111 protein-coding genes and 1 pseudogene (2 of these 112 cut by a window edge) are annotated in these 111,833 nt (G+C 69.1%); 67 read left to right on the forward strand and 45 right to left on the reverse strand.

Annotated elements, in window-relative coordinates; all coding sequences use genetic code 11:
• The 9 genes from INQ48_11720 to INQ48_11760 all read left to right on the forward strand — a co-directional run.
• Positions 1–285, forward strand: partial view of a TonB-dependent siderophore receptor gene (locus INQ48_11720; GenBank protein ID QRF59836.1) — the end only. The gene continues 1,914 nt to the left of window position 1, outside the view; the window shows 285 of its 2,199 coding nt (coding positions 1,915–2,199); its start codon lies off the left edge, out of view; it ends in the stop codon at positions 283–285.
• Positions 286–486: 201 nt separating this feature from the next.
• The gene (locus tag INQ48_11725; protein QRF59837.1) at positions 487–2,061 is read left to right on the forward strand and encodes a PepSY domain-containing protein; all 1,575 of its coding nucleotides are present in this window, start codon (positions 487–489) and stop codon (positions 2,059–2,061) included.
• Between the two features lie 70 nt (positions 2,062–2,131).
• A complete protein-coding gene (locus INQ48_11730; protein QRF59838.1) occupies positions 2,132–2,809 on the forward strand; it encodes an energy-coupling factor ABC transporter permease in 678 nt (225 codons plus the stop codon).
• Between the two features lie 11 nt (positions 2,810–2,820).
• Complete coding sequence (gene cobW, locus INQ48_11735) at positions 2,821–3,882, forward strand: cobalamin biosynthesis protein CobW (GenBank protein ID QRF59839.1); 1,062 nt, start codon at positions 2,821–2,823, stop codon at positions 3,880–3,882.
• A gap of 2 nt (positions 3,883–3,884) precedes the next feature.
• Positions 3,885–7,700: a cobaltochelatase subunit CobN gene (gene cobN / locus INQ48_11740; protein ID QRF59840.1), complete on the forward strand. Its 3,816-nt coding sequence runs from the start codon at positions 3,885–3,887 to the stop codon at positions 7,698–7,700.
• Entirely contained in the window at positions 7,697–8,773 is a 1,077-nt protein-coding gene (locus tag INQ48_11745) for an ATP-binding protein (GenBank protein ID QRF59841.1), read from the forward strand. The genes cobN and INQ48_11745 overlap by 4 nt, the downstream gene beginning before the upstream one ends.
• Positions 8,774–8,859: 86 nt before the next feature.
• Positions 8,860–9,444: a VWA domain-containing protein gene (locus INQ48_11750; GenBank protein QRF60705.1), complete on the forward strand. Its 585-nt coding sequence runs from the start codon at positions 8,860–8,862 to the stop codon at positions 9,442–9,444.
• Positions 9,445–9,626: 182 nt separating this feature from the next.
• Entirely contained in the window at positions 9,627–11,009 is a 1,383-nt protein-coding gene (locus tag INQ48_11755; GenBank protein ID QRF59842.1) for a cysteine--tRNA ligase, read from the forward strand.
• A 37-nt stretch (positions 11,010–11,046) separates the two neighbouring features.
• Positions 11,047–12,315 (forward strand): NUDIX domain-containing protein, encoded by a 1,269-nt coding sequence (locus INQ48_11760; protein ID QRF59843.1) that lies wholly within the window; start codon positions 11,047–11,049, stop codon positions 12,313–12,315.
• Between the two features lie 15 nt (positions 12,316–12,330).
• Here the strand turns inward: INQ48_11760 and INQ48_11765 are convergent, their stop codons facing one another.
• The gene (locus INQ48_11765) at positions 12,331–13,257 is read right to left on the reverse strand and encodes an ABC transporter substrate-binding protein (protein ID QRF59844.1); all 927 of its coding nucleotides are present in this window, start codon (positions 13,255–13,257) and stop codon (positions 12,331–12,333) included.
• Between the two features lie 44 nt (positions 13,258–13,301).
• Positions 13,302–14,156: a serine protein kinase RIO gene (locus tag INQ48_11770; GenBank protein QRF59845.1), complete on the reverse strand. Its 855-nt coding sequence runs from the start codon at positions 14,154–14,156 to the stop codon at positions 13,302–13,304.
• Between the two features lie 601 nt (positions 14,157–14,757).
• On the opposite strand from INQ48_11770, the gene INQ48_11775 reads away from it, so the two are divergent.
• Positions 14,758–15,354, forward strand: a complete 597-nt coding sequence (locus tag INQ48_11775; GenBank protein ID QRF59846.1) for a PaaI family thioesterase — start codon at positions 14,758–14,760, stop codon at positions 15,352–15,354.
• Positions 15,355–15,400: 46 nt separating this feature from the next.
• Here INQ48_11775 and INQ48_11780 read toward each other — a convergent pair whose 3' ends face one another.
• The 4 genes from INQ48_11780 to INQ48_11795 form a co-directional block, all read right to left on the reverse strand.
• Positions 15,401–17,329 carry an RNA-directed DNA polymerase gene (locus tag INQ48_11780; GenBank protein ID QRF59847.1) on the reverse strand — a complete coding sequence of 643 codons (1,929 nt, stop codon included), beginning with the start codon at positions 17,327–17,329 and terminating at the stop codon, positions 15,401–15,403.
• Positions 17,330–17,607: 278 nt separating this feature from the next.
• Entirely contained in the window at positions 17,608–19,323 is a 1,716-nt protein-coding gene (locus INQ48_11785) for an SWIM zinc finger family protein (protein ID QRF59848.1), read from the reverse strand.
• Positions 19,320–22,517: a hypothetical protein gene (locus INQ48_11790; protein ID QRF59849.1), complete on the reverse strand. Its 3,198-nt coding sequence runs from the start codon at positions 22,515–22,517 to the stop codon at positions 19,320–19,322. Before INQ48_11790 ends, INQ48_11785 begins: the two co-directional genes overlap by 4 nt.
• Before the next feature lie 118 nt (positions 22,518–22,635).
• On the reverse strand, positions 22,636–23,400 hold the full coding sequence (locus INQ48_11795; GenBank protein ID QRF59850.1) for a DUF1266 domain-containing protein: 765 nt from the start codon (positions 23,398–23,400) through the stop codon (positions 22,636–22,638).
• Between the two features lie 157 nt (positions 23,401–23,557).
• Here INQ48_11795 and INQ48_11800 point away from each other — a divergent pair, with 157 nt between their 5' ends.
• Complete coding sequence (locus INQ48_11800; GenBank protein QRF59851.1) at positions 23,558–24,667, forward strand: DNA ligase; 1,110 nt, start codon at positions 23,558–23,560, stop codon at positions 24,665–24,667.
• 32 nt (positions 24,668–24,699) lie between these two features.
• On the forward strand, positions 24,700–25,077 hold the full coding sequence (locus tag INQ48_11805) for a hypothetical protein (protein QRF60706.1): 378 nt from the start codon (positions 24,700–24,702) through the stop codon (positions 25,075–25,077).
• A gap of 22 nt (positions 25,078–25,099) precedes the next feature.
• Here INQ48_11805 and INQ48_11810 read toward each other — a convergent pair whose 3' ends face one another.
• On the reverse strand, positions 25,100–26,311 hold the full coding sequence (locus INQ48_11810) for an NAD(P)/FAD-dependent oxidoreductase (protein ID QRF59852.1): 1,212 nt from the start codon (positions 26,309–26,311) through the stop codon (positions 25,100–25,102).
• A gap of 161 nt (positions 26,312–26,472) precedes the next feature.
• Here INQ48_11810 and INQ48_11815 point away from each other — a divergent pair, with 161 nt between their 5' ends.
• From INQ48_11815 to dmpH, 17 genes are all read left to right on the forward strand, one after another.
• A complete protein-coding gene (locus INQ48_11815; GenBank protein QRF59853.1) occupies positions 26,473–26,697 on the forward strand; it encodes a hypothetical protein in 225 nt (74 codons plus the stop codon).
• Positions 26,698–26,751: 54 nt separating this feature from the next.
• A complete protein-coding gene (locus INQ48_11820; protein QRF59854.1) occupies positions 26,752–27,168 on the forward strand; it encodes a cupin domain-containing protein in 417 nt (138 codons plus the stop codon).
• 58 nt (positions 27,169–27,226) lie between these two features.
• Positions 27,227–27,736, forward strand: coding sequence for an Rrf2 family transcriptional regulator (locus INQ48_11825; GenBank protein QRF59855.1), 510 nt, complete (start codon positions 27,227–27,229; stop codon positions 27,734–27,736).
• 129 nt (positions 27,737–27,865) lie between these two features.
• Positions 27,866–29,533 carry a sigma 54-interacting transcriptional regulator gene (locus INQ48_11830; GenBank protein QRF59856.1) on the forward strand — a complete coding sequence of 556 codons (1,668 nt, stop codon included), beginning with the start codon at positions 27,866–27,868 and terminating at the stop codon, positions 29,531–29,533.
• Between the two features lie 210 nt (positions 29,534–29,743).
• The gene (locus INQ48_11835) at positions 29,744–30,013 is read left to right on the forward strand and encodes a phenol hydroxylase (GenBank protein QRF60707.1); all 270 of its coding nucleotides are present in this window, start codon (positions 29,744–29,746) and stop codon (positions 30,011–30,013) included.
• 48 nt (positions 30,014–30,061) lie between these two features.
• Positions 30,062–31,057: an aromatic/alkene monooxygenase hydroxylase subunit beta gene (locus tag INQ48_11840; protein QRF59857.1), complete on the forward strand. Its 996-nt coding sequence runs from the start codon at positions 30,062–30,064 to the stop codon at positions 31,055–31,057.
• 27 nt (positions 31,058–31,084) lie between these two features.
• On the forward strand, positions 31,085–31,387 hold the full coding sequence (locus INQ48_11845) for an MmoB/DmpM family protein (GenBank protein QRF59858.1): 303 nt from the start codon (positions 31,085–31,087) through the stop codon (positions 31,385–31,387).
• 58 nt (positions 31,388–31,445) lie between these two features.
• Positions 31,446–33,041, forward strand: coding sequence for a YHS domain-containing protein (locus tag INQ48_11850; GenBank protein QRF59859.1), 1,596 nt, complete (start codon positions 31,446–31,448; stop codon positions 33,039–33,041).
• Positions 33,042–33,080: 39 nt separating this feature from the next.
• Positions 33,081–33,443, forward strand: a complete 363-nt coding sequence (locus INQ48_11855) for a phenol hydroxylase subunit P4 (GenBank protein ID QRF59860.1) — start codon at positions 33,081–33,083, stop codon at positions 33,441–33,443.
• 28 nt (positions 33,444–33,471) lie between these two features.
• Entirely contained in the window at positions 33,472–34,530 is a 1,059-nt protein-coding gene (locus tag INQ48_11860) for a 2Fe-2S iron-sulfur cluster binding domain-containing protein (GenBank protein ID QRF59861.1), read from the forward strand.
• A 305-nt stretch (positions 34,531–34,835) separates the two neighbouring features.
• On the forward strand, positions 34,836–35,189 hold the full coding sequence (locus INQ48_11865) for a 2Fe-2S iron-sulfur cluster binding domain-containing protein (GenBank protein ID QRF59862.1): 354 nt from the start codon (positions 34,836–34,838) through the stop codon (positions 35,187–35,189).
• A 28-nt stretch (positions 35,190–35,217) separates the two neighbouring features.
• Complete coding sequence (locus INQ48_11870; GenBank protein ID QRF59863.1) at positions 35,218–36,150, forward strand: catechol 2,3-dioxygenase; 933 nt, start codon at positions 35,218–35,220, stop codon at positions 36,148–36,150.
• A 1,238-nt stretch (positions 36,151–37,388) separates the two neighbouring features.
• Positions 37,389–38,450, forward strand: coding sequence for an alpha/beta fold hydrolase (locus INQ48_11875; protein ID QRF59864.1), 1,062 nt, complete (start codon positions 37,389–37,391; stop codon positions 38,448–38,450).
• Positions 38,451–38,479: 29 nt separating this feature from the next.
• Complete coding sequence (dmpE, locus tag INQ48_11880; protein ID QRF59865.1) at positions 38,480–39,262, forward strand: 2-oxopent-4-enoate hydratase; 783 nt, start codon at positions 38,480–38,482, stop codon at positions 39,260–39,262.
• A 13-nt stretch (positions 39,263–39,275) separates the two neighbouring features.
• Positions 39,276–40,199 (forward strand): acetaldehyde dehydrogenase (acetylating), encoded by a 924-nt coding sequence (locus INQ48_11885; protein ID QRF59866.1) that lies wholly within the window; start codon positions 39,276–39,278, stop codon positions 40,197–40,199.
• A gap of 13 nt (positions 40,200–40,212) precedes the next feature.
• Positions 40,213–41,256, forward strand: coding sequence for a 4-hydroxy-2-oxovalerate aldolase (gene dmpG, locus INQ48_11890; protein QRF59867.1), 1,044 nt, complete (start codon positions 40,213–40,215; stop codon positions 41,254–41,256).
• Positions 41,253–42,041, forward strand: a complete 789-nt coding sequence (gene dmpH, locus INQ48_11895; protein QRF59868.1) for a 2-oxo-3-hexenedioate decarboxylase — start codon at positions 41,253–41,255, stop codon at positions 42,039–42,041. Before dmpG ends, dmpH begins: the two co-directional genes overlap by 4 nt.
• A gap of 113 nt (positions 42,042–42,154) precedes the next feature.
• On the opposite strand, the gene INQ48_11900 is transcribed toward dmpH, so the two are convergent.
• A complete protein-coding gene (locus INQ48_11900) occupies positions 42,155–43,174 on the reverse strand; it encodes a LysR family transcriptional regulator (protein QRF59869.1) in 1,020 nt (339 codons plus the stop codon).
• Positions 43,175–43,304: 130 nt separating this feature from the next.
• On the opposite strand from INQ48_11900, the gene INQ48_11905 reads away from it, so the two are divergent.
• Positions 43,305–44,105 (forward strand): alpha/beta fold hydrolase, encoded by an 801-nt coding sequence (locus tag INQ48_11905; GenBank protein ID QRF59870.1) that lies wholly within the window; start codon positions 43,305–43,307, stop codon positions 44,103–44,105.
• Between the two features lie 271 nt (positions 44,106–44,376).
• Positions 44,377–44,757, forward strand: a complete 381-nt coding sequence (locus tag INQ48_11910) for a helicase SNF2 (protein QRF59871.1) — start codon at positions 44,377–44,379, stop codon at positions 44,755–44,757.
• Positions 44,758–44,911: 154 nt separating this feature from the next.
• On the opposite strand, the gene INQ48_11915 is transcribed toward INQ48_11910, so the two are convergent.
• Positions 44,912–45,295, reverse strand: coding sequence for a DUF427 domain-containing protein (locus tag INQ48_11915; GenBank protein ID QRF59872.1), 384 nt, complete (start codon positions 45,293–45,295; stop codon positions 44,912–44,914).
• A gap of 117 nt (positions 45,296–45,412) precedes the next feature.
• The gene (locus INQ48_11920) at positions 45,413–46,249 is read right to left on the reverse strand and encodes an SDR family oxidoreductase (protein ID QRF59873.1); all 837 of its coding nucleotides are present in this window, start codon (positions 46,247–46,249) and stop codon (positions 45,413–45,415) included.
• Positions 46,250–46,359: 110 nt separating this feature from the next.
• Here INQ48_11920 and INQ48_11925 point away from each other — a divergent pair, with 110 nt between their 5' ends.
• Together INQ48_11925 and INQ48_11930 are read left to right on the forward strand one after the other, a co-directional pair.
• Positions 46,360–47,313 (forward strand): GlxA family transcriptional regulator, encoded by a 954-nt coding sequence (locus INQ48_11925; GenBank protein ID QRF59874.1) that lies wholly within the window; start codon positions 46,360–46,362, stop codon positions 47,311–47,313.
• Positions 47,314–47,354: 41 nt separating this feature from the next.
• A complete protein-coding gene (locus INQ48_11930; GenBank protein QRF59875.1) occupies positions 47,355–47,885 on the forward strand; it encodes a DUF2878 domain-containing protein in 531 nt (176 codons plus the stop codon).
• 3 nt (positions 47,886–47,888) lie between these two features.
• Here the strand turns inward: INQ48_11930 and INQ48_11935 are convergent, their stop codons facing one another.
• Complete coding sequence (locus INQ48_11935; protein ID QRF59876.1) at positions 47,889–48,521, reverse strand: NAD(P)H-dependent oxidoreductase; 633 nt, start codon at positions 48,519–48,521, stop codon at positions 47,889–47,891.
• Between the two features lie 5 nt (positions 48,522–48,526).
• A complete protein-coding gene (locus INQ48_11940; protein ID QRF59877.1) occupies positions 48,527–48,844 on the reverse strand; it encodes a multidrug efflux SMR transporter in 318 nt (105 codons plus the stop codon).
• 102 nt (positions 48,845–48,946) lie between these two features.
• On the opposite strand from INQ48_11940, the gene INQ48_11945 reads away from it, so the two are divergent.
• Entirely contained in the window at positions 48,947–49,342 is a 396-nt protein-coding gene (locus tag INQ48_11945; GenBank protein ID QRF59878.1) for a helix-turn-helix transcriptional regulator, read from the forward strand.
• A 9-nt stretch (positions 49,343–49,351) separates the two neighbouring features.
• Here INQ48_11945 and INQ48_11950 read toward each other — a convergent pair whose 3' ends face one another.
• Genes INQ48_11950 through INQ48_11985 form a run of 8 tightly spaced genes read right to left on the reverse strand, consistent with a single transcriptional unit; the run spans position 49,352 to position 57,509 of the window.
• Complete coding sequence (locus INQ48_11950) at positions 49,352–50,344, reverse strand: tripartite tricarboxylate transporter substrate binding protein (GenBank protein ID QRF59879.1); 993 nt, start codon at positions 50,342–50,344, stop codon at positions 49,352–49,354.
• A gap of 47 nt (positions 50,345–50,391) precedes the next feature.
• Positions 50,392–51,330, reverse strand: a complete 939-nt coding sequence (locus INQ48_11955; GenBank protein QRF59880.1) for an alpha/beta hydrolase — start codon at positions 51,328–51,330, stop codon at positions 50,392–50,394.
• On the reverse strand, positions 51,327–52,196 hold the full coding sequence (locus INQ48_11960) for a shikimate dehydrogenase (GenBank protein QRF59881.1): 870 nt from the start codon (positions 52,194–52,196) through the stop codon (positions 51,327–51,329). Before INQ48_11960 ends, INQ48_11955 begins: the two co-directional genes overlap by 4 nt.
• Complete coding sequence (locus INQ48_11965; protein QRF59882.1) at positions 52,183–53,025, reverse strand: sugar phosphate isomerase/epimerase; 843 nt, start codon at positions 53,023–53,025, stop codon at positions 52,183–52,185. The genes INQ48_11960 and INQ48_11965 overlap by 14 nt, the downstream gene beginning before the upstream one ends.
• Positions 53,025–54,431 (reverse strand): FAD-dependent oxidoreductase, encoded by a 1,407-nt coding sequence (locus tag INQ48_11970; protein QRF59883.1) that lies wholly within the window; start codon positions 54,429–54,431, stop codon positions 53,025–53,027. The genes INQ48_11965 and INQ48_11970 overlap by 1 nt, the downstream gene beginning before the upstream one ends.
• 8 nt (positions 54,432–54,439) lie before the next feature.
• The gene (locus tag INQ48_11975; GenBank protein QRF59884.1) at positions 54,440–55,918 is read right to left on the reverse strand and encodes an indole acetimide hydrolase; all 1,479 of its coding nucleotides are present in this window, start codon (positions 55,916–55,918) and stop codon (positions 54,440–54,442) included.
• 24 nt (positions 55,919–55,942) lie between these two features.
• Complete coding sequence (locus INQ48_11980; protein ID QRF59885.1) at positions 55,943–56,782, reverse strand: alpha/beta hydrolase; 840 nt, start codon at positions 56,780–56,782, stop codon at positions 55,943–55,945.
• A 46-nt stretch (positions 56,783–56,828) separates the two neighbouring features.
• Positions 56,829–57,509 carry an NIPSNAP family protein gene (locus INQ48_11985; GenBank protein ID QRF59886.1) on the reverse strand — a complete coding sequence of 227 codons (681 nt, stop codon included), beginning with the start codon at positions 57,507–57,509 and terminating at the stop codon, positions 56,829–56,831.
• A gap of 181 nt (positions 57,510–57,690) precedes the next feature.
• On the opposite strand from INQ48_11985, the gene INQ48_11990 reads away from it, so the two are divergent.
• The 3 genes from INQ48_11990 to INQ48_12000 all read left to right on the forward strand — a co-directional run bounded on the left by INQ48_11990 (position 57,691) and on the right by INQ48_12000 (position 60,478).
• Positions 57,691–58,476 carry an IclR family transcriptional regulator gene (locus INQ48_11990; protein QRF59887.1) on the forward strand — a complete coding sequence of 262 codons (786 nt, stop codon included), beginning with the start codon at positions 57,691–57,693 and terminating at the stop codon, positions 58,474–58,476.
• Positions 58,477–58,683: 207 nt separating this feature from the next.
• On the forward strand, positions 58,684–59,658 hold the full coding sequence (locus INQ48_11995) for a tripartite tricarboxylate transporter substrate binding protein (GenBank protein QRF59888.1): 975 nt from the start codon (positions 58,684–58,686) through the stop codon (positions 59,656–59,658).
• A gap of 58 nt (positions 59,659–59,716) precedes the next feature.
• Positions 59,717–60,478, forward strand: a complete 762-nt coding sequence (locus INQ48_12000; GenBank protein ID QRF59889.1) for an FABP family protein — start codon at positions 59,717–59,719, stop codon at positions 60,476–60,478.
• Positions 60,479–60,483: 5 nt separating this feature from the next.
• Here the strand turns inward: INQ48_12000 and INQ48_12005 are convergent, their stop codons facing one another.
• The 7 genes from INQ48_12005 to INQ48_12035 form a co-directional block, all read right to left on the reverse strand.
• Positions 60,484–60,900, reverse strand: a complete 417-nt coding sequence (locus tag INQ48_12005) for a GFA family protein (protein ID QRF59890.1) — start codon at positions 60,898–60,900, stop codon at positions 60,484–60,486.
• 23 nt (positions 60,901–60,923) lie between these two features.
• On the reverse strand, positions 60,924–61,388 hold the full coding sequence (locus INQ48_12010; GenBank protein QRF59891.1) for an SRPBCC family protein: 465 nt from the start codon (positions 61,386–61,388) through the stop codon (positions 60,924–60,926).
• 2 nt (positions 61,389–61,390) lie between these two features.
• A complete protein-coding gene (locus INQ48_12015; GenBank protein ID QRF59892.1) occupies positions 61,391–61,705 on the reverse strand; it encodes a helix-turn-helix transcriptional regulator in 315 nt (104 codons plus the stop codon).
• 90 nt (positions 61,706–61,795) lie between these two features.
• Positions 61,796–62,941: an aromatic ring-hydroxylating dioxygenase subunit alpha gene (locus INQ48_12020; protein ID QRF59893.1), complete on the reverse strand. Its 1,146-nt coding sequence runs from the start codon at positions 62,939–62,941 to the stop codon at positions 61,796–61,798.
• A 72-nt stretch (positions 62,942–63,013) separates the two neighbouring features.
• The gene (locus INQ48_12025) at positions 63,014–63,727 is read right to left on the reverse strand and encodes a nitroreductase (GenBank protein QRF59894.1); all 714 of its coding nucleotides are present in this window, start codon (positions 63,725–63,727) and stop codon (positions 63,014–63,016) included.
• A 3-nt stretch (positions 63,728–63,730) separates the two neighbouring features.
• Positions 63,731–64,273: a DUF4863 family protein gene (locus INQ48_12030; GenBank protein QRF59895.1), complete on the reverse strand. Its 543-nt coding sequence runs from the start codon at positions 64,271–64,273 to the stop codon at positions 63,731–63,733.
• A 25-nt stretch (positions 64,274–64,298) separates the two neighbouring features.
• Entirely contained in the window at positions 64,299–65,285 is a 987-nt protein-coding gene (locus tag INQ48_12035) for a hypothetical protein (protein ID QRF59896.1), read from the reverse strand.
• Positions 65,286–65,397: 112 nt separating this feature from the next.
• Between INQ48_12035 and INQ48_12040 the strand changes: the two genes are divergently transcribed.
• Positions 65,398–66,375: a LysR family transcriptional regulator gene (locus INQ48_12040; GenBank protein ID QRF59897.1), complete on the forward strand. Its 978-nt coding sequence runs from the start codon at positions 65,398–65,400 to the stop codon at positions 66,373–66,375.
• On the opposite strand, the gene INQ48_12045 is transcribed toward INQ48_12040, so the two are convergent.
• Positions 66,376–67,320, reverse strand: coding sequence for a LysR family transcriptional regulator (locus tag INQ48_12045; GenBank protein QRF59898.1), 945 nt, complete (start codon positions 67,318–67,320; stop codon positions 66,376–66,378). It lies immediately after the preceding gene.
• A 101-nt stretch (positions 67,321–67,421) separates the two neighbouring features.
• On the opposite strand from INQ48_12045, the gene INQ48_12050 reads away from it, so the two are divergent.
• The 4 genes from INQ48_12050 to INQ48_12065 all read left to right on the forward strand — a co-directional run bounded on the left by INQ48_12050 (position 67,422) and on the right by INQ48_12065 (position 72,539).
• On the forward strand, positions 67,422–68,813 hold the full coding sequence (locus tag INQ48_12050) for a DUF1446 domain-containing protein (GenBank protein QRF59899.1): 1,392 nt from the start codon (positions 67,422–67,424) through the stop codon (positions 68,811–68,813).
• Positions 68,810–69,175 carry a hypothetical protein gene (locus tag INQ48_12055; protein QRF59900.1) on the forward strand — a complete coding sequence of 122 codons (366 nt, stop codon included), beginning with the start codon at positions 68,810–68,812 and terminating at the stop codon, positions 69,173–69,175. Before INQ48_12050 ends, INQ48_12055 begins: the two co-directional genes overlap by 4 nt.
• A gap of 57 nt (positions 69,176–69,232) precedes the next feature.
• Positions 69,233–70,198, forward strand: coding sequence for a tripartite tricarboxylate transporter substrate binding protein (locus INQ48_12060; GenBank protein QRF59901.1), 966 nt, complete (start codon positions 69,233–69,235; stop codon positions 70,196–70,198).
• Positions 70,199–70,442: 244 nt separating this feature from the next.
• Positions 70,443–72,539, forward strand: coding sequence for a hypothetical protein (locus INQ48_12065; GenBank protein ID QRF59902.1), 2,097 nt, complete (start codon positions 70,443–70,445; stop codon positions 72,537–72,539).
• On the opposite strand, the gene INQ48_12070 is transcribed toward INQ48_12065, so the two are convergent.
• Positions 72,536–73,342: an NAD(P)H-dependent oxidoreductase gene (locus INQ48_12070; GenBank protein ID QRF59903.1), complete on the reverse strand. Its 807-nt coding sequence runs from the start codon at positions 73,340–73,342 to the stop codon at positions 72,536–72,538. The two genes, INQ48_12065 and INQ48_12070, sit on opposite strands and share 4 nt — an antisense overlap.
• 101 nt (positions 73,343–73,443) lie before the next feature.
• Between INQ48_12070 and INQ48_12075 the strand changes: the two genes are divergently transcribed.
• On the forward strand, positions 73,444–74,343 hold the full coding sequence (locus tag INQ48_12075; protein ID QRF59904.1) for a LysR family transcriptional regulator: 900 nt from the start codon (positions 73,444–73,446) through the stop codon (positions 74,341–74,343).
• Here the strand turns inward: INQ48_12075 and INQ48_12080 are convergent.
• Positions 74,340–75,050 carry a hypothetical protein gene (locus INQ48_12080; GenBank protein QRF59905.1) on the reverse strand — a complete coding sequence of 237 codons (711 nt, stop codon included), beginning with the start codon at positions 75,048–75,050 and terminating at the stop codon, positions 74,340–74,342. The genes INQ48_12075 and INQ48_12080 overlap by 4 nt on opposite strands.
• Positions 75,051–75,954: 904 nt before the next feature.
• Here INQ48_12080 and INQ48_12085 point away from each other — a divergent pair.
• From INQ48_12085 to INQ48_12105, 5 genes are all read left to right on the forward strand, one after another.
• Complete coding sequence (locus tag INQ48_12085) at positions 75,955–76,200, forward strand: hypothetical protein (protein ID QRF59906.1); 246 nt, start codon at positions 75,955–75,957, stop codon at positions 76,198–76,200.
• A gap of 181 nt (positions 76,201–76,381) precedes the next feature.
• Positions 76,382–76,534: a hypothetical protein gene (locus tag INQ48_12090; GenBank protein QRF59907.1), complete on the forward strand. Its 153-nt coding sequence runs from the start codon at positions 76,382–76,384 to the stop codon at positions 76,532–76,534.
• A gap of 502 nt (positions 76,535–77,036) precedes the next feature.
• Positions 77,037–77,567: a DUF4019 domain-containing protein gene (locus tag INQ48_12095; protein ID QRF59908.1), complete on the forward strand. Its 531-nt coding sequence runs from the start codon at positions 77,037–77,039 to the stop codon at positions 77,565–77,567.
• Positions 77,568–77,773: 206 nt separating this feature from the next.
• Entirely contained in the window at positions 77,774–77,956 is a 183-nt protein-coding gene (locus INQ48_12100; protein QRF59909.1) for a transposase, read from the forward strand.
• Between the two features lie 454 nt (positions 77,957–78,410).
• Positions 78,411–78,776, forward strand: coding sequence for a hypothetical protein (locus INQ48_12105; protein QRF59910.1), 366 nt, complete (start codon positions 78,411–78,413; stop codon positions 78,774–78,776).
• A 152-nt stretch (positions 78,777–78,928) separates the two neighbouring features.
• On the opposite strand, the gene INQ48_12110 is transcribed toward INQ48_12105, so the two are convergent.
• Positions 78,929–79,552 (reverse strand): DUF2625 domain-containing protein, encoded by a 624-nt coding sequence (locus INQ48_12110; GenBank protein QRF59911.1) that lies wholly within the window; start codon positions 79,550–79,552, stop codon positions 78,929–78,931.
• 249 nt (positions 79,553–79,801) lie between these two features.
• On the opposite strand from INQ48_12110, the gene INQ48_12115 reads away from it, so the two are divergent.
• Entirely contained in the window at positions 79,802–80,446 is a 645-nt protein-coding gene (locus INQ48_12115) for a hypothetical protein (protein ID QRF59912.1), read from the forward strand.
• Positions 80,447–80,856: 410 nt separating this feature from the next.
• The gene (locus INQ48_12120) at positions 80,857–81,312 is read left to right on the forward strand and encodes a GNAT family N-acetyltransferase (GenBank protein ID QRF59913.1); all 456 of its coding nucleotides are present in this window, start codon (positions 80,857–80,859) and stop codon (positions 81,310–81,312) included.
• A 49-nt stretch (positions 81,313–81,361) separates the two neighbouring features.
• On the opposite strand, the gene INQ48_12125 is transcribed toward INQ48_12120, so the two are convergent.
• The 5 genes from INQ48_12125 to INQ48_12145 all read right to left on the reverse strand — a co-directional run bounded on the left by INQ48_12125 (position 81,362) and on the right by INQ48_12145 (position 85,056).
• Positions 81,362–82,123 (reverse strand): SDR family oxidoreductase, encoded by a 762-nt coding sequence (locus INQ48_12125; protein ID QRF59914.1) that lies wholly within the window; start codon positions 82,121–82,123, stop codon positions 81,362–81,364.
• A 9-nt stretch (positions 82,124–82,132) separates the two neighbouring features.
• The gene (locus INQ48_12130; protein ID QRF59915.1) at positions 82,133–83,344 is read right to left on the reverse strand and encodes a Bcr/CflA family efflux MFS transporter; all 1,212 of its coding nucleotides are present in this window, start codon (positions 83,342–83,344) and stop codon (positions 82,133–82,135) included.
• A gap of 230 nt (positions 83,345–83,574) precedes the next feature.
• The gene (locus INQ48_12135; protein ID QRF59916.1) at positions 83,575–84,264 is read right to left on the reverse strand and encodes a hypothetical protein; all 690 of its coding nucleotides are present in this window, start codon (positions 84,262–84,264) and stop codon (positions 83,575–83,577) included.
• Between the two features lie 49 nt (positions 84,265–84,313).
• Positions 84,314–84,637 (reverse strand): hypothetical protein, encoded by a 324-nt coding sequence (locus INQ48_12140; protein QRF59917.1) that lies wholly within the window; start codon positions 84,635–84,637, stop codon positions 84,314–84,316.
• Positions 84,634–85,056 (reverse strand): hypothetical protein, encoded by a 423-nt coding sequence (locus INQ48_12145; GenBank protein QRF59918.1) that lies wholly within the window; start codon positions 85,054–85,056, stop codon positions 84,634–84,636. Before INQ48_12145 ends, INQ48_12140 begins: the two co-directional genes overlap by 4 nt.
• A 126-nt stretch (positions 85,057–85,182) precedes the next feature.
• Between INQ48_12145 and INQ48_12150 the strand changes: the two genes are divergently transcribed.
• Complete coding sequence (locus tag INQ48_12150) at positions 85,183–85,362, forward strand: hypothetical protein (GenBank protein QRF59919.1); 180 nt, start codon at positions 85,183–85,185, stop codon at positions 85,360–85,362.
• Positions 85,363–85,751: 389 nt separating this feature from the next.
• Complete coding sequence (gene tuf / locus INQ48_12155) at positions 85,752–86,948, forward strand: elongation factor Tu (protein QRF60708.1); 1,197 nt, start codon at positions 85,752–85,754, stop codon at positions 86,946–86,948.
• A gap of 78 nt (positions 86,949–87,026) precedes the next feature.
• On the opposite strand, the gene INQ48_12160 is transcribed toward tuf, so the two are convergent.
• Positions 87,027–87,461 carry a VOC family protein gene (locus INQ48_12160; protein QRF59920.1) on the reverse strand — a complete coding sequence of 145 codons (435 nt, stop codon included), beginning with the start codon at positions 87,459–87,461 and terminating at the stop codon, positions 87,027–87,029.
• A 16-nt stretch (positions 87,462–87,477) separates the two neighbouring features.
• On the reverse strand, positions 87,478–88,221 hold the full coding sequence (locus INQ48_12165; GenBank protein ID QRF59921.1) for a hypothetical protein: 744 nt from the start codon (positions 88,219–88,221) through the stop codon (positions 87,478–87,480).
• Between the two features lie 219 nt (positions 88,222–88,440).
• Here INQ48_12165 and INQ48_12170 point away from each other — a divergent pair, with 219 nt between their 5' ends.
• Complete coding sequence (locus INQ48_12170) at positions 88,441–89,097, forward strand: dihydrofolate reductase family protein (GenBank protein QRF59922.1); 657 nt, start codon at positions 88,441–88,443, stop codon at positions 89,095–89,097.
• Between the two features lie 108 nt (positions 89,098–89,205).
• On the opposite strand, the gene INQ48_12175 is transcribed toward INQ48_12170, so the two are convergent.
• Entirely contained in the window at positions 89,206–89,757 is a 552-nt protein-coding gene (locus tag INQ48_12175) for a GNAT family N-acetyltransferase (GenBank protein ID QRF59923.1), read from the reverse strand.
• Positions 89,758–90,060: 303 nt separating this feature from the next.
• Between INQ48_12175 and INQ48_12180 the strand changes: the two genes are divergently transcribed.
• The gene (locus INQ48_12180) at positions 90,061–91,491 is read left to right on the forward strand and encodes a DUF2314 domain-containing protein (GenBank protein ID QRF59924.1); all 1,431 of its coding nucleotides are present in this window, start codon (positions 90,061–90,063) and stop codon (positions 91,489–91,491) included.
• 21 nt (positions 91,492–91,512) lie between these two features.
• On the opposite strand, the gene INQ48_12185 is transcribed toward INQ48_12180, so the two are convergent.
• Positions 91,513–92,049 (reverse strand): helix-turn-helix transcriptional regulator, encoded by a 537-nt coding sequence (locus INQ48_12185; GenBank protein QRF59925.1) that lies wholly within the window; start codon positions 92,047–92,049, stop codon positions 91,513–91,515.
• A 139-nt stretch (positions 92,050–92,188) separates the two neighbouring features.
• Between INQ48_12185 and INQ48_12190 the strand changes: the two genes are divergently transcribed.
• Complete coding sequence (locus INQ48_12190) at positions 92,189–92,581, forward strand: nuclear transport factor 2 family protein (protein ID QRF59926.1); 393 nt, start codon at positions 92,189–92,191, stop codon at positions 92,579–92,581.
• A gap of 2 nt (positions 92,582–92,583) precedes the next feature.
• A complete protein-coding gene (locus tag INQ48_12195) occupies positions 92,584–93,084 on the forward strand; it encodes a DUF3237 domain-containing protein (GenBank protein ID QRF59927.1) in 501 nt (166 codons plus the stop codon).
• A gap of 51 nt (positions 93,085–93,135) precedes the next feature.
• Here the strand turns inward: INQ48_12195 and INQ48_12200 are convergent, their stop codons facing one another.
• Together INQ48_12200 and INQ48_12205 are read right to left on the reverse strand one after the other, a co-directional pair.
• Positions 93,136–93,627: a hypothetical protein gene (locus tag INQ48_12200; protein QRF59928.1), complete on the reverse strand. Its 492-nt coding sequence runs from the start codon at positions 93,625–93,627 to the stop codon at positions 93,136–93,138.
• A 27-nt stretch (positions 93,628–93,654) separates the two neighbouring features.
• Positions 93,655–93,952, reverse strand: a pseudogene (locus INQ48_12205) (GFA family protein).
• Between the two features lie 157 nt (positions 93,953–94,109).
• On the opposite strand from INQ48_12205, the gene INQ48_12210 reads away from it, so the two are divergent.
• From INQ48_12210 to INQ48_12220, 3 genes are all read left to right on the forward strand, one after another.
• Entirely contained in the window at positions 94,110–94,727 is a 618-nt protein-coding gene (locus INQ48_12210) for an exonuclease domain-containing protein (GenBank protein ID QRF59929.1), read from the forward strand.
• 248 nt (positions 94,728–94,975) lie between these two features.
• Entirely contained in the window at positions 94,976–95,233 is a 258-nt protein-coding gene (locus INQ48_12215) for a hypothetical protein (protein QRF59930.1), read from the forward strand.
• Positions 95,218–95,658, forward strand: a complete 441-nt coding sequence (locus INQ48_12220) for a hypothetical protein (protein QRF59931.1) — start codon at positions 95,218–95,220, stop codon at positions 95,656–95,658. The genes INQ48_12215 and INQ48_12220 overlap by 16 nt, the downstream gene beginning before the upstream one ends.
• Positions 95,659–95,677: 19 nt before the next feature.
• Here the strand turns inward: INQ48_12220 and INQ48_12225 are convergent, their stop codons facing one another.
• Positions 95,678–97,645 carry a sensor histidine kinase gene (locus INQ48_12225; protein QRF59932.1) on the reverse strand — a complete coding sequence of 656 codons (1,968 nt, stop codon included), beginning with the start codon at positions 97,643–97,645 and terminating at the stop codon, positions 95,678–95,680.
• Between the two features lie 327 nt (positions 97,646–97,972).
• On the opposite strand from INQ48_12225, the gene INQ48_12230 reads away from it, so the two are divergent.
• Positions 97,973–99,757 carry a carboxylesterase family protein gene (locus tag INQ48_12230; protein QRF59933.1) on the forward strand — a complete coding sequence of 595 codons (1,785 nt, stop codon included), beginning with the start codon at positions 97,973–97,975 and terminating at the stop codon, positions 99,755–99,757.
• Positions 99,758–99,861: 104 nt separating this feature from the next.
• Here INQ48_12230 and INQ48_12235 read toward each other — a convergent pair whose 3' ends face one another.
• On the reverse strand, positions 99,862–100,299 hold the full coding sequence (locus INQ48_12235; protein QRF59934.1) for an Lrp/AsnC family transcriptional regulator: 438 nt from the start codon (positions 100,297–100,299) through the stop codon (positions 99,862–99,864).
• A gap of 122 nt (positions 100,300–100,421) precedes the next feature.
• On the opposite strand from INQ48_12235, the gene ilvB reads away from it, so the two are divergent.
• From ilvB to INQ48_12255, 4 genes are all read left to right on the forward strand, one after another.
• Positions 100,422–102,272: a biosynthetic-type acetolactate synthase large subunit gene (ilvB, locus tag INQ48_12240; protein QRF59935.1), complete on the forward strand. Its 1,851-nt coding sequence runs from the start codon at positions 100,422–100,424 to the stop codon at positions 102,270–102,272.
• Positions 102,273–102,402: 130 nt separating this feature from the next.
• Positions 102,403–105,948, forward strand: coding sequence for an indolepyruvate ferredoxin oxidoreductase family protein (locus tag INQ48_12245; protein ID QRF59936.1), 3,546 nt, complete (start codon positions 102,403–102,405; stop codon positions 105,946–105,948).
• A gap of 74 nt (positions 105,949–106,022) precedes the next feature.
• The gene (locus INQ48_12250; protein QRF59937.1) at positions 106,023–106,601 is read left to right on the forward strand and encodes a TetR/AcrR family transcriptional regulator; all 579 of its coding nucleotides are present in this window, start codon (positions 106,023–106,025) and stop codon (positions 106,599–106,601) included.
• Between the two features lie 85 nt (positions 106,602–106,686).
• A complete protein-coding gene (locus INQ48_12255; protein QRF59938.1) occupies positions 106,687–107,427 on the forward strand; it encodes a 3-oxoacyl-ACP reductase FabG in 741 nt (246 codons plus the stop codon).
• Here INQ48_12255 and INQ48_12260 read toward each other — a convergent pair whose 3' ends face one another.
• A complete protein-coding gene (locus tag INQ48_12260) occupies positions 107,428–108,423 on the reverse strand; it encodes an AraC family transcriptional regulator (GenBank protein ID QRF59939.1) in 996 nt (331 codons plus the stop codon).
• A gap of 211 nt (positions 108,424–108,634) precedes the next feature.
• Here INQ48_12260 and INQ48_12265 point away from each other — a divergent pair, with 211 nt between their 5' ends.
• The 3 genes in view from INQ48_12265 to INQ48_12275 are tightly spaced (at most 1 nt apart) and all read left to right on the forward strand, a layout consistent with a single transcriptional unit that may run on beyond the window.
• Complete coding sequence (locus INQ48_12265) at positions 108,635–109,408, forward strand: aldolase (protein ID QRF59940.1); 774 nt, start codon at positions 108,635–108,637, stop codon at positions 109,406–109,408.
• Position 109,409: 1 nt separating this feature from the next.
• Positions 109,410–110,837 (forward strand): amidase, encoded by a 1,428-nt coding sequence (locus INQ48_12270; protein QRF59941.1) that lies wholly within the window; start codon positions 109,410–109,412, stop codon positions 110,835–110,837.
• A protein-coding gene (locus INQ48_12275) for an MHS family MFS transporter (GenBank protein QRF59942.1) crosses the window boundary here: on the forward strand, positions 110,834–111,833 show its 5' portion. It continues 305 nt past the right edge of the window; 1,000 of the gene's 1,305 nt are visible here — the first part of the coding sequence; it begins with the start codon at positions 110,834–110,836; its stop codon lies off the right edge, out of view. Before INQ48_12270 ends, INQ48_12275 begins: the two co-directional genes overlap by 4 nt.

A 111,833-nucleotide genomic window follows, 5' to 3' on the forward strand; every position in this document is an offset into this window, starting at 1 on the left:
GCCAACCTGTTCCTGCACTGGCATTTCCTGCCGCAGTGGGAGGCCGAGTTCGGCCTGCGCTACGTCGGTTCGCGCCAGGTCGACGCGGCCAACTCGCGCAAGATCGGCTCCTACACCGTGGCCGACGCCTCGGTGAGCTGGCAGGCCAACAAGTCGCTCAGGCTCGCGCTGCGCGGCTACAACCTCGGCGACCGCCGCTATCCGCTGTCGTTCTCCAACAGCGGCAACCAGTGGCTGCTGGGCCGTCCGCGCTCCTTCGAGCTGTCGGCGCTGGTGGATTTCTGAAATGAAACGCCAACAGCCGGACGCAGAGGACGCGAAGATTTCGCGAAGAACGCCAAAGAGAAATCCAAAATTCTTCTTGCATTCCTTTCGCGTCCTTCGCGCAACCTTCGCGTCCTCCGCGTCCGGAAGTTCACTTCCGTTTTTGATCCCATCGATCGTTTCATGCGATGCGGGTGGAGCGCAGCGAAGCGGACCGCCGAGATGACGCACGCCGCGCGCCGCGCCCGCTCCGATCGCAGCACTGCCTGGCAGCGCGCGTGGCCGCTCGTGCGCCACTGGCTCTACTGGACCCACCGCTGGTTCGGCATCGGCGGCTGCCTGCTGTTCGTCATGTGGTTCGTCTCGGGCGTGGTGATGATGTACGTGGGCTATCCCACGCTCACCGAGGCCGAGCGGCTCGCGGGCCTGCGCGCGCTCGACGTCGGCCAGGCCAGGGTCTCGCCCGTGGCCGCGCTCGAGGCCCTGCCCGAAGCAGTGCGCCAGCAGCCGCCGCGCCGCGTCGCGCTCGAGATGCAGGGCGGCGCGCAGCCGCAGCCGGTGTGGCGCATCGTCGATGCGCGCGGCGGTCGCCATGCGGTGTCGGCGCGCGATGGCCGGCTGCTGGCCGGCACCGACGCCGCGCAGGCCGAGGCGGTGGCGCGCGACTTCTCGGGCCAGCCCGCGGCGCGCTGGGCCGAGACGCTCGAGCGCGACCAGTGGACCGTGCCGCAGGGCCTGAATCCGCTGCGCCCGCTGCACCGCATCGAACTGAACGACGTGGCCGGCACCGAGCTCTACGTGTCGGCGCGCACCGGCGAGGTGGTGCGCGACACCACGCGCTCCGAGCGCTTCTGGAACTGGCTCGGCTCGGTGCCGCACTGGATCTACTTCACGCCGCTGCGCGCCGATCCGCCGCTGTGGCACGACGTGGTGGTGTGGCTCTCGGCCGCCTGCATCGTCTCGGCCGTGACCGGCATCGCGATCGGCATCCTGCGCATCCGTCTGCGCCGGCGCTTCCGCAACGGTTCCGTCACGCCCTACACCGGCTGGATGGCCTGGCACCACATCGCGGGCCTGGTCGGCGGCTTCTTCGTGCTGACCTGGATCGTGAGCGGCTGGCTCTCGATGAACCCGAACCGCTGGTTCGAGCGCAACCCGGTCGACGCGGCCGCGATGGCGCGCTACACCGGCGGCGATGTATCGACCTTTCCGTGGCCGCCCGCCACGCCGCCGGCGGGCGAGGACGACGCCGCACCGCGCGAGGTGCTGCTGCAATGGTTCGACGGCCGGCCGCTGCTGCAGCTGCGCGATGCGAAGGCGCGCGTGCGCGTGGTCGATGCCGCGAGCGGCGCGCCGGCTGCGATCGCGCGCGAGGACATCGTGCGCGCGGCCGCCCGGCTGCGGCCCGGCGCGACGGTGAGCGAGGCCGTGCTGCAGACCGCCTACGACTTCCACTGGTACGGCCACCACCGCGAGCGCGTGCTGCCGGTCTGGCGCCTCGCGTTCGACGACCCCGCGCGCACCCGGCTCTACATCGACCCCGCCAACGGCCAACTGGCCGGAAGCAGCGACCGCAATGCGCGGCTGCGGCGCTGGCTCTTCAATGCCGCCCACAGCCTCGACTTCCCCTGGCTGATCCAGTACCGGCCCGCGTGGGACCTGGTGGTGTGGCTGCTGTCGATCGTCGGCGCCGTGGCCTCGGCCAGCGGCGTGGTGATCGGCTGGCGCCGGCTGCGGCCGCGCTCGCGTTCTCCCACGGTGGCGCTCGCGCGGCGCCTGCCTCAACGTTCTTCATGAAGCGGGCTCGCCATCGCGGGTCCATGATCCAATCCACTTTCGCACTGCGGTGCCCTCCAGGAGCTGTCCCATGCACATCGAACCCGGTCTCGTCGACGGAACCAAGATCTTTCTGAGCTATGCCACCGGCGCCGCGGCGCTCGCCTACACCGGCAAGGTGGCTTTCGACACCCTGCTGAAGGACGGCCTGGCCGCCCTGGCGCTGCGCTCGGCGATCGCCGTGGCGCTGGTGTTCTGCTTCTTCGAAGTGCTGCCGCACCACCCGGTGGGCGTGTCGGAAGTGCACTTGATCCTCGGCACCACCTTGCTGCTGGTGTTCGGGCTCGCGCCCGCGGCCATCGGCCTGGCGGGCGGGCTGCTCGTGCAGAGCCTGTTCTTCGAGCCGCAGGACCTGCCGCAGTACGGCATGAACGTCACGACCCTGCTGGTGCCGCTGTTCGCCACGGCCGTGCTCGCGCGCCGCATCATTCCCGAGAAGCTGGCCTATGTGGACATCGGCTATCGCGAGGCCTTCAAGCTGTCGGTGGCCTACCAGGGCGGCATCGTGGTGTGGGTCGGCTTCTGGGCGCTCTACGGCCGCGGCACCGGGCTCGAAAACCTCGGCGAGATCGCCAGCTTCGGCGCCGCCTACATGACGGTGGTGCTGGTCGAGCCGCTGGTCGACCTCGGCGTGCTCGCCGGTGCCAAGGCCTGGCGCCGGCTCCAGGGCTCGGCCTTCGTCGAACGTCGCCTCTACACCGGCGCCTGAAAGAAATCTCCATGACCACCAGCAACGCAAAAATCCCCGTCACCATCGTCACGGGCTTCCTCGGCAGCGGCAAGACCACCTTGATGCGCCACATCCTCGGCAATGCCGAGGGCCGCCGCATCGCGGTGATCGTCAACGAGTTCGGCGAGCTCGGCATCGACGGCGAGATCCTGCGCGGTTGCGGCATCGGCTGCGACGACGAGGGCAACGAGCGCGAGGGCGCGCTCTACGAACTCGCCAACGGCTGCGTCTGCTGCACCGTGCAGGAGGAGTTCCTGCCCGTGATGCTGCAGCTCGCCGAGCGCCGCGACCAGCTCGACGCCGTGCTGATCGAGACCTCGGGCCTGGCGCTGCCCAAGCCGCTGGTGCAGGCCTTCCAGTGGCCCGACATCGCCAACGTCTTCACCGTCGACTCGGTCGTGACCGTGGTCGACGGCCCGGCCGCCGCGGCGGGCCAGTTCGCCGAGAACCCGGTGGCGGTCGACGCGCAGCGCCGCGCCGATCCCAACCTCGACCACGAGTCGCCGCTGCACGAGCTGTTCGAGGACCAGCTCTCGGCCGCCGACCTGGTGGTGCTCAACAAGGCCGACCTGCTCGACGAGGCCGCGCGCGCGCGCGTCGAGGCGCTGGTGCGCGAGGAGCTGCCGCCCGAGGTCAAGATCGTGACGGCCACCGAAGGCAAGCTGCCGCTCGCGCTGCTGCTGGGCCAGGGCCGCGCGGCCGAGACCACCATCCACCTGCGCGAGAGCCACCACGACCACGAGGAGGACCACGACCACGACGAGTTCGACTCGCTCGTGATCGACCTGCCCGCGATGGACCGCGAGCGGCTGCTGGCCGCGCTCGCCGCGCTGGTCGAGCGCCACACCATCTACCGCGTCAAGGGCTTCGTCGCCGTGCCGGGCAAGCCGATGCGCCTGCTGGTGCAGGGCGTGGGCCGGCGCTTCGACCATCACTTCGACCGCCGCTGGCGCGATGGCGAGGCGCCGCGCACGCAGCTGGTCTTCATCGGCGAGGACCTCGAAGAAGCCGCGCTGCGCGAGGTGCTGGAAGGCGCGGCGCTGCCGGCCTGACGATGCACCTGCTGAGCACCCAGCCCGGACGTTTCGTCGAGGACGACCCGGGCGTCGTCACCCGGCTCGACCAGACGCCGGGCGAGATCGTGGTGCTCAGCTCGGCCGACACCACGCTGGCCCTGCTGTCGGCCGCGCGCGGCGCGCTCGCCGCCAGCGATCCCGGCTATCCCTCGCTGCGGCTGGCCAACCTCATGTACCTGCGCCAGCCGGCCTCGTTCGACCTCTATGCGGACGAGGTGCTGCGGCATGCGCGCGTGGTGGTGGTCGACCACCTGGGCGCGGCCTCGGCCTGGCCCTACGGCCTGCAGCAGCTCGAGAAGCTCGCGCGCCGGCACGGCCAGCAGCTCGCCATCTTCTCGGGCGACCTGCAGGAGGACGAGGACCTGCTCGCGCGCAGCACCGCGCCGCGCGCCGTCTGCCACCGGCTGTGGCAGTACCTGCGCGCGGGCGGGCCGGCCAATGCGCTGCAGTTCCTGCGCGCGGTGGCCTTCCACGGCCTGCGCCATGGCGACGAGCCGCTGCCGCCGCGCAGCCTGCCGCAGGTGGCGCTGCACGTGCCGGGGCTGCCCGCCACGTCGGCCGTGCCCGGCATCGACGACCTGCGCGCGCGCTGGCGGCCCGGCGCGCCGGTGGTGGCGCTGGTGTTCTACCGCTCGCACCTGCTGTCGGGCAACACGGCCGCCTTCGATGCGCTGGCCGAGGCGCTGTCGGCCGAAGGCCTGAACCCGCTGCCGCTGGCGCTCGATTCGCTCAAGGACCCGCTGTGCCTGTCGGCGCTGCGCGAGCTCTGCGCCACGCATGCGGTGCAGCTGGTGCTCAACACCACCGCCTTCGCGGCGCTGGGGCATGACGGCGGCGAGGGCGGCGAACCACCGGCGCTGGCCGGCGACGCGCCCGTGCTGCAGGTGATCGTGAGCGGCGGCAACCGCGAGGACTGGCTGGCCGACAGCCAGGGCCTGCGGCCGCGCGACATCGCGATGCAGGTCGCGCTGCCCGAGATGGACGGCCGCATCGTGACGCGCGCCGTGAGCTTCAAGGGCCTGCTGCACCGCTGCGAGCTGACCCAGACCGAGGTGGTCGGCTACCGCGCCGAGCCCGACCGCGTCGCCTTCGTGGCCGAGCTCGCGCGCCGCTGGTGCCGCCTGCGCAACCTGCCGGCCGCCGACAAGCGGCTCGCGCTGGTGCTCGCCAACTACCCGGGCAGCGAGGGCCGCATCGGCAGCGGCGTGGGGCTCGACACGCCGGCCTCGGTGATCGCGATCCTCGGAACGTTGCGCACCGAAGGCTATGCGCTCGGCGACCCGAAGGCGCTGCCGGCCGATGGCGACAGCCTGATGCGGACCCTGCAGCAGGGCATCGCCAACGACCCGCGCGAATGGCCCGCGCGGCCCGCCTGGCAGAGCTACGCGCTGGCCGACTACCGCGCGCGCCTGGCCGCGCTGCCCGAAGGCATGGCCGCGGCCATCGACGAACGCTGGGGCCCGCCCGAGCAGGATCCGATGCTGCGCCAGGGCCGCTTCATGATCGCGGGCCTGCGGCTGGGCCAGGTCTTCGTCGGCATCCAGCCCGCGCGCGCGCTGAACCTCTCGGGCTCGCAGGACTACGCGAGCTACCACGACGCCGAGGCCGTGCCGCCGCACGGCTACCTGGCCTTCTACTTCTGGCTGCGCGATGCGTTCGGCATCGACGCGGTGGTGCACGTGGGCAAGCACGGCAACCTCGAATGGCTGCCGGGCAAGAGCATCGCGCTGACGCAGGCCTGCTGGCCCGACGCGGTGCTCGGACCGCTGCCCAACGTCTATCCCTTCATCGTCAACGACCCGGGCGAGGGCGCGCAGGCCAAGCGCCGCACCCAGGCCGTGATCGTCGACCACCTGATGCCGCCGCTCACGCGCGCCGAGAACCATGGCCCGATGCAGGACCTCGAGCGCCGGGTCGACGAGTACTACGACGCGCTGCTGGTCGACGCACGCCGCGCGCGCGTGCTGCGCGCGCAGATCCTCGCGGCCGTGCGCGCCCAGCACCTGGTCGACGAACTCGACGCGGCGGGCGCCGAGGACGATGCCGTGCTCGCGCGCGTCGATGCCTACCTCTGCGAGCTCAAGGAAACCCAGATCCGCGACGGCCTGCATGTGTTCGGCGCCTCGCCCGAGGGCCGGCTGCGGCGCGACACGCTGCTGGCGCTGGCGCGCTATCCGGCGGGCGACGGCAGCGGTGCGGACGCTGGGTTGCTTGGTGCGCTGTCGCACGACCTGCTGCCCGGCGAGCATTTCGATCCGCTCGACATCGAGCCCGCAAAACCCTGGCAGGGCGCGCGGCCCGCGCTGCTGCAGGCGGTGAGCGACGACCCCTGGCGCCACCAGGGCGACACGCGCGAGCGCCTCGAGCTGCTGGCCACGCAACTCGTCGAAGCGGGCGAATGCCCGGCCGGCATGCCGCGCACCGCCGCCGTGCTGGGGCGCATCGCCGAGCGCCTCGCGCCCGCGCTCGATGCCTGCGGCGCGCAGGAGCTGCTGCAGCTGTCGCGCGCGCTGCGGGGCCGCTTCGTGCCGCCCGGGCCCAGCGGCTCGCCCTCGCGCGGCCGGCCCGACGTGCTGCCGACCGGGCGCAATTTCTACGCGGTCGACACGCGCGCCATTCCCACGCCCACCGCCTGGATGCTGGGCCTCAAGTCGGCCGCCCAGCTGGTCGAGCGCCACCTGCAGGAGCATGGCGACTATCCCGCGGGCATCGGCCTGTCGGTCTGGGGCACGGCCACCATGCGCACCGGCGGCGACGACCTCGCGCAGGCCTTCGCGCTGATCGGCGTGCGGCCGAAGTGGGCCGCGGGCAGCCAGCGCGTGGTCGACTTCGAGGTGCTGCCCACGGTCGGCCTCGGGCGTCCGCGCATCGACGTCACCTTGCGCATCTCGGGCTTCTTCCGCGATGCCTTCCCGGCCGCGGTGCAGATGTTCGACGCGGCCGTGCAGGCCGTGGCCGCGCAGGAGGACGAGGATGCCGAGCGCAACCCGATCCGCGCGCGCATCCTGCGCGAGGCCACGGCACTCGAGGCCGCGGGCCTGCCGGCCGAGGCCGCGCGCAGCCAGGCCGGCTGGCGCGTGTTCGGCTCGGCGCCCGGTCACTACGGCTCGGGCCTGCAGCCGCTGTTCGACAGCGGCGACTGGCAGAGCGACGATGACCTCGCGGGCGCCTATGTCGGCGGCAGCGCCCATGCCTACGGGCAGGACAGCGACGGCGTGCCCGCCACCGAGGCGCTGGTGCGGCGCCTACGCGCGACCGACGTGGTGCTGCAGAACCAGGACAGCCGCGAGCACGACCTGCTCGACTCCAACGACTACTACCAGTTCCAGGGCGGCATGGCCGCCGCCGTGCGCCACCTGAGTGGCAGCCAGCCGGCCATGTACCACGGCGACCATGGCAACCCGCAGGCGCCGCGCGTGCGCACGCTCAAGGAGGAGATCGGCCGCGTGGTGCGCGCGCGCGTGGTCAATCCCAAGTGGATCGCGGGCGCGCGCCGCCATGGCTACAAGGGCGCCTTCGAGATGGCGGCCACGGTCGACTACCTGTTCGGCTTCGACGCCACCGCGCGCGTGGTCGGCGACCACCAGTACGCGATGGTGGCCGACGCCTACGTGCTCGATGCCGAGAACCGCGATTTCGTCGACACGCACAATCCGCGCGCGCTGCACGACATGCTGAGCCGCCTGCTCGAGGCCATGCAGCGCGGCCTCTGGCAGTCGCCCGGCGACTACCGAGAACGCATCGAGAACCTGCTGCTCGCGCACGAGCAGCGGATGGAAGGACATACGCGATGAACACACAGGCCGCGCCGCTGCCGGCGTCGTTCCCCTTTTCCGCCATCGCCGGCCAGCCGCGGCTGCGCGAGGCGCTGCTGCTGGCCGCGGCCGATCCCGCGCTCGGCGGCGTGCTGATCGAGGGCCCGCGCGGCACGGCCAAGACCACGGCCGCGCGCGCGCTGGCCGAGCTGCTGCCCGGCGCGCCCTTCGTCACCCTGCCGCTGGGCGCCAGCCTCGAGCACCTGGTCGGCACGCTCGATCTCGGCCAGGCGCTGGCCGGCCATGCACTGAAGTTCGCGCCGGGCCTGCTCGCGCGTGCCCATGGCGGCGTGCTCTACGTCGACGAGATCAACCTGCTGCCCGATGCATTGATCGATTCGCTGCTCGACGCGGCCGCCAGCGGCGTCAACGCGGTCGAGCGCGACGGCATCTCGCACCGCCATGCCGCGCGCTTCGTGCTCGTGGGCACCATGAACCCGGAGGAGGGCAGCCTGCGCCCGCAGCTGCTCGACCGCTTCGGCCTGTGCGTGCAGCTGCGCAACCTCGAGGACCGGGCCGAGCGCCAGGCCGTGGTGCGCGCGCGGCTGGCCTTCGACAGCGATCCCGAGGGCTTTCGCGCGCGGCATGCGGCGGCCGAGGCCGAGCTCGCCGCGTCGCTGCGGCGCTCCCGTGCGACCCTGGCCGATGCCAACGCGCTGCCGTATGGCGATGCGGTGCACGAGGCCGTGGGCGCGCTGTGCATCGCCGCGCAGGTCGATGGCCTGCGCGCCGACCTCGTGATGCTGCGCGCGGCGCGCGCGCTGGCCGCGCTCGAAGGGGCGGAGGCCATCGACGAGCAGCATGTGCGGCGCGTGGCCGAGGCCGTGCTGCTGCACCGGCGCAAGCCGGGCGTGGAGGCGACGCCGCCCGCGCAGGCGCCGAGCGCGCCACCGCCATCGGCCGCCGAGGGCGAGAGCGCCGTCGACGACGGCGCCGGTACCGATTCAGGCGATGGCGACTGGGGTGCGCTGCCCCCCGAGCCCGTCGGCGTCGCGCGCGTCAAGCCGCTGCGCCCGCTGATCCCGGCCGCCTCGCTCGCAAAAAAAGCCTGAGCCTCCGGAACACCGCACCCGCTGGCGCGCGCCAGGGTGACCGGAGGCAGGCGTCATCGGGACCGGGCCGCGAGGCCTGGCATGGCATCGCCGCCGCCGACGCGGCGCTCGACTGGCCGCGCACGCTCGCCGCGCGCGGTGCCGGTCCGCTGCGCCGCGAGCACCTGCGCCGCCGCCCGCGCGAGACGCGCGAGGGCGCGCTGCACTGCTTCCTGCTCGACGCCTCGGCCTCGATGCGCAACGACGGCGGCCTCGCGCGCGCCAAGGGCCTGCTGCTCGCGCTGATGGACGAGGCCTACCGCCGCCGCGACCATGTCGCGCTGCTGTGCTTCGCGGGCTCGGTGGTCGAGCTGCGGCTGCCGCCGCGCCGCGCCAGCGCCTGGAACGACGACTGGATCGCGCCCATCGGCGCCGGCGGCGGCACGCCATTGGCGCTGGGCGTGCGGCGCGCCGACGAGCTGCTCGAGCGCCATGCCGATCGGCGACGCTGGCTCTGGCTGCTCACCGATGGTCGCAGCGCCGAATCGCCCGCGCGGCCCGGGTCGGCCGACGTGGCCTGCGTGGTCGGCTTCGAGACCGCGCGCGTGCCGCTGCATCGCGCGCAGTCGCTGGCCGCGGCGTGGGACGCGCGCTACCTCGACGCGGCCGCGTTTGACCCGGCCCAGGCCTAGCGGCTAGGATGCCGGCCATGTCCACCCGTCCTTCCTTCCACATCGCCGGCACCTGCTGTCGCGCTCTGCCATGGGGAGATGGCGGCTAGAGCGATTTCACGCGAACCCGCATGCCCGATGGCCACCCGTTGCAAGACCGGTGGCCTTTTTGTTTTTTGCAACGACCTCGAGAGTCCACACGCATGTCCCTCGTCCTTCACGACACCTGGTCGCGCTCCCTGCGCCCCTTCGTTCCGCTGCGCCCCGGCCCGGTGGGGCTCTACTGCTGCGGCCCCACCGTCTACGACCATGCCCACATCGGCAACCTGCGCACCTACGTGTTCGAGGACCTGCTGCGCCGCGTGCTCGAATTCGGCGGCCACGAGGTGCGGCACGTGGTCAACATCACCGACGTGGGCCACCTGGTCTCGGACGCCGACGAGGGCGAGGACAAGATGGAGAAGGGCAGCCGCCGCGCGGGCGAATCGGCCTGGGCCATTGCCGAGCGTTTCACGGCCGCCTTCCGCGCCGACTGGCGCGCGCTGAACCTGCGCGAGCCCGCCGAATGGCCGCGCGCCACCGACCACATCCCCGAGCAGCTCGCCTTCATCGCCGAGCTCGAGCGCAAGGGCTTCACCTACCGCACCGCCGACGGCATCTACTTCGACACCTCGAAGGAGGACGACTACGGCCACCTCGCGCGGCTGGACAAGGCCGGCCTGCGCGCGGGTCAGCGCGTGGCGATGGGCGACAAGCGCGAGGCCACCGACTTCGCGCTCTGGAAGTTCAGCCCGCCCGGCAGCCAGCGCCAGATGGAATGGGACAGCCCCTGGGGCCGCGGCTTCCCGGGCTGGCACATCGAGTGCTCGGCCATGTCGGCCCGCTACCTCGGACCCTGGTTCGACATCCACTGCGGCGGCGAGGACCACATCGGCGTGCACCACAGCAACGAGATCGCGCAGACTCAGGCCTGCCACGGCACGCGCCTGGCCAACTTCTGGCTGCATGGCCATTTCCTCACGCTCGACAACGACCTGAAGATGTCGAAGTCCGACGGCGACTTCGTGCGGCTGCAGACGCTGGTCGACCGCGGCATCGATCCGCTGGCCTACCGCTACCTGTGCCTGGGCGCGCACTACCGCAGCAGCCTGCGCTTCAACGAGGCCGCGATCGCGGGCGCGCAGTCGGCGCTCGACCGCCTGCGCCGCGCCTATGCGGGCTGGCCGGTGGGCGGCACGGCCGACGCGGGCTTCGTCGCGCGCTTTCGCGCCGAGGTCGAGCAGGACCTGAACCTGCCGCGCGGCCTGGCCGTGCTGTGGGAGCTGGTGCGCAGCGACCTGCCGGCGCCGACGCGGCGCGCCACGGTCGATGTGTTCGAGGCGGTGCTGGGGCTGCGGCTGGCCGAGTGGCGCGAGGAGGGCGAGGCGGTGCCCGAGGCGATCGCGGCCCTGGCGCGCAAGCGGCTCGAGGCCCGTGCCGCCGGCGACTGGGCCCGGGCCGACCGGCTGCGCGAGGACCTGCGCGCGCAGGGCTGGCAGGTCGAGGACGGCGCGGCCGGCCCCCGGCTCAGCCGTGGACGTGCGTGACAGCAGGCCGGCGCCCGCGGACCGACAATCGCTTCCCATGAACGCCACGCCGCCCAAGCCACGCCCGATACGCACCGCCGCCTCGCTGATCCTGCTGCGCGACGGGCCCGACGGCCTCGAGGTGCTGATGCTGCGCCGGGCCGACAAGCCCGACGACCAGAACAGCGGCGCCAGCGTGTTCCCGGGCGGCGTGGTCGACGCGCACGACCGCGAGCTGCACACACGCTGTGCCGGGCTCGACGACGCGGCAGCGAGCGCGCGGCTCGCGCTGCCCGCGGGCGGCCTCGATTACTACGCCGCCGCGGTGCGCGAATGCTTCGAGGAGGCCGGCGTGCTGTTCGCGAGCGACGCCGACGGCGCACTGGTCGCGCTCGAGCGCGTCGATCCGGAGCGGCTGGCTGCGATGCGCGCCGCCGTGGCCGACAGCACCGAGGCGCTGCTCGCGCTGTGCGACGCCCAGGGCTGGCGGCTCGCGGTCGACCAGCTCGCCTATTTCAGCCATTGGCTCACGCCGCCCGGCATGCCGCGGCGCTTCGACACGCGCTTCTTCGTCGCGGCCATCCCCCCGGGGCAGGAGGTGCAGGTCGACGGCTTCGAGATCGTCGAGCACCGCTGGCTGCCGCCGGCCGAGGCCGCGAGCCCGGCGCTCGGGCTCAAGCTGATGAACGTGACGCGGCGCGTGCTGCTGGAGCTCGCGGGCTTCGCCTCGGTGGCCGATTGCCTCGCGCAGGCGCGCGCCCGTGCGCGCGTGCGTCTCAACATGCCGCGGCTGGCCGACGGACCCGAAGGCCGGCGGCCGGTGAACGTGGACGAGGCGCCCTACGACGAGGTGGCGCTGGTCGATCCCGATGGGCTGGGCGGCGGGCGCTATGCGCACGAGGCGGGGCTTTCGATGCGGCTGTCGGCGCGCGTGTGGCGCGTAACGGGCGGCGATGGAACGCACAGCCATTTCGTCGGTGGCGACGAAGGCTGGGCGCTGATCGATCCGGTGCCGGGAGAGGCGCTGCGCGCCGCGGCGCCGGGGCCCGTGCGCTGGGTGCTGGCCACGCGCGGCGAGGCATCGGCCGCCGGCTGGCCCGAGGCGCGCGCGGTCGCGCCGAAGACCGGGGAGTCGCTGGACCTCGGCGGCGCGACGCTGCGGGTGCTGGACGGCGACGAGGTCGCAGCGCGGCGCTTCCTGCTGGTCGAGGAGCGCCTGCTGTTCTCGGGCAGCGCGCAGGGCGCGGCCGTGGCGTGGCCCGATGTCGCGGCGGTCGAATGGATCGCGCCCGTGCGTGGATTCGTCGTGCGGCACGCGCCCGACTGAGCGCGACCCGCCGTCTCAGGAGCGCGGATCGCCGAGCCGCACCAGGCAGTCGACGATCGCATCCGCCGCCTCGTCCAGCCGCGGACCGGGCCGCATCATCAGGTCGAAGCGTGCCGCCGCGAAGCTGCAGACGCGGCCGCGCTTGATCGCGCTTATCGCCGACCAGCCGGGCCGCGCGGCCATCGCCGACAGCTCGCCGAGCGCCGACACCATCAGCACGTCGGGGTCGGCGCGCACCACGAACTCGGGGCTCATCTTCGGGAACGGCCCCAGCGTGCCGGGCACCGCGTTCGCGAGGCCCAGGCGCGCGAGCGTCTCGCCGATGAAGGAGCTCTCGCTCGCGGCCGCCATGCCGCCATGCACCTCGAAATAGACGCGCCGGCCCTGCCAGCCAGCGGGCACGCGCGCGCGCGCCGCGTCGAGGCCGGCATCGAGCCGGCGCCAGTAGGCCTCGCCCTTGCCGGGCTGGCCGGTGGCGCGCGCCACGGTCTCCATCACGCGGCGCATGTCGGCATGGGTCTTGGCATCGAGCGCCAGCACGCGGATGCCGAGCCGCTCGAGCGGTTCGGCGGCGCGGCTGCGCGGGCGCAGCAGCACCAGGTCGGGCTTGAGCGCGACGATGCGCTCGATGTTCGCGTCGTCGATGCCGCCCACCTGCGGCAGCCGCTGCACCGCCACCGGCCAGTTGGCATGGCGGTCGATGCCCACCAGCCGGTCGCAGGCATCGAGCGCGCAGACGGTCTCGGTCAGCGAAGGCATCAGCGAGACGATGCGCCGCGCGGGCGCCGGCAGCTCGAGCACGCTGCCGCGATCGTCGTCGAGCCGCACGCCCGCATGGACCAGCGCCGGTCCGCCGAGCGCGAAGGCCGCGGCCAGCGAGAGCGCCGAGGCGAAGTGGCGCGCAGGACGCGGGGAGGGCGCGAGGTCGGTGGGCTGGAACATCGGGGCGAAGGAAGGCGGGACTGCGCCGATTGTCGCCGCCGGGCTCAGGGCTCGCCGCGGTTCGCCAGCCGCTCGCGCCGGCGCGCCTCCTCGGCGCGCGCATCGTCGACCGCGCGCAGCACCTCGCCGAGGTCGACCGGCCCGGTGTCGCGCGGCGGCGCGCCGCTCAGCGGGGTCTCGGGCCGCAGCAGGCCGCGCTCGTAGAGATGCCAGATCTCCTCGCCATGGCGCGTCTCGTGCAACTCGGGCGCGAAGCGGCCGAAGAACTCGCGCAGGTTCGCCACGTCGCGCAGCAGCATGCGCTGCGCATGGTTGTTGCCCGCGGCGTCGACGGCCTGCGGCAGGTCGATGATCACCGGGCCCTCCGCGCCGAGCAGCACGTTGAACTCCGAGAGATCGCCGTGCACGATGCCCGCGCACAGCATGCGCATCACCTCGCGCACCAGCGTGGCGTGATGGCGCCGAGCGTCCTCGGGCGTGAACTCGACGTCGTTGAGCCGCGGCGCGGCGGCGCCCTCGGCGTCGGTCACGAGCTCCATCAGCAGCACGCCTTCCCAGAAGCCGAAGGGCTCGGGCACGCGCACGCCCGCGTCGGCGAGCCGGTACAGCGCATCGACCTCGGCGCTCTGCCAGTGGCTCTCGGTCATGCGGCGGCCGAAGCGGGTGCCCTTGGCGACGGCGCGGCGCTCGCGCGAGTTGCGGATCTTGCGGTTCTCGGTGTAGTCCACGGCCTGGCGGAAGGCGCGCTTGTCGGCCTCCTTGTAGACCTTGGCGCAACGGGCTTCGTCGCCGCTGTGCACGACGTAGACCATCGCCTCCTTGCCACTCATGAGCTGGCGGCTGACGCCGTCGATCAGGCCTTCGTCGACCAGGGGTTGGAGCCGGGGCGGAATCTTCACGGGGCCACCTCCCTTCTTTCGAGGGGAGGGACGACGGCGATGCGGACGGTCGAGGGAAAAACCAAACGATGCCGCGCGTGCGCGGCTGCTGCATCGGGCATGGGTGTGGGCACCTTGATTCGAAAACGAAAGACCGGGCGCCGCACGCGATGGCGCGCGCGGCGGGCTTGGCGAATCTCGGGCGGGGCGGCCTTGCGTGCAGCGGGAGGGCTGCGCCGCTCAGCGCGGCGAAGGCATCAGCGGCGTGCGCGCGATGCGATCGAGCGGCCGGGCACCGAGACGGTGGTGGGGGCAAGGACTGGCTTGTTCATTGCGTACCTCCTGTGGTGCGTGGTTGTCGAGGGATGCGAATGTAGTCGCATGCGCGCGAACTGTGAAGCACGTCGTTCGCGCGAGGGCGGCGTTGTGTTCGGCGCGCGACAGCGCCAGCTATCGCACGTGGCTTAAGGATTCGACAAGGAATGCAGGGCGCAGGGCCTCGAAAGCATCGTCTTCGCAGCAGGCAATTGCTAAACTGGCTGCGACAAGAAGATGCATGAGGAAGCACCCTTGCGTGCCACTTCTCCCGATCCGATCCGCATTGCTTTCGAGATCTTTTCAAATGACGCCTGAACAACGACTGGACCTGTGGCTCTCCGAGGAACGCGAGGTAGTCGAACTGCTTAATTCGGGTCCCGGTGTCGGTGTGGCACGGCCCGCGCAGCTCGTCGGCAAGAGCGGCCTCGAAGTGATGCACGCGATGATGAACGGCCAGCTTCCCTATGCGGAGTTCGCCCGGCACCTGACCTTCTATGCCATCGCCGCGCATCAGGGTTCGGCCGTGTTCCAGGGCACGCCGCAGCGTGAATACCTCAATCCCATGGGCACCATCCACGGTGGCTGGATGACCTCGATCCTCGATTCGGCGCTGGGCTGCGCGGTGCTCTCGTCGCTGCCGCCGGGGCAGGTCTACACCACCGCCGGACTCGAGACCCGCTACGTGAAGGCCCTCACGCTCGACGTGCGGCGCGTGCGCGCCGAGGCCACGGTCACGCGCATCGAAGGCCGCACGGCACTGGCCGAAGCCAACCTGGTGGGGCCGGACGGCACGCTGTATGCCAAGGCCACCACCGAGTGCCGGCTGTTCGACATGCGCGCGCCGGCGCAGGCACAGGCACCCGCCGTGGCGGCGCGGCCGTCGACATCGGCCACGTCCTAGCAGCGGATCGCCCTTCGGGGCGATTCGCTTTTGGGGGCCGGCCTTTTCAGGACCACATCTTGCGCAGCACCGCCGAGAGTCCCGAGCCGGCGATCAGCGCGATGAAGAAGCGCATCCAGCCGGCCTTGCGCTGGTAGATGTTGGCGACCCAGATCGCGCCCGTCATGAGGCCGATCAGCCAGGCATCGCGCAGCGACAGCAGGAAGCCCAGCACGTAGGTGCCCTGGATCGCGATGCTGACCCACAGGCCCAGCAGCGACAGCGTGCTGCGTGGCTTCGCGGTCTGCGGGGCCGCGGCGGGCTCGGCTGTGCGCGGCGGTGCCTGCTCGACCCGCTGCGGCTCCTCCTGCGCGCGCTGGCGTTCGCGTTCGGCCTCGCGCTTCGCCTTCTTCTCGGCCGCGATCTGCTCGGGCGTTTTCTCGAGCACCGGTTCGGGCGCGCGCGCGGGCTGCCACCACGTGGGCAGGGGCGCGAGCCCGGCGGCCGACTGCCGGCGGAAGTGACCCGCGGGCAGCGGCGCGCGGGCCGGCGTCGCGGCCGTCGCGGGCGCCGATGCATGCTTCGCGGCCAGCGCCTTCACGCGCCGCAGGTAGGGCTCGGCGCGCGCGGGGTCGGCCATCGCGATGAAGTTCGCATAGCCGCGCAGCGCGGCGACCAGGTCGTGCTGGCCGTTCCAGTGCAGGCCCTGCGGGCCGTGGCGCTCGGCCTGGTGCAGCACGGCGCGAAAGCGCCGCAAGGTGTCGCGGTCGGTCGAGAGCTTGTCGTTGACCACGATGCCGGTCACGTGCTGCTGCTGGTGGCGGCGCATCACCTGCTGCTTGTCGGGATGCACCACGAAGCCTTCGCTGGCCACGATCTGCTTGGCGCGCCACAGGAGCTTGCCGACGTCGCGGCCATGTTCGGCATCGGCCGAGAAGCTCAGGTCGTCGGCATAGCGCGTGTAGCGAAAGCCCAGCCTGGCGGCGCAGGCGGCCAGCCGCGCGTCGAGCCGGCGGCACAGCACGTTGGTGAGCATCGGGCTGGTGGGCGCGCCCTGCGGCAGCACGCGCTCGCCGCGCGCGACGACGTAGCGTTCGCCATCGAGCTCGACCTCGTCGGTCGGCGCCTCGGTCGCGAGCAGCGCGAACAGGGTCGCGACCTGCGGCGAGTAGCCGAGCTGGCGGAACACGCCGCGCACGCGGCGCAGGCCGATCGAGGGAAAGAAGTCCTGGAGGTCGAGGTTGACCACCACCGCCTGCCCCACGTGCGGCGCGGCGTTGCTGAGGATCGAGCGGCCCGGCAGGAAGCCGTGCACGGCTTCGTGCACCGGCACCTTGGCCAGCACGTTGTCGAGCACCCAGTACTGGGCGCGCTTGAGCCGCGGCATCGGCGCCGAGATCCGGCGTTCGCCGCCGGTCTTCTTGGGCACGGTGAAGCGCTGGTAGTGGCTCACGCGCGCGACCTCGCGGTGCCAGGCCAGGAAGCGCAGTTCCCCGAGTTCCAGGCCCATGGCGCGCGCGAGGTCGGTGGCGTCGTGCAGCGCCGGCAGCGCATGGCGCGCGAGCGACTGTTCGTCGCTGCGCGCCTCGTTGAGCCCGCCCGAGACGCCTTCGCCCAGGTACAGCAGCTCGCGCTGGCGCCGGCCGTGCCAGTCGAGCGCGCGCGCATGGCGCTGTTGCGCGAGGCGCTGGCGCGTTTCCTCGCGGCGTTCGCGCGCCCGCGCCATGCGCTCCTTGCGCATCGATTTGAGCGCGGTCTCGCGGTCCTCGATGCCGCGCAGCTCGTCGCCGAGATCGCGCAGCGCGGTCTGCAGTTCGCCCTCGCGGCGGATCAGTTGCGCCTCGACCGTGGGCTGCGCCGTGTCGCGCGGCCAGAAGCCCAGGCGCTGCATCTCCTCGAGCACGACCTCCTGCTTGGAGCTCGCGCGGATGCGTTCGTAGAGCTGCTCGCGCGTGAGTGCCGAATCGGGTACGGAGGAGGGAGAGGGTGGGGTCATGGGCGGTGTGCGCCGCATGGACCGATGCACTGGAAGAAAAAGATGCGAACGGGACGGGAATCTCGTCGAAGAGCCTGAGGACTGGACAGCTCCACTCGACGCCGTACGCGCATGGTGGCGCGATGAGCTTCGAAGAAGCCGCACCGTCATCGCGCCACCATGCGCGTACGGCACAGTGAAGAGATGTCCAGTGAAGCCTGGGAAGTGCTGAGATCGAGGATGGCGATGCGCCATCCGGATTGCAAGAGCCTTCCCGCCCCGTTCGCAAAACCAGTGTATCAGCCGATGCTTGCAGTCCTTTCTTCCGAGTCGGTCGCGGGCGTCGGTGCGCCCGCGGTGGTGCCAAGCGCCAGCGCGGCCGAGGCCGTGGCCAGGCGCAGCGCAAGCATGTGTTCGCACGGCCCCTTCGTCATGCGCAGGCGGATGAAGTGGTCGCACTGGCATTCGCCGGTGGCCACGCGCTGGTCGGCATCGAGCTGCAGCCGCACCTGGTACTGGCGCGAGGACTTGGTGCCGCACAGGCCGCTGAGCAGCAGGCCGCCGTCGGCCCGGGCCTCGACCTTCGTGTCCTTCAGGCGGCCGGCCTGCACCAGTTCGGCGGCGGCCGCTTCCTCGGGGCTGGCATGGCGCAGCCGTTCCATCGGCAGCGGCTCGCGGCTGAGCTCGCGCAGGCGCCACACGCCGTGCGCGATGTCGTACACCACGCGCCCGGCCTGCACATAGCCGCCGAGCGCCGACTCGACCTTGAGCGGCGAGAGCCCGGTGGCCGCGGCCAGTTCGGCGGTGGTGGCGCGCCAGCGTTCGCCCAGCGCCGCGAACACGCGCAGCAGGCTGTCCTGGTCGACGTCATGGCGCGGCTGCAGCAGCTCGAAGTGGCCGTTGCGCGACCAGTCGTTGGCGGTCCAGCCCGACAGGCCCAGCGTGAATTCCATGTCGGGCAGCCGCGCGACCCAGAAGCTCGGCATGCCGGTGCCCAGCAGGTGCACCGTGAAGCCCTGCGCCACCGGCACCAGCCGCTCGAGCTGCAGCAGCCGGCGCCGGCCCCAGACGCGGATGTCGATGTCGGTGGGCGCGTCGTGCGAGGAACGCGGGCACACCAGTTCGTGGCCCCAGGGCTCGAACAGGATGCGTACCGGCTGCCCGGGCCGCAGGATGAAGCGCAGCGAGCGCGGGCCCGCGCGCTCCTTGCGGCGGCGCAGCACCAGGCAGATGTTGTGCACGTCCATCGGATGCAGCTGCAGCCGGTGCGCGGGCAACAGCATTGCGCTGCTGACCTGCAGGAAGCCGCGCACCCAGCTGTCGGGCACTTCGATCTTGGGCTCGTGGAAGGCCGGGTCGTTGCCGCTCTGCACCTGGAAGCCGCCGGGATCGATCGCCAGCCGCGTGGCCTTGTAGTCGCGGATCTTCTGGAACTCGTCGTAGAGCGACTCGGAGTAGTCGACGTTGGTGGTGCCGAAGGCATGGTCGCTCACGCGGTCGAAGACCTCGTGGCCGCAGGAGAACATGCCGTAGCTCGACTCGTCCTGGCTGAAGCACTCGAAGAACACGCGGTCGGGATGCACGGTGATCACCGGGTCGAGCACGAACCAGGCTTCGCGGTTGACCTTGTAGAGGTGGTCGAAGTAGCGCTTCTGCGCCTTGTAGAAGGGCTGCAGCATGGCCGACTTGCGCTGGCGCAGCACGTCGAGCTCCTCGCGCAGCGGCGCCATGCGGGCCTTGAGCTCGTCGCTGCGCGCCATGTACTGCGCGAGCAGCTCGCCTTCCTGGCTCGCGAGCCATTCGAGGTAGGCGCTCTTGTCGCGCGGCTGGAAGCGCAGGTCGCCCACCACCACGTCGTGCAGCGCCGACATGCCTTCGCGAAACGGCAGGTGCCGGTTGACCTCGCCGATGAAGTGCACGGGCGCGCGCAGGGTGTCGGGCGCGAACTGCAGCGCGGTGCTGGTGGGCGTCTGCTGCGCGCCCGAGTGGCCGAAATAGCGGTACTGGAACTTCATGCGGCGGTACCTCCGGCGACGGCGGCCCGGCGCGGCGCGACGGCGCGCACGGGCGCGGCCTGCAGCGGGTTCTCGAGCGCCGGATAGCGTTGCTGGATGCTGCGCAGGCCGGCCACGTAGCGGGCGCGCTCGGTGATGGCGCCGCTCACGGCCTGGCGCGCGAACACGCGCGCGACGATGCGCGCCGCCGCCTCGGACTGCTCGGCCTGCGCGGCGAGGAACTCGCTCACGCGCGCCTTGGCGAGCCGGCCGCGGTTGGCCTGCGACAGCACGGTGAGGAAGTAGGGCTCGAGCCGCGCCAGCACCTCGGGCTTGCCGCCCGCGGCGGCCGCCAGCCAGTTGGTCACGAACAGCTGCATGCCGCTCGAGGGATGCTGGCTCAGCTGCAGCATGTAGGTGGTGACGTCGGTGAGTTCGAAGTGCGCCGTCAGCAGCTCGCGGCCCAGGCGCTGGGCGCCGGGATCCTTGTGGTCGCACAGGCGCACCAGCAGCGCGGGCGTCCATTGCGGCGACTGGCCTTGCGATGCGAACCACTCGCGCGCCCAGGCGAGCGCATCGTCCCAGCGACTGTCGAAGATGCGCAGCGCATCGTCGAGCTGCGCGAGCGTGCGCTCGGGCCGCGCGGCGAGCTGCTCGCAGGCCCATTGCCGCGCGGCTGCGGCATCGACCAGCCCCAGGCTCGCGGTCTGCAGCACGTCGAAGGCCTCGGCCGGCTGCTGCGGCAGCAGCCAGGCGCCCAGCCGTTGCGCGCCCTTGCTGCGCGCCTCGAGCAGCCGCACGGTGGTGGCGCTGTCGCCCGCGCGCGTGTGCGCGGCCAGCGGGCCGCACAGCCACTGCAGCAGCGAATCGAACACGCCCTCGGCCGCTTCGGTGCGGAACAGCTCGTCGCGCAGCATCGGCATCAGCGCCGCGCCGAAGTCCGGATGGCCGGGCAGCAGCTGCGCGAGCTTGGGCGCGACCGCGCTGCGCACGCGCGGCATCGGGCTGGCGCAGAACACGGCGAACAGCGCCGGCTGCGCGAGCAGCGTGTCGTCGGGCAGCGCGGTGAACAGGCGCACGCCGGCGCCGCGCAGCCGCTCGTCGTCCGACTGCAGCAGCCGCGTCAGCACCTCGATCGGCAGGCCTTGAACGGATGCCGGATGCAGCAGCAGCCACTCGGCCGCGAGCGCGACCACGTCGGGGCTCGCATGGTCGAACAGGGCCAGCAGTTCGGCCAGCGGCGCCTTCGAGCCGGCTTCGCGCAGCGGGTTCTGCAGCGCCCATTGCAGGTTCTCGCAGATGGCGGCGAGTTCGGGTGCCTGCGCATCGCAGCGCGCGAGCCAGTCGAGCAGCGCGGTACACAGCGCGTCGAAGCTGTCCGCCGTCTCTGGCTGGCCCACCGCGGCCTGCAGCAGCAGGCGCGAGGCGCGGCGCACCTCGGCGTCGGCCGAGACCAGCAGGCGCAGCAGCAGCTCGACGTCGCGGCTGTAGCGCGCCGGGTCCTCGGCGATCAGGTCGAGTGCATGGCGGCGTGCTTCGTCCAGTGGCGAATCGATCAGCGGCACGAGCCAGGGGCCGGCGGGCTCGCCGGCCTCGATGCGCTCGCGCACCAGCGTCAACGCGAAGCGCGCCGTGTCGTTCCAGGCGCTCGCGAGCAGCTCGCGCAGCACGGCGCCATCGAGTGCTTGGCAGAAGGCGCGGTTGTCCTGCAGCGCGCGCGCCGCGAAGGCATGCACGCCGGCGCAGCGCGACTGCCGCATCAGCTGCAGCAGCGCCTCCGGATGGCGGTCCCAGCGCTCGGGCCAGGCCTCGCCGCGTTGCGCGCGGTGCTCGGCCGGCGGCGTCTCGCGGCGCCAGTAGAGGCCACCGGCCAGCGCAGTCCATTCGGGGTCATGGCGATGCAGCAGCTGCATCACGACCAGCCAGCGGCTGTAGGGGCCGCTGTGCCAGACGCGCGTCTCGCGGTTCCAGCCTGCATCCTCATGGCGCGCCGCGACGGCCGCGTCCGCATCGTCGGCCGCGAGCAGCACGCCCATCGCGAGCCGCAGCCAGTCGCGCTCGTCGGCCGCGCCGCGCAGCGCGAGCCGGCGCAAGGTGCGCCAGGTGCGGCGGCGCAGGTAGTCGTGCGTGCGCTGGCTCAGCGCGAGCCGGCTGTCGGGGCGCACGATCTCCTTCGCGATGTCGACGTAGCGGCCGTTGAGCATGGCCCATTGGCTGGTGCCGCGAAAACCCGCGCGCTGCGTTTCGAGGCGCTGGTTCAGCAGGCCCAGCAGGCGGTAGTCGCCCGCGAACTCGGCACCCTTGTAGAGCCGGCGCCAGGCGCGGAAGCTGCGCGCGGCCAGCGAGAGCTGCTGCGCCACGTCGTGCAGCGCACTGCGCGCCAGGCCGGCGGGCTGGTCCTCGTCGAGGCCTTCGAGCAGCGCGAGTTCGAACAGCTGCTGTGTCCAGTCGGTGTGCGCGAGGCTCTGCCAGTGCGCGGGGTCGGCGAGCCGTTCGCGCAGCAGCGCGGCGGGCTCGGCCACCGGAACGACCTGCGCCTCGGTCCAGGCGCGGCGCAGCGAGCCGGGCCAGTCGTCGACGATGCGCTCGGCTTCCGCGGCGCGACGTTCGGCGGGCCACAGCGCGAGCGCGGCCCAGCGCGCGATGCGCGTCACTTTGGGGTCGGTCGCGCGGCGCGAGAGCTCGAGCATTGCCTCGAAGGCGCCCGTGTCGCCGCAGCGGCCGATGGCCCAGGCGATGCAGTAGTCGAGCATCGCGTCGCCGGTCTCGATCAGCTCGACCAGCCGCGGCACCGCCTGCGCGAGCCGGCGTTCGCCGAGGCGCCACACGGTGCGGCTGCGGCGCAGCGGCGGTAGCAGGCGCCAGGCATCGGGCGCGATGCGCTCGAGCAGGATGGTGTCGGCCGGCGAAAGAGAAGCGGCGGCGGCGATGGGCGCGGCCGGTGCCGATGCAACGATGGGCGCACCTTCGAGCGCGAGGCCGCGCGAGAGCTGCGCGGCGAGCGCATCGCCGAACACCGCCATCGCCTTGTCGAGCGCGAGCGGCGAGGGTGTCAGCACGGTCTCGCGCCACTGCAGTCCGTCGCGGCTGCTGCTCAGGTGCACCACGTGCCCGGCGTCGGCGGGCAGCTCGAACAGTTCGATGGTGACGTGTTCCGTGACCGTCGATGTCCCCGGTCTCGTTCGTGTGAGTTTCTCGGATCGAATGCGCTTCACGCGGAGGCCTCCCTGCCTTCGGTTGAATGCCCCGATCCTGCAGTGTGGCCGGTCGGGGCAGCCGCCTATCTTAGGCCCTGATACTGCACGCTTCGATGACGCGCGGATGAGCGCCGGCTCACCACGCCATCTGCCGCCACGGGCTGTGCTCGTGCGAGAGCAGGTGGGCGGTGGCGCGCTGGAAGGTGTCGGTGTCCTCGGCGATGCGGTCGAGATCGTGGGTGGCGAGCCAGAACGCGCGCCCGACCACGAAGCTGTCGCCGAAGTCGCGCCACGACTGGTAGGCGGGCTGCGCGAGGCGCGCCGCGCTCGCGATCGCGTTCCACGACTCCTCGGCGCGCAGCAGCCGCGCATCCTGGATCAGCCGGTGCATCTGCACCAGTCGGCCCATGTCCCAGGCCATGATGCTCGCGGGCAGCGGCCGCGGCAGCTTGTCGAACAGGCCTTCCTCGGCGGCCTCGTGCCAACTTTCGTAGTAGTCGCGCGTTCTCTCGAGATCGAGGCCGCGTCCCACCGCTTCGCCGGGCAGTGCCGCGAGGTTGGCTTGCGCCACCGCCGCCGCATCGCTTCGGCTGCCGCGGTGCAGGCGCTCGACGCGCGGATTCACCACCGCGTAGTGCGCGCGGTGGCCCTGCGAGAGCAGCGACTCGGTGACCTCGCGCGCGCTGCTGGCGTTGGTGACGCCCCAGGCCGAGGCCAGCAGCGCCACGGCGGTGGCGCGGTCCGATTCGGTGGTGAGCGCGTTGATCGGCAGGTAGGACTCGGCCGCGTAGACCGCGCCGAGCGCGAGGCCGCGATGCTGCGCCGGCGTCAGCGGCGTGCTGTCCTCGAGCCGGTTGAAACTGAATGAAAAAAGCTTGCGGACCTTGTCCAGAAATCCCATGGCGCCGTCCCCTTGTGTTCGCCTGTGCGGGCGTAGGCTAGGTGCGCCGGGCGCGCGGCGCCAGTGCCTAAAGTCATTGGGCGACATCGCGTGTGGTGTGTAGCATCGCAGCGTCGTGCCATGCCACGGCGCCGTTCGTTCCATCGCATCCGCCGCCATGTCCAGCACCGAATCGCTTTCGCAATCCAGCTTCCTCTACTTCACCGGCCAGGGCTCCGACAAGGTCTACCAGGTCCACCTGCGGCCGAAGGACGAGGGCTGGGTGGTCGACTACGGCAACGGCCGGCGCGGTGGCACGCTCGCCACCGGCACCAAGACCAGCAGCCCGGTCGGCTACGAGGCCGCGCTCAAGATCTACCAGAAGGTGGTGAAGGAGAAGACCGGCAAGGGCTACACCACCGATGCATCGGGCGCGCTCTACACCGCTTCCGAATTCGCGGGCCGCATGAGTGGCGAGCTGCCGCAGCTGCCCACCCTGATCGCCGAGACGCAGCTCACGCGCTACCTCGACGACCCCGGCTGGGGCCTGCAGGAAAAGGCCGATGGCGAGAACCGCATGCTGGTGATCGAGGAGGACGCGGTGCGCGGCACCAACCGCCGCGGCCTGTTCGTCGACATACCGCAGGCCTGGGTCGCGACCGCCGCGCTGCCGGCCGGCCGCGCGGTGATCGCGGGCGAGCACGTGGGCGATGGCTTCCTGGCCTTCGACCTGCTCGAGGCCGCCGGCGAGGACCTGCGCGCGCAGGCCTTCGTCGAACGCTTCCGGCGGCTCGAGGCCTTCGCGAGCGCCTTGCCATGGATGGCCGTGCTGCCGCTCGAGACCGAGGCCTCGGCCAAGCACCGGCGCGCGGCCGAGTTGCGCGCGGCGCATGGCGAGGGCTTCGTGCTCAAGGCGCTGGCCGCGCCCTTCGCCGCGGGGCGCAGCAATGCGAGCCTCAAGTTCAAGTTCCAGCAGAGCGCGACCTGCGAGGTGCTGCGCGTCAATGCGCAACGCTCGGTGGCCGTGGGCCTGCGCGACGAGGCCGGCGTGCTGGTCGATCTGGGCAACGTCACCGTGCCGCCGAACGAAGCGCTGCCCGCGCCCGGCACACTGGTCGAGGTGCGCTATCTCTATCGCTATGCGGGCGGCAGCTTCGAGCAGCCGGTCTATCGCGGGCAGCGGCCCGACATGGCGGCCGAAGATGCACTGCTCGCGCAGGTCACGCGCATCAAGGAACGCAGTGCCGTCGCGGAAGAAGAGCGCGACGACGGGAGCGACGTCGCGTGAGGGGCCCGCACCGCTTCGCCTGCGGCCTGGCCATGATCGTCGCGCTCGCGGGCTGCGAGCGGCCGGAGCCGCCGCCACCGCTGAGCAAGGAGGCACAGATCACGCGCGATGCGCCGCCCGAGCTGATGTTCCGCGGCACCTTTGCCGGGCGGCCGATCCACCTGGTCGTGAACGACTGCGAGGTCTACAGCGTGCGCAGCCTCGAGGGCGGCGAGGTCGAATGGACCTCGGTGCTCAAGCCCGAGTTCTATCCCTTCTTCAGCGTCTGCCAGCGCCAGCACCTGGAGCTCAAGGGCGACGTGCTGACGGCCCAACTGGGCCGCATGGCGATCGGTGCCGGCGGTTGCTGCGCCACCGGCGGCACCTACCGCTCCACCGACGGCATCGCCTGGAAGCGGACCGGGTACTGACACCCGGCACTCGCGACGCGGCTCAGGCCACGACGATGCGGCCGGGATCCGCCGAGCGCAGGATCTCCGCGCGGTCGCCGGTGGGCGGATAGATCCACTCGGTGTTGATCTGGTGCTTGAGGGCTTTCGCCTCGGCACCTTCCATCTTCACTTCGCGCGACCAGCCTTCGGTGTACACGGCGCCCCAGGGACCGAGGTCCAGGCAGGTCACGTACTTCGGCTGCGAATAGGCGATCTTGGGCAGCCCCAGCAGGTCGGCCGCGACGTTGTGGCCGGCCGAGCGGCCCAGCGCCATCGCGTGCTGGCACGACATCATCGCGACATTGCCCTCGTCGTCGGTGGCGGCGCGCGCGGCATCGCCCGTGACGAAGACGTTCGGAACGCCCGGCACCTGCAGGTTGCGGTCGACGAGGATCCGGCCCGCGGCATCGCGCTCGGCGGGGATCTGCTGCGTCAGCGCGGTCGCGCGCATGCCGGCGGTCCAGATCACCGTCGCTGCCTCGATGCGTTCGCCGCCCGAGGTGGTGATTCCCTCGGCGTCGATGCTCTCGACCTCCACGCCCAGCCGCCAGCTGACGCCTTGCGACTTCAGTGCCTTCTCGATCACCGGTCGCGGGCCCGGTCCGAGGTCGGGACCGATCGCATCGGCGCGCTCGACGACGATCACGCGCGGCTCGATGTCGCCGCCCATGATCTCGCGCAGCCGCGCGGGCATCTCGGCCGCGGTCTCGATGCCGGTGAAGCCGCCGCCGACCACGACGATGGTGTTGCGCGCGAGCGAAGAGGGCTGCTGCGCGAGCTTGCGCAGGTGCGCGTCGAGCGCCACGGCGTCCTCGTACTGGTCGACGCTCAGCGCGTGCGCATGCAGGCCCGGCACCGGCGGGCGGAAGAGCTTGCTGCCCGCCGCGAGCACCAGCCTGTCGTAGGCGAGCGTCTGGCGCGCGCCCTCGGCGTCGACCACGTCGACCTCCTGCGCATCGGTGCGGATGTGGTCCACGCGGGCCGCGAGAAAGCGCACGCCGACGGTATCGAACACGGACTGCAGCGGCGCCTTCATCGCCTCCTGCGGCACTTCGTAGAGGCGAGGGCGCACATGCAGCGTGGGCTCGGGCGCGACCAGCAGGATCTCCACGCCGTCGTTCGCATGGCCTGCCATGTCGAGTGCGCGCGCGGCGCTCAAGGCGCTCCACATGCCGGCAAAGCCGGCGCCTACAACCAGGATTCGTTGGGTCATTTTGGATGGTTCGGTTCTTCGAGTTTCATGTCCCGCGGCGCAGCGCGAAGGGTGCGGCGCGCACGGGGTCTTCAAGACGATCCGCTGTGGATCGCTTAACTACGACTATACTGGTCGTAGTAAAAAATTCAATCGCCGATTTCATGAACCGACCTCTCGCCATGCTGGGCGCGTACACGAACATCCTTCGATGCGAGTCCGCGATCGCGACGGGCGACGAGACCTGGCGCGCCATCGCCGCGCTGATGCTGCCGTGCTATCGCAATGCGCTGAAGGTGTTGGCCCAGGGCCTGAGCGCCGATGAGCAGCGCGCGTTCGAGCGGCTGGTGGTCGATGTCCATGTCGACGGCGAATCCATGCGGGTCGCCGCCAACGACCCTCGTTAGACGCGCGGCATTCGCCCGTGCACATCCGCAACGCCAACCCAAGGAAGACTTCCCATGAAAACCGCATCGCTCGCACTCGCGCTCCTCGTCTTCACCGCCGCGGGGTCCGCCGTCGCGGCACCGCCCGAGCCGCAACGCGAAGTCATCGTTCCGGCCTTCGCCCATGCGATCGCCAACGTGCCCGGCAAGACGCTCACCGCGCTGGTCGTCAGCTACGCACCCGGCGCGAAGACGCCCGCGCATCGCCACGGCCAAGCCTTCGTCGTGGGCTATGTGCTGGAAGGCGCGATCCGCAGCAAGCTCGACAACGGCCAGGAGGTCGTCTACCGCGCGGGCGAGAGCTGGACCGAGCAGCCCGGCGCCCACCACGCGGTGAGCGACAACGCGAGCGCCACCGAGCCCGCGAAGCTGCTCGCGATCTTCGTGGCCGATTCGAAGGAGAAGAACCTGGTCACGCTCGACAAGAAGTGAGCGCTGCGCGAGAGGTGGCTCAGTTACGATCCGCCCCTCCATTCCCACGGGAGCCAGCTTGAGCCACATCAGTGCCGGTGTCGAATACGGACTGCATTGCCTTCTCTATCTGTCGGGGCCTCCCACCGGAGGCACCGAAGCCAGCGTGCGCGACCTCGCCGAGCTCCAGGGCCTGTCGGTGGAGTTCGTGGCCAAGCTCTTCACCAAGCTGCGCAAGGCCGGCCTGACCGAGGCGACCGAAGGAAAGAACGGCGGCTTTCGCCTGGCCAGGCCCGCCGACCGGATCAGCGTGCTCGAGGTGGTGGAAGCCATCGACGGACCGAAGGCGCTGTTCGAGTGCCGCGAGATCCGCGGCCGCTGCGCGGTCTTCGACGGCGAGGCGCCGCGCTGGGCGATGGACGGCGTCTGCTCGATCCACGCCGTGATGCTCGAGGCCGAGGAGCGGATGCGGCAGGTGCTGTCCTCCCAGACGCTGGCCGACCTGGCCCGGCGTGTCGGCGCCAAGGCGCCGCACAGCCATGCGGGCAAGGTCGTGCACTGGATCGAGACGCGCAAGGAACAGGCTTGATGCCTTCCCGCTGAGTCCCCGGAAGAGAACCGGCGACCGAAGCCAGGCCCCCGCGAAAACGCGCTCCCCGCGCGCCGCACCGTGCCGCACAATGCGGCCGACACGCCCCCAAGATCTAGGAGACACCCCGTGGGAGAACTTCTCTCGCTCCTGCGCTTCAGCGCCGGCTCGGGCCATATCTGGCTGGACGAGCAGCGCATGCTGCTCCTGCATGCGCGCGCCTTCGCCGAGCTGCGCAAGGAACTGCTCGACTCGCTCGGCATCGAGCGCGCGCGCGGCCTGCTGGTGCGCATGGGCTTCGCGTCGGGCCTGCGCGACGGCGAGGTGGCGGTGCGCGAGCGCCGCGCCGGCATGCGCGCCGAAGACGCCTTCATGCTCGGGCCGCGCCTGCATTCCATCGAGGGCATCGTCTCGGTGCAGAAGACGCAGCTCGAGTTCGACATCGCGACCAGGCAGTTCTACGGCGAGTTCCTCTGGGAGAACTCGTGGGAGTGCGAGGCCCACGTGGCCGACTTCGGCTATGGCGAGGACCCGCAGTGCTGGTCGCAGATCGGCTATGCCTCCGGCTACACCACAGCCTTCATGGGGCGCATGGTGGTGTTCAAGGAGGTCGAGTGCACGAGCATGGGCGACAGCCGTTGCCGCATCGTCGGCCAGCCGGCCGAGGACTGGCACGACGACCACTACCTCGACTACTTCCGCCAGCACCACGTGGCCGAGAACCTGATCGAGTTCAACCTCGGGCTGCAGCACATCCGCCGGCTGCAGCCGCGGCGCGAGTACGACCAGAAGCTGGTCGGCGTGTCGCCGGGCTTCCGTGCCGCCTTCGAGCTGATGCGCAGCGCGGTCGACAGCGCGATCACGGTGCTGCTGCTCGGCGAGACCGGCGTGGGCAAGGAGGTGTTCGCGCGCTGGCTGCACGACAACGGCCCGCGCGCGCGCCAGCCCTTCATCGCGGTGAACTGCGCCGCGATCCCGGCCGAGCTGATGGAGGCCGAGCTGTTCGGCGTGGAGAAGGGCGCCTACACCGGCGCCCACCATGCGCGCGCCGGCCGCTTCGAGCGCGCGCATGGCGGCACGCTGTTCCTCGACGAGGTCGGCGACCTGCCGCTGGCCGCGCAGGTCAAGCTGCTGCGCGTGCTGCAGACCGGCGAGGTCGAGCGCCTGGGCGCCGAGCAACCGATCAAGGTCGACGTGCGCATCGTCGCCGCCACCAACGTCAACCTGCAGCAGGCGATGCAGGCCGGGCGCTTTCGCACCGACCTGTTCTACCGTCTCAACACCTTCCCGATCTCGATCCCGCCGCTGCGCGAGCGCACGGCCGACATCCCGGCGCTGGTGACGCGCTTCGTCGAGAAGTACAGCGCGCTCTACGGCAAGAAGCTGCGCGGCCTGACCGACAAGGCCGCGCGCGACGTGCAGAAGCACGCCTGGCCCGGCAACATCCGCGAGCTCGAGAACGTGATCGAGCGCGCCGTGCTGCTGGCGCCCGACCATGGCGACATCGAGGCCAGCCACCTGTGGATGTCGCCTCCCGGCATGCCCGACGGCAGCGGGCTCGATGCCAAGGGCCAGGTCGGCGCGCCGGCCGAGGCCGCGGGCGAGGGCAGCGAGCTCGACGCGCTGTGCCAGCGCGTGCTCGAGCAGAACATCGACATCGCCTCGCTCGAGCGGCGCCTGATGCAGACCGCGATGCAGCGCGCCAAGGGCAATCTCTCGCAGGCCGCGCGCCTGCTGGGCATCACGCGGCCGCAGCTGGCCTACCGGCTCAAGAAGGAAGGCCTGCCGGCCTCCTGAGCCGTTCGCGGCGTTTTCACCATTTGATCAAGCTGCACCGCAGCAAATGATCAAACGAGCATCCGGGACTACCCGGTGCTCGCGGCCCGTGGGCATCGCGGGCCTTTGCAAATCAATCACTTAGCCGCGCTGGCACGCCCGTTGCCCTTACAGGCATGGGCGGCGCCGTTGTCGTCCACCAAGTGATGGATTGAACAAGTGATGCCTTCGATGCCTGCGAGCCACCCCAGCGACAGCGCGGCCCGGATGACCGGCCAGCCCTGTTTCGTGCGCGTGACCGGTACCCGCGATGCCCGCTTCGTCGAGTTCGAGTTCGCCATCGGCGACCCCGAGCTCGCGGTCGAGCTGGTGCTGCTGTTCGACCAGTTCCGCGAGTTCTGCACCCGCCACGAGGTGCGCCACCTGACGACCGAGGAGGGCGCGCGCCTGGACTTCGAGCGCATGAAGTGGCGCTTCGGCGCGCCCGGCATCGAGCACTGAAACGCCCACCCACCGTTTTCTTTAGAGACAACCCAAGGAGACCCCACCGTGCAAGTCGACATCAAGACCTCGGACATCCGGCCGATCCGCCAGACCTTCTCGCACGTGGCGCGGCGGCTCGGCGACAAGCCGGCCTCGCGCTACCAGGAAGCCACGCTGGACATGCAGCCAACGGCCAACTTCCACTACCGGCCGCTGTGGGATCCGCAGCACGAGCTCTACGACAAGCGCCGCACCGCGATCGTCATGGCCGACTGGTATGCGTTCAAGGACCCGCGCCATTTCTATTACGGCGTCTACACGATGACGCGCGCGCGCCAGCAGGAGGGCGCCGACCGACAGTTCGAGTTCGCCGACAAGCGCCAGCTGCTGGCGCAGGCCGATGCCGGCGTGCGCGAGTCGCTGCAGCAGGTGCTGGTGCCGCTGCGCCACTACGAGTGGGGCGCGAACATGAACCACAGCTACTGCTGCGGCTACGGCTACGGCACCGCGATCACGCAGCCCTTCGTCTTCGCGGCCATGGACCGGCTCGGCATCGCGCAGTACCTCTCGCGCATCGGCCTGCAGCTCGACGGCAACTCGGGCCAGGCGCTCGACGCGGGCAAGGAGGCCTGGATGTCGCATCCGGCCTGGCAGGGCGTGCGCCGCACGATGGAGAACCTGTTCGTCACCAAGGACTGGTTCGAGCTGTTCGTGGCGCAGAACCTGGTGTTCGACGGCCTGCTGTACCCGCTGGTCTACCGCCACTACGTGAACGCGCAGGGCGCGGCCACCGGCCATGCGCTGGCGATGCTGACCGAGTTCATGAACGAGTGGTTCGAAGAGAACGCGCGCTGGGTCGATGCCACGCTGAAGACCGCGGCCGACGAGTCGCCGGCCAATGCAGCACGGCTCGCGGCCTGGTACGCCGACTGGCGCGCGCAGATCGCCGAGGCGCTCGCGCCGCTGGCCGCGCTGGCGCTCGGCGCCCAGGGCGCGCCCGCGCTGCAGGAACTGGCCACGGCGCTCGACGCCCGCTTCGCGCGCTCGGTGCGCACCGCCTGAATCACCACCGTAAGGAGACCCATCCCCATGACCACCGCCACCGCCACCGCGGCACTGTCCCGCACGCCGGTCTTCATCGCGCTGCAGATCAGCGAGAGCGCCCGCGCCATCGTCGAGGCCATCGTGGCCGACAACCCCGAGGCCAGCGTCAGCGAGTACCCCGCCATGGTCAAGATCGATGCGCCCGGCCGGCTCACGCTGCGCCGCGCCACGGTCGAGTCGCTGCTCGGCCGCCGCTGGGACCTGCAGGAACTGCACCTGAGCCTGATCTCGCTGTCGGGAAGCATCGAGGAGACCGACGACGAGTTCTCGCTGCACTGGGGCGCCTGAGCGCGCGCACCCCGACGACCACCGCACCCACAACGACAACGCACAGGACGACAACGCCATGACGACCCCCAACAGCAGCACCGGCAAGCGCCTCGGCCTCAAGGAACGCTACGCCATGATGACCCGCGGCCTCGGCTGGGAGACCAGCTACCAGTCGATGGACGACGTGTTCCCCTTCGACCAGTTCGAGGGCATCAAGATCCACGACTGGGACAAGTGGGAGGACCCGTTCCGCCTCACGATGGATGCCTACTGGAAGTTCCAGGGCGAGAAGGAGAAGAAGCTCTACGCGATCATCGACGCGTTCCAGCAGAACAACGGCCAGTTCAACATCAGCGACCCGCGCTACCTGAACACGCTGAAGCTGTTCCTCACGGGCGTGTCGCCGCTCGAGTACGCGGCGCACCGCGGCTATGCGATGGCCGGGCGGTCGTTCCGCGGCGTGGGCGCGCGCGTGGCCTGCCAGATGCAGTCGATCGACGAGCTGCGCCATGCGCAGACGCAGTTCCACACCATCAGCCACTTCAACAAGTACTTCAACGGCCTGCACGATCCGCAGCACATGCACGACCGCGTGTGGTACCTGTCGGTGCCCAAGAGCTACTTCGAGGACGCGATGAGCGCCGGGCCCTTCGAGTTCGTGACCGCGATCTCGTTCTCGTTCGAGTACGTGCTGACCAACCTGCTGTTCATGCCCTTCATGAGCGGCGCCGCCTACAACGGCGACATGGCCACCGTGACCTTCGGCTTCTCGGCCCAGAGCGACGAGTCGCGCCACATGACGCTGGGCCTGGAGGTGGTGAAGTTCATCCTCGAGCAGGACCCGGGCAACGTGCCGATCGTGCAGAAGTGGGTCGACAAGTGGTTCTGGCGCGGCTACCGGCTGCTGACGCTGGTGTCGATGATGATGGACTACATGCTCCCCAAGCGGGTGATGAGCTGGTCCGAGGCCTGGGAGATGTACTTCGAGAAGAACGGCGGCGCGCTGTTCCAGGACCTCTCGCGCTACGGCATCCGCATGCCCAAGTACCACGAGGTGGCGAGCAAGGAGAAGGGCCGGCTCTCGCACGAGGCCTGGGCCATCTTCAACAACTACGGCCACGCGGCCAACATCAACGTGTGGGCACCGCGCCCCGACGAGATGGAATGGTTGTCGGCGAAGTACCCCGACACCTTCGACGCGCTGTACCGCCCGCGCTTCGAATGGCTGGCCGCGCAGGAGCAGCAGGGCAAGCGCTGGTTCAACAACACGCTGCCGATGCTGTGCCAGACCTGCCAGATCCCCATGGCCTTCACCGAGCCCGACGACCCGACCAAGATCTGCTATCGCGAGAGCAGCTACCACGGCATGAAGTACCACTTCTGCTCCGACGGCTGCAAGGACGTGTTCGACGGCGAGCCCGAGAAGTACGTGCAGGCCTGGCTGCCGGTGCACCAGATCTACCAGGGCAACTGCTTCCCCGAGGGCACCGACCCGACGGTCGAGGGCTTCAACCCGCTCGCGGCGGTGCTCGACTACTACCACATCAACGCGGGCGCGGACAACGGCGAATTCAGCGGCTCCCCGGACCAGGCGAACTGGGATCGATGGACGGGACAGGACACCTCGGGCGAGCGCCGCGCCCCGCCCGAGCAAGAGGCGATCGTCGCTTGAGCCACGAGCCGAAGCCGTCATTCATCCAGGAGAAAAAACATGTCCGTCATTGCACTCGCCCCGGGCTACACCGGCACCGTCGCCGATGCCGAGGAGCGCTTCCACGGCAACCGCCTGCTCTACATCGGCTGGGAAGACCATCTGCTGTTCTGTTCGCCCGTGTGCCTGCCGCTGCCTGCGGCCATGCCCTTCGGCGCGCTGCTGTCGGAGGTGCTGCCCGGCGTCTACGGCAGCCATCCCGATTTCGAAAGGATCGACTGGACCACGGCCGAGTGGTTCGACTCGGGCAAGCCCTTCGTGCCCGACGCCGCGAAGTCGCTGGCCGACAACGGCCTGGTCCACAAGTCGGCGATCCGTTTCCGCACGCCGGGCCTGCGCGGCATCGAGGGCTCGTGCAGCTGAGGCCGCACACCGTGCAAGGAGCGATGCCATGAGCTTCCAGATCATGATCGAGCCGCTGGGCCAGGGCGTGGCGGCGCGCGACGGCCAGACGGTGCTCGATGCCTGCCTGCGCGCGGGTGTGTGGCTGCCGCACGCCTGCGGCCACGGGGTGTGCGGCACCTGCAAGGTGCAGGTGCTCGAGGGCGAGTGCGACCACGGCGAGGCCTCGAACTTCGCGCTGATGGATTTCGAGCGCGACGAGGGCAAGATCCTGGCGTGCTGCGCGATGGCGCAGGCCGACCTGGTGATCGAGGCCGAGATCGACGAGGACCCCGACGCGCGCTTCCTGCCGCTCGAGGACTTCGACGCCGAGGTGGTGGAGGCGCGCATGCTGACGCCGACGATCCGCGGTTTGTGGCTGCGCACGGAGCGCGCGGCCTCGTTCCAGGCCGGGCAGTACGTGATGCTGCAGGTGCCGGGGGTGGAAGGGGAGCGCGCCTTCTCGATCGCGAATGCACCGGGCGACGACCTGATCGAGCTGCACATCCGCCGCGTACCCGGCGGCCGCGCCACGGGCTGGCTGCACGAAGAGCTGCAGCCGGGCCAGCGGCTGCGCTTCACGGCCCCCAACGGCCGCTTCTTCGTGCGCAAGTCGGCGCGGCTGCCGATGATCTTCGTGGCCGGCGGCTCGGGGCTGTCGAGCCCGAAGTCGATGGTGCTCGACCTGCTGGCCGAGGGCTGCACCTTGCCGATCACGTTGATCCAGGGGGCGCGCAATGCCGAGGAGCTGTACTTTCGCGAGCTGTTCGAGCAGATGGCCGACGCGCATCCGAACTTCAGCTATCTGCCGGTGCTGTCGGACCTGCCCGAAGGCTCGGACTGGACCGGTGCGCGGGGCTATGCGCACGAAGCGCTGAAGGCGCATTTCGCGAACGACTTCCGGGGGCACAAGGCCTACCTGTGCGGTCCGCCGCCGATGACCGAGGCCTGTATCGCGACGCTGATGCAGGGGCGGCTGTTCGAGCGCGATATCTACACCGAGAAGTTCTTTACGGCGGCGGATGCGGCTTCTGCTGCGCCTCGCAGTCCCTTGTTCAAGGCGCTTTAGCGATGGCTCGTCTTTTTTTGGATGCGTCGGGGCGGGCGCACGCCGATGGGGTACTCCCCTCCGCGAATGTCCCCCGCCTTCGGCTCCTCCTTGATTTCGCTGCGGGGAGTACCCCATCGACGTGCGCCTGGACGCAACGGTTGTGGTGCGGCCGGCACCACCGCAGCGCCTCCGTGCACAGGGCAGCGGGTGCTTCCCGCAGCGAAATCAAGGAGGAGGCCGAAGGCCGGGGGACATTCGCGGAGGGAAGTACCCGCTGTCCTGTGCACGCGCCCCGGCCTACCTCAAAAGAACAAGGACGAAACATGGCAAATCCAGAGAGCTTCTCCGTAGCCATAGACAACACCGGCGAACGCTACCCCTGCAAACCCGACCAGACCCTGCTCGGCGGCATGGAAAAGCTGGGCCGCAAAGGCATCCCCGTCGGCTGCCGAGGCGGCGGTTGTGGCGTCTGCAAGGTCCGCATCGAATCGGGCCATGTGCGTCACGACCGCATGAGCCGCTGCCACGTCAGCGCCGCCGAGGAAGCCCAGGGCTACGTGCTCGCCTGCAGGGCCTATCCGCAAAGCGACCTCGCACTGCGCGCCGTCGACAAGTTGGCCCGCTGCATCGAGCGGCATGCGGCAACGGCTTCCAGAAATTCCAGTTCCCCCACCTGAAATCTTTTCAACCACCAAGGAGACTCTCATGGCAATCACCGGCGTCATCCGTCCCGGACACGTGCAACTGCGCGTGCTCGACATCGAGGCCGCGCTCAAGCACTACCGCGACGTGCTGGGCCTGATCGAAACCGCTCGCGATCCGCAAGGCCGCATCTACCTCAAGGCCTGGGACGAGCACGATCACCACAGCGTGGTGCTGCGCGAGGCCGACGAGGCCGGCATGGACTTCATGGGTTTTCGCGTCGACTCGCCCGCCACGCTCGAGAAGCTCGCGGCCGACGTCAAGGCCAGCGGCCTCGCGACCGAGCCGCAGTGGATCGAGGCCGGCGAGCATCTGCGCACCGGCCGGCGCTTTCGCTTCACCGTGCCCACCGGCCATGCGATCGAATTGTTTGCCGAGAAGGAGAAGGTCGGCAACGGCATGTCCTACGAGAACCCCGAGGTCTATCCCGACGATCTCAAGGGCATGGCGCCCTCGCGCTTCGACCATTGCCTGCTGTACGGCGACGACCTCGACGGCACCATGAAGCTGTTCATCGACGTGCTGGGCTTCCAGCTCGCCGAGAGCGTGGTGGCCGGCCCCGAGCGCATGTACATCGCGGCCTTCTTGACATGCTCGACCAAGCCGCACGACATCGCCTTCATCCGCCATGCCGAGAAGAACAAGTTCCACCATGCATCGTTCCTGCTCGACAACTGGGGCGAGGTGCTGAAGGCGGCCGACATCATCTCGAAGAAGCGCGTGTCGCTCGACATCGGCCCCACGCGCCACGGCATCACGCGCGGCGAGACCATCTATTTCTTCGACCCGAGCGGCAACCGCAACGAGGTGATCTCGGGCGGCTACATCTACTACCCGGACAAGCCGCCGCTGGTGTGGACCGACGACGAGCTCGGGCGCGCGATCTTCTATCACGACCGCAAGCTCAACGAGAACTTTTTGAGCGTGCTGACCTGAGGAGCTTGCGATGAAGCAGTTCATGAACTTCATCGGCGGCGAGTTCGTCGCCGGCGCGAAGACCTTCGAGAACCGGGCACCGGTCGACAACCGCCTGATCGGCCTGGTGCACGAGGCCGGCGCGGCCGAGGTCGATGCCGCCGTGCGCGCGGCCCGCGCCGCGCTCGACGGCGAGTGGGGCCGCATGAGCGTCGCGCGCCGCGTCGAGCTGCTGCATGCGGTGGCCGACGAGATCAACCGGCGCTTCGAGGACTTCCTCGCCGCCGAGATGGCCGACACCGGCAAGCCGCATGCGCTGGCCTCGCACGTCGACATCCCGCGCGGCGCGGCCAACTTCAAGGTGTTCGCCGACATCGTGAAGAACGTGCCGACCGAGAGCTTCGAGATGGCCACGCCCGACGGCGGCCAGGCGCTCAACTATGCCGTGCGCTCGCCGCTGGGCGTGATCGGCGTCGTCTGCCCCTGGAACCTGCCGCTGCTGCTGATGACCTGGAAGGTCGGCCCCGTGCTGGCCTGCGGCAACACCGTCGTCGTCAAGCCCTCGGAGGAAACGCCCGCCACCGCCACCCTGCTCGGCGAAGTGATGAACGCCGTGGGCATTCCACCGGGCGTCTACAACGTCGTGCACGGCTTCGGGCCCGACTCGGCCGGCGAGTTCCTGACCCGGCATCCGGGCGTGAACGGCATCACCTTCACCGGCGAGACCCGCACCGGCGAGGCCATCATGGCCGCGGCCGCCAGGGGCGTGCGGCCCGTGTCCTTCGAGCTCGGCGGCAAGAACGCCGGCATCGTGTTCGCCGATGCCGACTTCGACAAGGCCGTGGCCGGCATCACGCGCTCGGCCTTCGAGAACTGCGGCCAGGTCTGCCTGGGCACCGAGCGGGTCTATGTGCAGCGGCCGATCTTCGACAGGTTCGTCGCGGCGCTCAAGGCCAAGGCCGAGGCGTTGAAGCCAGGACCTTCCGAAGAGCCCGGCGTCGGCCTCGGCCCGCTGATCTCGCGCGAGCACCAGCACAAGGTGCTGTCGTACTACGAGAAGGCCGTGCAGGAGGGCGCGACCGTCGTCACGGGCGGCGGCGTGCCGGCCATGAAGGGTGCGCTGGCCGAAGGCAACTGGGTGCAGCCCACCATCTGGATCGGCTTGCCCGAGACGGCCGCCGTGATCCGCGAGGAGATCTTCGGCCCCTGCTGCCACATCGCGCCCTTCGACACCGAGGAGGAGGCGATCGCGCTCGCCAATGCCACCGACTACGGCCTCGCCACCACCGTGTGGACCGAGAACCTCGGCCGCGCGCACCGCGTCGCCAAGCGCGTCGAGGTCGGCATCTGCTGGGTCAACAGCTGGTTCCTGCGCGACCTGCGCACCGCCTTCGGCGGCGCCAAGGCCTCGGGCATCGGCCGCGAGGGCGGCGTGCATTCGCTGGAGTTCTACACCGAGCTCCGCAACGTCTGCATCAAGCTCTGAGGACACGGCAGTGACCAACCCCGAGATCGCCCACAGCGTGCGCACCGGCGGCTTCGCCACCAACGTGCACGACCTGGGGCAGGGCGCGCCCGTGCTGCTGATCCACGGCTCGGGCCCGGGCGTCAGTGCCTGGGCCAACTGGCGGCTCGTGCTGCCGGTGCTGGCCGCGAGCCGGCGCGCGATCGCACCCGACATGGCCGGCTTCGGCTTCACCGAGCGCGTGCCCGGCGCGGCCCACGACATGGACGGCTGGGTACGCCAGGCGCTCGACCTCCTCGATGCGCTCGACATCGAACGCACCGACCTGATCGGCAACTCCTTCGGCGGCGCGCTCGCGCTGGCGCTGGCCATCCGCGCGCCGCAGCGCGTGCGCCGGCTGGTGCTGATGGGCAGCGTGGGCGTGCCCTTCGCGATCACGCCGGGCCTCGACGCCGTCTGGGGCTACACGCCCTCGTTCGAGAACATGCGCCGCATCATGGACGTGTTCGCCTTCGACCGCACGCTGGTCAGCGACGAACTCGCGCAGCTGCGCTACGAGGCCAGCATCCGGCCCGGCTTCCAGGAGTCGTTCGGCGCCATGTTCCCGGCGCCGCGCCAGCGCTGGGTCGATGCGCTCGCCAGTCCCGAGGCCGACATCCGCGCGCTGCCGCATCGCACGCTGCTGATCCACGGCCGAGAGGACCGCGTGATCCCGCTCGCCACCTCGCTGACGCTGTCCGAGTGGATCGCCGACAGCCAGCTGCATGTGTTCGGCCGCTGCGGCCACTGGACCCAGATCGAGCATGCCGCGCGCTTCGCGCGGCTGGTCGGCGACTTCCTGGCCGAGGCCGACTGATTTCTTCCATCCCAACGCAAAGAGAGACCATGGACCCCACACTGATCCAGCAGCTCGGCGACGAGCTCTACGAGGCGCTGCGCGCGCGCGGCGTCGTCGATCCGCTCACCAGCCGCCACGAGGGCATCACCGTGGCCGATGCCTACGGCGTGCAGCAGCGCATGATCGCGCGCCGCCTCGAGGCCGGCGAGCGCATCGTCGGCAAGAAGATCGGCGTGACCTCGCGCGCCGTGATGAACATGCTCGGCGTGTTCCAGCCCGACTTCGGCTACCTGCTCGACGGCATGATCGTCGGCGAGGGCGAGTCGATCGACAGCGCCACGCTGATCCAGCCCAAGGCCGAGGGCGAGATCGCCTTCATCCTCAAGCGCGACCTGATGGGGCCGGGCATCGGCAATGCCGACGTGCTGGCCGCCACCGAATGCGTGATGCCCTGCTTCGAGATCGTCGACTCGCGCATCCGCGACTGGAAGATCAGGATCGCCGACACCGTGGCCGACAACGCCTCGTGCGGCGTGTTCGTGCTCGGCGACAGCGCGGTCGATCCGCGCCGCGTCGACCTCTCGACCTGCGGCATGGTGCTCGAGAAGAACGGCGAGATCATCGCCACCGGCGCGGGGGCCGCCGCGCTCGGCTCGCCGGTCAACGCGGTCGCGTGGCTGGCCAACACCCTCGGCGCGCTCGGCATCGGCCTCAAGGCCGGCGAGGTGATCCTCTCGGGCGCGCTCGCCGCCATGTTCCCGGCCCAGGCCGGCGACAACTTCCGCGTCTCCATCGGCGGCCTCGGCGGCTGCTCGGTGCGCTTCCATTGACGGAGAAAAACCCATGACGAACAAGATCAAGTGCGCGCTGATCGGCCCGGGCAACATCGGCACCGACCTGCTCGCGAAGCTGCAGCGCAGCCCGGTGCTCGAGCCCGTGTGGATGGTGGGCATCGACCCCGAGTCCGACGGTCTGAAGCGTGCCCGCGAGATGGGCCTGAAGACCACCGCCGAGGGCGTGGACGGCCTGCTGCAGCACGTGAAGGCCGACGGCGTGCGGATCGCCTTCGATGCCACCAGCGCCTACGTGCATGCCGAGAACAGCGCGAAGCTCAATGCGCTCGGCGTGCTGATGATCGACCTCACGCCCGCGGCCATCGGCCCGTTCTGCGTGCCGCCGGTCAATCTGCAGGCGCTGATGGCCGATGCCGGCGAACGGCCCGCCAACGTCAACATGGTCACCTGCGGCGGCCAGGCCACCATCCCGATGGTGGCGGCGGTGTCGCGCGTGCAGCCCGTGGCCTACGGCGAGATCGTGGCCACCGTGGCCAGCCACTCGGTCGGCCCGGGCACGCGCAAGAACATCGACGAGTTCACCCGCACCACGGCCGGCGCGGTCGAGCGCGTGGGCGGCGCCGCGAAGGGCAAGGCGATCATCATCGTCAACCCCGCCGAGCCGCCGCTGATCATGCGCGACACGGTGCACTGCCTGACCGAGGACACGCCCGACGAGGCGCGCATCACCGCCTCGGTGCACGCCATGATCGCCGAGGTGCGGCGCTACGTGCCGGGCTACAAGCTGGTCAACGGACCGGTGTTCGACGGCAAGCGCGTGTCGATCTACCTCGAGGTCGAGGGCCTGGGCGACTACCTGCCCAAGTACGCCGGCAACCTCGACATCATGACCGCCGCCGCGGCGCGCACGGCGGAGATGTTCGCCGAGGCGATGCTCTCCGGCGCCCCGCAACCCGAAGCCGTCGCGGCATAGGAGCACCCACCCCATGAACACCACCACCCTCGAGGGCCGCCGCGTCACCGTGCACGACATGACGCTGCGCGACGGCATGCATCCCAAGCGCCACCTGATGACGCTCGAACAGATGAAGCACATCGCCACCGGCCTCGACGAGGCGGGCGTGCCGCTGATCGAGGTCACGCACGGCGACGGCCTGGGCGGCAGCTCGGTCAACTACGGCTTCCCGGCCCACTCCGACGAGGAGTATCTCGGCACCGTCGTCCCGCTGATGAAGCGCGCCAAGGTCTCGGCCTTGCTGATCCCGGGCATCGGCACCGTCGACCACCTGCGCATGGCGCACGGCCTGGGCGTGCACACGGTGCGCGTGGCCACCCACTGCACCGAAGCCGACGTGTCGGAGCAGCACATCGCGATGGCGCGCAAGCTCGGCCTCGACACGGTCGGCTTCCTCATGATGGCCCACATGGCCGCGCCCGAACTGCTGGTGCGCCAGGCGCTGCTGATGGAAGGCTACGGCGCCAACTGCATCTACGTGACCGACTCGGCCGGCCACATGCTGCCCGAGGACGTGAAAGCACGGCTGGGCGTGGTGCGCGCGGCACTGAAGCCCGACACCGAGCTGGGCTTCCACGGTCACCACAACCTCGCGATGGGCATCGCGAACTCGATCGCTGCGGTGGAGGCGGGCGCGAACCGCATCGACGCCGCCGCCGCGGGGCTGGGCGCGGGCGCGGGCAACACGCCGATGGAGGTGTTCGTCGCGGTCTGCGACCGCATGGGCATCGAGACCGGCGTCGACGTGTTCGGCATCCAGGACGTGGCCGAGGATCGCGTGGTGCCGATCATGGACCACGCGATCCGTGTCGACCGCGACTCGCTCACGCTGGGCTACGCGGGCGTGTATTCGAGCTTCCTGCTGTTCGCCAAGCGCGCCGAGAAGAAATACGGCGTGCCGGCGCGCGAGATCCTGGTCGAGCTGGGCCGGCGCGGCATGGTCGGCGGGCAGGAGGACATGATCGAGGACACGGCGATCACGCTGGCGCGCTCGCGCCAGGAGGTGGCGGCATGAAGCTCGATGCGAAGACCATCGCCGCGCTCGCCGAGCACCTCGAGACCTGCGAGCTCGAGGCGCGCGACACGCCCAAGATCACCGACGAATACCCGCAGATGGACTGGGACGACGCCTATGCGATCCAGGACGAGATCCGCCGCCGCAAGACCGCGCGCGGCCTGCGCATCGTCGGCCTCAAGGCCGGCCTGACCTCGCACGCCAAGATGAAGCAGATGGGCGTGACCACGCCGGTCTTCGGCTTCATGGCCGAGAACTACGCCGTGCCCGAGGGCGGCGAGTGCAGGGTGAGCGAGCTGATCCATCCGAAGGTCGAGCCCGAGATCGCCTTCGTGACGAAGCGCGCGCTCAGGGGCCCGGGCTGCCACATCGGCGCGGTGCTCGCGGCCACCGACTTCGTGCTGCCGGGCATCGAGGTGATCGACAGCCGCTACCGCGACTTCAAGTTCGACCTCAAGAGCGTGGTGGCCGACAACACCTCGGCCTCGCGCTTCGTGGTCGGCGGCCGGGCCGTGCCCGCGAGCGAGGTCGACCTGCGCACCACGGGCATCGTGCTCGAGAAGAACGGCCAGCCCGTGGCCTTCGGTGCCGGCGCGGCGGTGCTCGGCCATCCGGCCGCGGCCATCGCGATGCTGGCCAACCACCTGGGCGCGCGCGGCGAGGAGATTCCTGTCGGCACGCTGATCCTGTCGGGCGGCATCACCGAGGCGGTGGCCGTGCAGGCGGGCGACGCGGTCACGCTCAAGGTGCAGGGCATGGGCAGCGTCGGGCTGCGCTTCGTCTGAACAAGGAAGGAGCAAGACCATGCCGTTTGCACAGATCCACCTGATCGAAGGCCGCACCGAGGAGCAGAAGCGCGCGCTGATCGAGAAGGTCACGGCCGCCATCGTCGAGGCCGTCAACGCGCCGAAGGAGAACGTGCGCGTGTGGCTGCACGACGTGCCGAAGGAGAACTGGGGGATCGCCGGGGTGTCGGCGAAGGACCTGGGTCGCTAGCGGCCTCGCCGTTGGCGGCGAGGGCACGGCGCAGCGCCGGCGCCTCGGCCTCGATGTGGACCCAGAGCCGGCTCGCGACCGGCCCCGGCGAGCGGTCGCGCCGGCGCGCCGCCACCAGCTCCTCGACGCTGCCGGGCAGGTGGCGGCCCGCGATGGAGCGCAGCCGGCCGTCGCGCAGTTCCTCCTCGATCAGGAAGCGCGGCATGTGGCCCCAGCCCAGGCCCAGCAGGATCACCTCCTTCTTCATGAGCTGGTCGGCCACGGTGCACTGGTGCGCGCCCTCGATCAGGAAGTGGTCCTGGGGCGGCGTGTGGCGCGCGGTGTCGCGCATCACGCACTGGGTGTAGGCGCGCATGCGCTCGGGCCCCGGCGCGCGCGGCAGCGGCTCGGCCAGCAGGGCCGGCGCCACCACGGGCACGAAGGGCACCTTGCACAGGTCGATCCACTCGAGCCGCGGATCGCGCTTGTCGACGCCGTGCAGGATCAGGTCGGCCTCGCCGTCGAACAGCCGCTCGGCCGGCCCGGCCACCGCCTCGAAATAGAGCGCAAGCCGCGTGCCCGGGCACTGCGCGAAGAAGCGCGCCAGCATCGCCAGCACCTGCGGCCGCGGGCACAGGTCGCCGATCACCACGCGCAGCTCGCTTTCCTCGCCCACCGCGAGCTGGCGCGCATGGCCGCGCAGGCCCTCGAGCTCGCGCAGCAGCGACTGCGCGCGCGCATGGAAGGAGCGCCCGGCCTCGGTGGGCTGCACGCGGTAGCCGCCACGGTCGAGCAGCACCAGGCCGAGCTGTCGTTCGAGCTTGGCCACGGCCGCGAACACCGCCGGATGCGAGCGATGCAACTGCGTGGCGGCGGCCTGGAAGCCGCCCGCGCGCACCACCGCGTCGAAGCATTGGAGGTCGTGCAGGGTGAATTCGCTCATGTTCGATTTGCTGACAAGGATTGATCGAACTTTGTAATTTCTTTCGCCAGGTGGCGCAACTACGATTTGACGCACGGTGATCGCCGTTGCAGGGGCCGAGGCTCCGAAGCCATGCCAAGGAAAGCACGCCATGAGCCACTTCACCCACACCACCACCGCCGGCGACGGCGCCCGCATCGCCTACCGTTTCGACGGCGATGCCGGCAAGCCCGTGCTGCTGCTGTCGAACTCCATCGGCACCACGCTCTCGATGTGGGACGGCGAGGTCGAGGCGCTGGGCCGGCATTTCCACGTGCTGCGCTACGACACGCGCGGCCATGGCGGCTCGGGCGTCACGCCGGGCGCCTATTCGATGGACCGGCTCGGCCGCGACGTGATCGAGCTGCTCAACGCGCTGAAGATCGAGCGCGCGCATTTCCTCGGCCTCTCGCTCGGCGGCTTCATCGGCCAGTGGCTGGGCGTGCATGCGCCCGAGCGCATCGACCGGCTGGTGCTGGCCAATACCTCCTCGTGGCTGGGCCCGGCCAGCGTGTTCGACGAGCGCATCGTCGGCGTGCTCGCCGCCCCCGACATGCAGGAGACGGCCGAGGGCTTCCTGCGCAACTGGTTCCCCGAGCGGCTGCTGACCGAGAACGGCCCTGTGGTGCAGGCCTTCCGCCAGGTGCTGCTCGAGATCGACCCGCAGGGCCTGGCCGGCGCGCTCGCCGCCGTGCGCGACGCCGACCTGCGCCGGCCCATCGCGCTGATCGAGCGGCCCACGCTGGTGATCGCGGGCGAGTTCGATCCGGTCACGGCCGCGAGCCATGGCGAGCTGATCGCGGCCACCGTGCCGGGCGCGCGGCTGCTGACCTTGCCCGCGGTGCACCTGTCGAACGTGGAGTTTCCGAAGGAGTTCGTGGGCGCGGTGGTCGATTTCCTCGAGGGCCGATGAAGAGGAGGCAGAAGGGGGCAGGCGGGTCGCGGGCGATCGATTGTTTCCTTCCCGTGAACGCCGCGGTTCCATTTGCCTAGGGTTTTTACCTAGGTTCGAGGCGCACAATTCATCTCACGGACCAGCCGCCGACTCCAAGACAAGCAGAAGGCAGCGACTGATCTGGGTGAACAGGCACTGACGAGGTGGCCGCCCCCGAAGGGACGGCGCCCCACCAAGACCGGTTCGAATCATCCAAAGTCAAGTCACAAGAATTGAAGGAATACTCAAAATGAACGCCTCGAAGCTCCTCTCCGCCGTTGCCCTCTCCCTGCTCGCCGCTGCCGGTGCAGCCCATGCAGAAACCTATGAGGGCGTGCATCCCCTGACCTCGGCCGCGAGCCGCGCCGAAGTCGCCGGCCAGGCCGTGATCGCCGCCCGCAGCGCCGATCCCTATGCCGAAGGCGCCAACGCCGGCCCGGCCCAGGTGATCGTGTCGCAGACCAGCCGTGCCGCCGTGCGTGCCGAAGCGGTTGCCGCGGCACACAGCGACAACCCCTACGCCGAAGGCGCTTCGTCGGGCGTGGCGCCGCTGGTCGCCAGCACCGTGGACCGCAATGCGGTGCGCGCACAGGCCCGTGCTGCTGCTCGCGGCGACTCGCTGCCGCTGTAATCGGCACCAAGAACTCGGTCGCATCGTGCGGGTCGGCCCCGCGATGAGGCTGGAGGTTCAGCCAACGAAGAAGCCGGCCCTTGCGAAAGCAGGGGCCGGCTTCTTCTTTGGCGCTCCGCCATCGCGCAGATCGACGGCGAAGGAGGTTGGATCGTCAGCCCGCCTGCTCCTCGACCCCATCCACCCGATCCACATAGAACGCCACATGGTCCTTGATCCCCGCCACCGCGTCATACGGCGACTCGTAGGTCCACACCGCATTGACCGAGCGCTCCCCGCCGGCCGGGATGCTGAAGTAGTTGCACTCGCCCTTGTAGGGGCAGTAGGTGGTGTGCGTGCTGCGCTCGAGCAGCGACATGTCGACGTCGGCGCGCGGGATGTATTGCACGGCCGGGTACGAGGCCTCGCGCAGGGTGAGGGCGGCGCGGGTGTCGGCGACGGTGTGGCCGGCCAGCGTCACGACCACGCGCGCGGGATTGGGCGCGACGGTGATCGGATGGTCGGGGCCGGGGATCTTGATGCTTCGGGGGCTGTTCATGGGGCGGGCTCCTGAGGATGGCCGGCCATCTTGCCGCCGGGCGGGTGGGGCCGCGCCGCCCGCGCGAATCCACCTGCCCGCGCCAAGGTCAAGGCGCGGGCCGCGAGCGCGCGCCGCTCAGGCTGCTGTTGCTGTCGCCGCTTTCGCGTAGCGCGCCGCCGGCACGCTGCGCGACAGGTTCGGGCCCAGCGCCTGCCGCGCCGCGTCGAAGCGCTTCCAGTCTTCGACGTCGGGCAGCGAGGGGATGGTGATCAGCTCGCCCGCGTCGAAGCCGGCCAGCGCGCTGTCGACCAGGTCCTCGGCCGACATCACGATCTCCTGCGGCAGGTGCTCGACCGGCACGCCCGCGATGCCCCAGAAGTCGGTGCGCGTCGCGCCCGGCAGCACGGCCTGCACCTTCACGCCCTTGGCGCCGAGCTCGTGGTGCAGCGACTGGCTCAGGTTGACCACGTAGGCCTTGCTGCCGCTGTAGCTGCCGTTGAGCAGCTCGGGCGAGAGCGCGACGATCGAGGCGATGTTGATCAGCGCGCCGCCGCCGCGCGCGACGAAGCCCGGCGCCACGGCGCGCGTGAGGCGCGTGAGCGCGATCACGTTGAGCTGGATCATGGTGTCGATCTGGTCGGGGTCGGAATCGAGCAGGGTCGCGGTGGCGCCGAGGCCGGCGTTGTTGAGCAGCAGGGTGATGCGTTCGTCGGTACGCAGCCGCTCCTCGACCCGGCGCAGGTCGGCGGTGGCCGTGAGGTCGGCCGCGAGCACCTCGACGCGGCGGCCGGTCTCCTGGACGAGCCGCTCGGCCAGCACCTCGAGGCGCTCCTTGTTGCGCGCGACCAGCACGAGGTCGTGGCCGCGGCGCGCGAGGCGCTCGGCGTAGACGGCGCCGATGCCGGTGGAAGCGCCGGTGATCAGCGCGGTGCCCTTGCCGGGGGCGGAGATGGCGATGTCTTGCGAACTCATGGGAAAGGTCCTTGGATGTCGAAGGGGATGAGGAAAGGTGGTTTGACAGCCAGGAGTTTGGGCCGGACACTGATGTCTCAAATGACATGTTTCCCTCGTTTAAAGACATCATGACCCAGCGCATCGGCCTCGTCGTCTTTCCCGGTTTCCAGATCCTCGACCTGGTGGCGCTCTCGGTCTTCGAGCTCGCGAACGCCGAGGCCGGGCGCACCGTCTACGAGCTCGAGGTGCTGTCGGAGCACGGCGGCCCGGTGGCCAGCACGGCCGGCGTCACGGTCGATTCACGCGCCTTCGACCGGCGCCGCTTCGACACGCTGCTGGTCGCGGGCTCGACCACGGTGCCGCCGAGCTCGGACGGCCTGCTCGACTTCCTGCGCCGCGCGCTGCCGCGCACGCGGCGCCTGGGCAGCATCTGCACCGGCGCCTTCGTGCTGGCCGAAGCCGGCCTGCTCGACGGCCGGCGTGCCACCACGCACTGGCACTTCGCGCGCGAGCTGCAGCGCGGCTTTCCGGCGATCAGGGTGGAGGAGGACGGCATCTTCATCCAGGACGGCCCCGTCTGGACCTCGGCCGGCATGACCGCCTGCATCGACCTCGCGCTCGCGCTGGTCGAGGGCGACCTGGGCCTCGAGCTGTCGCGCGCGGTGGCGCGCAAGCTGGTGATCTACCACCGGCGCGCGGGCGGGCAGTCGCAGTTCTCGGCGCTGCTGGAACTCGAACCGCGCACCGACCGCATCCAGCAGGCGCTCGACTATGCGAAGAAGAACCTGCACAAGAACCTCTCGGTCGACCAGCTCGCCGAGGTGGCGCACCTGAGCCCGCGCCAGTTCAGCCGCGCCTTCCTGGCCGAAACCGGCCAGTCGCCGGCGCGCGCGATCGAGAAGCTGCGCGTGGAGACCGCGCGCATCCTGATCGAGGAGGGCGGCCAGTCGGTCGACCGCATCGCGGCGCAGACCGGCTTCTCCGATCCCGAGCGCATGCGGCGCGCCTTCCACCGCGCCTTCGGCCAGCCGCCGCAGAGCCTGCGCCGCGCGGCGGCGCGCACGCACGCGCCCGCGATGTAGATCGCGGCATCCGGATCGCCGCGGCGCGCGTACCTGTTGCCATGACCGCCGTTCGGATTACCAATTTCGTCGTGTTCCAGCTCGCCTGGTTCGCGGCCGTGCTCGGCGCGGCGCATGGCCATCCGCTGTGGGGCACGGCCTGCGTCGCGGCGGCGATCGCCTGGCACCTGTGGGTGTCGGCCCGGCCGGCGCAGGAGGCCCGGCTGGTGGCCATCGCCTGCGCGCTGGGCGTGGTGATCGAGACCGGCCATGCCCTCGGCGGGCTGGTGCGCTATCCCTCGGGGCAGCCGGTCGCACAGCTCGCGCCGTACTGGATGGTCGCGCTGTGGGGCCTGTTCGCGATCGCGCTCAACGTCACCCTGCGCTGGATGCGGCGGCGCTACCTGCTCGCGGCGGTGCTGGGCGCGGTGTGCGGGCCGGCCTCGTTCGTCGCGGGCGTGAAGCTCGGCGCGGCCCAGTTCGTCGACCGGGTTCCGGCGCTCGCGGTGCTGGCCGTCGTCTGGGCCGTGGCGATGCCGCTGCTGGTGTGGCTCGCGCACCGCTTCGATGGCGTGGGCGAGCCGCCGCGCTAGGAGTTAGAAGTCGCGCGCGAGTTCGTCGGCCCGCGCCCTGGCGCGCGCGAGGTTCGCGGCCACCGCCTCGGGCGGTGCCAGCGTCGGTGCCACGGCCAGTTCCACCACGTCGACGATGCCGAGGAACTCGAGCCAGGTGCGCATGTACGGCTTCTGGAAATCGCGCGCATGCGAGGGCAGGCCCACCGGGTAGTCGCTCGCGCTCGAATAGACCAGCGCCGCGCGCTTGCCGTGCAGCAGGCCGGTGTAGCCCTCCTGCGCCGACCAGCGCCAGTTCTCGCCCGGCAGGGTCACGGCGTCGATGTAGTGCTTCAGCCGGTAGGGCAGGCCGAAGTTCCACATCGGCAGGCTGAACACGTACTTGTCGGCCGCGTTGAACTCCTGGGCGAGGCGCACGGCGCGCTGCCAGTGCCGCTGCTGCTCGTCGGTGGCGGTTTGCGCGCGCAGCACCGCGAACTTGGCGTCGATCATGGTGGCGTCGAAGGGCGGCAGGTCGAGCGCCCAGACGTCGAGGGTGCGGATCTCGGCCGCGGGGTCGTGCTCGCGCAGCCGCTGCAGGAAATGTTGCGCCGTGTCGATCGAGCGCGAGCGCGCGCCCGAGGGCGAGGCCTGGATGTGGAGGATCGTCGAAGCCATGCCGCTCAGCCCTCCAGCGTGCGCAGGCCGACGGTGCCCGCCACCACCAGCGCGATGCAGGCCATGCGCGGACCCGACAGCGTCTCGCCGAAGGCGAGCACGCCCATCAGCACCACGCCGACCGAGCCGATGCCGGTCCACACCGCATAGGCCGGGCCCAACGGCAGATAGCGCAGCGACCTGGCGAGCAGGAAGATGCTCAGCAGCGCGCTTGCCACGCCGACGACCGAGGGCCAGAGCCGGGTCCAGTCCTCCGAGCGCTTGAGCGCCGCGGCCATCGCGATCTCGACCACGCCGGCCGCCAGCAGTAACAACCATCCCATGATCCGTTCCTCCGTTGTGTGCAGGGTTGATGTGGAGACGGATAATTCCGCCCCAGGCACCAAGCCACAAGTACGCACCTTCTGGTAACCATGGGAATCGCCATGCCCGCATCGAAGAAACCCGCCGCCGTGGCAGAGCCCGCGCCCGCCGACGTCTGGAGCGCCGGCTGCCCTTCGCGCCGCGTGCTCGAGCTCGTCGCCAACAAGTGGGCGCTGCTGATCATTCCGCTGTTGCGCGACGAGCCGCTGCGCAACAACGAACTGCTGCGCCGGGTCGGCGGCATCTCGCAGAAGATGCTCACGCAGACCCTGCGCGATCTCGAGATCAACGGCCTGGTGCTGCGCGAGGACCACCAGACCGTGCCGCCGCACGTCGAGTACCGGCTGAGCCCGCTGGGGCTGTCGCTGAGCCGCACGCTGATCGCGGTCGACCGCTGGGCCGAGGCCAACCATGCGGAGATAGACCGCGCGCGGCAGGCCGCGATCGCAGCGCTCTGAAGTCGCCGTTCAGTCGAGCGTGATGCCCACGCGCTTGATGACACTGCCCCATTTCTCCGATTCGCTGCGCATCAGCCGCGCGAAGTCCTCGGGCGTGCCCGGCATCACGTCGCCGCCCGCGCCGGCCAGGCGCTGGGCCACGTCGGGCGCGGCCAGCACCTTCTGCAGCGAGGCATTGAGCCGCTGCACGACAGGCTGCGGCGTGCCCTTGGGCGCGAGGATGCCGAACCAGCCGATGGCCTCGAAGCCCGGGTAGCCCGACTCGGCCACGGTCGGCAGCTCGGGCGCGATCGGCGAGCGCGTGGCGCTGGTGACCGCCAGCGCATGCAATCGGCCGGCCTTCACCAGCGGCATCGAGGTCACCATGGTGTCGAAGGCGAAGCTGACCTGGCCGCCCATCAGGTCGGTGAGCATCGGGCCCGCGCCCTGGTAGGGAATGTTCGAGACCTCGATGCCGGCCTGCGCCTTGAAGGCCTCCACCGCCAGGTGGGTGGTGCTCGCGCGCACGCCCGAGCCGTAGTTGATCTTGCCGGGCGCGGCCTTGGCGGCGGCCACCAGCTCCTTCATGTTCTTCGCGGCGAAGCGCGGATTGGCCACCACCATCAGCGGCGTGCGCGCGGCCGTGCCCACGGGCACCAGGTCGTTGAACACGTCGAAGCGCATGTCCTTGTAGAGGAAGTGGTTCACCACCACCGCGGTGCTGCCCATCAGCAGCGTGTAGCCGTCGGCCGTGCTCTTGGCCACGTAATCGGCCGCGATGTTCTGCGAGGCGCCGGGCCGGTTCTCGACCAGCACCGGCTGGCGCAGGTCCTGCGCGAGCTTCTCGCCGACGATGCGCGCCGCGAGGTCGGCCGGCCCGCCGGGCGGGAAGCCCACCACGAGGTGGATCGGCTTCGAGGGATAGGCGCCCTGCGCGACGGCCTGCAGGGGCGCGGTCAGCGCGAGGCCGGCGGCGAGCAGCAGCGCGCGGCGCGGCGAGGAAGGGCGGTGGCGGAAAGTCATGGCATGTCTCCAGCAAGAGGGCGTGCGATGCGCCCTCGGGTTCGTGTTCAGGGGATGTGGCTCGGATGCGCGGCGCTTGGCGAAGGCCAGTGCGCGCGCAGGAAGGGCAGCAGTTCGGCGAGCACCGCCTCGGGGGCCTCTTCCATCATCAGGTGGCCGCAGTCGATCTCGCCGCCACCCACGGGCGTGCCTTCGGCCGCCGCGTCGCGCCAGATGTGGACCGGCGTGCGTTCGGCCGGGAAGCGCCCGCGCTCCCACAGCACATGCACCGGGCAGCGCACGCGCTCGCCGGCGGCACGGCCGTGTTCGTCGTGCTCGAGGTCGATCGACGCGGCGGCGCGGTAGTCCTCGATCATCGCGTGGCGCACGCTCTCGCGCGAGAAGGCGCGCAGGTACTCGGCATGGGCCTCGGGCGTCACCGCGTCGAAGCGCCGCACCATGTTGCGCAGCGTCCAGTCGAGGAAGAAGGCCGGGTCGGCCGCGAGCAGGCGCTCGGGCAGGTCGAAGGGCTGGGCCAGCATGAACCAGTGCCAGCTCTTGAGTCCGAAGTCCTTGTTCGCGCGCGCCCACATCTCGACCGTGGGAATCACGGTGATCGAGCCGAAGGCCGCGACGCGGTCCGGATGGTCGAGGCACAGCCGGTGCGCCACGCGCGCCCCGCGGTCGTGGCCGATCACCGCGAAGCGCTCGAAGCCCAGCGCGCGCATCAGCGCCGCCTGGTCGGCCGCCACCGCGCGCTTGCTGTGCGCCGCGTGCAGCGGATCGCCGGGCGGGCCGAGGCTGTCGCCATAGCCGCGCAGGTCGGCCGCCACCACCGTGTAATGGCGCGCGAGCGCCGGCGCCACGCGGTGCCAGGCCGCATGCGTCTGCGGGTAGCCGTGGAGCAGCAGCAGGGGCGGGCCCGAGCCGCCGATCTCCGCGAAGATCCTCGCCTCGCCCACGTCGACGAGGCGCGGCTCGAAGCCGTCGATGAAGGCGCGCGTCATGCCGCCACCTCCAGCCGCTCGGGCGCGATCGCGAGGATCGGGGGTTCGAAGAAGTCGGCCATCAACCCGAGCTGCCGCTCCATCATGTGGCGGCCTTCGTGCGCGATGCAGCCGCGCTCGCGCGCCAGTTGCAACAGCGGCGTGACGGCCGGCGCCATGATGACCTCGGCCACCCAGAGGCCGGCGCGCAGCGCGCTGGCGGGCACGGGCAGCGGTTCGTCCGCGCGCATGCCGACGGGCGTGGCGTTCACCAGCAGTTCGGCCTCGCCGGGCTCGCGGCCGTTCCAGATGCCGGCTTCGATGCCATTCCGTTGCAATTGCCGCGCGAGTGCCTCGGCCTTCGCCGCGTCGAGGTCGCAGACACGCACCGAGCGCGCGCCGGCATCGGCGAGCGCGAAGGCAATGGCCGAGGCCGCGCCGCCCGCGCCTGCGATGCAGGCCGCGCGTCCGCGCGGATCGAAGCCCGCGGCGCGCAGTCCCGCCACGAAGCCGGTGCCATCGAGCAGTTCGCCCTGCCAGCCGCCCTGGGCGGTGCGGCGCACCACGTTGGCGGCGTTGGCGCGCCGGGCGCCGGGCAGCAGGCCATCGCCGATCAGGTCCGCCACGCGCTGCTTGTGCGGCACGGTGACGATGAAGCCCGCGAGGTTGTGCAGCGTGAGCAGTGCGGGCAGCAGGGCCCCCACGTCGTCGGGGCGCACATGCATCGGCACCAGCACGGCATTGAGGCCCTGCTGCTGCAGCCGGGCCGTGAGCGGCGCGGGTGCCTTCACCTGGGCGACCGGGTCGCCGAGGATGCCGAGCACCGCGGTGCGGCCGTCTAGCCACAGGGCGGGTTGAAGAGATGCGTTCGTGTCAGTGGAGGGCATGAGCGTGTTCCTGCTGCGGTCGTGCGGCGGCGTCGAGCCAGCGCCTGGCCGTGGTGTACGCCAGTTCGGCGCGCCTTGCCATGCCGAGGTGATGGCGGCGCACGGCCGAGGGTGCCTCGATCGACAGCACGGCGTCGGGCGCCACTGCATCGAGCACCTCGGCCAGCGGCAGCGCGCCTTCGCCCGGCAGCAGGCGGTGCGCGCGCGCTTCCTCGCCGAGCGACAGTGCCGGATGGCGCCGCGCGGGCGCATCGTTGAACTGCGCCCAGCCGCGCGCGATTCCCGGCGTGCGCGCGATGCGATCGGCCGCCGCGCCGCTGCGAAAGAAGTGCAGCGTGTCGACCAGCACATGCACGTTCGATCGCCCGGTCTCGCGCACCAGCCGCAGCGCGGCATCGAGCGTGGGCACGGCCGTGTAGACCATGAACTCGAGCCCGAGCGAGAGGCCATGCGCGCCCGCGATCTCGCCGAGCGCCGCGAGGTGGGCGGCGGCGCGCGCGTGATCGTCGTCGTCGCCGTTCACCACCAGCCAGCGCGCGCCCAGCGACGCCGCCACCGACAGCATCGGCTCGAAGCGCCGCGCCTCGAAGCCGGCCGACAGCCGTACCACCTCGACGTCGTGCACCTTCACGTCCAGCGCGCTCATCAGCGAGCGCGTCTCGGCCAGCATCGGCGAGCCCTCGTGCATCGGATGCGGCGCCTCGCCCGGCCGGGCCGGATGCAGGCGCAGGCCGACCGAGCGGAAGCCCGCCTCGCCGGCCGCGCGCACCAGCTCGGGTGGCGTGGCGTCGATCAAGCTCAGGTGCGCGAGCGACAGCGTGCGGCCCACTACAGCGTCCCCTCGAGCACGGCGCCGTCGGCGATCAGCGTGCGGCGCAGGCGTGCGCGGTCCACGTCGCGCACGTCGCCGCTCCAGCCGTCGTCGAGCGCGCACAGCGCCGCCGCGGTGCCGGCCGCCTGGCCCATCGCCATGCAGGTGCCCATCACGCGCACCGAGCTCTGCGCCTCGCGCGTGCTCGAGATGCAGCGCCCCGCCACCAGCAGCCGGCGCTGGCCGCGCGGCACCAGGCATTCGTAGGGGATGTCGTAGGAGCCGCCCTCGGCGATGGTCTCGTGCCGGTGGCCGTCGACCGCGAGGATGTCGAGCTCGTGGCCGCCCTTGGCGATGCCGTCGGCGCGCTTGCGGCCCTGCATGATGTCGGCCTCGTCGAGCACGTGCTCGCCGAGGATGCGCCGCGTCTCGCGCACGCCGATCTTCGGCGCCACCGCCGCCAGCGCGGCCTGCTCGAAGCCCGGCACGCGCCGGCGCAGGAAGGCCAGGCCCTGCGACACCTGCGCCATCAACCGTGGCAGCGCCTCGCTCAGCGAGGCCGCGCGCGTGCCGTCCACGCCCGCGAGCTGGGTCGAGTTGATGCTGACCTCCTTGCGCGCGGTCGAGGTCGGCACGATCGCGAGCACCGAGGTCGGGTACATCTCGCCGGCATCGATCGCCTCCTTGAGCAGGCCCTGCGTGCCGCGCAGCAGCACCTTGGGCTGGCCCTGGGCGTACAGCGCCTCGGCGCACTGGCGCGCATCCATGCCCAGGCCCGGGTAGTCGCCGAGGCCGAAGTGCGCGGGGTTGTCGCGCACGAAGCGCAGCAGCGGCTCGGTCTCGACGCCGCACACGCGGTAGACCAGGCTCGGCGGCTGCAGCGCGCCGGTGCCGGGCGCGCCTTTCTCGCTCGGTGCGCCCGCGGCCACGGCCACGTCGCCGTCGCCCGAGCAGTCGATCACCACGCGCGCCGCGTACCAGGCCTCGCCGCCCTTGTGCATCAGCCGCACGCGGGTGTCGTCGCCACCGGTCTCGATGCCGCAGAAGAAGGCCTGCACGCGCAGGTGCACGCCGGCCTCGGCCACGGCCTGCATCACGGCGATCTTCATGAGCTCGGTGTCGAAACACACCAGGTGCAGCGCGCGGTAATCGAACACCGGGCCGATGTAGCCGCCCAGCGGCTTGAGCCGGTCGAGCAGCTCGGTGACCACGCCGCCCACGATCCAGTCGCCGCGCGTCGAGAGGCAGCCGAGCATCGAGATGCCGCTGATCAGCTCGCCGCCGATCATCGGCGCCGATTCGACCAGCAGGGTGCGCGCGCCGCCGCGCGCGGCCGAGATCGCGGCCGCCACGCCGGCGCTGCCGCCGCCGATCACGATCACGTCGAAGCGGTTCTCGCCGGGGATGTCTTGTCTGTGCGTCATGCCTTCTTTCATTGCTTGGGAGCCGGCAGCGCCGGGAAGATCGTTTCCATGCCCATCGCGATCGCGAGCAGCGCGCGGTCGCTGTTCCACAGGCCGTCGATGGCCAGGCCGATCGGCAGGCCTTCGTCGGACAGCGCGATCGGCACCGTCACGCCCGGCAGCACGGCCGTGCTGGTGGGGCCGGTGTTGGCGATGTAGGCGGCCAGCGTGCTGGTGGTGCGGCCATTGATCGTCACGCTCATCTCGGTGCCGCGGATCGGCAGCGCCGGCGCCAGCGTCACGGGATAGAGCAGGGCGTCGAGCCGGTTGCTCTCGAACGCGCCGCGCAGCAGCGCCTGCAGCTTCGGCCGCTCGACCTTGAGCGCGGTCTCGTAGGCCTCGCGCGTCGGCGCGCTGGCCGACACGATGCGGTTGCGAAAACCCGCCGCCACGTCGGGGCTCGCGATGTCGGCCACCAGCCGGTCGAGGCTCACGCCGGTCTTGTACTTCGCGAGAAAGGCGGCGATGCCCACGCGCGCCTCGTAGTCGGTGACCGGCGCGACCTTGGCCGCGACCTCGCGCAACTGGGGGATCTCGATCTCGACGACCTGCGCGCCCGCGCCCTTGAGCTTGTCGAGCGCGGCATCGAAGGCGCGGCGCGTGGCCTCGTCGGCGTTGTCGTAGAAGGCCGCGCGCGCCACGCCCAGGCGCAGGCCGGCGGGTGGCTTCGGTTGCACCTCGCCGCGGCTGCCCGAAAGGATCTCGTCGAGCAGCGCCAGGTCGGCCACGCTGCGCGCCAGCGGGCCGATGGTGTCGCGCGCGGTCGAGACCGGCAGCACGCCTTCGCCCGAATAGCGGCCCGCGGTCGGTCGCAGCCCCACGATGCCGTTGAGCGCGGCCGGGATGCGCACCGAGCCGCCGGTGTCGGTGCCGAGCGCGGCCGGCACGATGCGCGCGCCCACGGCCGCGCCCGAGCCGCCGCTGGAGCCGCCCGCGAAGCGGCTCGGGTCGTAGGCATTGCCCACCGCGCCATAGGCGAAGTTGTTGCCGGTGGCGCCGAAGGCCAGCTCGTGCAGGTTGAGCTTGCCGATCACGATCGCGCCCTCGGCGCGCAGCCGCCCCACGGCCGGCGCGTCCTGCGTCGCCACGTAGCCCTGCAGCGCGCGCGTGCCGCCGGTGAAGGGCAGGCCCTTGACGAGGATGTTGTCCTTGATCGCGACCGGCACGCCGTGCAGCCGCCCGAGCTTGCGGCCCTGCGCCACGGCGCGGTCGGCCTCGGCGCAGGCGCGGCGCGCGCCAATGCGGTCGATGGTGATGAAGGCGTGCAGGTCCTGGTGCAGGTCGGCCGCGCGCAGCGAGCGCTCGACCAGTTCGCAGCTGGTGGTGGTGTGCTCGCGGATCGCGGTGGCGGCCTCGAGCAGCGTGGGCATGGGCGCGGGCTGCGCGTGCGCGGCGCCGGCCAGCGCCAGGCAGGCGATCGCCGCGGCGGGTTGGAGGATGAGCTTCATGGGAGCAAGAGGAGGTGGGATGAATCAGGCATGCGCATCGAGCAGCCGCGCGATCGTGTCGGCGTGGTCGACCATCGCGTCGTGGCCGCCCTGCACCTCGACGAAGGTCCAGGCCGGGTCGTTGCGTACCCGCGCCTTGTGCGCATCGAACACCGGCATGGCGGGCGCCGAGGCCGCGATGTAGAGCCGCTTGCGCGCGGCCGTGCCGGGCGCGGCGCGCAGCGAGATCGGCTGCAGGTAGGTGCCGTTCGGGTGGTCGGTCAGGCGCGCGTCGACCCAGGCGATGTCGGCCGGATTGCCGAGACCGAAGGCCTTGGCCGGCAGCTTGGGCCAGCGCGGATTGCCCGCGCGGTGCGCGGCCTGCAGCTCGGCCTTGCCGGTGGCGTCGAGGTAGTCGAGCATGCGTTCGCCGTCGTGCGGCGCGAAGGCGTCGAGGTACACCACCGTGTCGATGCGGCGCTCGGCGGCGAGCCGGTCGAGCGCGCCGGTGATCGGGTAGCCGCCATAGCTGTGGCCCACCAGCACCACCTGGCGCAGGTCCTGGCTGCGGATGAAGCCGGTCACGTCGGCGATGTGGGTCTCGAGGTCGATCGCGGTCGAGATCTCGCCGATGCGTTCGCCGACACCCGCGAGCGTGAGCACGCGCACCTCGTGGCCCCGGGCGCGCAGCAGCGGGGTCAGCCGCTCCCACGACCAGGCGCCATGCCAGGCACCGTGCACCAGCACGAAGGTCTTGCCCGAGGGGCGCGCTGCCGGCGCGGCGCTGCTGCAGCCGGGCAGGGCGGTCGCGGCCGCCGAGGCGACCGTGGCTGCCGCCGCGGCGCCGAGCGCGCCGCTGCTTTCGAGGAATCGTCTGCGTTCCATTGCGTTGTCTCCAGGTTCGAAGGTCATGAAAAAAGAAAAAGGGGATTCAGCGCAGCGGCGACCAGTCGGCCGGCCGCAGCACCAGGCCGGTGTGCGTGCGTTCGTGCTGCCGCGCGGCGCGCGCCCAGTCGGCCCAGCCGGGCACCGCCTCGGGCCGCGCCTGCAAGGCAGCGAGCGCGGCGAAGTCGTCGAAGGCCCACAGCACCAGCGCCTCGCTGCCGTTGCGCAGCGCGGTCTCGTAGGCGCCGAACAGGCGCGGCGCGCCCGGGCCCTCGATGCGCACGGCGGCCTCGCCGAGCCGCGCGAGGTAGTCGCTTGCGCCGCCGGCCTCGAGGCCGATGGTCTGCTGCAGCACCACCGGCGCGCGCACGCCCTCGGCCAGCAGCCGCGCGCGGTCGATGCTGTAGTCGGCCGCCACCAGCACGCGGTCGAAGCCGCCCGTGCGCTCGCCGTAGAAGCGCTCGAGCGGTTCGTGGAACAGGTCGGGCGTGGCGTCGAAGTGGCGCCCGAAGCCCTCCCAGCCGCCCTGCATTTCCCAGAAGGTCACGATCTCGGGCCAGCGGCCCGTGAGGAACACCGGCACCCAGGCCGCCATGCAGCCGTTGCTGGCCGAGCCGCGGGCATTGCCCTCGGTGCGCACCAGGCGGCCCAGGGTCTCGAGATAGCGGGTGTGGGCGCCGGGCTGACGGACGGGGTCGAGGATTTCGTGGAAATAGAGGCGCTGCATAAGACGGCGAGGTGTTTCGATGCTTGAACGCGGGGTGGTCTGGAATCGATGTTGGTTCATGTATATGAACTGTTCCAGAATATAAACAAGCAAACCGCGGCTGTCAAACACCGGCGCGCCGAACGATGGGACGCGGGCCGCGCGCTTCCTAGAATCGGCGCACCTCACAGCACAGGCACCCATGGACGCAGCAGACAGCAAGCCCCCCGAATCGGCCGCCGTGAAGTCGGCGGACCGGGTGCTCGACATCCTCCAGCTCCTCGCGCGCCAGGGCGGGGCGCTGACCCACCACGAGATCGGCATCGCGCTCGGCATCCCCAAGAGCAGCCTCACGCACCTGCTGCGCAACCTGGTGGCGCGCGAGTTCCTCGGCTTCGACGGCGCGCAGAGCACCTATTCGCTGGGCCCGGCCGTGTTCGAGCTGGTGCGCGGCAGCGGCCTGCGCGAACGGCTGATGGCGCAGGCCCGGCCCATCGTCGACTGGCTCGCGCGCACCGCGGGCGAGGCGACCTCGTTCTCGGTGCTGCGCGGCGACGAGGTCGAGCGCGCCTGCGTGGCCGAGTCGCGCGCGCCGCTGTCCTACCGCATGGCGGTGGGCGACAGCTTCCCGCTCTACTCGACCTCGGCCGGCAAGGCGATCCTCGCGGCCATGCCAGCGGCGCGGCGCCAGGCCTACCTCAAGAACGTGCGGCTGCAGGCCCAGACGCCCGCCACCGCCACCACGCTCGCGGTGCTCAAGCGCCAGCTCGAGGAGGTCGGCGAAAGCGGCATCGCCTATTCGCGCGGCGAGCACACGCCGGGCGTGGTGGGCATCGCCATCGCCATCGATTCGGGCGACCCGGCCGCGCCCGCGGCCTTCAACATCGTGGTGCCCGACGTGCGCTACACGCCGGAGTTCGATGCGCGCTGCGTCGAGCTGCTGGGGCAGGCGCGCGAGCGCTTCCATGCGGCGTCGCCCGCGCGCTGAGATGAAATACCAACAGCCGGACGCAGAGGACGCGAAGGTTTCGCAAAGGGCGCGAAAGAGAAATTCAAAATTTTTCTTGCCTTCCTTTCGCGTCCTTCGCGCAACCTTCGCGTCCTTTGCGTCCGGAAGTCCGCTCCCGTATTCGGCGTCATCCTTCCTTTCATGCGGAGTGTGCGACGTACAACGCGATCGTCCATCGACATGACCATGGCCCGTTTTCTCCACCGCATCGCCGCACTGCTGTGCGCCTGCACGCTGTCGCTGGGCGCCCAGGCCCAGGACTGGCCCGTGAAGCCCGTGCGCATCGTCGTGCCCGCGCCCGCCGGCAGCTCGCTCGACCTGATCGCGCGCACCCTGGCCGACCGCCTGCGCACCGTGTGGAAGCAGCCGGTGGTGGTCGAGACCAAGGCCGGCGCCGGCGGGCTCATCGGCATGGACGCGGTGGCGAAGGCGCCGCCCGACGGCCATGTGCTGGGCATCGGCTTCAACGGCCCGATCGCCTTCGGCCCCTACATGTATGCGCGCATGCCGTACGCGCCGGCGCGTGACCTGCTGCCGATCGTGCTGACCACCTCGCAGCCCAACGTGCTCGCGGTGCAGGCGAGCAACCCGGCGAACACGCTGCCCGAGTTCATCGCCTGGGTGAAGGGGCAGCGCGACCGCTTCAGCTATGCCTCGGTGGGCGCGGGCAGTTCCTCGCACCTCACGATGGAGCTGCTGCGCAGCGTCACGCACATCGAGGCGGTGCACGTGCCCTACGCGGGCTCGCCGCCGGCCGGGCTCTCGCTGGCCTCGGGCGACACGCAGGCGCTGTTCACCGTGGCGCCCGCGCTGCTGCCGCTGATCCAGGCCAAGCGCGTGAAGCTGATCGCGATCACCAGCGCGCAGCGCTTCGAGCTCATGAAGGAGCTGCCGACGGTCGCCGAGTCGGGCTACCCGGGCTTCGAGTCGCTGGCCTGGAACGGCCTGTTCGCGCCCGCCGGCACGCCGGGCGAAGTGGTGCGCCGCATCAATGCCGACGTCAACGCCGTGCTGCGCGATCCCGCCGTGCGCGAGCTGCTCGCCAACCAGGGGCTGGCCGTGGGCGGCGGTTCGCCCGAGGAATTCAGGGCCTTCATCGACAGCGAAGGCCGCAAGTGGGGCGCGATCATCGCCAAGGTCGGCATCCGGCTCGACCAGTGATGGCGGCCCCCGATCCGTTTCCCACTGCATCACGAACAACGAACAAGAGGAGTGCCCCATGGCCGATTTTCCGCAGGACATCTACACCGAACCCGAGCCCGATCCGCACACGCTCGCCAACCTCGGACCGCTGACCGGCCTGGCCGGCATCTGGATGGGCACCATGGGCCACGACGTGAGCCCGAAGGAGGACGGCCCCGAGGCCGAGGCCTTCATCGAGCATGCCGAGTTCCAGCCGATCGACGCGCAGACCAACGGCCCGCAGATCTTCTACGGCCTGCGCTACCACCTGCGCATCGTGAAGCCCGACGACGTCGAGACCTTCCATGACCAGGTCGGCTACTGGCTCTGGGAGCCCGCCACCGGCGCGCTGGTCCAGACGCTGTCGATCCCGCGCGGCCTCACGGCCATGGCCACCGGCCAGGCCGCGCCCGATGCGCGCAGCTTCCGCCTCGAGGCCGTGCGCGGCGGCGACACCAACGGCATCCTCGCCAACCCCTTCCTCGAGCACGCGTTCAAGACCCTGCGCTACACCATCGACGTGACGCTGCACGACGACGGCAGCTGGTCGTACGAGCAGACCACGCTGCTCGACGTGCGCGGCAAGCCCGAGCCTTTCGCCCACACCGACCGCAACACGCTGCGCAAGATCGGCGAGCCCACGCCGAACCCGACCGCGCAGGCCGCGCTGGCCGAGGCCGCGGGATCGGTGGCTTCGGCGGTCGCGGCCGCGGAAGCAGGGGACACGATGATTCCGATTCCGCCCGTCGAGGCCAGCGTGAAGCCCGCGGTGCCGGGCGTGCCCGACGCGCTGGCCTGATTCGGCTAGGCCGTCGGCATCCGCTCGAAGGCCTGCAGCGCGGGATCGAGACCATCCCACGCCAGCCCGCGCACGCGGTACGTGAGCACCTGCGGCGCGAAGCGTTCGGGTTCGTCGAGGCTGCCCGCATGCACCGCGATCAGCTCGGGCATGCCCGAGAAGCGCACAAACAGCGGCGTGCCGCAGACCGGGCAGAAGGCATGGCGCTTCTGCTGGCCGCTGTCGGCCGCGATCGCCCATTCGCTGGCCGCGCCGGTGATCGTCATCTCGGCGCGCGCCGGAAAGGTCAGGTACGAGCCATGCCCGGTGCCGCTGCGCCGCCGGCAGTCGCTGCACTGGCAATGGTTCTGGAAGATCGGCGCATGCGGCGTGCTGTAGCGGATCGCGCCGCAGGCGCAACCGCCGGTGTAGGGCTGGGTCATGGCGTTTCTCCGGGTGCGCGGCCTCAGGCCGCCTTGGGCTTCGCGAAGACGTCGATGCCCTCGCCGGTCTCGAGCAGCGACTTGAGGCTCGACAGCACGATCGGCCAGCCCTGCTGGATGCCCTTGGCCATGCCGCTGCCGGCCTCGAGCTCGTCGTGCGTGACGGTGAGCCGCACCATGTCCTCGTACGGCACGATGTCGAAGGCCACACGGCTGTAGGCCTGGGGATCGGCCGCCTGCGAGGCGCCGGCCCAGGTGATGACCAGCCGCGTCGGCGGCGCGATCTCGACCACCTGACCCACCAGCTCGACCGTGCGCTCGTCGCTGGCGCGCACGTGCTGCCACGGCGAGCCGGGTTTCCAGTCGGAGACGTTCTCGTGGCCCCAGTAGCGCCGCGCGATCTCGGGCCGGGTGATGGCCTCGAACACCTTCTCGGGCGTCGAGCGGATGTAGGTCACGTAGACATAGCTGATCTTCTCTGGCTTCATCGTCACTCTCCTTCGAGTTCCTTCTTGAGGTCGTGCAGCAGCGTGAGCCGCTGACGTTCGAACTTGCGCACCCAACGCTCGTAGACCTCGTGCAGCGGCACCGGGTTGATGAAGTGCAGCTTCTCGCGGCCGCGCCAGACCGTGGTCACCAGGTTGGCCGCCTCGAGCAGCCCGATGTGCTGCGTGACCGATTGCCGCGCCATGTCCAGGTGCTCGCAGAGCTCGCCGAGCGTCTGCCCGTTGTGGTCGTGCAGCAGATCGAGCAGCTTCCTGCGGGTCGGGTCGCCCAGTGCCTTGAAAACCTTGTCAGCGTCCATTCGTCGTCGTTCGTGCGTGAGCGGATGATATGCAGGCAAATACCTGCATGTCAAGCCGGCCCGTGCCGTGACGATGGCCGAGGGGTTGTCTCAGGAGAGCGCCGCTTCCACGTCCGCGTGGAATTTCGCCGAGCAGCATTCGGTCGCGCCGAGGTAGAGCGACGCCTGCGCGCCGCTCGCGAGCGTGGACTGCACCGACACGCCGAGCGCGAAGTCCTCGGCCAGCGCGCCCCAGTACGAGTCGAGGTTGCGGCGCCAGTGCCGCTGCGCCTTCTCGTTCGCGGGCGGCTCGGGGATCAGCATGGTCGCGATCACGCGCGATCGCTCGGGTGCCTCGGGCAGCACGGTGAAGGCGTTCGCATGGTCGCCCTCGTGCAGGATGAAGGTGGCCGGAAAGAAGTAGTAGATGACGTTCGAATGCGGCCCGAGCTGCCACTGGTCCTCGGGCACTTCGCGCAGCTGCTCGATGCCGCGCTTGGGCAGGAAGAGGCGCTGGTGCGCGCCCTCGTGGTCGGCGATCAGCAGGTTGTCGTGGAACATCTGCGCGATGCTGTCGCGGTGCGCGTACTGGAAGTGGTAGGTCTCGAGGTTGGCCTCGAACGGGATCTTCCAGTTGGCGGCGTTCGCGAACTCGCGCTGGTCGAAGGGCACCCAGCGGTCATAGCCCCAGTGGCGCAGGTCGGCGCCGAAGCGGCCGAGCCAGCCTTCCATGTCGATGCGCTCATCGTCCTCGCTGCTCGCCACGCGCGGAATCGCCCAGACGAAACCCAGCGCCTCGGCCACGGGCACGCGCGCGAGCTGGCAGTCCTTGGCCGGCGCATGCGGAAAGTCGGCCTCGCCGGGCCGCCCGCGCAGGCTGCCGTCGAGACCGTAGGTCCAGCTGTGGTACGGGCACACGAGCACGCGCTGGTTCGACGCGCCGGCCGGCCGCAGCCGCGCGCCGCGATGGCGGCAGGCGTTGACGAAGCCGCGCAGCTCGCTCTCGCGCGTGCGCACCAGCAGCAGCGGCATGCCGGCCGCGTCGATGGCCAGCGTGTCGCCGGGCCGCGCGAGCGCGGCCGAGGGGCACAGCGCCAGCGGATGGCGGCGGAAGATGCGCTCGACCTCGCGCGCATGGCGCTCGGGGTCGAGGTAGCGCGACACCGGACTCAGCGAGGGTTCGCCGCGCTCGCTGCCGCCGCTGGCGATCAATGCCAGCGCGCGCCGGATCAGCGCCTTCTGTTCGTCATGCTGCATGCGCCTGTGCCATCGATGCGGCCTCCACGGGTGGGGCTTCATTGTGGCCAGCGGCGCCCGGCGCGGCTTGTCTCAACTGGTCGTGGATTCGCCGAAGCCGTCGAAGCACGCGAAGTCGTCGACCGCCCGCCGCGGCATCGCCATCCGGTTGACCTCGGCCGACGGGTCGCCCCAGCCCATCGACATGCCGCAGGCCGTGACCTCCTCGGGAGGCATGCCCAGCCGCGCGGCGATCAGCGCATGGAAGGGCGCGAACGAGACTTGCGGGCAGGTGTCGATGCCGCGCGCCTGGGCCGCGATCATCACGTTCTGCACGAACAGGCCGAGGTCGAGCCAGCTGTGGCGCGCGAGCCGCGCGTCGATGCCGAAGATCAGACCGACCGGCGCGCCGAAGAAGCCGTAGTTGCGCCGCGTCTGCCGCGCGCGGGCCGCGGCGTCCGCGCGGTCGATGCCCAGCGCGCCGTAGTAGCACGCCGCGAAGGCCGACTGGTGCTCGCAGAAGGGGCCGGGCAGCGGATCGGGAAAGTGCGAAGGCGCCTCGAAGTCGCCCGCCACGAAGGCCGCATCGAGCGCATCGCCGAGCGCCTTCAGCGGCGCGCCGGCGAGCACGTGCACGCGCCAGGGCTGGGTGTTCGAATTGCTCGGCGCCGTGGCCGCCACCTGCAGGATCTCGCGCACCAGCGCCTGCGGCAACGGCCGCGGCGCATAGGCGCGCACCGAGCGGCGCGCGCGCAGCACCGCGTCGACATGGCGTGCGCTGTCGGTGGGAGCGTCGGCCCGCTCCATCGCTCAGTCCCGTGGCGCCGGGTGGTAGGCGATGCGCCCCGCCGGCAGGAAGAACAATGCGATCACCGCGCCGCCGCGCGCCTCGGGGTAGTGGTGGCTGCCCGGCGCGGGCGCGGTCCAGCCGGCCTCGCACCAGCCGTTGGGTCCGTTGAGCGCGGCGCCTTCGTCGAGCGGCACCACCATGTTGAACTCGCCGTAGGGATGGGCGTGGTACTGCCCGCGGTAGGCGTGGCCGGGGTTGCCCTGCGTGTTGCCGGTGCTGTCCATGTAGACGGCCGTGATGCTGAAGCCCAAGGTGCGCTCCGAGGGCTCGGCGATGCGGCTGCGGCGGTAGATCGGTCCATCGAGCTCGACGTTGGCGGCCCAGCCGTCGCGCACGCCTTGCCTCACGAGCCGCGCGAGCGACCGGTAGAGCGCGCTGTCGGGGCCATGGGTGCGGTTGAGCCACTGCTCGACCTCGGTGCCCGTGGTCATGTCCTTGATCTCCTCGAGGAAGGGGAGGCTTCGCTCGATCAGTTCCTCGCGGTCGGTGTGTGTCGTGCTCATGTCTTTGCTCGTGGGGTTGAAAGTTTCATTCGTCCGAGCGGAAGCCCGAGGCCCGCACCACGGGCCCCCAGGCTTCGCGCTCGCGCCGGATCTGGCGTGCGTAGTCGTCGGGCGCCTGCGTGTGGACTTCGAGCCCGACCTGGTCGAAGGCCGCGCGCAGGCCGGGGTCCTTGCTGGCCACGACCATCGCCTCGTGCAGCGCGCGCACGCCGGCCTCGGGCGTGCCGGGCGGCGCGAACACGCCGTAGTTCTCGGCACCGCGGATCCGAGCGAAGCCCTGTTCGGCGAAGGTGGGCACGGCCGGCATGAAGCGCGAACGCTGCTCGCCGCTCACGGCGAGGATGCGCAGCTTGCCCGACTGCAGATAGGGCAGGAAGTCGGCCACGAAGCCGAGGTAGGCCGGGATCTGGCCGCCCAGCAGGTCCTGCATCGCGGGTGCCGAGCCGCGGTAGCCCACGTGCTGCAGCTTGAGCCCGCCGGCCTCCGACAGCTGCCAGCCGAGGAAGTGCGCCACCGATCCCGCGGCCGGCGAGGCGTAGCTGGCACCCGTGGGCGTGGCGCGCACCCACGCCACGTAGTCCTGCAGTGTCTTCACCGAGGCCGGCACCGCTGCGCTCACCGCCAGCGCGCAGGTCGCGATCACCAGCGGCGAGACCGGCACGAAGTCGGTGGCCGGGTCGTAGGCCAGCTTGCTGTAGACATGCGGATAGATCGTGAGCGCCGAGGCCTGCGTGCACAGCAGCACGCTTGCGTCGGGCTTCTCGCGCTTGAGCTGACCGCTCGCGATGCGGCCCGCCGCGCCCGCGCGGTTGTCGACGAGGTAGTACCGGCCCTGCTTGCGCCAGGCCTCGGCGAGCTGCCGCGCCGTGGTGTCGAGCGTGCCACCGGCCGGGTAGCCGACCAGCAGCTTGCCCGGGCTGCCCTGCGACTGCGCGAAGGCGCGCGGCAGCCAGCCGGCCGCTGGAAGGGCGAGCGCGGCCTGCGTGAAGCGGCGGCGTGTCAGTGCGTTCATGGCGGGCCTCGTGGTGTGAAGTGGCCGAATGATCGGCCGGCCCCGAATTGAATGGAACTGGCGCTTTTGCAAGCGCAGAATGCACGGCATTCAACTCACGAAGAAGCGCGCCATGAGCATCGGACGCATGGACCTCAACCTGCTGAAGGTCTTCGACGCGGTCTTCGAGGACCGCAACCTGATCCTGGCCGGCCGCCGGCTCAACCTCAGCCAGTCGGCCGTGAGCCATGCGCTCACGCGGCTGCGCGAGCTGGTGGGCGATGAGCTGTTCGTGCGCACCGGCAAGGGCATGCAGCCCACCGGCCGCGCGAGCGCGATGGCGCCCGCGCTGCGCGATGCGCTGCGCCGCATCGAGGCCACGCTCGGTGTCGAGCCTTTCGATCCCGCGCTGTCGTCGCGCCGCTTCACGATCGCGGCCAACGACCACATCACGGCGGTCATCGTCGCCGGCCTCACGCGCGCGCTGCAGCAGGCCGCGCCCGGCGTCGACCTGGTGATCCGGCCCTCGACCCGGCTCGACCTCGCCGAGCAGATCGACCTGGGCCGCATCGACCTCGCCATCGGCACCTTCTCGCAGGTGCCGGCGCGGCTCAATGCGCGCACCCTGCTGTCGCAGGGCGAGGTGATCCTGATGCGCAAGGGCCACCCGGCGGCCAGGCGCAAGCTCGCGGTGCGCGACCTCGCGAAGTACGCGCTGGTCACCACCTCGCTCGGCGGGCAGGAGGAGGGCGCCGTCGACGGCTTCATCCTCGAGCGCGGCCTCGCGCGCCAGTCCGAGATGTTCGATCGTTCCGCGCTCGCCGAGGCCCTGGCGGCGATCGGCCAGGCGCCGCGCCTGCGCGTGACCGTGCCGCATTCGCTGGCCATTCCCGCGCTGCTGCGCGAGAGCGACATGCTGTCGATCGTGCCGGCCTCGCTCGGCGCCTACCTCGTGCGTGCCGGCGAACTGCTGCAGCGCCAGCCGCCGTACCGCGCCGCCACCGTGGTCACGCGCGCGGTCTGGCACGGGCGCAACGACCACGACGCGGCGCATGCCTGGCTGCGCGAGATGGTGGCCGCGGCGGCCAGGGCGGCCGGCGGCGAGGGCTGATCAGAAGTCGTCGAGCTTGAGCTTGCCCAGCCGCGCCACGATCAGGTCGTGCAGCGTCTGCGCCGCCACCGACAGGCTGCCCTCGCTGCGCTGCACTAGGTAGACCGTGCGCGTGAGCGCGGGCAGCGGCAGCGGCCGCGTCACCAGCGTCTCGCGCCGGAAGTGGAACAGCGTGAGCGCCGGCACCACGCTGATGCCGAGCCCGGCCTCGACCAGTCCCATCACCGTGGCCAGGTGCTCGACCTCGAACACCGCGTTGAGCCGCAGCGGATGCAGCGCCACGTCGAGCGCCTGCCGCACGCTGCTGTTGCGCGCCATCTGGATGAAGGGCCAGGGCGCGAGCTTCTTGGCCGTGAGCCGGGTCTCGCGCGCGAGCGGATGATCGGTGCGGCACACCAGGTGGAAGCGGTCGGCGCACAGCCGCTGGCCGCGCAGGTCGCTGTAGGCCGCCTCGCCCGCGCCCGAGGCCGCGAGCGCGAAGTCGGCCTGGCCGCTGCGCACCAGCGCGATGCAGGCGTCGGACAGCGCATCGTCGAGGTCGACGCGGATGCCGGGCCAGGTCTGCATGAACTCGGCGAACACGCTCGGCAGCCAGCCCGCGGCCAGCGAGGGCAGGGCGGCCACGCGCACCCGGCCCTTGCGGCGTTCCACGTGGTCGGCCAGGTCGGCCATGGCGCCGCCCATGTCGTCGAGCAGCCGGCGCGCCGAGCCCTCGAACAGCCGGCCCTCGGGCGTGAGCTGCACGCTGCGCGTGTCGCGGTCGAACAGCCGCGTGCCCACCGCGTCCTCGAGCGTGCGGATCAGCGCGCTGAAGGCCGGTTGCGACAGATGGCTGGCCTGCGCCGCGCGCGTGAAGCTGCGCAGCTCGGCCAGCGCGAGGAAGGCGCGCAGCTGGCGGGTCGAGAGATCGGGTGTCTTGCGCGCGGCGGCGCTGCTGGTGCTCATCGCTTGTCTCCGGGGCTCGCTCGCTGTTATTCGAAATACAGATCAATCGATCTGAACTTTCGATTTTACGGATCAGGTACGGGTGCCTACAGTCGCCGGCCATGGACTCCCCCGCATCGCCGCCCCTCCTGATCGGATGCGCCGCCGGTTTCTCCGGCGACCGCACCGACGCCGCCGGACCGGTGGTCGACACGCTGATCGCGCGCCTGCGCCACGGCCCCGCCGGGCAGCGCGCCTTCCTGATCTTCGAGACCCTGGCCGAGCGCACGCTCGCGCTGGCCCAACTGCGCCGGCGTGCCGACCCCGAGGCCGGCTACGAGCCGCTGCTCGACGCCATGCTGCGCCCCGTGCTCGCGCGCTGCCTCGACAACGGCATCCGCATCGTCAGCAACTTCGGCGCCGCCAACCCGCGTGCCGCCGCGCGCCACATCGCGCGCATGGCCCGCGGGCTCGGCGCGCCGGTGCCGCGCATCGCGGTGTTGGAGGGCGACGACCTCTCGGGCCCGGCCCACCGCGCGCTGCTGCGCGAGGCGCTCGGCGCCGCGATGGACGGGCTGCGGGTGGTCAGCGCCAATGCCTACATCGGCGCCGAGCCGATCGCCGCCGCGCTCGACGCGGGCGCGCAGGTGGTGGTGTGCGGCCGCGTGGCCGATCCCTCGCTGACCGTCGGCCCCGTGCTGTCGCACTTCGGCTGGCGCGCCGACGACTGGCACCGGCTCGGCCGCGCGACCATGGCCGGGCACCTGCTCGAATGCGGCGCGCAGGTCTGCGGCGGCTATTTCGCCGACCCCGGCTACAAGGACGTTCCGGGCCTCGCGGCCGTGGGCTTTCCCATTGCCGAGATCGATGCCGACGGCCACTGCACCATCGGCAAGGCCGACGGCACCGGCGGCCTCGTGAGCGAGGCCACGGTGAAGGAGCAGCTGCTCTACGAGGTGCACGACCCCGCCGCCTACCTCACGCCCGACGTGGTGGCCGACATCGCCGAGGCCGAGGTGCATGCGCTGCCCGGGCCCGACCGCGTGGCGCTCTCGGGCGTGCGCGGCCATGCGCGGCCCGCGCACTACAAGGTCAACGTCTGCCACGAGGGCGGGTGGCTTGCCGAGGGCGAGATCTCCTATGCCGGGCCACGTGCCGAGGCACGGGCACGGCTCGCGGCGCAGGTGCTGCGCGAACGGCTCGAGGGGCTCGCGCTGCGCGTGGACCTGATCGGCGCGCTGAGCATCTTCGGCGACGACGCCGGCCAGGCGCTCGCGGCCACGCCCGACAGCGGATTGCGCGACGTGCGGCTGCGCGTGGCCGCCACCCATGCCGAGCGCGCGCAGGCCGAGCGGCTGGCACGCGAGGTCACGGCCCTCTACACCTGCGGACCCGCGGGCGGCGGTGGCGTGCGCACCGCGCTCACGCCGCGGCTCAACACCATCTCGTGCCTGCTGCCGCGCGAGGCGGTGCCGGTGCGCTTCGAGCTGCTCGACGAAGGAGAGGGCGCATGAGCTCGGAATACCCGTACCTCGACGTCCCCCTCTACCGCGCCGCCCACGGCCGTACCGGCGACAAGGGCGATCGCTCGAACATCAGCGTCATCGCCTGGCACCCGGCGCTCTATCCCGTGCTCGCCGAGCAGCTCACGCCCGAGCGCGTGGCGGAACAGTTTCGCCACCGCGCGCCCTCGCAGGTGCAGCGCTTCCTGCTGCCGAAGCTGCACGCCATGAACTTCGTGCTCGACGCCGTGCTCGACGGCGGCGTCAACGACGCGCTCAACCTCGACACCCACGGCAAGGCGCTCTCGTTCCTGCTGCTCGACATGCCCGTGCGCGTGCCGAGCGAGCTTGCGCACCACCTGGCCGGCCCCTGAGCGCCGAAGCAACCCTTCACCGAATTTCCAACCATCGATCCCGGAGACAACAAGACCATGAACCGACGTTCCCCCACCCTGCTCGGCGCCGCGCTGGCCCTGGCCCCTCTGCTGGGCCAGGCGCAGTCCTTCCCCGAGAAGCCGATCACCTTCGTCGTGCCCTTCGCGGCCGGCACCGCCACCGACCAGATCGCGCGTGCCCTCGGCAACGTCATCACGGCGGAGACCAAGCAGGCCGTCGTCATCGACAACCGCGCCGGCGCCAGCGGCTTCATCGCCTCGCAGTTCGTCGCCAAGGCGCCGGCCGACGGCTACACCGTGCTCATCACCACCAACACCACGCACGCGGCCAACGAGCATCTCTACAAGAAGCTGCCCTACGACCCGGTGAAGGACTTCGCGCCGGTCGCCGGCCTGGGCAAGGGCGGCCAGATCATGGTGGTGAACCCGTCTTCGAACGTGAAGAGCGTGGCCGACTTCATCGCGCTCGCGAAGAAGGAGCCGGGCAAGCTGAGCTTCGGCAGCGGCAGTTCGTCGAGCCGCATGGCCGGCGAGCTGCTGCAGCAGATGGCCGACATCAAGCTGCTGCACGTGCCCTACAAGAGCAACACCCTGGCCGTGACCGACCTGCTCGGCGGCCAGATCGACATGATGATCACCGACACCGCCACCGGCCTGCCGCAGGTCAAGGGCGGCAAGCTGCGCGCGCTCGGCATGTCGAGCGCCAGCCGCTCGCCGCTCGCGCCCGACGTGCCCACCATCGCCGAGGCCGGCGTCAAGGGTTACGAGATGGGCTACTGGTTCGCCGCCTACGCCCCCGCGAAGACCCCGCCGGCCGTGGTCAAGCGCCTCAACGAATTGCTGGTGAAGGCCGCGAAGAGCGACAGCGCGAAGACCGCCTTCTACGAGCCGAGCGGCACCGAGGTCTTCACCACCACGCCCGAGGAACTGGCGAAGTTCCAGGCCGGTGAATCGCAGAAGTGGGGCCGCATCGTGAAGGCGGCCGGCATCGAGGCCGAATGAGTAGCGAGGCCGGGCTGGCCGATACGAACTCGCCTTCGATGAAATAGATCCGTTCACGCTGAGCCTGTCGAAGCGCCGCGCGAGGCTTCGACAAGCTCAGCCCGAACGGGTGCTGTCGATCGACGGCGACACCCTACGAGGCCCGGCACGTCAGATACGCCTTCGCGGAGATCGGCGCCGCACCGGCCGTCGCTCGCATTCAACGGGCGCCGGCCATCCATCCAGCAAAAAACAGGAGACAGACATGAATCGATGGAGCCTCGCGGCTGCCAGCGCGGTCACGGCCGCGCTTTTTCTGACCGCCTGCGGCGGCAGCGGTGGAGGCGGCGGCGGCCTGCTGCTGCCCCCGCCCGCCAGCAACCCGCCCGCCACCAACCCACCGCCCGCGGCCAGCGCGCCCAAGTACACGCTCTCGATCGCCAAGACCGAGGACGTGCCCGGCAGCTTCGGCAGCGCCGGCGCCTACGAGAAGATCACCGGCACCTTCACCGGCGAGGTCGATCCCAAGGATACGCACAACGCCATCATCCAGGACCTTGCGCTCGCGCCGACCAATGCCAATGGCAAGGTCGAATACAAGTCCGAGTTCGTGCTCTTCAAGCCCAAGGACATGAGCAAGGCCAGCGGCGTGCTGCGCTACGACGCGCCCAACCGCGGCAACATCGTCAACCTCGATCCCTACTTCGCATCGCGCGGCTACGTGTTCCTCACCGCCGCCTGGCAGGGCGACGTGCCCGCCGCCGCCGGCAAGGTCACGCTGACCGTGCCCGTGGCGAAGAACCCCGATGGCAGCACCATCACCGGCCCCTACCGCGCCGAGCTGCTGCCCACCGTGGCCACCGGCGATTCGCTGCCGCTGCCCGGCGGCCCGTTCAATGCCGCGATGCAGGCCTATGCCACCGCCAGCCTCGACAACACGAAGCCGGGCTACGTGCTCACGCGCCGCATCAACGAGGAAGACGCGCGCCAGCTCATCCCGGCCAGCGAATGGAAGTTCGCCAAGTGCGCCGCCGGCAACCCGTTCCCGGGCACGCCCGACGAGACCAGCGTGTGTCTCAAGGCCGGCTGGGACCCGGCCTACATGTACGAGCTCGTCTACGTCGCCAAGGACCCCAAGGTCATGGGCCTGGGCCTCGCGGCGCTGCGCGACATGATCGCCTTCTTCCACCACGAGGCCAGCGATGCCGCCGGCACCGTCAACCCCGTGGCCAGCGCCATTCGCAACACCATTGCATCGGGCGTGTCGCAGTGCGGAAACTTCATGAAGACCTTCGTGCACCTCGGCTTCAACGAGGACCGCGCGGGCCGCAAGGTGTTCGACGGCGTGTTCGCGCAGATCGCCGCGCGCCAGACCAACATCAACACCCGCTTCGCCATTCCGGGCGGCGGCGGTGGCGTGCGCAGCGACCACACCGCCTTTGGCCAGGCCGGCACGCGCGGCCTGTCGAAGGACTACGTCGACGACGTGGCCCAGCGCCGCGGCGGCATCCTGTCGCGCTGCGAAGCGACCGGCACCTGCCCCAAGCTCTTCATCGGCTTCAGCGGCACCGAGTTCTACGTGCTGCAGGGCTCGCCGCTCCTGACCGACGCCTGGGGCACCACCGACCTCGCGCAGCCCGCCAATGCGCGCGTGTACTACTACGCCAGCAGCCATCACCTGCTGGGCCTGCCCTCGATGCCCGGCAGCGCGGCCGGCGCGCTCTACGCCACCAACGGCAATGCCGGCGTGATCCCCGTGGTGCGCGCGCTCTACCAGAACCTCGAGGACTGGGTCGTGAAGGGCACCAACCCGCCCGACAGCCAGGTGCCAAAGCTCGCCGACAGCACCCTGGTGCGGCCGCAGCAGGTGAAGTTCCCGGCCATTCCGGGCGTGGCCTATACCGGGCTGGTCAACACCTTCTCGCTGCTCGACTGGGGCCCGAGCTACCGTCCGCAGGACGAGAGCGGCATTCCCACCCAGGTGCCGCCGGCCTACCTGGGCCGCGACTACGCCATCCTCGTGCCGCAGGTCGATGCCGACGGCAACGACATCGCCGGCATTCGCAGTCTCGACGTGGCCGTGCCGCTGGGCACCAACACCGGCTGGAACTACACCAGCAAGCCCACCACCATCGACCAGGCCGGCCTGTTCGGCGCGTACTTCCCGTTCGCCAGGACCACCGCCGCGCGCACCGGCAGCGGCGATCCGCGCCTGTCGCTGCAGGAGCGCTACACCAACCAGGCGGGCTACGTGTCGGCCGTGACTGCCGCCGCCAACGACCTCGTCGCCCGGCGCTTCATGCTGCGCGTGGATGCCGACGCGGCGATCGCCGCCGCGGCCGCCACGCCGGTGCTGCCCTAAGCCTCGGCGGCAGCCTGGGCTTCGGCCGGTGCCTGGTGCACCCCGAAGCCCGAGCGGCCCGGCGCGATGTCGGGCCGCAGGGTGAGGGCGGGAATCTCGTAGTCGCCATGGTTCTGGCGGCGAAACGGGATCGGCGCCGTGCTGAACAGCGTGTCCATCCTCGCCCCCAGTTCCTGCTCGATGTGCGCATAGGCCGCCGCATCGACCTTGCCCGTGCGGTGCACCACGTAGGGCGGTAGCACCTCGAAGCCCGGGTAGTAGAGGATCCCGTGATGGATCGGGAACAGCAGGTCTTCCATCGGCCCGTTGATGCCGCGCGGCGCGTAATGCGAGGCCCAGCCACCCGTGGTGGTGACCACCATCGCGCGCTTGCCCGCCATCGAGCCTTCGCCGAAGCGGTCGCCCCAGTGGCTGTCGGAATGCTCGCCCACCCCGTAGGCGAAGCCATAGGCATAGATGCGCTCGATCCAGCCCTTGAGGATCGCCGGCATCGAATACCACCAGAGCGGAAACTGCAGGATCACCGCGTCGGCCCACAGCAGCTTCTGCTGCTCGGCCTCGATGTCGGCCGCCTGCGTGCCGGTTTCGAAGGCGCGCAGCGAATCGAGCGCGGGGTCGAAGGGGGCAGCCGCGTCGCGCGCCGGAAAGTCAGCCGCTTCGAGCGTGGGCTTCCAGCGCATCGCATAGAGATCGGAGGTGCGCACCGAATGGCCCTGCGCCTCGAGCCGATCGCGCATGAAGCGATGCAGCGAGCCGTTGAGCGAGGCGGGTTCGGGATGCGCGAGCACGAGGAGTACGTTCATGGATTCACCTGAGGTCGGAAGAAAAGAAGAGGAGCGATGACCGCAGGTTAGGCAGCGTGGCGATATATTGGAAATGAATAGTTCGAATTCCAGGAATTGCCATGAACAATTGGAGCCGTCTCGACCTCAACCTGCTGCTTACGCTCGACACCCTACTGGCCGAGCGCAACGTCACCCGCGCGGCCAAGCGACTGAACCTCTCGCAGCCTTCGGTGAGCGTGCAGCTCGCCAAGCTGCGCGAGGTGTTCAAGGACCCGTTGCTCGTGCCCGCCCAGCGCGGCATGCGGCCCACCGCGCGCGCCGGCGAGTTGCGCGAGCCGCTGCGCGAGGCCCTCGAATCGCTGGGCCGCGCCGTCGCGCCCAGCAAGCCCTTCGACCCCGCCGAGGCCACCACCACCTGGCGCATGGCCGCCGCCGACTATGCCGAGTCGGCCATCCTGCTGCCCGCGCTCGCCGCCATCCGCGCCGCCGCGCCCCACACCCGTCTGGCCGTGGTCGAGGCCGTGCCGCTGCGCATGGCGCGGCAGCTGGAGCAGGGCGAAGTCGATCTTTTCTTTCATACCAGCGTGGGCGCGCCGGCGGGACTGCATCGGCGTGTGCTGTTCCACGAGCGTTATGTGCTCGCCGGTCGCGCCGGCCATCCGCGGCTGAAGCGTCGGCCCACGCTCGCGCAGTTCTGCGCGCTCGAGCACGTCGTCGTATCGCTGAGCGGCGGCGGCTTCAGCGGGCCCACCGATGACGCGCTGGCCGAGAAGGGCCTCACGCGGCGCGTGGCGCTGTCGGTCCCGCACTTCCTTTTCATGATCTCGGTGCTGCAGACCACCGACATGGTCGCGATGCTGCCCGAGCGGCTGGCGCGCGGGGCCGCGGGGCTACGCGTGGTGGAGGCGCCGCTGGAGGTGCCGGGGTATGAGATGGCGATGCTTTGGCATGAGAGGAAGCATCGGGATGCGGGGCATCGGTGGGTGAGGGAGAGGGTGGTGGATGGGGTGAAAATTTAGGCACCAGCTCTCATCGCAAGCTTCTTGTGCAGCTTTGCAGCGAGATCAAGCCTCGCGGCTTGCAGCAGTGCGTCGGACGGAGCAGGTTCAGACAACGGTTTGAACATCTCGGTGATGTTGGCCAGTATTTGGGCGGGAGTCATGATGACTCCCCAAGGAATAGCCCACCAGCCAAGCAATGAGCAGAAGACGATGGAGCCCAGGTTTGTTTTTCTTCCGCACGAATGGCAGCAGATGTGCGTTCGGTTGGTCCATTGAGTGAAGATGCCTGCCGACCAGACCCGGTAGTAGCGCCGCACTTCTGTCTTTGAGCCCGCTTGCTGGCATTCCGGACACGTACCGTTCTTTATGCTGAATGCGTGGCTAAGAATCTCTTCATTCGAGATGTCCTCGGATATTTCAAGCAGACGCGCATTCCGCAAACATGCCTTGCTGCAGAAGCGCTGCCCTTCATCTAAAAGCGCAGAGAACCTTGCAGAGCTTCCACAGAAATCGCACTCGTTTGTACCTTTGGTCTGCCGATAAGAGGCCTTCCTTGCTTGCAGCACGAGCGGCTGCAAAGTCAAGTCTTCGATTCCACGGGATTTGAGCAACAAGAGGATCGCCTCTTTTGCTTCGTCCGCCAAGTCTGTGGTTGCGTATCGTCGCAAGAGGTCCTCGGTTTCGTCATTCCGAAACCGCTCCAAGAAGTATTCCTTTGGATACACGCCTCGATCCCTCGGTGAGCTATAGAAATGTTTAACGAAGTGTATCCGGCGACGGCTGCGAGGCATTCCAGCCGGAGCGTTGCTCGCCCCGGGAGATCGAGTCGCTCTTGAGCGGTGTTGGTGAATGAGCGGATGCAGCTTGCTAATGTGGTTGGCCACTGCTTGGTGACCAGCGGAACATGGCAGCCTGGGAACGCCACTGAAAAGGGTGCGCCCCTCGTCTGCTCACCTTGAGCGAGTTGCCGAGCGTTGAAATAGATCCCTCGCTTCTCGGGCCAATTCATAGGCCAGCCAGATCACGTTGTTGAGATGCGTTCCCTCTGCATCCCCGCGCCAATGACTTCCACTTCCATGGCAACACCAAAGCAGCGAGTTCAACTGCTCCAGCTTGTTCTCCAGAAGATCCTCCGGCCCGGGCCCCGTGTGTGTGGGCGCTGCCGCGTTGCGAGATACCGGCGCGCGACGCCGGGCCATAATCCGTCTAGCCATTTGGTGTGCTCCTTTGAAAGATTGGCACGTCATGTGGTTAGACGGCCAGGGTGTGTCAGCACCTTGGCCGTCGCCTTTTGTGCCTCACGTTCGCCGCGATGCCCGATGCATCGACGGCCCGCCGCGAGGCGAAGCGGTTGATTCGTTCATCTATACGCTCAGGATGTCGTGTGTGCTGCCTTCCTTGCCCACATAGCGGGTCGTTGGGGGAGAAGGGCATCTACTGTAGAGATTTACAGCGCGGAAAAGGTGGCTGAATGCAAACTCTGTGCAAAGTCACTAAAGTGCGCTTGCCGTTGGCGGTCGGACGGTGTGTGGTTGGCGACAGACGAAGGGAGTTGGAAGGGGTAAACCAACGTCAGGCGAACGCTAACTGAGATACTTGCGCAGGAAATTCAAAATCCCCTCACAGTCCATGGCAAGCAAATTCAAGTGTCGATGCGGCGCATTGATCCGCAAGAACCTTTATGAAGGAAGCGGTCTGCGTTTGCTGGTCGCTGAAGAGCTCACGGATGTTGCAAGCGAATCGACGAGTGTTGATGCTCTCTTGGACCGCATCGTCGCTCAGTCGCCTATCGTTGCGATATGTTCACAATGTGGACTTCTTGCGATCGTCGACGACGTGGATCTGAAGGTTGTCTTTTACGCGCCTGTCCCGTAGCGGTCAGAAAAAGCGGTCAAGAGCGAAAATCGCCGTGAAAGTGCAAAAAATCTGGGAGGTCGATGTCTGTCGGGATGGAGGTTCCTACAGCTTGTGCTTCGACGCAGATGACGGGCGTTGATACGAACTGTTCTTGCGGGTTCAGCTCCAGCAGAGTGGGCGGGCTACCCACCATCCGCCAGTGATTTATCTAGAAGGGGTGGATGGCGGCAAAGTGGTGCAGGTGCTGACCTGGGTTGAAGTCCGACAGTTCGTGGCATCTCTGAACTACGACAGCCCTCGCTTCATCGAGTTGCTGAAGGTTATTGCCATCGGGGGCGATCCTGCACGATAGCGCGCTCTTTTCGCCTTTGTCATTTCCGTTCTCCTCGCTCGGATTGAAACACTCAGCAAGGGATACGCTTTTCGGAGGCAAGGTCACTTCCTTGCCCACACAGTGGGTCGTTGGGGGAGAGGGGGCATCTACCGTAGAGATCTACAACGCGGAAAAGGTGGCCGAATGCAAACCATGTGCAAAGTCATGAGGGTGGCCTGAGGGTCAATAGAGGCTGTGTTCTCGGCGGCCGCCGCCAGGAACCGTGTACTTCATCAGTCCGGCGATCTCGATTTGGAAGTCTTGGAACATGCATGTGCGATGAAGCTGAAGGCTAGACTTTGGCTGTCAGGCACGACCTGGCGGTCGTCGTCGCCTCGCAACGGCCCCTTTGTGTAAGCGAGCGCACCGATCGATGTGCAGATGACAATCGGCCCGCAAGCAGAAACCCGCCGTGGTCCTCGTCAGGCCAGATCCTCTCCGAAACTCTAGGCATTAAAAAATGCGATCAGCTTTTTGCGTCTTGATTTCTGCAATCGCTTCGACTGCTGCGTTCGCGCAGCAGCCGCCTTTCGACCTGCCGCCACAGCAGGTTTCCCCGTCGTTTCAAGACGCCAAGACTCGCCCTACGGAAGCACAAGCCCGTAGGTTGGTTGAGCGAACGTACGCCTACTTCGCTGCGAAAGATGCAGGGCGCTTCGCGGACGCATATTCAACCTTCTCCGCAACTCAAAAGCAGACAGTGCCATTCGATGGATGGAAGGCCCAGCTCGAAAACTTCTATCGCGCGGCAGGAAGCGTGCAGGGGAGGAAGATTCAGAAGATCACTTGGTACAAGGATCCTCCGAACACCCAGCCCGGGGTTTATGCAGCTGTCGATTTCACCGGCCAGTTTCCCAATCTGAGCCTCTACTGCGGCTTCGTGGCATGGCGCCAGCAGGACGACGGGGCGCTCGAAATCGTTCGCGAGGAAGCGAACTCCATCGAGAAGTCGGTCGCGGAGAGGATGATTCCCGAAATGATGCAGCGCGCTCGAAATCAGTTTCGATGCTAGGTGGGCTACCGTCCAAGCGGAGGCGATGAGCGCGATATGGTTGCGGGGATTGATCGGCCGCTATGTGTCAATAGAGAGGGCTGCAACAGGCCAAAAGTGGAGGCTCATCTTCGTCGAACGCGGCCGTCGACCAGAAATCTCGTAGGCGCGTGGTGAAGGCATCTTGATTCGCTGAGAGGCTGCAGGCATCGTGCCCACGATGAATGATGTGGACACGATGGATGGTGTGGTTAAGCTACAAGGCCCTGCTGGCCAAGGGCGTCGTCGAAGCTGGCTGCCTGACCCATGCGCAGCGCAAGTTCGGCGAGCTGCACACGGCCAATAAGAGTCAGATCGCAGAGGCTGGAATCCGGTACTCGCCCGGCTCTACGAGATCGAGCGCGAGGTGAGGGACTTGGACGCAGATGAGCGGCGCCAAATCCGGCAAATCTGAGATACGTCCTCTTGCGCCTTCCGACGCAGCCGCGTAGGCGCATCCAGGAACTGCCGCCTCACCACTGGACACCGTCGACTTGACTACTCATCGTCAACACCGTCGGTTGCCCATCCACGCTCGCTGACATACGACTTCACGTCGCCAAAACTGGCGTCCGTGACATGAAACAAGTAGGCAAAAGCAAGGAGTGACCCACACCTCAAATAGAGTTTCTCAGCGTCCCGCTCTACCTCAAGAGGAAGAAGATTAAGCCCGCGAACTGAGTGTTCGGGCGGCATCGGGCGCCCAAGTACTTGTTCGATACGCAGATGGGTCTCAGCGAAGGCCATCTCTGTTCGTTGAAGGAAGGAGCAGAAATAATACTGGCCCGTCACGCGGAATGCCCGACCGCTTACCATTCACCTTCCATGAGCGGCTCGTTTTTCTTTGGACAACACACGGTTCTCGTATCGAATCGGCGGCTGACAACGCTCGTTGAGTTCGCTCTCTCCACTGCCAACGACCAAGCCACAACGGACGAATCACGGGCATTCGTCGATCGTTTCGACAAATTCCAGGCCGACACATTCTTCCCAGGCATCGACATCGACCTGGAAGAAATTTTCATCTCGCCGTCGGAGCGACGATTCTGGGCGAGCGCCTTCGCTGAACTAGCTAAGCGGATAGAACAGCGACGAATCGGTAGTCCCGATCAGCACGATTGGCGCCAGGAAGCCGCAGATCAGGCGGCGCGGATTGCTCGGATGCTGGTCTCCAATCAAGACGAAGGCTGACAAGACCGGCTCCTGCAGGGAGCTTCTTGGCAACGATCTCTGCAGGGCGTCAAGATGTCTTCGCTGGACGCTTACAAAAATGGGTCTGCTCAGTCCTTCAATCTGCGTTAGACCTGCCGCTCGTCGCCGGCGCAATTAAGTTTGGCGAAAAACTAGGTGGTGTTGAATGCGTATTGCTCGGAGATCGGGACTGGACGTCGAGAGCTACTCTGCGTCGAACCCTGCTCGGTATGGAGGAAAGGGTAGAAATTGAAGCACTGGTCCCCAGTTAGGTTACTCACTTCATGCTCCCATCCGGTCCAGCGCAACTGATCATAAAAGGCGTGAAGACGTTTGGAAAATGCCCATTGCGTGAATGCGGCATGACCAACTCCAAGGTTTTCCCACTCGAGCGTATCCGGTGCAAGGTAGTACATGACCCCTTGGTCGTCACCGAAAGCACCGCCGTTGATCGCGAAGAATCCGCCGACCGCATCGTCTGCTACAAGGCAGAACCCGTTCGACCGTCCTACGTTCCAAGCCGCTATGTTGCGAGTCAACCTCTGGTGACCTGAGCCGAGCATCCTTAGCCACCCCCGGTCTATCAAAATGCCGCCAGTGCCATACGCAATGGCGCCAAGCACAGATCGAGTGGTCACTTGAAGTTCAACAAGGATTTCGCCATTGCTTGTGGAAGGCGGCAATATTTCTACTGGGAGTTCGGCCTCCCGAGCCCATCGCTCAACGAACGCCATTGCTGGCTCTTGGACTTCCAGCAATTCATGTAGCGGACGCATTCACGTGTTCCTCAGAGTCCGGCTATGGCCGATAGCGGAAGTCTAGCCGTGTGCGTCTTCCTTCGGTCAAGAGGGGATGGCCGGCCGTTTACAAAATTCCCCGCGACTCAGCGGCGCTGGTATCGCCCAAGCCGCCGACAGGTGAAGGTGCACTGACGTCAAGGCGTTGCGATGAATTTCGCTGGCGTATCGTGCGCCCTGGGCCGGACGGGCTGTGAGGTTACAGTCGCTGCCATCGGAGGGGCAGCGATGGTCAAGATCTCGAGAATTGCGGCAATTTCTTTCTTCGCCCTTGCGTGCGCAAGTAGCATGGTGGCGTTCGCGGAGTCCGAGCTTCTGCCCAGGGACATCGGGCGTGGCGTTCACATTTCGGTGCCGCGCGAATGGCATTCGCAACGTGCTCTGGTTGAAATGGAAGAGCGCATTCGATCGGTCGATGTAGGAAAGCCGGGGATTGCGGGAAAGATTGGCGAGCAGGTGAAAACCAAGGCGGTGCTGCTGGCAGTCGGGCAATTCGAGGACCGGACCTCGCCACAGATCAAAGTGACCAGCCAGCAGCCCCCGACCATTACCCGGGACTATATCGCTGGTGCTACGGACGAGTCACTGAAGGCCCTCGCCCCTCGCATGGAAGACCATCTGAAGGAGTACGTACGTCACTTGGGCAATACGCTAATCTCGGTGACTCCAATGCGGGTCGTCATGTTTGGTGGCCAGCGTGCCCTCGCGAGCGAGTCGGTGCGGACATCGAAGTACGGAAACGTAGTTCAGCGCCAATACATCGTCGCAACGCCGACGCAGACCCTGCTCTTCACCATGGTGTTCCAAGAGGCTGAAGCGGCGACGCAGCGGCCATTGTTTCAGCGGGTGGAGCAATCCGTGCGGGTGGACTGAGGGCCCAGATCGGACGACCTTCATCGCCGGCTCAGTGACTCCGCAACCTGTCTCGGGTTCGCCAGGGAACGCTATCGTCTTTGCCTGAAAGGGCCAACGGAAGTCGGTGCTGCGAAGATGATCCTCGTGAGCAACGCAAACAACAGCCCCGCCGATTGCCTTGCGCGCTACGAGTCTATCGGCGGCCGACCTGGGCACTTGTTCGGAGCCGCTGCAGGACGTCGCGCAAGAGCCTCTCCCAGAGTGCATTCTCCCGGCGCCTGCGTTGGGGAGCACGGAGCGGGCGGTCCATGTCGCGATCGCAGCGATCTCCACGGCGGCGTGGTGCTGGCATGGTGCGGGTGTACTGGCGAGAATCGCGAACATGGCCCGCGCGCTGTAAGGTACTCGGCCCACTGCCCACGGAGAACATGAAAACCCGCAAGCTCCTCGAAGCCGACCTGCCAGCGTTGCTCGATCTCTACAAGCACCTTCACGCGACGGACGACCCGCTTCCCGCCCCGCTTGTCGTCGATGCGATCTGGCAGGAGATCCTGGCAAGTCGTCAGTTCCACTATTTCGGTGGATTCGAGGGCACCGAGCTGGTCTCCAGCTGCAACCTGACCGTGATCCCCAACCTCACGCGCGGTTGCAGGCCCTACGGCGTGATAGAGAACGTGGTGACGCATGCGGCGTACCGCGGCAGGGGCTATGCGAAAGCCTTGTTGGCCGAAGCGCTCGACACGGCCTGGTCCTTGGGCTGCTACAAGGTGATGCTGATGACCGGTCGCAAGGATGAGGCGACGTTGAAGTTCTACGAATCGGCCGGTTTCGATCGGCATGGAAAGCAGGCCTTCATCGCAAAGCCCCCAGCGGAGGCTGCCTAGTCTTCTCACGCAAAGTGCCGGTGGCCATCGCAGGTGTCCGCGACCCCACCTAGGTCAGATTCAATCCGCCGTCCGACAGCAGCACTTCGCCAGTGAGGTAGTCCGAGGCAACCAGCATCGCAACAGCGTGCGCAATGTCGTCCGGGCTTGCGGCCCGGTGCATGGGCGCACGCTCGCGCCACAGCTCCTGTGCGGCAGTCCAGTCGGCGGTGAGCGGCGTGTCGACCAGACCTGGTGCGACGGCGTTGACGCGAATGTCCGGCCCCAAGGACAGTGCGAGCAGGCGGGTCATGTGATTGAGCGCGGCCTTGGTGACTGCATAGGGAATGGATGCACCCTTCGGGCGAACGCCCGCATGTGAGCTGATGTTGACGACGCAGCCCGCTCGACGGCGCAAGGCGGCGCCGCGCAGGGCCGATTCGGCCAACGTGATGATATGGAAGGGCGCCACGACATTGACTTCGTGGAGTTCATGCCACACCGCGGAAGTGGCGGCGGCAAGGTCCGCATGCGGAATAACTTTGCTGATGCCTGCGTTGTTGACCAGCACGTCCAACTGGCCCCACGCGGCGATCGCTTCGCTGACGAGCCGCACCCTGTCTGCTTCCAGGGCAAGGTCGGCTTGAACGTAGATGGCCTGCTTCATCTCGGCTGCCATTGCGCGACCTGTCTCCGCGGAACTTCGAGAGTGAAGGACCACGGCGTAGCCCGCCTGGCTCAACCTTCGCGCTATGGCGGCACCGATGCCGGAAGTGGACCCCGTGACCAATGCGACACGGAGCGTGGGATCGATTGTCGGATTGACGTTCATCTGAAAACCTCAGTCTGGTTGCGATCGAATGCGCTGCTGCTGCTGCCGCTCCGAACGAGCGATGAACACGGCGATGCCCAAGGAGAGTAGCGACGTCGTCGACATCGCCGCGAGCAGGGCGTTGCGTGGATGGGACTCGTCGACGAACAGCCCGGCCGCAAAGGCAGTGGCGCCAGCGCCGATGGCCGTCATGGCCGAAGCCAGGCCCAGCGCGGTGCCGGCGAAGCCCGCGTGGATCGACAGCACGCGGCTGTTGGCCGTGGGCATTGTCAATCCGTTGCCGAGTCCCACGCACACGCAGGGGCCGAAGAACGCGAGCGGATGAGCAAACCCCAGCACTGCCAACGCCACGCCCACCAGCATGCCTGCGCAGGTCAGCAGTCGCCCGGCAATGATGAACTGGATCGGCTGCCACCGCCGTCCGCAGCGCGCGACCGTGTAGCTTCCGATGATGAAGCCCGCGGGCACCAGTCCCATGTAGGCGCCCACCATCGCCGCGGAGGTTCCATAGGTCTGCATGGCGACGGCAGGCGCGCCGCCGATGAAGACGTAGAGGGTGCCGATGGAAGAGGCCATGCAGAGCCCATAGGCCCAGAGCTGCGCGGAGCGAAGCAGTTGGCCGTACCCGTCGAGCTGTTTCGACATCGTCGTGGAGCGATGGTGGTGGGTCTCCGGCAGGTAGCGCAGGGCCAGGCATAGCGCCGCGGTTCCCATGAGCGCGAAGGCGGCGAAGTTCGCGCGCCAGCCCAGCCAGCTGTCGAAAATGCCACCTACGGTGGGGCCGAGCATCGGGGCTATCGCCCAGGCGGACGAGACATAGCCGATCTGGCTGACCATGCCTTCGCCCGCCGTGTCCCGGATCGCGGCCAGCGACATGGCGTATCCGGCAATGGCGGTGCCCTGGAGCAGCCTGCAGGCCAGGAACACTTCGATGCTGCGCGCGAAGAGGCATCCGATCGAGCCGATCACGAAGACGAGCAGCGCGACCAGCAGAACGGGCTTGCGCCCGAACCTGTCGGACAGCGCGCCGGCGATCAGGTGCGTCAATGCGGTGACGACGGCGTACCCGGCCACGGCGATGTTGACCGTCGCGAACTCGGCGTCGAACTCCCTTGCGATGCTCGGCAGCGAAGGAACGAACATGTTCAGCGGCAGAACGCCGAACGCCGACAGGGCAATCAGCAGCCAGAGGGGCGGGGCGTTTCGATGATGAGGGGGCACGGGCAACTCCTTTGCGCGCATTCCTCTTGCGGGGATGCGGTGACCTGACAACAAGAGCCATCCGTCGAGGATGGGTACGTGGTGGCTCTCGTCGGGTCAACATGAGCTGGGGTTCATCGGGCCTTTGGGGCTGGATGATGGTGCGTGCGACTTGCAGCGCGGCGAGTTTGTGGGCTCGGCGAAGGGGACTTTACATCAGCGCGACGGAACCGCATCGGTGCAAAGACTGATCAGCAAGCTTGAATGGAGCGCTGGCGAATGCCGAACATGCCGGCGCGCACCTCGGTGCATATCCGCCGGCCGACCTTATAGCTCGAAAGGGAGTCCGCGGGGACTACCAGTTCCACCTTGCTTCCTTCGATCGATGCAACCACGACGTGGCGCCATGGCTTCGTTGACGTGTATGTGCTGGAGACGACTCCTCGCTCGACGTAGCCATGCGCTGGGAGGGTCAGCGCGTTCAAGTGAAGCAAGATGGCTGGTCCCAGGGCCATGCCGATTCCTGCCGCGATCAAGAACGACGCCCGCCGGACGATGACCCACAGGAACAATGCGTACGGCAAGCCCACGAGCAAGCCGAGGAAGATCGCTTTGGAAATGTCGTCCGTGCTCGTATCCAAAACGGCGCGCCAGACCAGCGCAGCCGTCAGGCAGGACAACGGCTCGGTCATGTTGATCCTGGCCTTGTCCGTAAAACCTCCGTCGCCTTTCAAACGGAAATAGTCGTTCGCGAAAAGTGGTGCGACGGTGATGCAAAGGAGCGTGGCATAGGCCGTGGAGATCGCCACCCAGTAAGGGCGTGGGCGTGCCACCAACCATATGAAGATGGCAACGATCGCCAGCGCACCGTAGAACTTGACGCGTCGACCGAAAGGGCCGAGCGTGGGGTTGAGTTCTGGGAGGGCGAGGCCGCGTTTCATGGTTTCGGGGCACGGAGTAAATGTCTTGTGTGCCGAGTTTCTGGTCAGGCTAGTCCCGCCTGATCGACCGTACCAGCAGCTCGGCTGGCCACATCGAAAAGTGTCCACATCCACCGAACTTCGGGTCCGGTGCCCGCAAGATGCCAGAGACAACGACCCTCTTTCCTGACCAACGAATCAGCATCCCTTCGTCCATTGCGGGCGTTTCGTCGTCCACTTCCAGCCATAGCGTGGAACGTTCGCCTCGTTCGGCTACGGCGGTGGATTCGAGGGATCGATTCTCGAATCTCCAGGCCAGGAGTCCGATGACCTTGACCAACTCGCCACCGAAGGCCGACAGTCGTTCGAGGGTTTCGTTGACCGTGACCATCATTGCTCGTCCGCCTTGGCCTGCTTCGTGGCCACACCTTCTTCTGTCTCCAAGCGAAAGCTCACGCCGCACTTGAGGCATTTATTTGGGTTGAGGGCGACGTATTGGGAGGCTTCTACCTGATACGTTATGAGTGACGCACGCGTTGCCATTGGAGTCGCGCCGCAGCGGGGGCACTTGTACCTGAACATCCTGACAAGCGCGTACAGCACAAGCGTGAAGGATGGAATCGCAAGGAGTTCTGGTGGCGGTTTCAGCTTGAACACATTCAACACAATCGCGGCAACGATGCTAAAGAGAAGAATCAATCCGAACGCAACAAGAATGTGCCGCCGCCGATTCCGGAAGTCTCGATATTCATCCGGCGACAGCGGACCCAGAGTGCGCAGGTCCTTGCGTGGGTGATGGCGGCGACGAATCATGACGTGGCTGGTTCAACGAGAAGGCGGTGCAGGTATACCAGTTTCGCGGTGAGCCCAGTCCCGCAAATGCGGCGCCTTGCCACAGCGAGCGATGGCCGGCGTTGCGGCGTCTACACAACGCTTCCGTTGCTGCGTCGCGATGCCGGTGTTAGCCTCCGTATCCCAAAAATTGACCCGTTGCAATGCGGCTCGATGATCGACCGCATGAAAACCATGAAGCAGTTCCCGACCACCCAACACGCACCGAAGACCCGCGAAGCCGCGGCCGTCTCGCTGCGCGCTGAATTCGCAGAACTGCTTTCCTAGAGCCTTTCCCACCTGGAGGCTCGGCCTCCGTGTTCCACAAGACCCGGTAGGCCTCGAGCCACCGGGTTTTTTGTTTTTTGCCTGCCCCTTTTGGAGATCCGGACATGAGCCTCGAACGAGAACGTCTTCCTTCCGCCGCATTCGCTGCCGGCGCGGCGTCGTGCGTCGAATCCGTGGAGTGGTTCGTGTAGAGCTTCCAGGTCCTCGTGTGCCTGGAGGTCCATCCTTCAGGCCGAAATGAAAGCCTGTCGGGTGGCCCACCCCGGCAGGTTTTTTTTCGCCCGCATGGCGGGCATCGCGAGTTTGGTGCGCGCGCACCGACAACCCGCCGAGCGCTTCGCCTGGCCAGCGGATCGCATCGGCTTTCAACTCTGAAACTGGAGAAAGAAATGATGAACAACAAGGTTCATGTGAATGTCGGAACCATCGGTCACGTCGACCATGGCAAGACGACGCTGACGGCTGCGCTCACCTTCGTGCAGGCCGCTCGCATCGGTGGCCGTGCGCTGTCCTACGGGCAGATCGACAATGCGAAGGAAGAGCGCGAGCGCGGCATCACGATCAATACCTCGCACGTCGAGTACGAGTCGGACAGCCGCCACTACGCACACATCGACTGCCCCGGCCACGCCGACTACATCAAGAACATGATCACCGGCGCCTCGCAGATGGACGGCGCGATCCTGCTGGTCGACGGCACCGAAGGCGCCGCGCGGCAGACCATCGAGCATGTGCTGCTGGCGCGCCAGGTGAACGTCGGCCACATGGTGGTGTTCGTGAACAAGATGGACCTGGTGGCCGCGAGCGACCGCGCGGAGATCGAGCAACTGATCGAGATGGAGATTGGCGCGCTGCTGGCAGCGCACGGCTACGACGATGCCCGCTTCGTCTTCGGCAGCGCGCTGAACGCGCTGGCTGCCGCTGAACGCGGCGACCTCGCGGGTGCCGACGTGCAATGCATCGTCGAGCTCGTGAACGCGCTGGACTCGCGCATTCCGGATCCGGTGCGCGACTACGCCGCGCCGTTCATGATGCCCGTCGAAGGCGTGCACACCATCACGGGCCGCGGCACCGTGATCAGCGGCCGTGTCGAGCGCGGCGTGATCCGCGTGGGCGACAACCTGGAGATCGTCGGGCTCAGCTCGGTGGGCGACGAGAAGGTGGTCGTCACCGGCGTGCAGTCCTTTCACAAGGACGTCGCCGAGGGGCGTGCCGGCATGAACGTCGGCCTGTTGCTGCGCGGGGTCAAGCGCGACGATGTCGTGCGAGGCCAGGTGGTCGTGAAGCCCGGTGCGCTGAAGCCGTACCGCTCGGGGCGTGCACAGGTCTTCGTGCTGAGCAAGGACGAGGGCGGCCGTCATACGCCGTTCGGTTCGGGCTACCAGCCGCAGTTCTTCTTCGGCACGACCGACGTGACGGGTGTCATCCGCGTCGACACCGAAACCGGCCTGGTCGAGCCGGGCGCGCAGGCGCAGATCAGCTTCGAGCTGAACAAGCCTGTGGCGATCGAGAACGGCATGCGGTTCGCGATGCGCGAAGGCGGCAAGACCGTCGGCGCGGGGATCGTGACCGAGGTGCTGGGCTGAAAGGCTGAGGCCTGTTTTCCCCTGTCGTCCGCTTGGCGGGCGGCAGGGGTTTTTTATTTGGCGCGCGTTGCGCCGCGCCTACCCGAGCTGCTCGGCCAGCCCGACGATGATGCCCTCGGGCCCGCGAAGGTAGGCGAGCCGGTACGACTCCCCGTACTGCATCTGTCCGATGATCTCCGCGCCATGGGTCTTGATGCGCGCGACGACATCGTCGAGGCCTTCGACGGCGAACATGACGCGGCGCAGACCCAAGGCATTCACTGGCGTCTCCATAGGCCCGAACCTCACGGCCTCCGGCGTGTGGAACTTGTCGAGCTCGATGCCTTGCCCATCGGGCGTACGCAGCATCGCGATGGTGGACTTCACGTTGCCGAGCCCGACGAGCTGGCCGACGTCGGGTCCTTCCACCGTGGTCTGGCCTTCGAGCGCGAGGCCCAGTTCGATGAAGAACGCCTTCACGGCCTCGAGATCGTCGACGACGATCAGGACGTTGTCCATTCGCTTGATGGTCATGGCTGGGGTTCCTTTGTCAGGCGCGTTCTTGTCCGGCGCGGTTTAGTTCGCTCAGGTAGGAGCCGGGCTTGTGCTCGATCTCGCTCTCGGGGCCCAGCACGGCGATGACGGGCCCCTTGATGTAGACGCGAAGGTCCGCCGGCACGGCGAAGAACTTCACCAGCTCCGGCCGGTCGATCGCCAGCTGATAGAGCGAGGTCTTCGTGAAGCGTGACGGATCTTGAGAACCTTCCTTGTCGTCGAGATCGGTGAACCACCAGCCCGAATCGTTCGCGTCGGCAGGCTCCGCGCGCGTGAGCAGGATGCGCGACGCCGACTTGTAGTCCACGTGCACTACGACGCTGTTCTGCAGGGAAGGAAACTCCGGCGCGACCTCCGCGACGAGGCTCTCGACGACATCCTTCTGGTTGCGCAGTTGCATCAAGGTGCTGTCCACCGAATCGATGAAGCGCACGGGAATCTGCTGCATGTCCGGTTCCGTGATCCGCAGGAAGCCGTCGTCGGTGTCCTCGATCTTCGTGTACATCCAGCCGACCTGGAGGCTCTGGCCGCCGCTGAACTTTTCTCCTTCTGCCACGCGGCTCTCGAGGAAATGGAGGAACCAGGCGACGTCCGCGTCAGGAATGGCCTTGTTGCTCACGCGGATCCGGAACTCGGGGTGGCCGAAGCGTTGGCAGCCCTGGGTCGTGTGGACGGTCTCGGCTTGGGGTTCGGCGGGCTTGCTCTTGCCGAGCGATGAGAAGAGGGAGCGCAGGGACATGGGGATCTGTTCGGAGCGAGTGGTGCCGGCACGAGCGCGGCAGACCAACGAATGAATCTCATGGTTTCCCGAGCCATGGCAGACCCGGGACGCGTTCTTCATCCTAGCCCACCCCATGACGCGTTCGGCTTTTCGAACCTTCTTATTACCAACAACGTCGTCGCCTTTCAGGAGCACCGAGCGCTAGACTGCTGCTCCCTTTTTGCAGGAGACGACAGCATGTCCCGATTGCTCGTGCGCAGCTTCGGCGTTTCGCTCGACGGTTTCGCCGCCGGACCCGATCAGAGCTTGCAGAACCCGCTGGGCGTTCGCGGTCCCGAACTCATGGACTGGTTCTTTCCCACGCAGGTCTGGCAGCGGATGCAGAAGGGGAGCGATGCCAAGGGCGAGACCGGCGTCGACAACGAGATCGCCGAGCACGGCTTCTCTTCGATGGGCGCCTGGATCCTTGGGCGCAACATGTTCGGACCGGTGCGCGGCCCGTGGCCCGACGAGAACTGGAAGGGCTGGTGGGGCGACGAGCCGCCGTACCACGTGCCGGTCTTCGTGCTGACCCACCATGCGCGCGCGCCGCTGACCATGCAAGGCGGCACCACCTTCCACTTCGTGACCGGTGGCATCCATGAGGCACTGGCACTGGCGCGCGATGCGGCGGGCGGGCGCGATGTGCGCGTGGGCGGCGGCGTTGCGACCGTGCGTGAGTATCTGAAGGCCGGATTGCTCGACGAGCTGCATCTGGCGGTGCGGCCGGTGCTGCTGGGCAAGGGCGAGGCGCTGTTCGAAGGGCTGGATCTTCCGGCGCTGGGCTACAGCTGCGAGCGGCAGGTGGCGGGGGAGCGGGCTACGCACATGTTTTTGCGGCGCAAGGTGGCTTGAGGCGGTCGAACCCGATCGCGGGCCGTTTCTGCTCTGCCTGCTTGCAATCCATGAGCCTTGCCGATCCCAGTGTTGAGCCGAGGCAACACTTCCGTGTCGATGTCCTCATCACGACCGGCAGGCCGCATAGATGAGGCAGTCGCGCGGCTCGACATCGATGTTCGGATGAACCGTGAAGCGGGCGAGCCGGCCTTCCAGCAGAAAGCCGCTTTTCTCCAGCACCCTCGCCGACGCCAGGTTGTCGACATCGCAGGTTGCCTCGACACGGAATATCTCTGGCAGTCCTAGTGCCTCTGCCGTCAAGGCCCGAACGGCTTCCGGCATCAGGCCCCGACCCCAATGCTCGCGTGCAAGCACGTAGCCGATGTTCACGATGTGCCCCTTGGTACGCGCCTCGAGCATTCCCACGAGCTCACCGCTTGTCTTCAGGGTGATGACGTAGGGACGGGCTGAACCGGTGTGCCAATGAGCGACGCATGCTGCGACGAAATCGCGCGTTGCATCCTCGGATGCGTGGGGACGCCACACCATGTACCGCGCGACTTCCGCATCCTGCGTGTACGAGGCATACATCGCCGATGCATCGGAAATCTCGGGTGCGCGGAGTTCGAGGCGCGCGGTCCGGATGCGGTCGGGAAGCGCGGGAGGAGTCGGGGTCATCGGTCATGCTCGCTGGGGAGAACGGCAAATGGGTCAGTCGACCGCCTGAAACGGTGGGAGCGCAAACCGTTTCTCTTGATCGTGGTTCCACATGAAAGATCTTCGCACGATGTTCGTGAACGAAGCGTCTGCAATGGCCGCACTGTGCCGGCACCGCGAACGACAGGCTTCGAGAGTCGGCAGTCCGGCGGGCTGCCGCCGATGGCCGGATCTTCCTCATGAGCCATGTGCTGCATCGGGTAGGCGTTCGTCACGCAACTCCCCCGACAATCCGCCAACCCTTCACCACCCAGACTCGGAACCATGCGTCTCCCGCCCAAGTCGCTCCGTCCTCTCCTGCTCGCTGCCCTGCTGCTGTGCGCTCCGGCGCTTGCACCGCTGCCTGCGTTCGCACAGGCACAACAGGCCGCCGCACCCGCCACCGCCCCCAAGCCCGGCACCCCCGTGCCCGCAGGCTCGCCGCTGCAAGCCGGCCCGGTCCACGCGCAGTTCGCGATCTACTACGCACCGCGACCCAAGGTCGATCCCATGGCCACGCTGCGCAGCCGGCTTGCCAAGCTCGCAGACGCGCCCAAGCTGCTGGCATCGATGCCGAGGCCTTCCGAGGTGTCCGCCCCCGTGCTGTTCGCGAACTGGAACACCACGACCGTGCAGCAGACCTATCGCGCGCCCGAGATGGAGATGCTGCAGCGCTTCGGCCATGGCATCACGCGCGAGCAGGCCGAGGCGCTGCAGGGCAGCAGCCAGGCGCTGATCATCGATTTCGCGCATCCCTCGAAGCTGGCACTGCCGGCCATGCGCAAGGCGCTCGAACTCACGCTGCAGGTGGCGCGCGACACCAACGGCTTCGTCTGGGACGAGGAGACGCGCGAGCTGTTCACGCCCGACGAATGGCAGAAGCGGCGCGTCGACCCCTGGGCCAGCGGCATTCCCGACATCGCCTCGCAGATCGTGATCCACGCCTACCAGGCCGACAACAAGCTCGCGCGCGCCATCACGCTCGGCATGAGAAAGTTCGGCCTGCCCGACGTGGTGGTGAGCCAGTTCTCGTGGTCGATGAATCGACCGATGGGCATTCTGGTCAACGGCTTCGCGCAGGCAATGGCGGAGGGCGCGCAGATCGCGAGGCCCGGCCAGTTCGACCTGGACCTGCGCACGCTCAAGCAGGGCGGCCTGCGCGACCCGAAGGACAAGGAGGCCAAGGGCACCACGCCCGCCAGGCTGTCGCTGGTGGCGGGCACCTGGGAGAGCGGCGATCCGCGCAACCGGCTCTACGAGATCGGCTTCGACCGTTACCCGGGCCCCGACCGCTCGGCGCAGCAAATGGCCCTGCTCAAGAGCACCTTCGGCGCCGCCGACGATTCGGTGTCGCGCATCAAGCACAACGAGCAGATCCTCGCGGCCAGCAAGCTCGCTCGAACGCAACTGCCCGTGCTGCGCGACGCGTTCGCCAAGGGCCTCGCGCCGGGCGAATACATCCTCGTGAAGGCACCCTTCATCACCCGCAGCGGCGGCAACGAGTGGATGTGGGTCGAGGTCACGGGCTGGAAGGGTGACGCGATCGACGGCATGCTGAAGAACGAGCCGGTGGAAGTGGCCGGCCTGCACGCGGGGCAGATGGTGAAGGTGTCGCAGGCGAAGGTGTTCGACTACATGCGGCGCTATGCGGATGGACGGGAGGAGGGGAACGAGACGGGCAAGGTGATCGAGCGTGGGGCGGCGGGGAAGCGATGAGCGGGGAGCCGCTGACTCTCCCTACACCCGCCCCGCCTTGAACGCCTGCAACCGCTCCCGCCGCTCCGCATCGAACGACCCGCTGAGCCGCGCCGACAGTTCCTCCCGCCGCATCTCCTTCCCGCACGACTGACAGGCCGGCCCCAGTCCCGGGTCCTGCCCGCAGGGGATGTGGGTGTAGCGAATCGCGACCTCCTCGTGCTCGCCCTTGCACCATGTCTCGCCCCAGGCGCGCAGTGCGAGGAACACCGGGTGGAACGAGATGCCCATCGGCGTGAGGTGGTACTCGTGCCGCGGCGGGCGCTCGCTGTAGAGGCGGCGCTCGATCAGTCCTTCGGCCTCCAGCTTCTTGAGTCGGCTCGCCACCATCTGCGGCGTGGCCTGGGTCTGCACCTGGATCTCCTCGAAACGGCGATTGCCGAGGAACAGCTCGCGCAGCACGAGCACGGTCCAGCGGTCGCCGACGATGACCTGTGCGCGTGCGATCGGGCACAGGGTCGAATGCGCATGCGCCGCCTCGTGCTCGGCGGACGCGGGTGGAGGCGATTTTTGGGTCATTGCCGGCATCATACCGCTTGTCACTATGAAAATCATAGGTATAGTCGCGACCGTTCGCCGGGTGGGGTGAAACCCGCCTCGCGCACCGCGGAATCGATAGGACTTCCGCGAATGCAATCGACCCTTCGAAAGGCTTCCCATGTCTGAACCTGTCAAGTTGGATCTTGCCGCCATCGCCGATCGCTACGCCTCGGCCTGGCTCTCCCACGACCCCGAGGCGATCGTGGCCCTGCATGCGCCGGACTCGAGCTTCCAGGCGCACGGCCGCGGCACGGCGGTGCGGGGCAACGACGCGTTGCTGAAGGAGTTCGGCGAAGTCTTCGCGCGCTATCCGGGCTTCGGTGTGGAAACGCGCCGCCTGTTGCTGGGCGAGCGGCACTGGACGCTCGACTGGACGCTGACCTTCCAGCCGCCGGGCAAGGAGCGTCGCGGCTTCCATGCGCTGGACGTGGTCGAGGTCGACGGCGACGGGCTCGTCACGCGCAAGGACACCTTCTTCGACTACGCCGAAATCAAGGCTGCATTGAGCTGACCATGAGCGCCATCCTCGACAAGCGACCACTGCTCGAACAGCCGCTGTTCGAAGCGCTGCCGATCCGGCACCTGTGCGACCTGCGGGTCGATCTCGAGACGCCGATCGTCGTGCCCACGCCGCGCGGCACGCTGGTGCCCTACATCGGCAAGGGCGGCCGGCTCGACGGGCCGAAGCTCAGCGGCCAGTTCCTGCCGGGCAGCGTCGACTGGGTCGCAATCGGCGCGGACGGCATCAGCCGGCTCGACATCCGCGGTGCCTTGCGCACCGACGATGGCGCGCTCATCTACTTCGAGAGCAAGGGCGTCGCCAGGCTGCCGCCAGATGGCCGCGCGCGGCTGGCCAGGGGCGAGCGACTCGCGTTCGGCGAGACCTACCTGCGCACCACGCCCAAGCTCGAGACATCGGACGCGCGCTACACCTGGGTCAACGACCTGGTGCTCGTGGGCTACAACGAGATGTCGGCGGGACGGGTCGACTTCCGCATCTATCAGCTGCTTTGATGCGGCGCGGTCTCGCGCGAACCGTCGTGCGGGACCGCCGGCGCGGGCGTGCTACCTGCCGTCCGCCGCGCCGGGATGGGGCCGAAGCTCCTTGACCCTGGCATCGAGGTTGGCCGGCGTGACCTGCCAGCGCCGGGGATCCTCGTACTCGAAATCGGCGCGAACCCGGCGCGTCTGCCGGTTGAATTGAAAGAGCGTCTTGATGATGCCCTTGTCGCCTTTGCGGCCCTTCAGCAGCAGCCAGTCGCGATAGGCCTTCACCTCGCGCTCGATCGGGTCCTCGAGAAACGCGGCCGCATGGGCCTGGCCCCGGGCGTCGTAGGCGTAGCCATAGCTGCCATTGACATCGCCATCGGCATCGATCGAGAAGATCGCGGAGACCTCGACCCAATCGACCTCTTGCGGCTCGCCGCTGTTCACGATCTCGCGTGCGATGGCGCCCATGAGTTCCATGTTCTGCGAGATGGGCTGGGCCGGCGCCGGCGCGACCATGCCGGCTGCGGTGATGGCCGCGGTCAGGAATCTGGAGAAGGGGAGTTTCATTGCGTCGGTGTTCGTTCGACGCTGCGCTCAGGCGTTGTGGGAAGGCCGTGTCTCGTGCTGGGGCAACGTATCGGTGATCTCGAACCACGGCGCTTTAGACCCCACATATACATGGCACAGCGGCCGCACGCCCGGATCGCCATCGAGCACGCCGAGCGCGACACCGTACACGGCGGGCTTCGCGTCGAGCTTGCTGATGAGGCTCGAACCGCACACCAAGCAGAACCCGCAGTGGTCGCCTGGCGAGTGGCAGTACAGCGGGTCCTTTGATCGTGCCGTTGATCTCGAACGCTACGCCTTGGGAGAGGCAGCTTCCTCTCAGCATCGGTCACTTCCTTTGAACGCGTGTTAGGAGGTGGCGGTCGGTATGCGTCAAGGCGCGTTCGCGAGGTCGCGGTCCTGCAACTTGGTCAGGCAACTTGCCCTTCGTTCGGTGTGCATCGTAGCGCGGTGAAGAATCGATAATCAAAGGGAGTGCAGCAATGGAGCGACGGGTGAAAGCAGATCGATACCTGGTCATCGACCTAGAGGCAACGTGTTGCGACAGTGGAACGGTTCCTCGGGAGCAGATGGAGATCATCGAGATCGGTGCCGTCATGGTTCGCCAGGGAGCGTTTGAGGTCGAAGGCGAGTTTCAGACCTTCATTCGTCCCGTGCGCCATCCTCGGCTCACTTCCTTTTGCACCTCGCTGACATCGATCGCCCAACGCGACGTCGATGCGGCGCCTGCCTTCGACGAGGCAATCCGGAGCTTCAAGCGCTGGCTCTATGGCTATTCCGGCTTCGTCTTCTGCTCTTGGGGCGACTACGACCTCAAGCAACTGCGTCAGGACTGCGACTTCCACAAGGTGCCCTATCCCATCAGCGCATCGCATATCAACGGCAAGAAGCAGTTCACCGAGCGACAAGGTCTTTCCAAGAAGCCTGGCCTGGGCGACGCCGTTCTATTAGCGGGGATGGAATTCTCCGGGACTCATCACCGAGGTATGGACGATGCGAGAAACATCGCGCGATTGCTGCCTTTCATGTTCGCGGACGCGGTGATTTCGAGATCGACCATGGGCGAGAGATCCCCTCTGAAAGAGGGACGAAGAACCTGATGCCAGGAAGCGAATCCCCAAGATGAGAAAAATCAGAGACGTGGGGAAGGTCGTGACCTCGCTGAACTGGCGAGAAAACGCCATCGGACAAGAGCGCTGGGTTTTGCTTGAGGACAGCTAAGCCGTTCGAATACGGCAGCTTCTGCCGCATTGTCGAGACGATTTCCTAGAAAGCGGATGGTGCCCGCCTACAAGCCCTCGAGGCACGCCCAAACTAGAACCGCTTAAGAAAAGAAGGACCTTCAGCCATGACCCTCGAACAAACCATCGACAAGTTCAAGCAGGTCGACGCCGCACGCGCCGACTATCCCGGCGAGCACCTGATCGTGCTCGGCGCCGGCGTGTTGCTGCTGCTGGCCGCCGGCCGCAGCCGCTCGTTCCTCACGCGCATCGTCGCCGGAGCAGCGGGCGGCGCGCTGATCGGACGGGCCGCGAGCGGCACGGGTGGCATCGCGAAGCTGGCGGGTGCCTTGCAGTCCGGAGGCCTGGCATGGCCGCGCCGCTGATGGAATCGCTGCGCGCGGTCCGCGCGCCCAGGTACTGGGGCCCGGGGCTGGGCGTCGCCTTGCTCGCGGTGTTCCTGTTCTACCTGGCGCTCAGCAGCCTGGTGCAAGAGAGCGCGGGGCGCGCGCCGCGTCTGCCGTCTTCGATCGTGCCGGAGCAGGCGAAGGCGCCCGCGCCCGTCATCGACAACGCGCCGCGGGTCGAGCCGGTCCGCGCGCCCGTCGTGTCATCGATTGCCCGGCTCGACACGACGATGGCCAGTGCCGACGCGGCCACGAAGAAGAAAGCCGCGCCGGCCTTCATCGAGGTCCAGAAGTGCGTCATGCCCGAAGGCGATGCGGTCTACTCCGATGCGCCGTGCCCGCCGGATTCCCAGGCCAGCACGCTGCGCCTGCCGAGCCAGCCGAACGCCGCGGCGCGTCTCTGAGCAACCGGGCGGGCAGGGCTCAGGCCGTGGCGGGCACGGTCTCGCGTTCGATCGGCAGCCACAGCGTGAAGCGCGTGCCCTCGCTGCCCGACTGCCATCCCACCGTTCCGCCGATCGCGCGTGCGCGCTGCTGCTGATTGCGCAGCCCGCGCCCGCCATGCTGCAGCGCCTCGGCCACGTCGAAGCCCGCGCCGTTGTCCTCGATGGTCACGCACACCAGATCGTCGGTGGCCGCGGTGCTCACGCGCAGGGTGGTGGCGCGCGTGTGGCGCATCACGTTGGCGATGGACTCCTGCATGATGCGCAGGATGTGCAGTGCGCTGCCCGGGTCGAGCCAGGGCAGGTGCGGCACGGGCCGCACCTCCCAGCGCAGCGCGATGCCGGCGCCCTCGATGCGCGGCGCGAGCCTGAAGCGCAGCGTCGCGAGCAGCAGCAGCAGGTCGGGGTCGACGATCTCGATGGAATCGATGGCGAGCTTGAGGTCGTCCATGCAGGCCTTGAGCATGTCGGCGATGCAGGCGTCGCTCATGCTGCCTTGCTCCACCGAGCGGATGGCGCCGATCAGCGAGGAGCCGAGGCCGTCGTGCATGTCCTGCATGAGGCGGCGGCGCTCGGCGTTGAGCATCTGCTCGTTCTCCACCACGCGCAGCCGCTCGTAGCTCTGCTTGAGCTCGTCCTCGCGCTCGCGCAGCCGGTGCGCCAGGCCCTTGTTGAGCCGCGCCACCTCGGCGAAGGCGCCGGTGTAGCGCAGGAACATGATGTACGAGAAGACAAAGAACAGGCCGATGATGGCGTAGGGCGAGGTATAAACGCTCTCGGGGCCCACGAGGTTGTTCTGCAGCAGGGCGTCGTAGCCGGTGAACGCGACGGCGATCATGGTCCAGGCCGCGACCAGCCGGCCCTCGGGCAGCTGCACGCGGTAGGCCTTGCGCAGGTTCACCGAGAAGATCAGCACGGCCACGGGCAGCACGGCGAGGTTCAGCAGTGGCGTGAACAGGTAGAGGCTGACGATCGAGCGCGAGACCTGCGGCAGGGTGGCGAGGTTGCAGGCCAGCACGAGGCCGACCGACAGCCGCGTGAGCCAGGGCGAGGGCTGCCGGTGCAGGCGCTCGAGAAACAGGTGGACGAACAGGATCAGCCACAGCAGGCTCGCCACGGTCATCCATTCGAACCACTCGTCGGACATCGGGATGTAGCTGCCGCCCACGTAGTAGTGCAGCATGCGCATGAACGCCGCCGCCGAGATGGCGAAGAACAGCAGGTACAGCGGTTCGCGCCGCTTGCCGAGCCACACGGCGAAGGCGAAGGCGCCGACCGCGAGGAAGGCGGCGCTGCCCATGAACGGCAGCTGCACCTGCAGCAACTGGCGCGCCTGGTAGCGCCAGGACAGGTCGTCCTCGTGGCCCACGCGCACGGTCGACAGGCCGCTGCCGCTGCTTCGCAGCCGGTCGACGCGGATCAGCACCGACGCGGGCGTGGGTGCCTGCGCCGCGAGGTTGAGCGGCAGCAGCAGCGGATGGTTGTAGCCGTTGTGGATCGGGCTGCCGTGCGACTGGTAGATGAGCACGCCGTCGCCATACACGGCGATGTGGCCCAGCGTCTTCCAGCGCGGCAGATAGAGCAGGCGCGGCTGCGTCGAAGGCGGCAGGCGGCCGAGGTCGAGGCGGTACCAGTCGGTGACGGTGCGCATGCCACTGGAAGCAGTGGGCACGAGCTCGCGGTCGGCGGTGTAGGGCAGGCCGACCGGCTTCCAGCCGTCGCGCGGCAGTTCGGCATCGACGGACAGCAGCGGCGGGGCCGTGAAGCCGGTGCCATTGACCGACTGCAGCTCGGCCTCGGTGATGTGGATGGGCTGGTCGTCCGGCGGCGCCGCTGCGGCGGCGGGGGAGCGCGCGCAGCACAGCAGCAGCACGATCAGCGGCAGCGCGCGCCAGAAGGCCGCGATTCCCCGACCGGCTCGCTCGCCGTCGTTGTTGCCCTGTCTCATCGAACGCTTGCGCCTTGGAACTCGCTGTCTGCTCGCGGCGTGCGCCGGACGGGCGCCGGCCTTTGCAGCGAGGGGCGCGCCCGCGGGCCGCCGGTTTCTCCCCGATCGAACGGCCGCGCGCACAGGCGACCCGTTCGCTGTCCCGTCTTCGCGGGTCGGGTCGATTATCCCGCGCCGATCGCCGCGCGGGCCCTTGCCCTCACATAGAACGCGGGCCAAAGGTGTGCGCGCGCCACATTGGAATCGGCGCCCGCCGTGCCGAGACTAGCGGATGGCCATCGGTCCTCGGGCCGGCGGCCATCACCACTGGAAAAAACAGGAGACTTCATGACGATTCGCCATCTGCGCGCCGGTGCCGCCTGCGCCGTTCTTGCCCTGCTGCAACTCACGGCCTGCGGCGGCGGTGGAGGCGGCGGTGCCGGCTTCGTGGCCTTGCCCCCGCCCACGACGAGCAACCCGCCGCCCGACACGCCGCCCGCGCAGTCCCCGGTGCTGCGCACCACGGCCTACGGACCCGTGCAGGGCAACGACGACTCCGCGACCAACGGCACCTACAGCTGGAAGGGCGTGCCCTTCGCGAAGCCGCCGGTCGGCGCGCTGCGCTGGAAGGCGCCGGTGGACCCCGAACCGTGGACCGCGACGAAGACCGCGCAGAAGCTCGGCAATGCCTGCGCGCAGACGGGCCGGCTCTACGGCCCGGGCCAGAACAACCGCTACGACGAGACCATCGGCACTTCGATCGGCAAGACCACCGGTTCGGAGGACTGCCTCTACCTCAACATCTGGACGCCCTCGACCGCGGCCGCGACCGACAAGCTGCCCGTCATCGTGTTCGTCTACGGCGGCAGCAACATCACGGGCTACACCGGCGACCCGGTCTACGACGGCGCGGCGCTCGCGAAGGCGGCCAACGCGGTGGTGGTGTCGATCAACTACCGGCTCGGCATCCTCGGCTTCCTGGCCTCGCCGCAGCTCAAGGCCGGCGTGGACGCGAACGACGACTCGGGCAACTACGCGATCCTCGACCTGATCAAGGGCATGAAGTTCGTCAACGCGAACATCGCGCGCTTCGGCGGCGACCCGGCCAACGTCACGCTGATGGGCCAGTCGGCCGGCGCGGTCAACATCTATGCGCTGATGGTCTCGCCGCTGGTGGTCAACACCAAGCCCGCGCTGTTCCAGCGCCTGGTGCCGCTGAGCGGCGGCGTCGCCACCGCGACCACGGTGCCGAACCAGAACAACGCGCTGCTGGCGGCGCTGCTCGTGGCCGACGGCACGGTGAAGGACACGGCCGCGGCCACCGCCTTCATCGCGTCGCAGAGCAATGCCGATCTCGCGGCCTACCTGCGCTCGAAGAGCGCCGACACGCTGCTGCAAACCGTGCTCAACAAGCTGGCGCCGCAGGGGCTGTCGGCCTCGAACCCGCTCAACGACGGCGTGGTGGTGCGGACCAACCCGATCGCGGCGATCAACGCGGGCGAGTTCCTCAAGGTGCCGGTGCTGGCCGGCTACACGCGCGACGAGACCAAGCTGTTCCCGCAGAACCTCGCGACCTCGCCCGCCTTCGGCGGCATCAGCGGCCGGCTGCTCGACGACCCGACGGTGTTCTCGATGGCCTACAACTACGACCCGAACGCGGCGCCCGCGACCTCGCTCGAGCAGTGGATCCCGGGCCAGTACCTGCCGGTGACCACGCCGGTGACCGGCTTCAACGCGCGAACCGACCTCTACAACCAGTACTTCTTCATCGCGCTGCGCAAACAGATCTTTCCGGTGCTCGCGGCGCAGAAGGTGCCGCTGTGGTGGTACCAGTTCAACTGGGACAAGTCGCCGGCGCCGTTCAACGACATCTTCGGCGCGGCCCACACCTTCGACCTGCCGTTCGTGTTCGGCAACTTCGGGCCGTCGCTCTATTCGAAGTTCGCCAATTCGAAGGCCAACGAGCCGGGACGGCTGCAGCTGTCGGACGCGATGATGAAGAGCCTGGCGGCGTTCGCGCGCGGCGGCGATCCGAACAACGCGGCGCTGGGCGTGAACTGGCCGCAGTATCCGGCGATGCTGAACTTCGATGCCTCGCTGACGGCGAAGGCGATCACGGTGCAGCAGCAGTAGCCCCAACCCCAACCTCGTCCCCAACCCCAACCCGTTCGGGCTGAGCCTGTCGAAGCCTCGCGCAAGGCTTCGACAGGCTCGGCCCGAACGGCTTTTCCTCGGCCTCACAGGATCGGCATGCTCGCTTCCTTCAGCACCCGCAGCACGAAGTGCGACTTGCTGTGCCGGATGCCGGGGATCTTGTAGAGCTTCTCGCGCAGCAGGCGTTCGTAGTCGCGCGTGTCGCGCACCGCGATGCGGATGTAGTAGTCGTAGTCGCCCGAGACCAGGTAGGCCTCCTGGATCTCGGGGATGGTCGCGAGGGTGCGGCCGAAGTCGTAGAGCGTCTCGTCGGTGTGGCTCTCGAGCGTGACCTGCACGATCACCGAGTCCTGGTAGCCGAGCTTGGCCGGATCGATGTCGACCGTGTAGCGCTTGATCACGCCCTGGGCCTCGAGCTTCTTGATGCGCGTCCAGCAGCTGGTGGGCGAGAGGCCGACCTCGGCGCTGATGTCCTGCAGGGTCTTGCGCGAATCGAGCAGCAGAACCCGGAGGATCGCCATGTCGATCTTGTCGAAAAGTCCTTCGTCATCTTGCGAGGATTTGCGATTGATTTTCATGTTTGAGGCCTGAATATCCAAAAATCAGAAGCAAATTCTGCCTCAAACACGGAAGAATTGACGGCATGAGACTGCTCGACCTCCCCAACGACCTCGCCCTGACGCTGGATGCCGAAAATTCTTCGGACATCGACGCGGCCACCGACCTGCCCCTCGATGCCGCGCTCGCCATCGACACCGCGCCGCGCGTGCGCAACGGCGCCGAGGCGCTGCTCGACACGCTGGTGGCCTGCGGCGTCGACACCATCTTCGGCTACCCGGGCGGCGCCGCGCTGCCGCTGTACGACGCGCTGCACGGCGAGCCGCGGCTGCGCCACGTGCTGGTGCGCCACGAGCAGGCGGCCGTGCACGCGGCCGAGGGCTATGCGCGCACCACCGGCCGCGTGGGCGTGGTGCTGGTCACCTCGGGGCCGGGCGTGGGCAACACCATCTCGGGCCTGCTCGACGCGATCAGCGATTCGGTGCCGCTGCTGTGCATCAGCGGCCAGGTGTCGACCGCGGTGATCGGCACGCAGGCCTTCCAGGAAAGCGATGCGCTCGGCATGTCGCGCCCGGTGACCAAGTGGAACCACCAGGTGCGGATGCCCGACGAGGTGCCGACGATGGTCCGGCGCGCGCTCGAGATCGCGGCCGCGGGCCGGCCGGGCCCGGTGCTGCTCGACGTGCCGAAGGACGTGCAGCTCGCGCTGCCGGGCCAGGGCGCGCCGGTGCCCGTGCCGCGGCCGCTGCGGACGCACCGCGCTCCGGTGCCGCCGCGCGCCTGCATGCAGCGCGCGGCCGACCTGATCTCGACCGCGCGCCGGCCGGTGCTCTATGGCGGCGGCGGTCTCATCAATGCCGGCCCCGCGGCCTGCGAGGCTTTCACGCAGCTGGTGCGCAGGCTGCATGCGCCGTGCACGCTCACGCTGATGGGGCTCGGCGCGTTCCCGGCCTCGGACCCGGCCTTCCTCGGCATGCTCGGCATGCACGGCACGCTCGAGGCCAACCTCGCGATGCACGAGGCCGACCTCGTGGTCTGCGTGGGCGCGCGCTTCGACGACCGCGTGACCGGCAAGCTCGATCGCTTCTGCCCGCATGCACGCAAGATCCACATCGACATCGACCCGAGCAGCATCAACAAGGTGGTGCAGGTCGACGTGCCGATGGTGGGCGACTGCGCCGCCGTGCTCGAGGCGCTGCTCGCGCTGCTGCCCGAGCGCTTCGAGGCCGCGCGGCTCGCGCCCTGGTGGCAGCGCATCGAGCGCTGGCGCGCCGAGGACTGCCTGGGCTTCGCGCCGCGCACCGACGCGATCCTGCCGCAACGGCTCATGGCCTCGCTGCAGCAGGCGATCGGCGACACGGGGCGCGACACCATCGTCTCGACCGACGTGGGCCAGCACCAGATGTGGGCCGCGCAGTACCTGCGCTTCGACCGGCCGCGCCGCTGGCTCACCTCGGGCGGCGCCGGCACCATGGGCTACGGCCTGCCGGCCGCGATCGGCGCGCAGGTGGCGCATCCCGAGGCGCTGGCCGTGTGCGTGAGCGGCGACGCCTCGGTGCTGATGAACATCCAGGAGCTCTCGACCGCGGTGCAGCACCGCGCGGCGGTCAAGCTGGTGCTGTGCAACAACGGCTACATGGGCATGGTGCGCCAGTGGCAGGAGCTCAACCACGGCAACCGCCTGAGCCACAGCTGGAACGAGGCGCTGCCCGATTTCGTGGCGCTGGCCAGGGCCTTCGGCTGGGGTGCGCGGCGCGTGAGCGATCCCGCCGAGCTGCCCGCGGCGCTGGCCGAATGCCTGGCGAGCGAGGGGCCGTTCTTCCTCGACGTGCAGGTGGCGGCGCAGGAGAACTGCTTTCCGATGATGCCGGCCGGCGCGGCGCACAACGAGGTGATGCTGGCCAAGGACCGCTGGTACCAGCCGAAGGAGGCCTGAGCCCACGATCTTCCGCTGTGCGCTATCTTCCCCAACGCGCGCCGCTTACCCGCGGCGCGTGTTCCGCCCGCAGGCCGCTTACCGGTGGCCGAACGGGCATCTCTCGCGACTCTTACCGGAGCCTTCTCTCATGTCCCACGATCTCGCCAGCGTCTCGCTGGACGACAAGTACACCTCCACGTCCGGCCGCGTCTACCTGAGCGGCATCCAGGCACTGGTGCGCCTCATGCTCGTGCAGCGATGGCGCGACCAGGCCAACGGCCTCGATACCGCCGGCTTCGTCTCCGGCTACCGCGGCTCGCCGCTCGGCGGGCTCGACGAGGCGCTGTGGAAGGCGCAGCCGCACCTCGATGCCAACCACGTCAAGTTCCTGCCCGGCGTGAACGAGGAACTGGCAGCCACCGCCGTCTGGGGCACGCAGCAGGTGCACCTGACCGGCGAGAGCGCGGTCGATGGCGTGTTCGCCATGTGGTACGGCAAGGCGCCCGGCGTGGACCGCTGCGGCGACGTCTTCAAGCACATGAGCCACGCGGGCACCTCGCCCCATGGCGGCGTGCTGCTGGTGGCGGGCGACGACCATGGCGCCTATTCGTCGACACTGCCGAACCAGAGCGACCACCTGTTCGCGGCCTCGATGATCCCGATGCTCTATCCGCAGAGCGTGGAGGAGTACATCGAGCTGGGCCTGCACGGCTTCGCGATGTCGCGCTTCGCCGGGCTGCCCGTGGGCTTCAAGGCGCTGGCCGACACGGTAGAGTCGTCGGGCTCGATCCCGGCCGACGCGCAGAACGTGCGCACCCTGCTGCCCGAGGACTTCGTGCCGCCCGCGGGCGGCATGCATGCGCGGCTGTCGACCGACACGCTCGGCGTGCAGGCGCGCAAGCAGGAGGCGCTGATGCAGGACGCGAAGATCTACGCGGCCATCGCCTATGCGCGCGCCAACCGGCTCAACCGCGTGACCATCGACGCGCCCTCGGCGCGGCTGGGCATCGTGGCCTCGGGCAAGTCGTACCGCGATGCGCTCGAGGCGCTCGAGGAGCTGGGCATCGACGCGGCCGAGGCGGCGCGCATCGGCATCCGCGTGTTCAAGGTGGCGATGCCCTGGCCGCTTGAGCCCGACTCGATCCGCGAGTTCGCCGACGGGCTCGACGAGATCCTGGTGATCGAGGAGAAGCGTCAGATCGTCGAGTACCAGCTCAAGGAGCATCTCTACAACTGGCGCGAGGACGTGCGCCCGCGCGTGATCGGCAAGTTCGACGAGCGCGGCGAATGGGGCGCCCATCCGCGCGGCCAGTGGCTGCTGCCGGCCACGGCCGACTTCTCGGTGGCGCAGATCGCGCGCGTGATCGCCGCGCGGGTGGCGCGCTTCCACACCAGCGACATGATCCGCACGCGGCTGGCGATCCTCGACGCCAAGGACGTGGTGCTCGGCAAGGCCGTGGCCACGCCGGCGCGGCCGGCCTGGTACTGCTCGGGCTGCCCGCACAACACCTCGACCAAGGTGCCCGAGGGCAGCCTGGCGCTGGCCGGCATCGGCTGCCACGTGATGGCGACCGCGATCTATCCCGAGCACAACCGCACCACGACCCACATGGGCGGCGAGGGCGCGCCCTGGCTCGGCCAGGCCTGGTTCTCGAAGCGCAACCACGTGTTCGCCAACCTCGGCGACGGCACCTACTATCACTCGGGCTCGATGGCGATCCGCGCCGCCGTGGCCGCGGGCGTGAACATCACCTACAAGATCCTCTACAACGATGCGGTGGCGATGACCGGCGGCCAGCCCGTCGACGGGCCCGTGAGCGTGCCGCGCATCGCGCACCAGGTGGCGGCCGAGGGCGTGCGCCGCATCGCGCTGGTGGCCGAGGACCCGACGCGCTGGCGCGACCGCTCGCCGCTGCCGGCCGATGGCGGCGGCTTCGTCCTCACCATCCACCACCGCGACGAGATGGACGCGGTGCAGCGCACGCTGCGCGACTACGAGGGCGTGTCGGTGCTGATCTACGACCAGGTCTGCGCGGCCGAGAAGCGCCGGCGCCGCAAGAAGGGCGAGTTCCCGCAGGCCTCGCACCGCGTGTTCATCAACGAAGCCGTGTGCGAGGGCTGCGGCGACTGCGGCGAGCAGTCGAACTGCACCTCGCTGCTGCCGCAGCCCACGCCCCATGGCCTGAAGCGCCGCGTGGACCAGAGCGCGTGCAACGCCGACTACTCGTGCGTCAAGGGCTTCTGCCCGAGCTTCGTGAGCGTGGAAGGCGTGAAGCCGCGGCGCATCAAGCCGGTGGCCGCGCGCGGCGCCGAGGCCGACGCGGCGCTGCCCGAGCCGACCGTGCATGCGATCGAGGGCATGCACAACATCCTCATCACCGGCATCGGCGGCACCGGCGTCATCACCATCGGCGCGCTGATCGGCATGGCCGCGCACCTCGAGGGCCAGGCCGCGAGCGTGCTCGACATGACGGGCATGTCGCAGAAGAACGGCTCGGTGACCTCGCACGTGCGGCTGGCGCGCGACGCCGCGCAGCTCAAGGCGCAGCGCATTCCCACCGGCGAGGCCGACCTGGTGCTGGGCTGCGACATGCTGACCGCGGGCGCGCCCGACGCCATCGCCAAGATGCGCCCGGGCCGCAGCTATGCGTTGGTGAACACCTTCGAGCAGCCCACCGGCCATTTCGCGCAGGACCCCGACTGGACCTTCCCGGCCGGCCAGGTGCGCGCGCTGATCGAGGAGTCGGTGGCCGGCAAGGCCGACTTCATCGACGCCACGGGCCTCGCGACCCGGCTCATGGGCGACGCCATTGCGGCCAACCTGTTCCTTTTGGGCTTCGCGTTCCAGAAGGGCTATGTGCCGCTGAGTTCGGCCGCGCTGCTGCGCGCGATCGAGATCAACGGCGTGGCCGTGAAGGCCAACCAGCAGGCCTTCCACTGGGGCCGGCGCGCCGCGCTCGACCTCGCGGCCGTGGCGCGCGAGGCCTCCCCCGCGCAGCCGGTGGCGCTGCAGCTGCCGCAGGGGCTCGATGCCTTGCTCGCGGACCGCACCGCCTTCCTCACGGCCTACCAGGACGCGGCCTATGCGCGGCGCTTCTCGGACTTCGTGGCGCGGGTGCGCGGCGTGGAGCAGGCCCGCGGCCGCGGCGACCGCTTCACGCGCGCGGTGGCGTCCAACCTGTTCAAGCTGATGGCCTACAAGGACGAGTACGAGGTCGCGCGCCTCTACACCGACGGCGCCTTCATGAAGAAGCTGCAGCAGGAATTCGAGGGCACGCCGAAGCTGCGCTTCCACCTCGCGCCGCCGATCCTCGGCCAGCGCGATGCGCAGGGCCGGCCGGTCAAGCGCGCCTTCGGGCCGTGGATGCTGCAGGGCTTCCGCGTGCTGGCCGCGCTGCGCCGGCTGCGCGGAACGGCCTTCGACCCCTTCGGCCGCACCGAGGAACGCCGCACGGAGCGGCGCCTGATCGAGGAGTACCGCGCGGGCATCGAGGACATCCTCGTGCGCTGGGACGAGGTCGACGCCGACACGGCGCTGGCGCTCGCGAAGCTGCCCGAGCAGATCCGCGGTTACGGCCATGTGAAGGAGGCGAGCATCGCCGCCGCGCAGGTGCGCCGCGATGCGCTGCGCTCGCGGCTCCTGGCGTCGCGCGCCGAGGCGGGCCCGGTGGTGCGCGAGGCGGTGCCGGCCTGAGGGGGAAGGGCGAAGGCGATTCCGGAATCACCTGTTCTGGACAGGGCAATCCGGAATCGATAGACTCGCCCGCCATGGCCCGACCCAAAGCCTTCGACCGCAACGCCGCCCTGCAGGGCGCGATCGCCGTGTTCTGCGACCACGGCTACGACGGCACCTCGACCGAGATGCTGCTTGCCGCCATGGGCATCAGCCGCCAGAGCATGTACGACACCTTCGGCGACAAGCGCCGGCTCTATCTTGAGGCGCTGCAGCAGTACGCCGTGGGCCATGTGTCGCAGCACATCCGCGCGCTGCATGGCGGCGCCTCGCCGCGCGCGGGGCTGGCGGCCATGCTCGACGGCATGGCGACCCATTTCGGCGCGCAGGGCCAGCCGGGCTGCATGGGCATCGGCGCGGTCTGCGAGTTCGGCCGCGGCGATGCCGAGGTGAGCCTGTTGACCGACACCGCGGGCCGCATGCTGCAGTCGGCCATCGAGGGCCGCATCGGCGAGGCCCAGGCCGCGGGCGAGATCGATGCCGCGCTCGCGCCGCGCGCGGTCGCGCAGTTCCTGATGGCCACGCTGTCGGGGCTCAAGATCTCGGGGCGTGGCGGCGCTTCGGTCGAGGACCTGCGCGACATCGCGCGCATGGCGATGCGCGGCCTGCGTTGAATGCGTGTGTGTGCGCGCCCGGTTTCGGATGCGCTTTTTTTTGTTCTATTCTGGATCGATCGATCCGTTAAAAAAGGAAATCGACATGACGAAATCCCTCTCCGGCAAGACGGCCCTCGTGACCGGCGGCTCGCGCGGCATCGGCGCGGCCATCGTGCGGCGGCTCGCGAACGACGGCGCGGCCGTGGCCTTCACCTATGCATCGTCGGACGCGGCGGCGCGCGCGCTCGTGGCCGAGATCGAAGGGCAGGGCGGCCGCGCGCTCGCGCTGCGCGCCGACAGCGCCGATGCCCAGGCCGTTCGGCAGGCGGTCGACGCCGCGGCCGAGGCCTTCGGCGGGCTGCACCTGCTGGTGAACAACGCCGGCATCCTGGTGGGCGGCATGGTCGAGGACTACGCGCTCGCCGACTTCGACCGCATGTTCGCGGTCAACGTGCGTTCGGCCTTCGTGGCGGTGCAGGCGGCGGCGAAGCACATGGAGCGCGGCGGGCGCATCGTCATCACCGGCAGCGTGGTGGCCGAGCGCGCGGGCTTCGCGGGCTCGTCGGTCTATGCGATGACCAAGGGCGCGGTGGCCTCGATGGCGCGCGGCCTCGCGCGCGACCTCGGGCCCCGGGGCATCACGGTGAACGTGGTGCAGCCCGGGCCGACCGACACCGACATGGCGCCGAAGTCGGCCTACGGCGAGCGGCTGGAGCCGCTGATGGCGTTGGGACGCATGGGACACGACAGCGAGATCGCGGGCATGGTGGCCTACCTCGCGGGACCCGACGCCAGCTTCGTCACCGGCGCGGCGCTGACGGTGGACGGCGGCTTCCTGGCCTGATCAGGCCAGCGATCGGGCCGCGCGGTAGCCGCCCGGCGTGGTGCCGAAGCGGTCGCGGAAGGCGCGGCTGAAATGGCTGGGGTCGTTGAAGCCGTTGCGGAACGCGATCTCGGTCACGCTCAGCTGCGCGAGCCGCTCGTTGGCCAGCTCCTCGGCCGCGCGCTCGAGGCGGCGCTCGCGCAGGTAGGCGCCGTACTGCGTCTGCTGCGTGGCGAACAGGCGGTGCACCAGCCGCTTGGAGATGCACAGCTCGCGCGCGATCGCCTCGACCGAGAGCTCGGGATCGCAGAGGTTGGCTTCGACATAGGCCGCGAGCCGCTGCCAGCGGTCGCGCTCGTGGCGCCTGGCCGCGCCCGCATCGCCGGCCTGCGGCGCGCCGGCCACGGCTTCGCAGTAGATGGCCGCGAGCAGCGAGACGAAGGACTGCTCCGAGAAATAGGCCAGCGCCGGATGCGGCTGCGCCTGCACCGCGAACAGGCGGTCGAGCTGATGGCGCGCCGACTCGGCCAGCATCGAGCCGGCCTGCGCCAGCGAGGGCTCGAAGTTGTCGCGCAGGTCGGCATAGATGCCGAAGAAGCGCCCGGCCGGCAGCCGCAGCTGCACCAGCCGGCCCGATTCGTCGAGCGCGCAGGTCGAGGGCAGCCGCGTGGTGCGGAACACGATGTCGCCTTTGCGAAAAGGCAGCCGGCGGCCAGCCTGCTCGATCGTGCCCTGGCCGTCGACCGCGATCATCGCGAGCACCTCGCCCGCGCCGTCGTGGCCCGACTGGCCCGCCGCATGGCGCACCTGCATCGGCGTGGAATCGAAGCTGACCGCGATGCCGCCGCCCACGAGCCGGCAGGCCTCGAGGTTCATGCGCGGATGGCTGTGCTGCACGCTGAGTTCGCCGGGGTAGACCAGCGCGTCGAGCGTGGTCGAGTAGCCGCGCAGGTCGCCCGGATAGAAGGGGCGCAGGTGCGGCGCGAAGCTCAGGTGCGGAGTCGGGTCGTGGTGCATGGTGGGATGGAAGCCGGGCCGCGTGCATGGTTCGTGCCAAGGGCGGTCCGCGCCCGCAGTCTGGAGGGCGCGCCGCGGCCGCACATCGAGACTTTCCACTAGCGGGCAGGGTCGGGGTCCCGTCGCGTTGGCGCGCTGGATCAATGCGCGTGCGCGCAGGCGCAAGGCCCGGCGCGGCATCGCTTCCTACATTGGCGGCCATCGACCACCGATGAAGGAACTCCGCGTGAACCCCACCGTCACAGACGCCCCCTCCGCCGACGCGCCCCTGAAGCTCGACGGCCTCACCGTCGGCCACTGGAGCGATGCCGAGAAGCTCGCGCTGAGCTGCCGCATCCTCGCGAAGGAGGGCCATTCCGAAACCCTGGCCGGCCAGATCACGGTGCGCCAGGCCGACGGCAGCTTCCTCACCACGCCGCTGGCGCATGCGTTCGGCGAGATCCGCGCGGGCTCGGTGATGCGCATCGACGATTCGCTGCGCGTGCTCGAGGGCCGCGGCGTGCCGAACCCGGCCGTGCGTTTCCACCTCTGGGTGTACCGGCGCCGGCCCGACGTCAACTGCGTGATCCACACCCATCCGCCCTATGTGTCGGCGCTGTCGATGACCGGCGAGCCGCTGCAGGTCGCGCACATGGATGCCACGCCCTTCTTCGACGACTGCGCCTTCCTCGCCGAATGGCCGGGCCTGCCGATCGCCGACGTGGAGGGCGAGATCATCTCGGCCGCCCTCGGCGGCAAGCGCTGCGTGCTGCTGGCCAACCATGGCTTCCTGGCCGCCACCTCGAGCGTGGAGGAGTCGCTCTACCTCTCGGTGCTAATCGAGCGCGCCGCGCGCAACCAGCTGATAGCGCAGAGCGCCTACGGCCGGCTCAAGCTGGTCGATCCGGCGCTGGCACGCGAATCGCACGACTTCCTGATGCAGCCGAGCATCGTGAAAGCCAGCTTCGCGATGTTCGCGCGGCAGCTCGACGCCAAGGAGATCTGAGATGAGCGAGGACCTGCATTTCCTGGAACTGACCGAGGTGGCGCAGCGGCTGCGCGAGCGCGCGCTGTCGCCGGTGGAACTGACCGAGCGCATGCTGGCGCGCATCGAGGCCGTCGACCCCGCGCTGCACGCCTATGCGCGCACCATGCCCGAGAGCGCGCGCGCCGAGGCGCGCCGTGCCGAGGAGGAGATCGCGCGTGGCGGCTGGCGCGGCCTGCTGCACGGCGTGCCGGTGGCGGTCAAGGACAACTGCCATGCGGCCGGCGTGGTCTGCGCCAACGGCACCGAGGTCTACGCCGACTTCAGGCCCGAGCGCGACTCGACCGTGGTGCGCAAGCTGCGCGAGGCCGGCGCGGTGATCCTCGGCAAGCTGCAGCACACCGAGGGCGCGTTCGCCGAGCACCACCGCAGCATCGTCGCGCCGGTCAATCCGTGGAACGCGGACCAGTGGCCCGGCGCCTCCTCGAGCGGCTCGGGCGTGGGCACGGCCGCGGGCCTGTGCTTCGGCTCGCTGGGCACCGACACGGGCGGATCGATCCGCTTTCCCTGCGCGGCCAACAACCTCACGGGGCTGAAGCCGAGCTGGGGCCGCGTGTCGCGCTTCGGCGTGTTCGAGAACTCGGCCTCGCTCGACCATGTGGGGCCGATGACGCGCAGCGCGGCCGACGCGGCGGCGATGCTCGCCGCGCTGGCCGGTGCCGACGAGGACGATCCCACCGCGCTGCCCGATGCCGTGCCCGACTACCTGGCGCTGTCGGCCCAGGGCGTGGCGGGGCTGCGGATCGGCATCGATGCCGAGCACATCGCACGCGACGTCGATGCACCCACGCGCGCCGCGATGCAGGCGGCGCTGGCCACGCTCACCGGACTGGGCGCCACGCTGCGCGAGGTGCGGCTGCCCGATCCGTCGGAGGTGATCGCGGGCTGGCTGCGCTTCTCGGCGGTGGAGATGGCGGCCGCGCACGAGGCCACGTACCCGGCGCAGAAGGAGCGCTACGGCCCGGTGCTCTCGGGCTTCATCGAGGTGGGCCGCGCGCAGTCGGGCATCGCGCTGCAGAAGCTGCTGATGCAGCGGCTGAACTTCCGCGGCGCGCTGACCAAGCTGTTCGGCGACATCGACCTGCTCGCGATCCCCGTGACCTGCGACGCCGGTTTCAGCAATGCACGCATGGCCACGCTGGGCACCGACGAGGGCGACCTGCTCAAGCTGCTGCGCTTCACCGCGCCCTACGACATGAGCGGCCATCCGACGCTGACCTTGCCCTGCGGCTTCACGCCCGAGGGCCATCCGATCGGCTTCCAGCTCGTGGCGGCGCACCTGCATGAGGCAACGATGCTGCGCGCCGGCCGCGCCTACCAGGGCGCGACCGACTGGCATCGGCGTCATCCGGCTTCGATTCCGAACCACAACGAGGAGCACCCCGCATGAACACCATCGCCACACCTGTGGGCGCCGCCGCGCCCGCCAAGCCGCAGAGCGTCTGGAAGGTCGGCGCCGCCACCATGGCCGGCACCGCGATCGAGGGCTTCGACTTCCTGGCCTACGGCACGGCGGCCGCGCTGGTCTTCAACAAGCTGTTCTTCCCGAATTTCGATCCGGTGACCGGCACGCTCGCGGCCTTCGGCACCTTCGCCAGCGGCATGCTCGCGCGGCCGATCGGCGGCATCGTGTTCGGCCACTACGGCGACCGGCTCGGCCGCAAGGCCATGCTCACGCTGAGCCTCTTGATGATGGGGATCTGCACGGTGCTGATCGGCGTGCTGCCGACCTACGAGTCGATCGGGCTCTGGGCCGCGGTGCTGCTGGTGCTGCTGCGCATCGGCCAGGGCCTGTCCTTCGGCGGCGAGCTCGGCGGCGCGATGCTGATGGCGGTCGAGCATGCGCCGCCGCGCTGGCGCTCGCTGGTGGGCAGCATGCCGCAGATGGGCGCGCCGATCGGCGTGCTGCTGTCGTCGGGCGCTTTCGCGCTGGTCACGCAGCTGCCCGAGGACGCCTTCCTGCACTGGGGCTGGCGGCTGCCGTTCCTGGCCAGCGCGCTGCTGATCGCGGTGGGCATCTTCATCCGCACGCGCATCGACGAGTCGCCCGAGTTCGAGGCCGTGAAGGCGCACCGCAAGACCGCCGCGCTGCCCGCGCGCGAAGTGGTGCTGGCGCACTGGCGGCCGCTGCTCTTGACCATCGGCGGCAAGCTGGCCGAGGTCACGCTGATCTACACCATCCTGGTGTTCTCGATCTCCTATGCGGTCACGCGGCTGGGCTTCTCGCGCGGCGATGCGCTGCATGCGCTGGTGCTGGGTTCGTCGCTGATGGTGCTGACCATTCCGCTGTTCGGCTGGCTGGCCGACCGCGTCGGCGCGCGGCGGCTCTATGTGTTCGGCGGCGTGCTGCTGGCCCTGATGGCGCTGCCGCTGTTCCAGGCCATCG

It is taken from the genome of Variovorax paradoxus (assembly GCA_016806145.1).
Classification (GTDB): Bacteria; Pseudomonadota; Gammaproteobacteria; order Burkholderiales; family Burkholderiaceae_C; genus Variovorax.

Bases quoted from the DNA above. Each gene is read 5' to 3' on its own strand.
- INQ48_12175 (QRF59923.1), bottom strand. From the start codon at position 89,757: ATGACCCCGACTCCTCCCGCGCTTCCCGACCGCATCCGGACCGCGCGC.
- INQ48_12180 (QRF59924.1), top strand. From the start codon at position 90,061: ATGCGTCTCCCGCCCAAGTCGCTCCGTCCTCTCCTGCTCGCTGCCCTG.
- INQ48_12255 (QRF59938.1), top strand. From the start codon at position 106,687: ATGACGAAATCCCTCTCCGGCAAGACGGCCCTCGTGACCGGCGGCTCG.
- INQ48_11760 (QRF59843.1), top strand. From the start codon at position 11,047: ATGAACGCCACGCCGCCCAAGCCACGCCCGATACGCACCGCCGCCTCG.
- INQ48_12020 (QRF59893.1), bottom strand. From the start codon at position 62,941: ATGCAGCATGACGAACAGAAGGCGCTGATCCGGCGCGCGCTGGCATTG.
- tuf (QRF60708.1), top strand. From the start codon at position 85,752: ATGATGAACAACAAGGTTCATGTGAATGTCGGAACCATCGGTCACGTC.
- INQ48_11935 (QRF59876.1), bottom strand. From the start codon at position 48,521: ATGGCTTCGACGATCCTCCACATCCAGGCCTCGCCCTCGGGCGCGCGC.
- INQ48_12265 (QRF59940.1), top strand. From the start codon at position 108,635: ATGAAGGAACTCCGCGTGAACCCCACCGTCACAGACGCCCCCTCCGCC.
- dmpE (QRF59865.1), top strand. From the start codon at position 38,480: ATGGACCCCACACTGATCCAGCAGCTCGGCGACGAGCTCTACGAGGCG.
- INQ48_12070 (QRF59903.1), bottom strand. From the start codon at position 73,342: ATGAACGTACTCCTCGTGCTCGCGCATCCCGAACCCGCCTCGCTCAAC.
- INQ48_11990 (QRF59887.1), top strand. From the start codon at position 57,691: ATGGACGCAGCAGACAGCAAGCCCCCCGAATCGGCCGCCGTGAAGTCG.
- INQ48_12035 (QRF59896.1), bottom strand. From the start codon at position 65,285: ATGAACGCACTGACACGCCGCCGCTTCACGCAGGCCGCGCTCGCCCTT.
- INQ48_12170 (QRF59922.1), top strand. From the start codon at position 88,441: ATGTCCCGATTGCTCGTGCGCAGCTTCGGCGTTTCGCTCGACGGTTTC.
- INQ48_11755 (QRF59842.1), top strand. From the start codon at position 9,627: ATGTCCCTCGTCCTTCACGACACCTGGTCGCGCTCCCTGCGCCCCTTC.
- INQ48_12085 (QRF59906.1), top strand. From the start codon at position 75,955: ATGGCAAGCAAATTCAAGTGTCGATGCGGCGCATTGATCCGCAAGAAC.
- INQ48_11995 (QRF59888.1), top strand. From the start codon at position 58,684: ATGGCCCGTTTTCTCCACCGCATCGCCGCACTGCTGTGCGCCTGCACG.
- INQ48_12030 (QRF59895.1), bottom strand. From the start codon at position 64,273: ATGAGCACGACACACACCGACCGCGAGGAACTGATCGAGCGAAGCCTC.
- INQ48_12135 (QRF59916.1), bottom strand. From the start codon at position 84,264: ATGAAACGCGGCCTCGCCCTCCCAGAACTCAACCCCACGCTCGGCCCT.
- INQ48_11795 (QRF59850.1), bottom strand. From the start codon at position 23,400: ATGGGATTTCTGGACAAGGTCCGCAAGCTTTTTTCATTCAGTTTCAAC.
- INQ48_11850 (QRF59859.1), top strand. From the start codon at position 31,446: ATGACGACCCCCAACAGCAGCACCGGCAAGCGCCTCGGCCTCAAGGAA.
- INQ48_12000 (QRF59889.1), top strand. From the start codon at position 59,717: ATGGCCGATTTTCCGCAGGACATCTACACCGAACCCGAGCCCGATCCG.
- INQ48_12270 (QRF59941.1), top strand. From the start codon at position 109,410: ATGAGCGAGGACCTGCATTTCCTGGAACTGACCGAGGTGGCGCAGCGG.
- INQ48_12215 (QRF59930.1), top strand. From the start codon at position 94,976: ATGACCCTCGAACAAACCATCGACAAGTTCAAGCAGGTCGACGCCGCA.
- INQ48_12050 (QRF59899.1), top strand. From the start codon at position 67,422: ATGGACTCCCCCGCATCGCCGCCCCTCCTGATCGGATGCGCCGCCGGT.
- INQ48_11975 (QRF59884.1), bottom strand. From the start codon at position 55,918: ATGAAGCTCATCCTCCAACCCGCCGCGGCGATCGCCTGCCTGGCGCTG.
- INQ48_11860 (QRF59861.1), top strand. From the start codon at position 33,472: ATGAGCTTCCAGATCATGATCGAGCCGCTGGGCCAGGGCGTGGCGGCG.
- INQ48_12125 (QRF59914.1), bottom strand. From the start codon at position 82,123: ATGAACGTCAATCCGACAATCGATCCCACGCTCCGTGTCGCATTGGTC.
- INQ48_11805 (QRF60706.1), top strand. From the start codon at position 24,700: ATGATCGTCGCGCTCGCGGGCTGCGAGCGGCCGGAGCCGCCGCCACCG.
- INQ48_11725 (QRF59837.1), top strand. From the start codon at position 487: ATGACGCACGCCGCGCGCCGCGCCCGCTCCGATCGCAGCACTGCCTGG.
- INQ48_12025 (QRF59894.1), bottom strand. From the start codon at position 63,727: ATGGAGCGGGCCGACGCTCCCACCGACAGCGCACGCCATGTCGACGCG.
- INQ48_12190 (QRF59926.1), top strand. From the start codon at position 92,189: ATGTCTGAACCTGTCAAGTTGGATCTTGCCGCCATCGCCGATCGCTAC.
- INQ48_11920 (QRF59873.1), bottom strand. From the start codon at position 46,249: ATGAGTTCGCAAGACATCGCCATCTCCGCCCCCGGCAAGGGCACCGCG.
- dmpG (QRF59867.1), top strand. From the start codon at position 40,213: ATGAACACCACCACCCTCGAGGGCCGCCGCGTCACCGTGCACGACATG.
- INQ48_11745 (QRF59841.1), top strand. From the start codon at position 7,697: ATGAACACACAGGCCGCGCCGCTGCCGGCGTCGTTCCCCTTTTCCGCC.
- INQ48_12145 (QRF59918.1), bottom strand. From the start codon at position 85,056: ATGATTCGTCGCCGCCATCACCCACGCAAGGACCTGCGCACTCTGGGT.
- INQ48_12075 (QRF59904.1), top strand. From the start codon at position 73,444: ATGAACAATTGGAGCCGTCTCGACCTCAACCTGCTGCTTACGCTCGAC.
- INQ48_11870 (QRF59863.1), top strand. From the start codon at position 35,218: ATGGCAATCACCGGCGTCATCCGTCCCGGACACGTGCAACTGCGCGTG.
- INQ48_12060 (QRF59901.1), top strand. From the start codon at position 69,233: ATGAACCGACGTTCCCCCACCCTGCTCGGCGCCGCGCTGGCCCTGGCC.
- INQ48_11905 (QRF59870.1), top strand. From the start codon at position 43,305: ATGAGCCACTTCACCCACACCACCACCGCCGGCGACGGCGCCCGCATC.
- INQ48_12160 (QRF59920.1), bottom strand. From the start codon at position 87,461: ATGACCATCAAGCGAATGGACAACGTCCTGATCGTCGTCGACGATCTC.
- INQ48_11900 (QRF59869.1), bottom strand. From the start codon at position 43,174: ATGAGCGAATTCACCCTGCACGACCTCCAATGCTTCGACGCGGTGGTG.
- INQ48_11960 (QRF59881.1), bottom strand. From the start codon at position 52,196: ATGCCCTCCACTGACACGAACGCATCTCTTCAACCCGCCCTGTGGCTA.
- INQ48_11865 (QRF59862.1), top strand. From the start codon at position 34,836: ATGGCAAATCCAGAGAGCTTCTCCGTAGCCATAGACAACACCGGCGAA.
- INQ48_12165 (QRF59921.1), bottom strand. From the start codon at position 88,221: ATGTCCCTGCGCTCCCTCTTCTCATCGCTCGGCAAGAGCAAGCCCGCC.
- INQ48_12040 (QRF59897.1), top strand. From the start codon at position 65,398: ATGAGCATCGGACGCATGGACCTCAACCTGCTGAAGGTCTTCGACGCG.
- INQ48_12100 (QRF59909.1), top strand. From the start codon at position 77,774: ATGTGGACACGATGGATGGTGTGGTTAAGCTACAAGGCCCTGCTGGCC.
- INQ48_11955 (QRF59880.1), bottom strand. From the start codon at position 51,330: ATGACGCGCGCCTTCATCGACGGCTTCGAGCCGCGCCTCGTCGACGTG.
- INQ48_12140 (QRF59917.1), bottom strand. From the start codon at position 84,637: ATGATGGTCACGGTCAACGAAACCCTCGAACGACTGTCGGCCTTCGGT.
- INQ48_11980 (QRF59885.1), bottom strand. From the start codon at position 56,782: ATGGAACGCAGACGATTCCTCGAAAGCAGCGGCGCGCTCGGCGCCGCG.
- INQ48_11985 (QRF59886.1), bottom strand. From the start codon at position 57,509: ATGCAGCGCCTCTATTTCCACGAAATCCTCGACCCCGTCCGTCAGCCC.
- INQ48_11950 (QRF59879.1), bottom strand. From the start codon at position 50,344: ATGACTTTCCGCCACCGCCCTTCCTCGCCGCGCCGCGCGCTGCTGCTC.
- INQ48_11820 (QRF59854.1), top strand. From the start codon at position 26,752: ATGAAAACCGCATCGCTCGCACTCGCGCTCCTCGTCTTCACCGCCGCG.
- INQ48_11800 (QRF59851.1), top strand. From the start codon at position 23,558: ATGTCCAGCACCGAATCGCTTTCGCAATCCAGCTTCCTCTACTTCACC.
- INQ48_12230 (QRF59933.1), top strand. From the start codon at position 97,973: ATGACGATTCGCCATCTGCGCGCCGGTGCCGCCTGCGCCGTTCTTGCC.
- INQ48_12110 (QRF59911.1), bottom strand. From the start codon at position 79,552: ATGCGTCCGCTACATGAATTGCTGGAAGTCCAAGAGCCAGCAATGGCG.
- dmpH (QRF59868.1), top strand. From the start codon at position 41,253: ATGAAGCTCGATGCGAAGACCATCGCCGCGCTCGCCGAGCACCTCGAG.
- INQ48_12015 (QRF59892.1), bottom strand. From the start codon at position 61,705: ATGGACGCTGACAAGGTTTTCAAGGCACTGGGCGACCCGACCCGCAGG.
- INQ48_11785 (QRF59848.1), bottom strand. From the start codon at position 19,323: ATGAAGTTCCAGTACCGCTATTTCGGCCACTCGGGCGCGCAGCAGACG.
- INQ48_11925 (QRF59874.1), top strand. From the start codon at position 46,360: ATGACCCAGCGCATCGGCCTCGTCGTCTTTCCCGGTTTCCAGATCCTC.
- INQ48_11945 (QRF59878.1), top strand. From the start codon at position 48,947: ATGCCCGCATCGAAGAAACCCGCCGCCGTGGCAGAGCCCGCGCCCGCC.
- INQ48_12045 (QRF59898.1), bottom strand. From the start codon at position 67,320: ATGAGCACCAGCAGCGCCGCCGCGCGCAAGACACCCGATCTCTCGACC.
- INQ48_12235 (QRF59934.1), bottom strand. From the start codon at position 100,299: ATGGCGATCCTCCGGGTTCTGCTGCTCGATTCGCGCAAGACCCTGCAG.
- INQ48_12245 (QRF59936.1), top strand. From the start codon at position 102,403: ATGTCCCACGATCTCGCCAGCGTCTCGCTGGACGACAAGTACACCTCC.
- INQ48_12120 (QRF59913.1), top strand. From the start codon at position 80,857: ATGAAAACCCGCAAGCTCCTCGAAGCCGACCTGCCAGCGTTGCTCGAT.
- INQ48_11765 (QRF59844.1), bottom strand. From the start codon at position 13,257: ATGTTCCAGCCCACCGACCTCGCGCCCTCCCCGCGTCCTGCGCGCCAC.
- INQ48_12010 (QRF59891.1), bottom strand. From the start codon at position 61,388: ATGAAGCCAGAGAAGATCAGCTATGTCTACGTGACCTACATCCGCTCG.
- cobW (QRF59839.1), top strand. From the start codon at position 2,821: ATGACCACCAGCAACGCAAAAATCCCCGTCACCATCGTCACGGGCTTC.
- INQ48_11855 (QRF59860.1), top strand. From the start codon at position 33,081: ATGTCCGTCATTGCACTCGCCCCGGGCTACACCGGCACCGTCGCCGAT.
- cobN (QRF59840.1), top strand. From the start codon at position 3,885: ATGCACCTGCTGAGCACCCAGCCCGGACGTTTCGTCGAGGACGACCCG.
- INQ48_12065 (QRF59902.1), top strand. From the start codon at position 70,443: ATGAATCGATGGAGCCTCGCGGCTGCCAGCGCGGTCACGGCCGCGCTT.
- INQ48_12250 (QRF59937.1), top strand. From the start codon at position 106,023: ATGGCCCGACCCAAAGCCTTCGACCGCAACGCCGCCCTGCAGGGCGCG.
- INQ48_12260 (QRF59939.1), bottom strand. From the start codon at position 108,423: ATGCACCACGACCCGACTCCGCACCTGAGCTTCGCGCCGCACCTGCGC.
- INQ48_12115 (QRF59912.1), top strand. From the start codon at position 79,802: ATGGTCAAGATCTCGAGAATTGCGGCAATTTCTTTCTTCGCCCTTGCG.
- INQ48_12105 (QRF59910.1), top strand. From the start codon at position 78,411: ATGAGCGGCTCGTTTTTCTTTGGACAACACACGGTTCTCGTATCGAAT.
- INQ48_12185 (QRF59925.1), bottom strand. From the start codon at position 92,049: ATGACCCAAAAATCGCCTCCACCCGCGTCCGCCGAGCACGAGGCGGCG.
- INQ48_12225 (QRF59932.1), bottom strand. From the start codon at position 97,645: ATGAGACAGGGCAACAACGACGGCGAGCGAGCCGGTCGGGGAATCGCG.
- INQ48_11810 (QRF59852.1), bottom strand. From the start codon at position 26,311: ATGACCCAACGAATCCTGGTTGTAGGCGCCGGCTTTGCCGGCATGTGG.
- INQ48_11775 (QRF59846.1), top strand. From the start codon at position 14,758: ATGACGCCTGAACAACGACTGGACCTGTGGCTCTCCGAGGAACGCGAG.
- INQ48_12210 (QRF59929.1), top strand. From the start codon at position 94,110: ATGGAGCGACGGGTGAAAGCAGATCGATACCTGGTCATCGACCTAGAG.
- INQ48_12200 (QRF59928.1), bottom strand. From the start codon at position 93,627: ATGAAACTCCCCTTCTCCAGATTCCTGACCGCGGCCATCACCGCAGCC.
- INQ48_12195 (QRF59927.1), top strand. From the start codon at position 92,584: ATGAGCGCCATCCTCGACAAGCGACCACTGCTCGAACAGCCGCTGTTC.
- INQ48_11845 (QRF59858.1), top strand. From the start codon at position 31,085: ATGACCACCGCCACCGCCACCGCGGCACTGTCCCGCACGCCGGTCTTC.
- INQ48_12220 (QRF59931.1), top strand. From the start codon at position 95,218: ATGGCCGCGCCGCTGATGGAATCGCTGCGCGCGGTCCGCGCGCCCAGG.
- INQ48_11940 (QRF59877.1), bottom strand. From the start codon at position 48,844: ATGGGATGGTTGTTACTGCTGGCGGCCGGCGTGGTCGAGATCGCGATG.
- INQ48_11780 (QRF59847.1), bottom strand. From the start codon at position 17,329: ATGACCCCACCCTCTCCCTCCTCCGTACCCGATTCGGCACTCACGCGC.
- INQ48_11885 (QRF59866.1), top strand. From the start codon at position 39,276: ATGACGAACAAGATCAAGTGCGCGCTGATCGGCCCGGGCAACATCGGC.
- ilvB (QRF59935.1), top strand. From the start codon at position 100,422: ATGAGACTGCTCGACCTCCCCAACGACCTCGCCCTGACGCTGGATGCC.
- INQ48_11915 (QRF59872.1), bottom strand. From the start codon at position 45,295: ATGAACAGCCCCCGAAGCATCAAGATCCCCGGCCCCGACCATCCGATC.
- INQ48_12055 (QRF59900.1), top strand. From the start codon at position 68,810: ATGAGCTCGGAATACCCGTACCTCGACGTCCCCCTCTACCGCGCCGCC.
- INQ48_11835 (QRF60707.1), top strand. From the start codon at position 29,744: ATGCCTGCGAGCCACCCCAGCGACAGCGCGGCCCGGATGACCGGCCAG.
- INQ48_11910 (QRF59871.1), top strand. From the start codon at position 44,377: ATGAACGCCTCGAAGCTCCTCTCCGCCGTTGCCCTCTCCCTGCTCGCC.
- INQ48_12005 (QRF59890.1), bottom strand. From the start codon at position 60,900: ATGACCCAGCCCTACACCGGCGGTTGCGCCTGCGGCGCGATCCGCTAC.
- INQ48_11730 (QRF59838.1), top strand. From the start codon at position 2,132: ATGCACATCGAACCCGGTCTCGTCGACGGAACCAAGATCTTTCTGAGC.
- INQ48_11875 (QRF59864.1), top strand. From the start codon at position 37,389: ATGCCACCGACTACGGCCTCGCCACCACCGTGTGGACCGAGAACCTCG.
- INQ48_11970 (QRF59883.1), bottom strand. From the start codon at position 54,431: ATGACGCACAGACAAGACATCCCCGGCGAGAACCGCTTCGACGTGATC.
- INQ48_11815 (QRF59853.1), top strand. From the start codon at position 26,473: ATGCTGGGCGCGTACACGAACATCCTTCGATGCGAGTCCGCGATCGCG.
- INQ48_11930 (QRF59875.1), top strand. From the start codon at position 47,355: ATGACCGCCGTTCGGATTACCAATTTCGTCGTGTTCCAGCTCGCCTGG.